The sequence below is a fragment of the Phaeobacter italicus genome, assembly GCF_019801785.1.
GTDB lineage: Bacteria > Pseudomonadota > Alphaproteobacteria > Rhodobacterales > Rhodobacteraceae > Phaeobacter > Phaeobacter italicus.
The window spans coordinates 334,197-447,996 of the sequence record NZ_JAHVIJ010000004.1; the positions used below are offsets into that span (position 1 = coordinate 334,197).

Genomic DNA, 113,800 nt, shown 5'->3' on the forward strand with positions numbered 1-113,800 from the left:
AGCGGTTCCACGCGTCGCGCTGGCGAGGGAGGCCGACAGCTGATCCTGGGCCGCCACTGGCAGCAGCGTTTCGAACACATCCCAACCTGCCGCCTCAGGGTGTGACATGAACCCAAGGATCTGGCCCTTCATCCCGCTCACCACTGGCACCAGCCCACCGGTAAAGACGGCAGGAACGTGGATCGCGACTTTCATGATGGGATGCAGGACCACGGCTCCCGCGTCCTCCAGCGCCGCTTTCACAGCAGCCTTTCCCGCTGTACGGAATGCATGATCAGAACTGTCAACCGAGTGATGTTTGCCATCCTGAAGAACCACCTGCACATCCACGACAGGGTGGCCATTCACCCCAGCTTGCAAAGCCTCTCGGACACCGGCTTCCACCGCCGGGATATAGCCTTTCGGAATTGCGCCGCCCTTGATCTCCTCACGGAAGGAAAATCCGCTGCCGCGCAAACTTGGGGAGATACTCAGAACCACATCAGCGAATTGTCCCGCCCCTCCTGATTGCTTTCGGTGCCGGTGATGGATTGTCGCCGGGCGCGTGATGGTCTCACGCAGTGCCAGGGGCACCGGCGCGTCGCTCACGTCAACTCCGAAGGAGGTTGCAAGCTGTGCAAGTATGCGCCGCAGATGTAATGGCCCCTGCACCCCCACAAGCGCATGCCCCGTCACGTCATCCTGTGCGAGACTAAGGCCCGGATCGACCTCTGCAAGGCGTTCCAAAGCAGTCGAAAGACGCGCATCGTCCCGCTCATGCAGTGGGGTGATAATCCGCTGGAAGGTCGAAGGCCGCGGCTGCGCCCAGTCCGGCAGGCCAATCTGGCCAGTGCTGTCATAGGCAAATCCCAGGTCGAGATGGTCAGATTTGACAACAGCACCGATCTGGCCCGCCGCCAAGCTCCGGCCATCCGCGCGTAGCGGCGTCAGCGTGCCAAGGGTCGTGCCGCAGACCTGCGTGCCGGTGCCGACATCATCCGTCATCGCACGCAGGACGATGGTTTTGCCAAGGTGTTTCACCACATCGGCGGCACAGCCAACAGCGATGACGCCATTCTCCGCCGTCGCGCCATCATCCAATCGGCGGACAGCCGCATCAAACGTCGGGGCTTCGTGGCGCAGCGACTTCATGAGACGCAAAATCCCGTTGCGGTGCAATGCAGAACCAAGAAGAGCTGGTATCATGTCGTTGTGGCGCAGCACGCGCGTCGCCACCTCATACACATCTTCAGCGATCGGTTTGCGGTCCTCGATGAGCTGCTCCAGCAGATCATCATCGTAGTCGGCCAGCGCCTCCAGCATTTCTCCCCTGGCTTGCCGCTCCCTCACATGGGCGCTGTCAGGAAACGCGACCAGCGCGGAAGGCTGCCCTTCGCGGTATTGCCAGGCCCGTTCGGAAATCAGATCCACCGCGCCGACCACGCGCCCGCCCTCACGGATCGGGATCTGGCGCAGAATGATATTGTGGCGGCAATAGGTCTGCAAAGCCGCAACAATGTCGGCCACCCGCCCGTCAGCCTGATCCATCTTGTTGATAAAAAGAAAGGCGGGAATGCCCGCCTCTTCAACCATCCGCAAATAGGGGGCCGCTAGAACGCCCGATGCATCATCCGCTGGCACGCAGACGACCGCTGCATCGCTCGCTGCAAGGGCAGGACCAGCTGACGCGAGATTTTCAACGCCACCTGCTATGTCAATCACCCCCCATTCCTCTCCCTTAAAGGCAAAGGTATGAATTTGAGCGACATCGGTGGTCTTGCCCGGCGGCTGATTGTTGCCCTCCAGCGTGGCGAGCGCTGTTGCCAGCTCGCTCTTGCCCGAATGGGAGGGGCCCAGAATAGTGATGACACGCATTTTCCCTGTCCTTCTCTTGGCTCATGATGCCCGATGAAGGAATGCAGAAGGTGCACGCACCCATTACCCGAATGTCACCGCCTCTTGGCTCTGCGCTGTTCTGACCGTTATCCCCCGACAGTGGCCAATGGCGCAGGAGTATGTTCGCGCCCCGCTGCGGGCCAGTCAAGCGTTGTCGAACAGAGACAGCCAGCTCTGGATCCCCCCCGGAACGGGCCGTGGGTTGACTCATCCGGGCAGAGGGCGTAACGCAGGGCCATATCCGGAAGCCGAGTTGAGTCTTCCGGTCCCTGCCCGTGCCAGGGATCGCCCCCCACCAGCGTGTTACGCCCGTGGGGGCAATTGCGCATGGGTCATTTGCTCCCTAGATGTGGGGCGCACGCGTTGAAACCGGCATAGGAGGCCGCAGGCATGTTTGAAAATCTATCCGAACGCCTTTCCGGCGTCTTTGATCGGCTCACTAAACAGGGCTCCCTGTCTGAGGAAGACGTCAAAACTGCTCTGCGCGAAGTCCGCGTGGCCCTGCTTGAAGCCGACGTTTCGCTGCCGGTTGCGCGCGACTTTATCAAGAAGGTGCAGGATCAGGCGACCGGCCAGGCCGTTACCAAATCGGTGACCCCTGGCCAGCAGGTCGTGAAGATCGTTCATGACGCACTGGTCGACACCCTGCGCGGCGAAGGCGACCCCGGCCAGTTGAAGATCGACAGCCCGCCTGCCCCGATCCTGATGGTGGGTCTGCAAGGTTCTGGTAAGACGACCACAACCGGTAAGCTGGCAAAACGCCTGAAGGAAAAAGAGGGCAAGAAGGTTCTGATGGCCTCGCTCGACGTCTATCGCCCTGCTGCGATGGATCAGCTGGCCGTGCTCGGGACCCAGATTGGCGTGGACACCCTGCCGATCGTGCCTGGCCAGAAACCTGTCGACATCGCCAAACGCGCGAAACAGCAGGCTGTCCTGGGTGGGTATGACGTCTACATGCTCGACACGGCCGGGCGTCTGCAAATCGACGAAGTGCTCATGCAAGAGGTCGAAGACGTCCGCGATGTCGTCTCCCCGCGGGAGACACTGTTGGTCGTCGATGGTCTGACCGGTCAGGTCGCCGTCGAAGTCGCCGAGGAATTCGACGCCAAGATCGGCATCTCCGGTGTGGTTCTGACCCGGATGGACGGCGACGGCCGCGGTGGTGCCGCACTGTCGATGCGCGCAGTCACCGGCAAGCCCATCCGATTTGTCGGCCTGGGCGAGAAGATGGACGCCATCGAGACCTTTGAACCGGACCGTATCGCGGGCCGCATTCTGGGCATGGGCGATATCGTTGCGCTGGTCGAAAAGGCGCAAGAGACCATCGAGGCCGAACAGGCCGAAAAGATGATGAAGCGCATGATGAAGGGTCAGTTCAACATGAACGACCTGAAGATGCAGCTTGAACAGATGCTCCAGATGGGCGGCATGGAAGGCATGATGGCGATGATGCCCGGCATGGGCAAAATGGCCAAGCAGGTGCAGGACGCCGGCATGGACGACAAGGTGCTGAAGCGCCAGATCGCCATGATCCAGTCGATGACCAAGAAAGAGCGCGCCAACCCCGCCCTGCTGCAAGCCAGCCGCAAAAAACGCATCGCGGCCGGTTCCGGCATGGAGGTCTCGGACCTCAACAAGCTTCTGAAAATGCACCGGCAGATGGCCGATGTGATGAAGAAGATGGGCAAGATGGGCAAAGGCAAGATGCTGAAACAGGCCATGAAGGGCATGTTCGGCAAAGGCGGCGGCATGCCTGATATGGCCGGTATGGACCCGTCCAAGATGGACCCCAAAGCGCTGGAAGCGGCGGCCAAGGCGATGGGCGGCGGCAAGGGCCTGCCTGGCGGCCTGCCGGGTCTGGGCGGCATGGGCGGCCTCCCCGGTGGCCTGAGCGGCTTTGGAAAGAAGAAGTAAGTGACCACTGCGCCCACCATATCCACCGCACGCCTTACGCTGCGCCACCACGTGATGTCGGACTTCGCGCCGCTTCACGCTGTGCTGTGCGGCGGGCGCGCGCGCTATATGGGTGGACCGTTTTCACTGAAAGACAGCTGGCAAACGATTGCGGCAGAGACGGGCAGCTGGTCCCTTTTGGGTCACGGCAGCTGGGCCGTTGAGCGCACGGAAGACGGTGTATTGGTCGGCCAGGTGGGCATCAACAGGCCGGCCCATTACCCCGAAGCGGAAATCGGCTGGATGCTGTGCAGCGGCTTCGAAGGCAACGGATACATTACCGAGGCGGCATCAGCAGTTCTGGACTGGGCATGGTCTCAGATGGGCGTGACAACTCTGGTCAGCTACATCACTCCCGGAAACGAAAAATCAGTCTTGGTCGCAAAGAGGCTTGGGGCCAAGCAGGACGCTAAGGCCGCTCTGCCAGAAGGCGAGACGCCTGCAGATACGCTCGTGTATCGCCATTTTGCACCAGACAGAGACGGCGGAATGGAGGGGCACGCATGATTGCCTCTCCGACTCTCCCGCCGTTTGCAGGCTATGCGCTGGCGCGCGGCTTAACCCCTTGTTTCCGCACATGTGGCATGATCTCGCAATCATCGACACAGGAACAGACTGCAACTGCGCGGGCAGCTGCAGTCAAAAAGGGTGTAGATATGCCATACACGGGCAACCGTTTCCCCAGCCTCCAGACCCGGAGGCTCCAGCTGGTCTCTCCTGCGGAGGCGGGGTTTGATGCGCATGAGGCATTCCTGCGCATTGGTGCACCGCGCTTTATTGATGCCGCCGATGACCCCGATGCGCTGTGGTGGTCCGTTGCCACCATCATCGGCCATTGGCACCTGCGTGGTTACGGCCTGTTTGCCGTCATCGAACGCAGCACCGGCCGTCCCGTTGGCCTGATTGGCCCCTGGTTCCCCAAAGGCTGGCCAGAGCCGGAGCTGTCCTGGCACCTGACGGAAGACGCCCGTGGCAAAGGATACGCCAGCGAGGCCGCTGAAGTCGTTCTGGACTGGCTGTTTCACGAAATGAAATGGAGCACCGTCGCCTCCTTCATTCCTGAAGACAACGATGCCTCCATTGCGCTGGCACAACGCATCGGAGCCCGGCCGGAGCAACTGGTTTCCTTCCGGCTGGCCCCGGCTGACAATATGCGCACGTGGCGTCACTATCCGGCGGCGCGCAGACTGGAGCAGCCGAGCATCACGGAGCGGCTGCAATGACCGTTTTCATGCTACACATCCAGATGGGGGTGCTGTGATGCCGTCCTCCATCCCTGTCATCGAAACCAAACGTCTGGTGCTTCGTGGACCGGAAGCCGAGGATTACCCCGACTTCAAGGCCACGTTCAGCTCTTATCGTGCGCGCTTCATGGGTGGGCCTCTCAATACCTATGAGGCATGGATGCTCTATGCAGCTGAGATCGGTCATTGGCAGGTTCGCGGCTTTGGCATGTGGATGATCCACGACAAAATCACCGAAGAGACGTATGGGATGGCTGGCGCCTGGCAACCAGCAGGCTGGCCCGAGCGCGAGATTGCCTGGATCATCTGGCCCGATGCCGCCGGCAAGGGCTATGCACTCGAGGCCACTCATGCAGCGCGCAACTACCTGTACGAGGTTCAGGGCTGGGATGGCGCAGTGAGCTACATCGATCCCAAGAACCTGGACTCGATTCGCCTCGCTGAACGTTTAGGGGCCAAGAAAGACCACGACGCACCGACCATCGATGGCAGTGACGCGGTCTATCGCCACCCCTCTCCGGCTGCGCTGCGGGACAGTCAGCTGTCCCATGGTATTGAGATGGAAATCAGCCACTACGCCGACCCACTCTTCAAACCGAAGGGATGGGCGCTTGACTGATATGCAAAAACACACAGAGCAGACCCCCGCACGGTGGTGTGCAGATATGCAGGTCGTGACAGGCTTTGCCTTCCCTGCTACCTGTGCCCAGCCCGCAGGGCAGTACATCTGATGGAGACCGGCATGACCACCGACAGCCAAGATCCCGTTGCCCGCGCAGCTCAGCTGCTCAAGGGGCACCGCGAAAGCATCGACCGTCTGGATGCGATCCTCGTCTATACTCTGGGCGAGCGCTTCAAGCACACCCAGGCTGTTGGTCGGCTCAAGGCCGAACACGACCTTCCCCCGTCCGATCCGACCCGCGAGGAAGCGCAGATCGCACGGCTCGAAGACCTGGCGAAACAGGCCGACCTGGACCCCGATTTCGCCAAGGCTTTCCTGAACTTCATCATTCAGGAAGTCATCCGACACCACAAGAAACACCAGGAATAACAGGGATATCCCTGAAAACGCCATCAAAGGAGACTGAACCCATGGCAATGAAAATCCGTCTGGCCCGTGGCGGCTCGAAAAAGCGCCCCTTCTACCGCATCGTTGCAGCTGACAGCCGCATGCCGCGCGACGGCCGCTTCATCGAGAAGCTGGGCACCTACAACCCGCTGCTGCCGAAAGACAGCGAAGAGCGCGTGAAAATGGACATGGAGCGCGTTCAGCACTGGCTGAGCCAGGGCGCACAGCCCACCGACCGTGTCGCACGTATGCTGGAAGCAGCTGGCGTCCGCGAAAAAGCAGAGCGCAACAACCCCAACAAGGGTACCCCGGGCAAGAAAGCTCAGGAACGCGCAGAAGAGAAAGCTGCAAAGGCAGCTGAAGCTGCCGAAGCGGCTGCTGACGCGGAATAAGCAAATGGATCTGCGGGAGAATTCGTTTCCTGAAGATTTCCGCAGCCAGCTTGATCTGTTGATGCGGGTCCGGCGCGATGTGCGCCGGTTCCGCTCTGATCCGGTGGACGAGGCAGTGCTGCAGCGCTGCCTCGGCGCCATTCAACTGGCCCCCTCTGTTGGGCTCAGTGAACCGTGGCGGATCATTCGCATCGAAAGCGAAGCCGCCCGCTCTGCCGCTCTGGCCAATTTCGAAACTGCCAACGCAGCTGCGCTGGCGGGATATTCGGAAGAAAAAGCCGAGCGCTATGCCAAGCTAAAATTGTCCGGGATGCGCGAAGCCCCCGTGCAGCTGGCAATCTATTGCGACGATGCGACCAGCAAGGGACATCGCCTGGGCGCGCGCACCATGCCCGAAATGCGCAGTTATTCCGTTGTGACAGCCGTCACGCTGTTCTGGCTGAGTTTGCGGGCAGAAGGGTTGGGTCTTGGCTGGGTGTCGGTGCTTGATCCCGAACAGCTGAACCGAGATCTCGATGTGCCGGATGATTGGAAACTAATCGGGTATTTCTGCGTCGGGCACCCTGAAAACGTCTCAAAAACTCCGGAGTTGGAGCAGCTGGGCTGGGAACAACGGCGCCACTCTTTGCCCATTGAAACCCGGTAGCCCCAATGTGGCGGCTGATCCGGCTTGCGGTTTTCGTGATGATCGCCTTTACCGCGGGTATCCTCTATGAACGCAATTACCAGAAAGAACGCTGTGGAAACGCTGGTGGCACGTGGTCATCTGCGCGTTTCTGCGAAGGATGGACAGAATGACTGAGCAGATTTGTGTTGGCGCCATTGCCGGATCGTATGGGGTGCGTGGTGAAGTGCGGCTGAAAAGTTTCTGCGCAATCCCCGAAGACATCGAGGCCTATTCTCCGCTCAGCAACGAAGACGGCACCCAAAGCTACACGCTGGTACTGGTCCGCGCCATCAAGAATGGCTTTACAGCGCGGGTCGGCGGGGTTGAGACCAAAGAACAGGCCGACGCCCTGAAGGGCCTGCGCCTCTTTGCGCCACGCGACCGCCTCCCCAGCTTGCCGGATGATGAATATTATCACACCGATCTGATGGGCCTTGAGGTCTACGACACGGGTGGCACTCTGCTGGGGACGGTCAAAACGGTGCAGAACCACGGCGCCAGCGATCTTCTGGAGATCACTGTCCCAGGCCATAGCAGCACCATCTTGCTCCCTTTCACGCTGGCTGCGGTACCAACTGTAGATCTTGCGTCAGGTCGCATCATCGCAGATCCGCCCGAAGGATTGTTCTGACGGTTTCAGAGGTCACGCTCCGTCTTCCAACAACGCGTCCAAAACACGTAGGGCACCGGCCAAGGCATCGGCGGTGCGCCGGTGTTGATACGATGGCCTCGCCGCCAGACCGGACCACAGTTTGAACAAACGCCAGGTGAAGAAAAACCGGAAAAGCGGATCAACCGTCAGCCGCATGCCATATCCGTCTTCGAATGCCGCCCAATCCGCACTGGCAATACCACCGAAACCGGGCTGGCATCCGTCGGGTGCCAGGTGGTCCGGGCAGTTCGATATCCAAATATCTGCGATGTCCCGGTAGTGGTAAATTCCCTTGTGGTTTGAATAATCGATGAAGGACACATCGGTATCGGACATCATGATATTCCGCAGATGCAAATCGCCGTGTTCTATCGCACCGCGAAAAACCTGGCCGCGGGCCGCACGTCCTGCGCGATGCAGCAACGCACATAGGCCTAGGAATTTTTTGGGCTTCGGAACTTGGAATTGCCCCGCCCGCACAGCCTCTGCCCGAGTTGAAACCTGTTTCAGGAATGGCTTGGGCCAAAACCTTTGATCTCCAACATCCGACACACGGTGAAGCGCCGCAACAGCATGCCCTATCCGCCGAAGCACCTCTGCCCGCTCAGCCAACCCATAGTCACTCAGCGATAGTGCGCGGTATGCTGTGTCGCCCTCGGCGAACTCCATCAAGACAACACCGCTATCCCGATCACGCCACAATATCGAAGGTGATGACACACCTGGGACCGCTCTTAACCTCTCCGACGCCTGTTGATGCCTGTCCAGAGACTTCAACTGCTTCGCGGCGTTGATTTCATCAAATACCGCCCTCAATACATAGCGTTGCCCGGTTGCCGTCTGAACCATCTGAACGCTACGGACATGCTGGTACCGGCTATTGACCATTAGCTGGCGGAACCGGGCACCTTCGGCAGCCAGACCAAGGTCCGATGCAATACGGGGCCAGACCGCTTTGGCACGCGCCTGCACCGCATCAACTGCGACCTGATCCTCATGGCCAGCTACGATTGGGGGCATTCCCGATTTCATCCAAACACCAAAGCTTTTTATTGCGTGGAATTCTGACTGCACTAAACAGCACCGTATGACAGCACCAAACAAATCTCACGGCCGCAAGGCCATTCGCCCCTCGTTCAAACCGCGCGAGCTGATGACGCCGACGCCGGATTTGGTGGGCGTCTGGAAGGCCAAGATCATGACTTTGTTTCCGACGGCCTTTCCCGGTGTCCTTGGCGAAAGCCTGACCGGCAAGGCGCTGCAGGAAGGGCTGTGGCAGATGGAAACCGTCGATCTTCGCCAGTTCGGTGTCGGCAAACATCGCAATGTCGACGACACACCAGCAGGCGGCGGCGCGGGCATGGTGCTGCGCCCCGATGTTCTGGGCAACGCGATCGAACACACGATGGCGGACACCGCTGGCAAATGGCCACTGATCTACCTGTCCCCGCGTGGTCGGCGCATGGATCAGGCGTTGATGCAGGATCTGGCCCAATGCGATGGCGTGACCCTGCTGTGTGGCCGGTTTGAAGGCGTAGATGAACGGGTGCTGGAACACTACGGCATCATGGAGGTCTCGCTTGGCGACTTTGTCATGACGGGCGGCGAAATCGCGGCACAGGCGCTGATTGACGCGACAGTCCGCCTGATTCCGGGTGTCCTGGGTAACCAGGCCTCCACCGAGGAAGAGAGCTTTTCATCGGGCCTCTTGGAACATCCGCAATACACGCGCCCTGCCGAATGGAAAGGTCGCAAGATCCCCGATGTTCTGATGTCGGGCCATCACGGCAAGATCGAACAATGGCGGCAAGACATGAGCGCAGAGATCACAAAGGCGCGCCGCCCCGATCTTTGGGCTGCGCATGAAGCCAAGCAACAGGACGGGTCTGATAAGGACTGAGGCCAAAACAGTTCTGTCGCCATGAAAATAAGGGTCAGATGCGTGTCACAGCCCTTGATTCACACATAAGGCGGGCGTAAAAGGCCCCGGTCTGGATTCGCATCTGCGTCTTTGGACTTTTGTGCTGTTGTATCACACACCTGAACACGTCTTCTTCGACGCATTGGGGATCGCGGCACAGATCAAGGAAAGAACGGGGTGATCTCTGGCGGGCTGCACATGCGGGACCCGGTGAAGACCAAGAGCTCTCGCGACCGCGCAAAACTTCGTGGAGCAACCACGAGCAACATAGGAGACGATCATGGACCTGATCGCACAGCTGGAGGCGGAACAAGTTGCCGCCCTGGGGAAAGACATCCCCGATTTCAAAGCCGGTGACACCATCCGCGTCGGCTACAAAGTGACCGAAGGCAGCCGTTCGCGCGTGCAGAACTACGAAGGCGTCTGCATCAGCCGCAAAAACGGTTCCGGCATCGCCGGTTCCTTCACCGTTCGCAAGATTTCGTTTGGCGAAGGCGTGGAGCGTGTGTTCCCGCTGCACTCGACCAACATCGACAGCATCACCGTCGTTCGCCGTGGTCGCGTTCGTCGCGCCAAGCTGTACTACCTGCGTTCGCGTCGCGGTAAGTCCGCACGTATTGCAGAAGATACAACCTACAAAGCCAAAAAAGCCTGAGGAGTGGTATCATGAAAGCAGACACCCATCCCGAATACCACTTCATCGACGTCAAAATGACCGATGGCACCATCCTCAAAATGCGCTCCACCTGGGGCAAAGAGGGTGACACTCTGTCCCTGGACATCGACCCGACCGTGCACCCCGCATGGACCGGTGGCACCACCCGTCTGATGGACGCCGGTGGCCGCGTATCCAAGTTCAAAAAGAAATACGAAGGTCTGGGCTTCTAATCGCCGTCCTCCGCATTTCGGGAAACGCCGTCCATTTGGGCGGCGTTTTCTTTTTCACGCTTCGCCCCCGTCTATGTTGCAAAATAGAGCCTAACTCAGAGCCTAACCAAGGGATTTGACGGCTTCCCATAGAATCGACCGGGCAGTATACTTGACCCAAATATGCGCGAAAATTCGCGCAAGGTTCTGGGGGAAGTAGACGTGGCGCATATCATTGTCGTCGGGAACGAAAAGGGCGGTGCAGGCAAATCAACCGTCTCCATGCATGTCGCAACCACCTTGGCCCGTTTGGGGTTCAAGATTGCTGCGCTGGATCTGGATCTGCGGCAACGGTCCATGGGCCGTTATCTGGAAAATCGCAAAACCTTCATGCAGCAGGCTTCGCTGGACCTGCCGCTGGTTGAACTGCATGAACTGCCAGAAATTGATGCCGACAGCCTACAGCCCGGCGAAAACATCTACGATCATCGCCTGTCGGCCGCAGTCTCCGAGCTGGAACCCAACAACGACTTTATCCTGATCGACTGCCCCGGCTCGCACACACGGCTGAGCCAGGTTGCGCATTCGCTCGCCGATACGCTCATCACACCGCTGAACGACAGCTTTGTAGATTTCGACCTGCTCGCACATACCGATCAGAAGGGCGAGAAAATCACTGGGCCCTCTGTCTACTCCGAGATGGTATGGAACGCCCGCCAGCTGCGCGCCCAAGCCGGCTTGAAGCCCATCGACTGGGTGGTGATCCGCAACCGTGTCGGCACACAGCGGATGGTCAACAAGGAAAAGATGGAGCGCGCCATCAACATGCTGTCCAAGCGGATCGGCTTTCGGGTGGCGCCCGGCTTTTCCGAGCGTGTCGTCTTTCGCGAATTGTTTCCGCGCGGGCTCACCCTGCTCGACCTGAAGGACATCGGCGTCAAGCAGCTCAATATCTCCAACATCGCCGCCCGCCAGGAACTGCGCGACATGATGAAGGCATTGAACCTGCCGGGCGTGGATGTCGACATCTGAGCATATGACACCTGCTGGGGGCATCTCTGCCCCCAACAGGATTGGCGCGCGCCGTCTGTTCTTTGTACTCGCCATTGCAGTGGCAGAGTTGATGGCCGTGATGGTCGCCTACCAGCTCATTGCAAATGTGCACTGCAAGTTTACGGGGGCAGATCTTGCCTGTACTAGCGTACGCTCGATTGCCGGGCGTCTGATTGCAGCACTGACTGTTCTTGGTCTCTATCTTGTCCTGGTGCAGAGCGCCTATCACCGGCTCGTCCTCGCGATCGGCGAGGCGCCGAAACGCGCCTCGGCGCTGGCGTTGAATGCAGTTGGCGTGCTGATCGCCTTTGCCCCACTCGCCCTGTTTGGGCCCAGTGGGATCAATGCCTGGATCTCTCCCACTCTGATCCTGATCTGTCTTGGCGGCGCCATTGCTGGCGTTGGCGGCCTTTTGGCTTTGATGCCGTTGGCCCGCTGGCTTTCCTGGCTTCGCGCAAGCGGCCGCACGCTCATCCTTGCGCTTCTCGTCGCGCTCATCATGCCGGATATCACCCGCATGATGGAGCCGATCTGGAATATCGAGGCCCTGACCAGCGTGACCTTTTTGCTGGTTTCCATTGTGCTCGAAGCAACAGGCGCATCCGTGTGGACCGACGCGAGCGAACATCTGATCCGGGTTGATGGGTTCCTCGTAGAAATCGGCGAGCCTTGCTCAGGTGTCGAAGGCTTCGCGTTGGTGACGACCTTCATGGCGCTTTATGCGCTGCTCATGGGCCGTGATGTCCGCCAGAGCCGCTATTGGCTGATCCTCTTTCCCGCAGCGCTCCTGCTGAGCTGGACCTTCAACATTGCGCGTATCGCCATCCTGATTCTGATCGGGGCCTGGGTTGCGCCCGAACACGCCGTCAACGGTTTCCACAGCTATGCCGGATGGCTGATGTTCACCATCCTGGCGCTCTTGGTTCTCGCCATTGCCCACCGTTCCCGTCTGCTGCAAAGCAATCCCGAAGCTGTCGCAGCCGCCTCTGCCGTTTTGCCGCCCGTGCGGGCAGATCTGCTCTTGGCCTCAATCGTGCCGTTCATCGTGATGATGTTAAGTGGCGTCCTTGTGGCGGCCCTATGGGCAGATCCCGCCGACGGCTACCCGTTGCGGGCCGGCATGATGGCAGCCGCATTGCTGGTTTTCTGGCCAGCGCTGTCGCGCCTTCGCTATCGCCCGCAACCCTTGGATATTGCCGCCGGGGCGGGGATTGCCGCTGTCTGGATCCTGCTGTCCGCCCAGGATGTGACCCGCGGCGTGAGCGACGATCCTCGTGGTCTGTTCTGGATCGGATGCCGCCTGCTTGGGACCATTGTTTTGGTGCCCGTCATCGAGGAGCTGTTTTTTCGCGGATACCTGTTGCGCCGCATTGCAGGCGAAAGCCAACCGTTGGCCCGGGCTTTGATCGGGTTGATCGTGACATCCGCGCTCTTTGGTTTGATGCATGATCGGTTCGCCCTTGGCATGGCGTCCGGAGCGATCTTTGGTGCGCTTTATCTGCGCGGTGGGGGGCTGCCTGCGGCGATCGTCGCCCATATGGTTGCAAACGCTGCTATCGCCTATATGGCCCTCGCCACCGAAAACTGGGCCCTGATCTAGATCCAGCTTCCTCGCTTGCTCGTTTATGATCGGGTGTTTCAGGCCATCCGGCGTCGACGCAGTTCCCATGCAAGCAAAAGCGCAGCAGCAACCGCCGCAAGCGCCAACATGCCAGCGCTCACATCAATCTCGGGCACAGTCTGGCTTCCGCCGTTGCCGTTTCCATTGCCGTTCCCGCCACCATTGCCCCAGCCGTTTCCCCAACCATTGCCATTCCCGTTTCCAGGGCGGCCATTGCCCTGCGGCCATTCACCGGCTGCAAAAACCACTGGCGCGGTTACGGCCCAGGCCACAATACCGGCAGTAAACGTCCCAAAGCGGGAAAAAAGGGTCATCGATCTGCTCCAAATCTGCTCATGACCCGATATTGGCTCGCCCATAGCCCGGAAATGCGGGCAAGGTGGAATCGGGTCTTGAGCCAGATCTAGTGGGCAATATTGGGCAAATTAAGGCAAAATTAACCCTATTTTTCAGCCCGAGTTATCCGTCGACCTCACTGTCGTAAATCGTGAACAGTTCAATCGGCTCTGCGACACCGCGCAACATGTAGCGCCCCAGAGACACAAGATCTTGCGGACAGGGATGTGCAACCTTCTGGACGTATTCCGACACGATGATGCTCCGCCCAACAGAGGCATGCAGTCCTGAAATTCGTGCGGTCTGGTTCACCGTCGGGCCGATCACGGTGAAATCGAGCCGATTTTCCGACCCGATATTGCCATAGAGGATCTCGCCCGCATGAAGGGCGAGCGTAAAATCAGCTATGGGCAAACCGTCGGCAGATCGCTCTCGGTTGCGCTGCCGGATCTGACGTTGCAATTCACAGGCTGCGGAAAGGGCCGCGTGCGCATCTTCGGTGACGCTGCCCAGGTCGAACATCGTAAGGATGCCGTCGCCCATGAACTTCAGTATGTTTCCGCCAAATTTCTGGATCGTCGCAACTGCGACGCCGAAATAGTCGTTCAACATCTCGATCAGCTCGGTTCCGGGAATCTGCTCCGCCAACTGCGTAAAGCCCTTGAGATCGAAATAGCAGATCACAGCGTCGATTTGCCGTGACGAACCGCGTGTGATCTCTCCCGACATCACGCGACGCCCTGCGTCCCGACCCAGATAGACCTGCAACAGGTCCTTTGCCATCTGCTGGGTCGATGCGGCGCGCATCGCAAGCCCGAGGTGCGGATAGGTCTGGCGGATCAGGTTCAGATCAGACTCGCTGAAACCGTCCCGCGCGTCGGTTGTCCACGAAGACAAGATCCCCTCTCCCGGGCGGCGGGGGTCAAATGGGGCATCAATGAAATCCCCAAAGCGCAGGATCATCGACAGATAATCGGTACCACCGCTCTTGCGAAATTCGGCCAGGACGGGAAAGCGGTCTAGCGCCGGGCCTTCCAGCCTGCTGCGAAATTCCGGCACGTTTTGATCCAGCATGTAATAAAATGGGCTGCGCAGCCATTCATCGCGAGGTGTGTCGCTATGCTCGAAATACTCGTGGTAGACGCCGCCATCGCGGGTCCAGGTAAAACCCGTTCCCCCGTATTTGGGGTGAAACGCACGCTGCGCCAGGTGGAACCGTCGCAAGGGAACACCCGCGTCAGCAAGACGCTCCGCGTAGCCTTGCAACATTTCCTGGCGGTCAGTGTCCTGTAGTCCGGCCGAGGTAAGCCACTGAACGATCGCTTTGCTGCGCGGGTCATCATCCGTCATCTGACTGGCCCTGTTCCCTTTTTATCCGTTCCTCGCCAACTCTCGGCGTCGGGCGGCTATTGGTCAATCCCTGCCAGCTTGCGCAGCATGTGACGCAGCGCCTCGCTTTCGCCTTCGCTTAGCCGGGAGGCCAGCTGGCGGTCGTAGATGGCGGCCTGCTCTCGCAGGTCCCGATAGGCAGCCTCTCCCTGTGGCGTCAGCTCCAGATGTTCGGCACGCCTGTCCTGTTCATCCCGGTTGCGCACGACAAATCGCCGCTCGGCGAGTTTGGCGACAGCCCGGCTGATCTTGGTTTTGTGGATCTTGGCGCGCTGACCAATCTCCGTTGCGGTCATCCGACCGTAGTTGCCCAGGTGAAACAGAACCCGCCATTCATTGCGCAGCATCCCGTAGCGGTTTTTATAATGCTGCTGAAATTCGAGCGAGCTCTCTTCCGCAGCGCGATTGAGCAGATAAGGCAGAAAATCCTGCAGAGTGAAGTCATCTTTTTCGGTCATGCTGCCGACCTATGCCTTGTTAGTTACAAAATCAACTATTACCGAAACTGAGAACATGAAAAGGAGCGCGCCATGAATCGCAAAGTCGATGCCCACGAAATGATCCAGGCCCCGTCCCTCGCCGGGCCCCACGAGGGGTATATGCCCGGATTCGGCAATGACTTTGAGACCGAAGCTCTGCCAGGCGCACTGCCACAAGGCATGAACAGCCCGCAGAAATGCAACTATGGCCTTTACGGTGAGCAGCTGAGCGGCACCGCCTTTACCGCACCAAGCCATCAGAATGAACGCACCTGGTGCTATCGAATCCGCCCTTCGGTCAAACACTCCCACCGCTATACCAAAATCGACCTGCCCTATTGGAAGTCCGCTCCAAACGTGGATCCCGATGTAATCAGCCTGGGTCAATATCGGTGGGATCCCGTGCCACATGGTGCAGAGGGGCTGACCTGGCTCACCGGCATGCGCACGATGACAACCGCAGGTGACGTGAACACGCAGGTCGGAATGGCAAGCCATATCTACCTCGTCACGGAATCAATGGTGGACAGCTATTTCTACTCTGCGGATTCCGAACTGTTGGTCGTCCCCCAGGAGGGCCGTCTGCGATTTGCAACGGAACTTGGGATTATCGACCTGGAGCCACAGGAAATCGCGATCATCCCTCGCGGTCTGGTTTACCGGGTGGAAGTCCTGGAAGGGCCTTGTCGTGGCTTTGTCTGCGAAAACTACGGCCAGAAATTCGAACTGCCGGGCCGCGGCCCCATTGGCGCCAACTGCATGGCAAACCCGCGCGACTTCAAGGCGCCTGTGGCGGCCTTCGAGGACCGCGAGACGCCCTCGACCGTGACCATCAAATGGTGCGGCCAGTTCCACGAGACCCAGATCGGCCACTCGCCGCTTGATGTGGTTGCCTGGCACGGGAATTATGCCCCTGTGAAATATGATCTGCGCACCTATTGCCCGGTTGGTGCGATCCTGTTCGACCACCCGGATCCATCAATCTTTACCGTGCTGACAGCGCCCTCGGGCCAGCCCGGCACCGCAAACATCGATTTCGTTCTGTTCCGTGAGCGTTGGATGGTGGCAGAGGACACGTTCCGCCCGCCCTGGTATCACAAGAACATCATGTCCGAGCTGATGGGCAATATTTATGGCCAATACGACGCCAAGCCGAAGGGCTTTGTTCCCGGCGGTGTCAGCCTCCACAACATGATGCTGCCCCACGGTCCCGACAAGAACGCCTTTGAAGGCGCCTCCAACGCCGACCTTGGGCCAGAGAAGCTGGACAACACCATGTCCTTCATGTTCGAGACCCGCTTCCCGCAGCACCTGACTGCATTCGCCGCAAATGAGGCACCGCTGCAGGATGACTACATCGATTGCTGGGCAGATATCGAAAAGAAATTCGACGGCACCCCGGGCAAGAAATAGTCCAGCGGGGGGCGCTGCCCCCTCTGCGGCCTGCGGGCCGCATTCACCCCCGGAGTATTTCGGGAAAGATGACGAGAGCAGCGGCTCTCAAACGTAAAGGATCACCTATGCCTTTGATGAAATCCTGGGTCACTTCCGCCAATAGCGCGACCCACCCGTTCCCGCTGAACAACCTTCCCTACGGCGTTTTTTCCGTAGATGGCGACGAGCCCCGCTGTGGCGTGGCAATTGGCGACATGATCGTGGACATGCAGGCCGCAGAGGAAGCAGGCCTTGTCCAGCTGACGGACATGCCGCTGTTTGATGTGCCTTATTGGAACGATCTGATGGAACAGGGCCCGGCTGTCTGGACCGCTCTGCGCGAGCGGCTGACATCCCTTCTGGCCGAGGGGGCCCCTGAACAGGACAAGGTCGAGCCACTGTTGGTGCCCGCCTCCACCGCAGAACTGCACATGCCGTTTGCAGTGAGCGAATACACCGATTTCTATGCTGGCAAAAACCATGCCTTTAACGTCGGTACGATGTTCCGTGGGCCGGAAAATGCATTGCCCCCCAACTGGCTGCATATTCCGATCGGCTACAACGGGCGCGCCTCTTCCGTTGTGGTGTCCGGCACCGATGTCCGTCGCCCCTGGGGACAATTGAAAGGCCCCAACGATGACGCGCCCCGCTGGGCGCCCTGTGCCCGGTTCGATATCGAACTCGAACTGGGGGCGATTGTTGGTACATCTTCGGAAGGGCCGATTACGGTGCAGCAGGCGGATGACCATATCTTTGGCTATGTGCTGTTGAACGACTGGTCCGCGCGCGACATCCAGGCCTGGGAATACCAGCCGCTCGGCCCGTTTCAGGCCAAGGCGACAGCCACCTCAATCTCGCCCTGGATCGTGACCAAACCCGCACTGCATCCGTTCCGCTGCGACACGCCGGAACGCGAGGTAGAGCTTCTGGACCACCTGAAGGACTGCGGGCCGATGCTTTATGATATCGACCTTGAGGTCACCATGGCCCCGGAGGGCAAAGAGCCCACGACCATTGCACGGACGAACTACAAGGAAATGTACTACTCCGCTGCGCAGCAGCTGGCGCATCACTCCACATCCGGCTGCCCGATGAATGCAGGCGATCTCTTGGGATCAGGCACCATTTCAGGCCCTACCAAGGAAAGCCGTGGCTCGCTTTTGGAGCTGAGCTGGGGCGGCAAGGAGCCACTGACCCTGGACACCGGCGAAGAACGCTCCTTCATCGCGGATGGTGACACGCTGACCCTGAAGGGCGCAGCCAAGGGCAAGGGTTATACGATCGGTTTTGGTGACTGTACCGGCACCGTTCTGCCCGCGCTCAACGATCCGTTCCAGAGGTAAGCCACGCTTTTCCTCTCGCCTCAAATATCCCCGCCGGAGGCTCCCGCACTTGCCTCCTGCGCACCGCTCAAAAGGACCGAACACATGGCTAAGGCATTCGCATCCCAAGGGGACATGACCGAAAAGAAAATCACCTTCGACGAGATCGGTGAGGGGCTTTATGCCTTCACCGCCGAAGGTGACCCGAACTCTGGCGTGATCATCGGCGACGACAGCGTGATGATCGTCGAAGCGCAGGCCACCCCGCGTCTGGCCAACAAGGTGATCGAATGCGTCCGCTCGGTGACAGACAAGCCGATCACCCATGTGGTGCTGACCCATTATCACGCTGTCCGCGTCCTGGGGGCCTCTGCCTTTGGTGCGGGCCAGGTGATCATGTCGGACAAGGCGCGTTCAATGGTTGTGGAGCGCGGTCAAGAGGACTGGGACAGTGAATTCCAACGCTTCCCACGCCTGTTCGAAGGCCACGAGAGCATTCCGGGCCTGACTTGGCCCACAACCACGTTTGGCGACTCGATGACCGTCTACCTCGGCAATCGACGTGTCGACATCAAACATCTGGGACGGGCGCATACCGCAGGTGACGCCGTAATCCATGTCCCCGATCAGAACGTCATGTTCACCGGCGACATCGTGGAATACCACTCTGCTTGCTATTGCGGTGACGGTCATTTCAGCGACTGGGGCCAGACATTGGACAACATCAAGGCCTATGATGTGGACGCCATTGCGCCGGGTCGGGGTGACGCCCTGGTTGGCAAGGAGATGGTCAACGCGGCCATCGAAAACACCCGCGATTTCGTCGAAAGCACCTATCGTCCTGCGGCCAAGGTTGCGGCCCGCAATGGCTCCTTGAAGGAGGCATGGGATGCGGTGCGCGCGGAATGTGATCCAAAGTTCGCAGACTATGCGATTTACGAGCATTGCCTGCCTTTCAACGTCGCCCGCGCCTATGACGAAGCCCGTGGCATCGACACCCCGCGGATCTGGACTGCGCAACGCGATCTGGAAATGTGGGAGGCCCTACAGGGCTGAGCCCGGGGCAATTTTGCGACCGGGGCGGTTTGATTCAGATCGTGTCGCCCCGGAACAACCTATGAAATGCTTGATCAGATCCCCGACACATCCATGTCCGGGGCCCGGTTGGGCTGTGCCTGACGGCAGGCAGATTTGGGAGGAGACCAGATGAACAAGATCTTTGAAATTCCCTTGTATTCGTATCAGCGCAGCGACGATCAGGACGCATCTTCACCGGTGCGTCACCCGGTTGTCGTGATCGGTGCTGGTCCTGTTGGCCTCGCTGCCGCCATTGACCTTGCCCAACAGGGTGTTGGCGTCGTGGTTCTGGATGACAATGACAAGGTCAGTTTTGGCTCTCGCGCCATCTGCTTTTCCAAACGGACGCTCGAAATCGCCGACCGGCTTGGTTTGGGTGATCCGCTTGTCGACAAGGGCGTTCAGTGGAACCTGGGCAAGGTGTTCTTTGATGACCGCAAGGTTTACGAGTTCAACCTGCTGCCTGAAGAGGGCCACAAGCGGCCTGCCTTTATCAATCTTCAGCAATATTATTTTGAAGAATACATGGTGCAGCGCGTCCGTGACCTGCAGGAACAGGGCGCGCCAATTGAAATCCGCGGTCGCAACAAGGTTTCGGCTATCGGCACCCATGACGATCACGTCACGCTGGAAATCGACACGCCCGAAGGATCCTACAACCTCGAAGCAGAGTGGCTGATTGCCTGTGATGGTGCAGGCTCACCCACCCGGCAGATGCTCGGGCTCGATTTCGTGGGTCGGGTGTTTGAAGACAACTTCCTGATCGCAGACGTGATCATGGAGGCCGACTTCCCGACTGAGCGGTGGTTCTGGTTTGATCCGCCTTTCAACAAGGGTCAGTCCGCGCTTCTGCACAAGCAGCCCGACGGGGTTTGGCGGATCGACCTGCAACTGGGCTGGGATATCGACAAGGAACGCGAAAAACGGCCCGAAAACGTGATCCCGCGCATCCGGGAAATGCTGGGCGAAGACGTCAAGTTCGAACTGGAATGGGTGTCCATCTACACCTTCCAATGCCGCCGCATGGAGAAATTCCGGCACGGTCGGGTGATCTTTGCGGGCGACGCGGCGCATCAGGTGTCCCCGTTTGGGGCGCGCGGGGCGAATTCTGGCCTGCAGGATACCGATAACCTGTGCTGGAAGCTGAAACTGGTTCTGGATGGGCAGGCCGACGAGAGCCTGCTGGACACATACGACGTCGAACGGATCCACGGAGCAGACGAAAACATTCTGAACTCATCCCGCTCAACCGATTTCATCACACCGAAATCCGAGATGAGCCGGGTCCTGCGGGATGCGGTTCTGGATCTTTCGGAGCAGTATGAATTTGCCCGCCCTCTGGTGAACTCTGGTCGATTGTCACTGCCCTGTACTTACGAGGGGTCCCCATTGAACTCCGCGGATGCCCTGAATGGCCCAGAGCGCAGCGCACCGGGCAGCCCCTGCCCTGATGCACCGCTGGGTGATGGATATCTGCTGCCGCAATTGGCGGATCGGTTCACGTTGCTGACGATCAATGCCGACGCCCCCGACAGTTTTGAGGAAGCAGGCATTACGGTGCATCGCCTCGCGCTATCGACCCAGGACGACAAGACCCGCGCGCTGCGTGAGCGTTATCTGGGCGACAACGACAGCGCCGTCTACCTGATCCGGCCCGACCAGCATGTCGCTGCGCGCCGGCCCTCTTTTGATGACAGTCAATTCCGCGCAGCCCTGCGTCGCGCGATCGGAAAGGAGCATTCGGCATGAACCATCAAGACCAGCTGATACTGACACCGAATATCGACCGTGCAGATGACTTTTATGCAGATCTGCTCTCTGCCCATGAGGGGTTGAGCAAACCGGAAAGCGATGCGTTGAACGCCCGATTGGTGCTGGTGCTTGCTAATCACATTGGCGATCGGGACGTGCTGAAACAGGCCTTGGCTGCGGCCGCGTTCCACAAAGGGGAGTGAAAGCCATGAAAATCGAACAGATCCACCACGTAGCCTATCGCTGCAAGGACGCGAAAGAGACCGTCCAGTGGTACAACAAGATGCTGAACATGGATTTTGTCCTGGCCATTGCCGAAGATCATGTTCCATCTACCCATGAACCTGATCCCTACATGCACATCTTCATGGATGCGGGGAATGGGAACGTCCTGGCCTTTTTCGAACTGCCGACCAAGCCGGAGATGGACCGTGATCGCAACACCCCAATCTGGGTGCAGCACATCGCCTTCAAGGTGAAGGATCGCGCCACCCTGATTGAGTTCAAGGACCACCTGGAAGCCAATGGTGTTGAAGTTCTGGGTGTCACCGATCACTCGATCTTCCACTCCATTTACTTCTTCGATCCAAACGGTCACCGGGTCGAACTGGCCTGCCCCGATCCGGAGGAAGAAGCCCTGCTGCAGAAACTGGATGCCGTGAAATGGGAGATGCTGGAAGAATGGTCAAAGACCAAGAAAGCCCCCAAACACGCAGACTGGCTGCACGCCAAAGAACTGCAGAAAACCTGATCCCAGGTCTGTCAGGGGTCGCCGGATCGGACCGGCGACCTCGTTTCTATTAGATGGGGCTGTGGCCATGACTGACGTGACATTGTTCGACTACTGGCGCTCTTCGGCCAGCTACCGGATCCGGATCGCACTGAACCTGGCCGGGATCGACCATGATTGCGTGACCATTGATCTGGTAAAGGGCGAACACCGCAGTCCAGAGCATTTGGCGCGCAATCCGCAAGGATTTGTCCCGGTTTTGGAAATCGATGGTCTGCGGCTGACGCAGTCGCTTGCCATCCTCGACTATCTTGACCAGACCCGCGACTTGGGTCTGTTGCCAAGGGAGCCGGCAGCAAGGGCGCAGGCACAGGCTCTTGCGCATTCCATTGCTGTTGATCTCCACCCGGTATGCAATCTGCAGGTCGCCCGACATGCAACGCTGCTGGCAGACGGTGCAGGAGATATGCCAGGAGACTGGATGCGGCATTTCATCCGACCAGGGCTGCTGGCTTTTGACGCGTTGCTTGGCGCCTATCCGCCTGCGCCCTATTGCATCGGCCACAGCCCCAGTCTCGCAGATATCTGCCTGATGCCGCAGCTTTACAATGCCCGCCGTTGGGGTGTCGATTTCTCTGACATGCCTCGACTGCAGGCGGTTGAAGCAACCTGTGCAGAAAACATGGCCTTTGCACGCGCCCACCCGGATGCAGTACACCCGGCCAGCTGAACACCAAACGGAGCGCAAGATGGTCGGGCAATGGACAGAGTTCGCCGCAGCAATGGCGGTTTTTCTCGCGAGCCACTTCATCCCCCGTCTTGGCCATCTGCGCGAGGGGCTGATCGGGCTTTTGGGGCGACGGCTCTATTTCAGCGCCTACGGTATCCTCTCTATCATCCTGCTTGGCTGGGTGATCCACGCCGCGGCCCAAGCGCCCTATATTGAGGTCTGGGCGCCCGCGAACTGGCAGCGTTGGGTTCCCATGCTGACACTGCCCGCGGTATTTGTTCTGGCTGCAATCGGTATCGGCGTGGAAACACCCTTCACTTTAGGAGGAAGGCGCACCGCATCAGTTAGCCCTGCACCCGAAGGGCGCATTGAACTGAGCCGCCATCCCCTGCTTATAGCTCTGCTTATCTGGACGGCGGCGCATCTTGTGGCCAACGGGGCTTTGGCACATGTGATCATGTTCGGCGTGTTTGCGGGCCTGCCGTTGGTTGCAATTCCGGTTTTTGACGCCAGCGCTCGCAGAGAGCTCGGCCAAGGAGCTGCCGGGCTCTATTTTTCTGGCGCCCCTTTGTTTTCGCTGAAACCACTGATGCAAGGTCCATGGCGCGCCAAACACCTGCGCCCTACGTTGCGCCGCGCCGCGGTTGGCCTTGTGCTCTGGGTTGGCGTCCTGCACTTGCATGAGGCGGTTATTGGCGTCTCGCCTTTCCCGTTTTGACCGGGCTACCCTGGCAGGATTTGATGCGCCAAAAAGTCAGGATTTGATTTGGCGCAAAGTCGCCGCGGCCGGAATCATTCATATCTGCCCGCATGCAACAGATCGAACGCCTTCGCGCGCTGGGACTTTTTGACAGCCGCGTGCCCCGCTACACCTCCTATCCGACTGCACCGGTCTTCAGCGCTGCGACGGACAATGCGTTTCAAGCCCGCGCGCTTGCCTCGCTGGATCCGGCTGTGCCTGTCTCCGTCTATATCCACATTCCGTTCTGTGAGCGGCTTTGCTGGTTCTGTGCCTGCCGGACACAAGGCACGCAGACCCTCAATCCGGTCGAGAATTACATCGCGACAGTTGAACAGGAACTGGCCCTTCTGGCTGAAACCGTGCCTGCAGGTTTGCGCATGGGGCGGCTGCACTGGGGCGGCGGAACACCAACGATCCTGCCCCCTGCCCTGATCCACCGCCTCGCAAAGGCGGTCAAGGCGGCTATTCCTCCCGCTGATGAGTGGGAATTTTCGGTGGAAATCGATCCAACCCTTGTTGATCGCGACAAGATCGCGGCGCTGTCAGCGGAGGGGATGAACCGGGCCAGCATTGGCATTCAGGATTTCGACCCAGAAGTTCAAGCCGCCATCGGACGCACCCAACCCTACGAGGTGACGGCCGCCTGTGTTGCAGATCTGCGCGCCGCCGGCATCCGGTCTCTCAATACCGATCTGGTCTATGGCCTGCCCCATCAGGACGCCGCCCGCATTGCCGATACAGTGGACAAGGTGCTGAGCCTGCGGCCCGACCGTGTGGCGCTGTTTGGCTATGCGCATGTGCCCTGGGTGGCCAAGCGTCAGAAACTGATCGACGAAGCCGCTCTGCCAGGGGACGAAGAGCGTTTCACCCTGGCCGAAATCGCTGCCGATGGGTTTCGCTCGGCCGGGTTTGCTCCAATCGGGATTGACCATTTTGCACTGCCCGGAGACGGCTTGGAACAGGCGCTGCAGACCGGTCACCTGCGCCGCAATTTTCAGGGCTACACCGACGATCATTGCCCGACTTTGATTGGGGTCGGCGCCTCGTCGATCTCGCGGTTCGCCGATGGCTACGTGCAAAACGCCCCGGCAACCGCAGCCTATGTACAGCGGATCGAAGCAGGTGAATTCTCAGGAACCCGCGGTCATGAACTGACCCAGATGGACCGCTTGCGCGGCCGGGCTATCGAAATGCTGATGTGTGATTTCGTGCTGGACCGAAAGGAACTCGCCAGCCGGTTCGGTGCTCTTGCCGCACAACTCAACAGTGACATCGCCGAGGTCGCCGAGACTTATGGTGATCTGGTCACGCTGGACGAAGACAGCCTGTGCATTCTCCCTGCCGGGCGGCCGTTGACGCGGATCATTGCCAGCGTGTTTGATGCCCACAAACCTGACGGTGTTCGTTATAGCCAGGCCTCCTGACGCGCTCAGGGCCCAGCCAGACTGACAGGATGTGACGGCATCTGGCCGCTGCTGGAAGAGGAGCCAGCGGCGGCCATTTTGCATTTCAGACCCTAAACCAGTGATTTTCGCGCAGGTGACACGCCCCTGTTGCCTCCCAATCTTGCTGTCCTACCTCCCACCAGCAGGAGAGACAGAAACAAGAGCGATCCGCATAGATATGAGCGACCAGACACCTTCACAGGCCTCACCAGGCAATATCATCCTCATTCTGGGCGATCAGCTTTCGCCAGACCTGCCCTCTCTGAAACAGGGGAATCCTGAACGGGATCGTGTCTTGATGGCCGAAGTTGCGGATGAGGCCTGCTACGTCCCGCACCACAAGAAAAAGCTCGCCTTTGTCTTTGCCGCAATGCGCCATTTCGCAGACGAGCTACGCGAGAATGGCTGGTCCGTCACTTATGTGCGGTTGGATGACAGCGACAACAGCGGGAGCCTGCCAACGGAACTTGACCGGATGCTGAGCGAGACACCGGACTGTTCGGTTCTGATGACAGAACCCGCCGAGTACAGACTACGGACTGCGCTCACATCGTGGGCAGAGCAGCGCGAGATTGATCTGACCCTCCTGGAAGATAGCCGCTTCATCGCGACCCACGCCGAATTCCAGGAATGGGCAAAGGGCCGCAAGCAATTGCGGATGGAATATTTCTATCGCGAGATGCGGCGCAAGACCGGGTTGCTGATGCAGGGAGACGAACCCGAAGGCGGGCAGTGGAACTTTGACGCCGAGAACCGAAAGCCCGCGCAGGATGACATATTCATGCCAGGCCCTTTCGAGGTTGAACCCGACGCCATTACCAAAGAGGTCCTTGCCCTCGTTGCCGATCGCTTTTCTGAAAACTTCGGCACGCTGGAACCGTTTTGGTTTGCAACAACCCGGGCTGATGCGCTCCGGGCGCTGGATCACTTCGTTGACCGCGCTTTGGCCAGCTTTGGTGACTATCAGGACGCCATGTTGGAAGGACGCCCCTTTCTCTACCATTCCGTCCTTGCCCAATACATCAACGCGGGCCTTCTGAAGCCGTTGGAAGTCTGCAGGCGGGTGGAGCGTGCCTATTATGACGGCGACGCACCACTGAACGCGGTGGAGGGCTACATCCGGCAGATCATCGGCTGGCGCGAATACGTCCGCGGGATCTATTGGCTCAGAATGCCGGGCTATACGAAGCAGAACTTTCTTGATGCCTCGCGGGAGCTGCCGGATTTCTATTGGACCGGCGAGACGGACATGGCCTGCATGGCTGCAGCCATCGGCCAAACCCGAGACGAAGCCTATGCCCATCATATCCAGAGATTGATGGTGACCGGCAATTTCGCGATGCTGGCGGGTGTTGATCCGCATCAGGTCCACGAATGGTATCTGGCAGTATATGCAGACGCCTATGAATGGGTCGAAGCGCCGAATGTCATCGGCATGAGCCAGTTCGCCGACGGTGGCTTGCTGGGATCAAAGCCTTACGCAGCGAGCGGGAACTACATCAACAAGATGTCAAACCACTGCGCAACCTGTACCTATGACGTCAAGAAAAAGACGGGCCCAAAGGCCTGCCCCTTCAATTCGCTGTACTGGGATTTTCTCCACCGCAACAAGGAAAAGCTGCGGGGCAATCCACGTCTGGGGCAACCTTATAGCACTTGGGGCCGGATGTCGGACGACCGGCAACAAGAGTACCTGGACAGCGCCGCAACCTTCCTGAAGCGGCTCTAATCAAGGGATTTTCAACTGCTCCAACAGCTGGGGTATCTGTTTCTTCAAGGCAAAGAACCCCTTTGACGCATGCGGCCAGATCGCCGCGTCATAGGTCCGTTGAACGAAATGCAACGTAATCCCCTCGCGTGAAAGGGCCTGCCGCAGGTTGGCCAGACGATCTGCATTGGGCCCGACGGGTGCAAACGACGTCACGACATCTCGCACCCCCAGCGATTGCGCGCGCGAGACGATGTCATGTTCTGAACTGAGCGAGGGGCTCTGATCGTCAGCCCAGCGCAACGCAGCGTCGCTCAATGCAGCGTTCCGGAACGACTGTGCAACCCGTCCAGTCGCCAGAGGAGAGCCTCTTTCCGCCGCTCCCAGGACCAATATGTCAGCAGGCGGAGACGACAGAGAGGCCGCAAATTCCAGATCATCCTCTGTCAACAAAAGGAGAAAGGGCGAAGCAGGCAGCGGATCGCCCACTGACAACCCGGTCAAGCGAGGGTGTTCGCATCCCTCTTCCAATGCCGGGGCCTCCTCGCTCAATTGTCCTGCTGGATTGAAACGACCATCCGTAAACTTCGCAATGTTGTCCGCCCGCGCGAGATAGGTTTTGCCCTTGGTGTGCAGCCCGCCCACCCAGCGCCAGCTAAGCGTGTTTGACGCAGGATCACCGTCCATCAAGTGGCGCAGAAAGAAATCCGCCCCGAGCTGCCAAGGCAGACGCAGGGTGAAAATCCAAATGGAGGCAAACCACATTCGCGCATGATTGTGCAGGTATCCCGTCTCAACCAGCTCGCGCGCCCAGTGGTCAAAACAGTCGATACCGGTTCGCCCCTCAACTGCATCCCGGTAGTCGGCAGAGCTGCCATGATGGTCAATCAGGTCCGGCAATGCCTCATGATAGGTGCTCCACACTGTGGGGTGGTGCTGTAGCCATCCCTTGAAGTAGCCACGCCAGAAAACCTCCTGGACGAATTTTTCGCTGTTCTGCAGCGGCCATGAAGACAGCACCTGCTGCAGGATCTCCTGCTCGGTGATCAACCTGTGCCGAACCCAGGGCGACAGGCAAGAAACGGCCGAGGCGTGACGGCCATCATAGTTGCGCAGACGCGCGTAGGTCTGCGCTGCGTGGGGCAGAAAATCCTGAAGGCGCTGCAGACCAGCCCCGCGTGTCGGCTGCCACGTAAAGGCGTTTTGGTGCTCTCCATCCATCACGAGGCCCTCCGGCAGCGTTGCGAGCAGTAGCGTACGTCATTCCAGACCTTTTCCCATTTCTTGCGCCAGCTGAACGGCCGACCACAGGTCGCGCAGATCTTCTGCGGCAGATCAGACTTTCGTTTCATCTTCATCTTAGACCTCCTGCCCAAGCGGTTTCAGTTCAGGAACGCATCAATGCGATCGGTGATCTTGGAGGACATGGGCGCGACGCGGGATCCAAAGGTGGCTGCCACCTCTCCGTTTGGATCGATCAGGACCTTGTTGAAATTCCAGCGCGGCACAAACCCTGTTTCGGCCTTCAGCGACGCATAAAACGGGTGCGCGCCTGCGCCTCGCACCTTGGTGATCGAGGTCATTGGATGATCCAGACCAAACTGGACCTCACAAAACGCCTTCACCTCTGCCTCTGTCGCGAGCTCTTGGTTGAAGTCATCCGCGGGGACAGACACCACCACCAACCCCTGGTCTCGGTAGCGATCATAAAGCGCCTGCAGATCCGCGTATTGCCGCGTGAAGGCACATTGCGATGCAGTGTTCACAACAAGGATGGGCCGCCCTGCCCAATCATCCAGCCGCAATTCACCGCCGTCGATTGAAAGAAATGGCGCCGACAGATCGACGGCCTGTACCGGGGTGCCAAAGACGGCAAACAACACTGCATAGATGAACTGACGCATATGACCTCGCACGTTTTATTTTGGTACGCACGCAGGCCGGGAACAGATCAATGACGCCGATGGGTAAAGAAAAGGCCGGGGAAAACCCCGGCCAGTAAGAGTGTACGAAAATCGGTAAATTGGCTGGTCACACCTCGACTTCGACCTTGCCGATCGGATGAGAGCAGCAGGCGAGGATATAGCCGTCCGCGACGTCGTCATCCGAAATCCCGCCATTGTGGACCATGTGCACCTCGCCCGAGGTTTTGCGCACTTTACACGTGCCGCAGACACCAAAGGTACAGCCCGACGGGATATTAAGCCCTGCCGCCTTGGCCGCCGCCAGAACGGTGTCCGTCTCAGCGCATTTGTGGCTGATGCCGGATTGGGCAAAATGGATTTCAGAGGTGCTGTCTTCTTCAAGAACGACATCATCCAACTCGGGCAGATCGCTCTCGCTTTCGACTGGAGCGTGAAAGCTCTCCTGGTGATAGCGATCCATATCAAAGCCAAGCCCGGCCAATGCCTCGCGGACCGCCTGCATGAACGGCTCCGGTCCACAACAATAGACCTCACGCTCCAAATAATCCGGCGCCATCAGACCCAGCATCAGCTGGTTAAACATGCCCTGGTAACCTGTCCACGGGCGGTAGGGGTCCGGTTCTTCGACAACAAACTTCAGGTCAAGCCCCGGCGTGCGGCTGGCCATATTTTCCAGTCTCTGCCGAAACAGGATTTCGGACGGGCGTTTTGCGCAGTTGATAAAGACGACATCGAGGGCCTGCCCCTCATCCCACATGCAGGTGGTCATCGACATCATCGGCGTTATGCCGGACCCCGCAGAGATGAAGAGGTATTTGTTCGCCGTGCTGTCAGCATTGGTGAACAATCCCGCCGGCCCAAAGGCCCGCAGCCGCGAGCCCGGCTTTAGGTTATCAAGCATCCAGCGGGTGCCGATGCTGTCAGCCTGCGCTTTGGCCGTGATGGTGATCGAACGCGGCCGCGACGGCGATGAGGAGATCGTATAGGTCCGATGCACCGTCCCGCTTTCCGCCGGGATTTCTAGCGTCAGGAACTGCCCCGGTTTGTAATCGAACAACGCGCCAGACGGGGCACAGAATGTGAACGACGCCGTATTTGGCATTTCCGGAACGATAGAGACACATTCCAGCATCTCACTGTCCTGCCAGACCGCAGCCCGAGCCGGTTGGGAAATTGCGTTCATGGGTTCACTCCGCCGCCATAGGTGTCTGGCCAACAGAGGCCCCGAGGGTGTCGCAGTACCAGTCCACGAATTGGATCACTCCGCTCTCCTGCGTGGGAGAGTACGGCCCCGGCTGATAAGCGGGCGAATTGATACCATGCTGATTGTCTTCCACGACTCGGCGGTCCTCGTCATTGGTGGCGACCCAAACCTCGGTGAGGCGCTTGAGATCGTAGTCCACGCCTTCAACGGCATCCTTGTTCACAAGCCATTTGGTGGTGACTTCGGTTTCCGTTGGGCTGATCGGTGTCACCCGGAACACAATGGAGTGGTCAGCAAGGAAATGGTTCCAGGTGGTCGGATAGTGGAACTTCAGCAGCGTACCGGCATCCGCAAACGGGGCCCGGCCCAGCCAACGCGACACTGCGGACTTGCCATCAAGGGTATAGCTTTCGGCCCCTTCGTTCAGCGGCATCCGCGCCAGACGATATTGACCATCTCCATGCAGATAGAAGGCCGAAGGAAGACCAGCGGCTTCACAACGATCGAAGTGCGCTTGCAGTTTTGCCGGTGTTTCGCCCCCCTCGATGCCTGTGACAGACGGGTCATCCGGGAAGGTACGGCAGAGGGAGGGGTGGTTGCCGCCACAGTGATAGCACTCGCGGTTGTTTTCCCACACGAGCTTCCAGTTGCCGTTTTCAATGATGGAGCTTTCAAACGCGACCTTGGCATTTGCCAGATCATGCGGCTCCAGGTAGGGGCGCGCGATATTGGCAAAGGTGTCAAAGTCCGGAGCCTCATCTGCAAGGCAGATGTAAACCAAGCCCGCGAGCTCGCGACAATGCACCGTTTTCAGCCCATGATCCGCCGGGACAAAATCCGGCCCCATGTCACGCGCCCACAAAAGCGAGCCATCAAGTTCATAGGTCCACTGGTGGTAGGGGCAAACGAGTTTGGGAGAGTTACCCTTGGCCGCCGTGCACAAGACCGATCCGCGATGGCGGCAGGTGTTGTGGAAGGCTCGGATCACATTGTCTGCCCCACGCACAATCACCACGCCGTATGCGCCAACCTTGTGAGTGACATAGCTGCCGGGCTTTTCCAGTTCGCAGGCGGGAATGGCAAACAGCCACTGGCGATAATGGATCGCCTCAAGATCAGCAGCAAAAACTGCCGGATCGCTATAGAACGCCTGCTCCAAGGCATGACCGGGGCGACGGCGGGCCAACAATTCCCGGATAAATTCACTCATTCTGGCTCTCCTGCCGCACAGGCGGCGATGCTGGAGCGGGCACAGGGCATGGGGCAACCATCGGGTGCCGCCAGAGAGAGGAGCCACACCCGTTCGATCGCCCACACCGCCACCCGCGGTTTGACGTAGTGCAGGGCTGGTTTCCGGACTTCGAAGGGGCATGGCCAAGCTGCGACGCCTTCCCGGGAACCTCTTTTCCCAGTGGCCTGAATTTGTCGCAGTGCGTCCTTCGCTACCGTTGCGGGGGCAGTGCCGGGCTTTGACCGGCTTCCCAATTATCCGAACCTGCAACCACAGATCCGGCACCTTGCGCCGCCAGCATTAGAAGATTCCCCAAGCGGTGAATTTCAGTTTGCGACACCTGCAGCGCTGGAAAAGACCTCTTAAAAATAGGGATTGGCAGGCCATTTCGCGAATTCACCAATAGGTGTCGCTATTCGTCAACGCTCTGTTTTTTGTATGCTTTGGTGTGCTGGAAACGCTCTGGCAAACTGTCAAGTGAGCAAATCCAGCCGCTTTTCCCACCAAGGTTTGTTTGCCCGTGCCACACCCGGCGCGGTAGCCTCTGACAGCATTTCATATGACGTATTGAGTTGAGGAAGTTTCCGATGTTTCACACCTCGCGCGCCCACCAGTTGGCTCTCGCATTCCCATTGATCATTATGGCAACCAGCAGCAACGCTGGCGACTTTTGCGAAAGGGACCGCAGCACATTGTTCACCTGCACCTTCAAGGGCGCTCAAAAGAGTGTTGAGGTCTGCGATGCTACCTGGCTCGCCGGAGATATGGCGACCTACGGTTTCCTTGGCGCCACCGGGACTGTCGAAAAGGAAATCGTCACCGACAAGGCGTCGCTGAGCTATATGCCGTGGAACGGCATTGGCAACTACATCAGTGAATCCGTCACCTTTTTCACAGATGACGGATACGGGTACGAAGTGTTCTGGACAGCCGAACGTGGCGAGGGTTCGACGGAAGATGGCGGCATCAACGTCCTGAAGGACGGCGCGGTCATCGCATCCCTGCAATGTGATACAGGCAGTGTCCGCCAGGATCTTGCCGCCCTGATCGACATGATCGACACCGCGCAACTTTCCCCTTGAGGGATCAACCGTCTCAGTCGCGCGCGCACTCCCGGATTTATGATAACTTTATCCTATCAAAACTTTTAGAAGACAGAATTGGGATTTATGCAATCCCGGTGCTACTTCAGTGTCATTACCAGGCGTCACCGTCCCCGCACGGGCCGCGCGCAAAGAACACACTAAAGTGGGAGATGATTTCATGGACGGAAACAAGATCGGAGCCTCTGGCGGTTGCCCCGTGATGCACGGCAGCGCAACAGATGCCTCTAACACACCCACCAAATGGTGGCCCAACGCGCTGAATATCGACATTCTCCATCAACACGGCGCCCGCACCAATCCGATGGACGCGGACTATAACCACCGCGAGGCCGTGAAGGCATTGGATTTTGACGCAGTGAAGGCTGATGTCAAAGCCCTGATGACAGAGAGCCAGGACTGGTGGCCCGCAGATTGGGGGCACTACGGTGGCCTGATGATCCGCCTTGCCTGGCATTCGGCCGGGTCCTACCGCATGCAAGACGGCCGTGGCGGCGCCGGATCCGGCAATATCCGCTTTGCGCCTCTGAACTCCTGGCCAGACAACGCCAGCCTCGACAAGGCCCGTCGCCTGCTTTGGCCGGTCAAAAAGAAATACGGCAACGCGCTGTCCTGGGCCGATCTGATCATCCTTGCGGGCAACATGGCCTATGAATCGATGGGCCTGAAGACATTTGGCTTTGGCTTTGGTCGTGAAGACATCTGGGGCCCGGAAAAAGATGTCTATTGGGGATCTGAAGGCGAATGGCTTGCCCCCTCCGAGAACCGTTATGGTGATCTCGAAGACGCATCCACTCTCGAAAATCCGCTTTCGGCGGTTCACATGGGCCTGATCTATGTGAACCCAGAAGGCGTGAACGGTCAGCCCGATCCCGCACGAACCGCGCAGCATGTACGCGAAACCTTTGCCCGTATGGCCATGAACGACGAGGAAACCGCGGCCTTGACCTGCGGTGGCCATACGGTCGGAAAGGCCCATGGCGGGGGCGGTGCTCATGATGAAATCGGCGTAGAGCCGGAAAGCGCCGGGATCGAGGCACAAGGGTTTGGCTGGGCCAATCCCGGTCACGCTGGCAAGGCCAGCAACGCCTTCACCTCTGGCATCGAAGGCGCCTGGACAGCGAACCCAACCCAATGGGACATGGGTTACTTTGACTATCTGTTCAATTACGAGTGGGAGCTGACCAAATCCCCGGCAGGCGCCAACCAGTGGAAGCCCGTGAACATGCCGGAAGAGGCGAAACCCGTCGATGCCTCTGATCCGTCGGTTCGTCGCGAACCCATGATGACGGACGCCGACATGGCGATGAAGGTTGATCCAATCTACAATGAAATCTGCCAGAAGTTCATGGCGGACCCCGAGTATTTCGCCGACACCTTTGCCCGCGCATGGTTCAAGCTGACCCACCGCGACATGGGGCCGAAAGCGAATTACCTGGGGCCCGATGTTCCGGCTGAGGACTTGATCTGGCAGGATCCGATCCCGGCAGGCAGCACCAGCTACGACGTCGAGGCAGTGAAAGCCAAGATCGCGGCAACGGGTCTGAGCAATGCAGAGATGATCGCCACCGCCTGGGACAGTGCCCGTACCTTCCGTGGGTCGGACAAACGCGGCGGCGCGAATGGCGCCCGCATTCGTCTGGCACCGCAACGCGACTGGGACGCAAACGAACCAGAGCGGCTGAACAACGTGCTGGCAGCGCTGGAGCCCATCGCAGCAGAGACCGGCGCATCCATTGCGGACGTGATCGTTATTGCCGGAAACCTGGGTGTAGAATCCACCGCAAAGGCGGCAGGGTTTGACATCTCCGTTCCATTCAGCGCAGGGCGCGGCGACGCAACCGCGGAACAGACCGACGCAGAGAGCTTTGACGTGCTGGAGCCGCTGGCCGATGGGTTCCGGAACTATCAGAAGACCGAATATGCCGTGAAACCCGAAGATATGATGCTGGATCGCGCCCAGCTTCTTGGTTTGACCGCCCAGGAAATGGCGGTCCTTCTGGGAGGTTTGCGTGTCGTCGGTGCCAATCATGGCGGCAACTCGCACGGTGTGTTCACCGATCGCGTGGGACAGCTGACCAATGACTTCTTCGTCAACCTGACGGATATGGCAAATTCTTGGCACCCGGTCGAAGGCGGCACTTATGAGATCCGCGATCGCGCGAGCGGAGCCGTGAAGTGGACAGCAACAAGCGCCGATCTGGTGTTTGGCTCCAACTCCATCCTGCGCGCCTACGCAGAGGTCTACGCACAGGATGACAACCAAGAGAAGTTCGCGCGCGACTTCGCCGCCGCATGGGCAAAGGTCATGAACAACGACCGCTTTGACCTGCAGGCGTGACAGGCGCGAAATAAGAAACCAGATCAAGGGCGCCGAACTGGCGCCCTTTTTCATGTTGGCCCCGTTCGACTGTCGCGCTTTCCGATCGCCTTGCTGCCAAGATCCTGCGTCAATCTGCACAGTGACATCAGGGCCAATGCCGCCGCGCGAATTGCCGCAAGACCCTTAACCCGGCGGCGGCCCGGCATAGATCCTCACCAAACAGATCCTGTTTTCGCCAGGCTGCAAGTCGGCAGAGCGAAGACGCTGACGCAAGGTGTTACACATGGAAGCACTCGACACATTGATCCTGAGCCGTATCCAGTTTGCGGCCAATATCTCGTTCCACATCCTGTTCCCGACGATCACCATCGCACTGGGCTGGGTGCTGTTGTTCTTTCGCATCCGCTTCACTCAGACGGGAGATGACAAATGGATGGCGGCCTATCGGTTCTGGGTAAAGATCTTTGCCCTCAGCTTTGCGATGGGGGTGGTTTCCGGGATCACCATGTCGTTCCAGTTCGGCACAAACTGGCCTGGTTTCATGGAAACCGTCGGCAATATTGCAGGGCCTCTTCTGGCCTATGAGGTGCTGACAGCGTTCTTTCTGGAGGCCGTTTTTGTCGGCATCATGCTGTTTGGCTTTTCGCGGGTCCCACGCTGGCTGCACACGCTGGCAACGGGGTTGGTTGCCTTTGGCACGACCGTTTCGGCCTTTTGGATCATCGTTCTGAATTCCTGGATGCATACCCCTCAGGGATTTGAAATGATTGACGGCGTTGCCCATGCCACAAGCTGGTGGGAGATCATCTTTAATCCCTCCATGCCCTATCGCTTTGCCCATATGCTGATGGCCAGCTTCCTGACCGTTGGCTTCCTGATCGCAGGGGTATCTGCATTCCGATGGGTTCTGGGGGATCGCTCTCGCGAGGTGCGCAGCATGCTCAAGACGGGGGTGCTGATTGGAGCAGTCCTGATCCCGCTGCAGATCCTCGCTGGCGACAAACACGGGCTGAACACGCTGGAATACCAACCCGCCAAGGTCGCGGCGATGGAAGGCAACTGGGACACCCAGCCCAATGTCCCGCTGCTGCTGTTTGCTCTGCCGAACGAAGAAACACGCGAGAACCGTTTCGAGATCGGCATTCCAAATGTCGCCTCGCTTATCCTCACCCATTCCTTTGACGGAGAGGTGCCCGGCCTCAACGACTTTGTTGCAGAGGATGGAACCGCCCTGCACCCACCTGTGCTGCCAGTGTTCTGGTCGTTCAGGGTTATGGTTGGCACCGGTGTTGCCATGCTTCTTTTGTCGTGGAGCGCGGTCTGGTTCATGTGGCGTCGTCGCAACCGGCACCAAGGTCGCAGCAATGCTCACAGGCTCGCTGTTGAAGGCCTGCCAAAGGTGCTGGTGTGGGCGATGGTCCCGATGGCGTTTTCTGGTTGGGTCGCCACCCTTGCGGGGTGGTACACCACCGAAATCGGGCGACAGCCCTGGCTGGTGCAGGGAGTCATGACCACTGAAATGGCCGTGGCCGATGTGCCCTCTCCGATGGTTTTGGGCACGTTGCTGACATACCTGGCGGTCTACGCTGCACTGTTGTCGGCCTATATCGGCGTCATCATCTACATGGCCCGCAAAGCCGCCGCCGGCGAGCCGCAAACACCAAACACACCATTTGCCAATGACAACGTCATGACGGCTGCGGAGTAACCACAAATGCCTGACTTCTCAAACCCGGCAGACTGGCTGCCATGGGCGTTTGCCTCTCTCATGGGGCTGTCCATCCTGATCTACGTCGTTCTTGACGGATTCGACCTTGGGGTTGGTCTGCTCTTTCCGATGGCAGACCGAATTGAACAGGACCGCATGATTGGTTCGATCGGCCCGTTCTGGGACGCCAACGAAACTTGGCTGGTGCTGGCGGTGGGGCTCTTGCTCGTTGCCTTTCCCACTGCGCACGGCGTCATTTTGTCGACACTTTACCTGCCAGTGTTTGTCATGCTGATCGGCCTCATACTGCGCGGGGTTGCTTTTGAGTTCCGCGCAAAGGCGCGAGATCATCACAAGGCGTTGTGGAACCGGCTGTTTTTTGTTGGCTCATTGATGACCGCCCTCTCGCAGGGCTTCATGCTGGGGCTCTACATCATGGGTCTGGAAAAAACCTTGGCGACCTATGCCTTTGCCTGTCTGACAGCAGTTTCTCTTGCTGTTGGCTACAGCTTCATCGGCTCCACCTGGCTGATCCACAAAACAGAAGGCGCGCTGCAATTGAAGGCGGTGACATGGGCACGACGCAGCCTCTGGGGCGCTGTGATCGGGGTTTTTGCCGTCTCCGCGGCGACGCCGCTGGTCAGTGACCGGATCTTTGGCAAGTGGTTTGCCTTTCCCGAAATCCTCTGGCTCGCCCCTCTGCCGCTCTTGTCCGTGTCGGTTCTGGTCCTTCTGTGGCGCCTGCTGCAGCGGATGCCGATGCAGGATGACCGCCAGAACTGGCTGCCGTTTCTGATGTCCACCGCATTGTTCGTCATGGCCTACCTGGGGCTGGCCTACAGCTTTTATCCCTATGTCGTACCAGAGAAGCTGACGATCTATGCCGCAGCGGCGGCACCGGAAAGCCTATGGATCATTCTGGTTGGCGCATTGTGCGTGGTGCCAGTGATCATCGCCTATTCCGTGATGGCCTATTTCATCTTCCGCGGCAAAGCGACGGACCTAAGGTACGAATGAAACACCGACGGCTGCGGAAAATATGCACGTGAAATGCTTCTTTTTTGGTCATTTTCCCATGCCCCTAAGTAATCCTTAGCCATTTTGCGCGATCGTCCCGAAAACCAGTAACCAGGGACAAATGCAAAATGCCAAACTTTCTGTTCAGATTGCCAGCCAGGATCTATGCGATGTCAGGGCTGGCAGTTGTTCTAGCCGTTGCACTGACGTTCATGCTGCTGTCTCAGTCGGTGCAGAACGCCTATGATACGCGCGAGAAAAAGCTGCAGGAATTTGTCGAACTCGCCACGGGCCAGCTGTCTGTACTGCAGGCGCAGGTCGAACAGGGTTCGCTCACTCTTGATGAGGCCAAAACCCTTGGCCGTGAGCGGCTCAACACCATGCGCTACGGCACGGCAGGCTATTACTTTGCCATGGACCTCGATTATATCATGCAGGTTCTGCCGACAAAGCCTGAACTGATCGGCGCCTACCGTCGTGATATCGAGGATGTGAACGGCTTCCGTCTTTATGAGGAAATGGGAAACATCGCGCGCACAACAGGCGACGGTTCCTTGATGTATCATTTCCACAAGCCCGGCACCGATGAGATCGAAGCAAAGATGAGCTATGTCGATCTGTTTGAACCTTGGGGCTGGATCGTCGGAACCGGCGCCTATGTCTCTGACATTGAGGCAGATCTTGCGTCCATGCGGATGCAGGCCCTCGTCATTCTGGCAGTCAGCCTTGGCGTTCTTTTGCTTGCTGCCACAGCAATCACCCGCGGTATCACAGGGCCGGTGAACCGGCTCAAGGCCCGGATGGCGGAACTTGCTGATGGCGATACCGATGGCGATATTCCAGCTACTGACAGCAAGAGCGAGATCGGGGATATGGCCCGCAAGGTTGAGATCTTCCGCGAGTCGTTGATCCGCCAGCAGATGCTGGAGCGCGAACAGCAAACCCGCGAGGCAGAGCAGCTGGAAGTGGTCGAAACACTCAGCAAGCACCTTTCGATGCTTTCACAGGGCGACCTCAGCACGCAGATCACCCGTACCTTCCCCGACGGCTACGAAGGATTGCGAAAGGACTTCAACACATCCGTTGAGAACCTCAATGCGACGGTTTCTCAGGTCGTCTCGTCCGCCGCAAGCATCCGAAACGGCGCGTCGGAGATCAACCAATCCTCCAGCGATCTGTCCAGCCGGACCGAAAGCCAGGCAGCCACCCTTGAAGAAACCGCCGCCGCGCTGGAAGAACTCACTGCAAGCGTGAAATCCGCCGCTGATGGTGCGCGCAGCGCCGAACAGGTGACCCGCGAAGCCCGCGACGAGGCAGAACAAAGCGGCGAGGTCGTTCAAAGTGCCGTAACCGCCATGACCGAAATCGAGAGTTCTTCTGAGAAGATCTCTCAGATCATCGGTGTGATCGACGATATCGCGTTCCAAACCAACCTTTTGGCCCTGAACGCAGGCGTCGAGGCCGCCCGCGCAGGCGAAGCTGGTCGTGGTTTTGCGGTTGTGGCGAGCGAAGTTCGCGGTCTGGCACAACGCTCCTCTGACGCGGCGCTTGAGATCAAGACATTGATCGAAGACAGCTCAAGGCAGGTTGAAAGCGGCGTGCATCTGGTCGGACGTGCCGGAGATGCGCTGACCTCCATCGTTGGGCGGGTCAACCATATCTCCAAGCTGGTCACCGACATCGCAGAAAGCGCCGCGGAGCAATCGACTGGTCTTGGTGAAATCAACACTGGCGTGGTGCAGCTTGATCAGGTGACGCAACAGAACGCGGCAATGGTCGAACAGTCAAATGCCGCGGCTCAACTGCTTGACAACGATGCAGCCAAACTCGCCCAACTGGTGGAACATTTCTCCATCAAGGGCGGGAACGTCACGCCTATGCGCCAACGCGCAGCTGCACCGCCGCCAGCCGCAAACCCCACACCGACAAGCCATGGCGATGACTGGGATGTTCCGACCCCAACCAAGGCTGCAGTCAACACTAGTGCAGCAGGACTTTGGGAAGATTTCTGACCAGAACAGGGCCCGGTCTCATAAGATCGGGCCTGATCCGTTCCTCGCCTGCTCAACGCGGCATCTTACACGGGCAACGGGGCTGTCGGGCCAGAATGCTCCAGGTCCCAGATTGCGCCCCACTCACCGTCGACCCGGCGTAGCGTCAGGGTGTTGCGCTCTGCCACGTAACGCCTTCTCTGACCCGGCAGGCGCTGCATCCGGATCGGTGCACCGCTCAGCGGGCTGTCCCCCAAGACGGCAAGCCAGCCCAGAACCCGCGCCCAGGCATTCGGGGGCGCGCGATGTGCAACACCCGAAGCGATCAGCTGATGCAGGACACGCCCCTGCCCCAAGGGCATGGTGCCGCGTGTCGCCAGATGGATCTCTCCCGACACGATGGTGATATCGGTTTGACCCAGCTCTGAGATACTGCGCAGCAATTCCAGCATCCGACGCCATTCGCTCCGGTGCGCTCTGCTTTGCCATTGATCCCGGAGATCATCCTCGTATTTCTGCATCTGCGGAATTGCCACCATCACGGCCTCCAGAATGGACAGCCGAGGTCCCAACAAGGGCACCGACGACACCACGATCAGCCGTCGCGTTGGCGTGGCATTCAGCAGGTCGTCCATCATCTCCCAGCCAATGCGTCCCATAACCTGCCTGCGTGTTCGCTCAGAGCGCAGATCAGGCGCCACGATCCTCAGATCCGGCAGGTCAATCCTCCAGCTCAGGCTCAACCCTTCCGGATCATGAAACCGCCCCGGCAGATCCCCGTCCACACAGGCATGTTGAAACAAAAGAGCGGTCTCACGCGCCACGTCAAAAAGGGTCTGGCCGATCGGAGAATAGGTCCTTGATCTGCGCAGCGATCCCCACCCGTCACAAATGTCGTGATCGTCCCATTGGCACAGGGATGGCACCGTCGCGGCAAGCGCCAGCATGTCAGGACAGCCCAGAAAGAACGAGACATAGCGCTCAAAGAACCCCCGTCTCAAATGCGCTCTCAGATCCTCAAGGCCCTCGCGGGAGGGATCCTTGGGCAGGTGGTCTGGCCAGTCCTCGCTCAGCGGGTGGCCCTGTGTGACCTCATCCGCATAGATCTGGTCTCCCCCATGCAGCAAGAGATGAAACGGGCGTACCTTATGCTCTCGCAACAGGCGGGCCCACATGACATTTCGCTCTTCCGGATCACGGTCCAGATCTCCGTGTTCCTCTCCATTGCAGGACGCGAATGCGATATTCAGATTGCCACCAAACGCTCCGGCCAGCTCATATGTCGTTCCCAGTGCACTGTAGCGGATCGTGCTTCTGGCCTCCCCCCGAAACCGCGCCCGCATCACCCGCCAGCCCGCTTCGCAAGCGAGTTCCCGAAAGGGATGCACCGCCCCATCATCGCAAATCAAAGGTGCAAGATCACCATCGTCGCGCGTCAAAACAAGAGCGCTGAGCCAGACCTGACCGTCGCGAATGTCGTCAAGAAATAGCACTGGACCCAAAACACCAACGCCCACTGACCCGCCGTTCAAATCACCCAAGCTGCCACTATCTCCCCCTGCCCGCTGCACATGCCCCCCGATCTGCCAGAACCCGGCGATTGCCCACCGCTGTGATCAGACATAGGGGCAAAAACAAAAAATGCAGCAAACCAATCGGCGCTGCATCACATTTTTTCACTCTAGGAAAAGTGGTGCCCGGGGGCGGAATCGAACCACCGACACGAGGATTTTCAATCCACTGCTCTACCCCTGAGCTACCCGGGCACGGGAAGGCTGTTTGCCTTGGGTGAGGGCCTTCTATGACGTGGGGGTGGCGGTGTCCAGAGGCTTTTTCAAAGAAATTCGCTAATGTTTGGTTTCTTGCGCTTTTTCTGCTTCTTCCAGAGCGATTTCAATGTCTTCGGGGTCGGTTCTGGGGGTGGCATAAGCGCCATTCAGCCATTTTGCGAGATCAACATCAGCGCAGCGGCGGGAACAGAAGGGGCGGTACTCCCTTCTGGTTTCTTCTCCACAGATCGGGCAGCTCATGACAGCACCTCAGACAAGGGAACCCGGCCCCGCTTGCGCTGCAATTCAAAGTGGCCAAGGTTGGTCCAGCCAACCAGCGTGGTCTCTTCGCTGTCGGTGCGGAAACTGGCGCGCAGTGCGGATTCGAAGGCGCGGCGATCCTTTTTCGGCATCGGAGCAAGATCGATCACGATCTGGCCCCCCAGCCCCCGCAGCCGCAGCGCACGGGCCAGCCCCTTGGCGCAGGCCATGTTTGCCTTTGTGCCCGCAGCGAGGGAAGTATCCGAACCGGTGTTAACGTCGACAGCCACCAGGGCACGGGTCGGTTCGATAAACAGGAACGCCCCGCCGCTCAGCGGCTCGCGAATCGTCTTCACCTGATCAAGCGTCTCCAGAACACCGTGGTGTTCAAAGCCGCCGGGTTCCCGTTCCACATCTGCAGGATCGGTCCAATCGCGCCACGCCAGCAGATGCGGAGTATCGCCTTCTGCCAGGACTTCGGGGCCTGAACCTTCGTCGTGCAGCACCTGATCCGCAAGCGCGAGCATCGCGAGAATGTCTTCCTCGATATCTTCTGCGTCGGCACCGTCACAGGCTGAACGCAGGATGAGCCCGTAGCTGCTGTCGCCCATTGTGCCGTGGGCGATTTCCAGGAGCCGATCACGTTCGTCTTCGTCGCGGATCGAGCGGGAAATATTGAGCCCCGGCGCCTCTGGTGTGACAATCGCATAGCGACTTTTGAAGAGGAGCTTTTGCGTCACAGGCAGCGCCTTGCCCGTATCGGCGTAGCCTGTCAGCTGGACCAGCAGCTCCTGACCGGGCGCCAGGCCCTTGACCTGACGCAGAAAGGCAGGGCCATCCGGTGTGGTGAGAAACATGCCCCCCTGCCCCTTTACCGGACGATCCGCCTTGGCGCGATAGATCGTGCCCGGAGTTGGCGCATCGCTGTCGATCAGAAAATCCTCAAGAACCCCATCAACAACGAGTGCGGCGGCTTCCCGGCCTTCAATATGGTCGAGAATGATCGTACGGCCTTTCATGCGGCAGTCTCCTTGTTCTGTGTCCAGCCTGCTGCGCGCAGCAATGTGGCGGTTTCGGCCAGCGGCAGGCCAACAATTCCGGTGAAAGATCCGTTGATCCACGGAATCAGTGCCCCGGCAGGCCCCTGAATGGCATAGGCCCCTGCCTTGCCCTGCCAATCGCCAGTCGCGAGATAGGCATTGAGTTCTTCATCTGACAGCCGCTTCATTTTGACAGCGCTGACAACGTCACGGGTCCAGAGGCGATCACCGCGCCGCACCGCAACAGACGTAATCACCTGATGACGGCGCCCAGACAGGGCGAGCAGAAACTCTGCCGCCTCACCAGCGTCCGCGGGTTTACCCATGATGCGGCGCCCCAGGGCGACGGTGGTATCCGCGCAAAGCACCAGGTCATCCGGCTCTGCGGCGATTGCTTCGGCCTTTTCCCGCGCAATCCGGGCACAGTACAGGCGCGGCTGCTCACCCTTCTTTGGGGTTTCGTCGATGTCCGGTGGACACACCGCATCCGGGGCAATTCCCAGCTGAGCCAGCAATTCCAGCCGACGGGGGCTGCCAGATCCCAGAATGAATGCCATTTCCGTCCCTCTCGGTCATATGGTGTTTTCTGCAAGCGTCTCAGGCACAGCGCAGGTCTGGCCTGTCTTACTGGCTCTTCCGGATCTGGGGAAGCCCAACACCACCAGAGGCAACAGATGCGCAAAACAAAAGCCCGGCGGGATGGCCGGGCTTTGATCGTATGATGGATCTCTTTGCTTACTTGAAGCGGTAGTTGATCCGTCCCTTGGTCAGATCGTAGGGTGTCATCTCGACCTGAACCTTGTCGCCAGCCAGAACGCGGATGCGGTTTTTGCGCATCTTGCCTGCCGTGTGTGCGATGATCTCATGGCCGTTTTCCAGCTCGACCCGAAACGTCGCATTGGGCAGGAGTTCCTTCACGACACCGGGAAATTCGAGCGTATCTTCCTTGGCCATGTTATCTCCATAATGATGGTTTCCCGCGAGTCTGCGGGACGTGGGCTTAAATGAGCGCTTTTTCCCTGATTTTCAAGGGCGCAATCACCGCATGGGACATATTGTGACGGTTTTCCCCGGTTCGGGGCGTTCTTGCCAATGGGTCCGGTTGCGAACGATGCCATCCCGACGCACATGGGCAATGGCCTCAAGGTCCACATCAGCATAGGTCCAGCCCGGTTCGTTCAGCTGTCCTTCAGCCAGCACACCAGTCGCCGGAAAGCCCGTATCCGGAGGCCCAAAGATGCCCCCCATGCCAGTATTCTGGTCAACTGCCTCTGACCATTCCGCTGGGCCAACGATAGAGGACATGACGGAAACGCACTGGTTTTCAAGCGCGCGCGCCATGGCTCCGATGCGCACCCGCCAATATCCAGCAAGCGCCTCCGTGCAGGAGGGGACAAGCAGGACATCGACATCAGCCAATGCTCGGCCCAGCAGCGGGAATTCACTGTCATAACAGATCAGAATGCCGATTTTTCCCAATTCAGTATCAAACACCTTGAGCGGACATCCCCCTGTCACATCCCAGGGGTCGCGCTCGAACATCGTCATGATCTGTTTGTCCTGAAAGCCCTTCTGCCCATTCGGGGCATAAAGTGTCGCGCGGTTAACAGGACGGGTGCCACCGTCAAAAACCGGTGCAGATGCACCGAGGATGTGAACGCCAAACTCAGCCGCCAGCTTCAGATGAAGTGCATCCACATCCGGCATGCGGCGGGAAACCGCGTGCAGGGACTGTTCCAGATCCCCGGCGACGTCAGCCCCGTCCAATGTCGACAGCTCCATCGCGGCATATTCCGGAAACACCAACAGTTTCGCGCCGTTGTCTGCCGCATCCTTCACCCAACGTGTGATTTTCGCCTCATAGGCGGACCAGTCATCGAACCAATCAAGAGGGTAGGCTGCAGCAGCGACTTTCATCAAAGAATCCTATGCGTTGAATGCGGGCAAATATGACAATCGGGTCGCAAACCTTGGCTTAGGTCAAGTTCCGTGACCAAAACTGCAGAGGCTTGCGGGTTTCTTCCGTATCCCCGACGTCGCGCCAGGAAAAACTGGCCACAACTCCCGGCATGGGCTGATACCCGCGCTTGCGCCAGAAATCATGCAGATCACGGTAATTCTGCGGTTTGGCCGGATGATCGTCAGGGCGCTGGACGCTACAGAATGCAGACACGGCAAAATCCAGTTCCTTCGCGTGGGCCTCGCGCAGATCGAAGAACCAATGTCCAAGCCCCTGCCCACGGTACTGGGGCAGCAGAACCGATTCAGCGCAATAAAACACGTCCTCCAACGCGAGACCTGCACCTTTGAACGCAGAAGCAAAATCCTCGGCATGATCGGCAAGGGGGGCCCCTGTCGAGGCACCAACCAGCTCATCGCCATCAAAAGCCCCAACCACCACAGAGCGTTCGCTCTCCAGATAGCTTTGCAGATAGCTCCGTTCATAGCTCAGGTCGCCATCGTAAAGATAAGGCCAGTCCCGGAATACGGCGATGCGCAAACGCGCAACATCATCAATCGCCCTAGCCAGGTCTTCGCCCCGCAGAACATCCAGCCGCAGCCCCATCAGGCAGAAACCTGCGCCGTCCAATCCGCGAGGTTGTAATAGGTGGTCACCCGCGTGATCTTGCCATCCTCCAGGTCAAAGAATGACCCAGCCGGCAAACGGTACGTCTGCTTGCGCGCCTCTGGCAGGCCTGCATCGGTTTCAAGATAGACGCCATTCACGATGTATTCGGCAGCGGCACGGGTGCCCTCTTCGTTGGCGAAGATCATCATATCGGTGAGGTTCTCATCGTAGCAGCGGCTCATGTGCGCGCAAAACTCTGCGAACAGCGCCTTGCCGACACGGATTTTGCCCTCGTTCACGTGGTGAGCCACATCATCGGACAGGCAGGCCAGCATGGCATCAGTATCTTTTGCGTTGAACGCCTCGAAGTAGCGAGAAATCGTGCTGTTCATTTTGTCTCCAACGGGTTTCCCCAGCGCTCTGTCAGGCGCTGGATGATCTGGGATCGGGTTTGCCTGTAGCTGTCTAGCTTGGCTTCTCGGGTTTCCCCCAGTCCAGTTGGGTCCATAATTGGCCAATATTCGACATCGAGATGAAAAAAACGGGTCAGTTCCAGCGCTCGACGCTGACTGGCAGGGGACAGCGCCACCACCAGATCAAAGGACGACAGATCGTCCCCCCATTGTTCCATCTCGTCAAACGACCGCGACCGATGACGGGACAGCTCCACACCGATCTCTTGGCAGACCGCGATGCAAAAGCCGTCGATCTCCATGTCGTTCTTGACGCCGACGGACTGCACATAGGTGCCTGAGCCGTAGAATTGTTTCATGATCCCCTCTGCCATAGGGGACCGGACCGCGTTGTGGTCACAGCAGAACAGGATCGACTGCGGCAACTCGCTCACGCCTTAACCTCCGAAGTGCAGAACGCAGATCAGTGTGAAGAGGCGGCGAGCGGTATCAGTATCAATCTCCGCCTTGCCCTCCAGCCGCTCCTGAAGAACCCGGCTGCCTTCGTTGTGGATCCCGCGACGGGCCATATCAATGGTCTCGATCTGGCTAGGGGGCAGCGTCTTGACCGCAGTAAAGTAGCTCTCGCAGATCTGGTAATAGTCCTTCACCACCTGCCGAAATGGGGACAGGGAAAGGTGGAATTCTGCCGCCTTGTCGCCGCTTTCGGAGGAGACGTCGAAAACCAATCGCTTATCACGGATCGCCAGCGCCAGGTGATATGGCCCATCCGGCACCGCGCGCTCGTCTCGGGCTGGCAAGGAGAAGCTGTTATCTTCGATCAAATCGAAAATGGCGACGCGGCGCTCCTGCTCAATCTCTGGCGTCGGCGGAGGCAGATTACGGTCGTCCAATTCGATTTGGCTTATGCGGCTCATGGGTCAGGTCTCTATGCGCAGGTCACATTGATACCTGAGTAGCCGAACCCTGTGACAACGGCAATGAGCAGCAGCGCGAAGTTCCCTCACGATGCGGTGCAGCCACCATCAGGACGAAAAGAAAAAGGGGCGGTGCGCAGAACGCCCCACCCCGAAGTATGCGCCGTGTCCGCCAATCACCGGTTGAGACGATCAAGCCGCGCCCGAATGGACAGCCCATGAGCTTGCAGGCTTTCGCTCTTGGCGAGGGTCTCTGCTGCCGGACCGATGGCCCGCAAAGCATCCGGCGTGATTTGGCTCAATGTGGTGCGTTTGAGGAAATCCATTACCGACAAGCCAGAGGAAAACCGCGCAGACCGGGCCGTCGGCAAAACGTGGTTCGGACCACCAATGTAGTCGCCGATTGCTTCGGGAGTGTACTGGCCAAGAAAAATCGCGCCTGCATGAATGGTCTTTTCACTCAGGGCGCGAGGATCCGCGACGCATAGCTCCAAGTGTTCGGGGGCGATGCGGTTAGACAGCTCTGCCGCCTCGTCCAGATCCTGCACTGTGATGATGGCGCCGAAATCGCGCCAGCTCGGCCCGGCGATCGCGCTGCGCTCCAGCATCTGCAGACGTGCGTCAACCGCATCGGCAACAGATCGACCGAACCCCTCATCATCGGTGATCAGGATAGATTGTGCGCTTTCGTCGTGCTCGGCCTGGCTCAGCAGGTCCAGAGCGATCCAATCCGGGTCGTTGTCCTTGTCAGCGATCACCAGAATTTCGGAGGGGCCTGCAATCATGTCGATGCCGACCTTGCCGAACACCCGGCGTTTCGCCGCCGCAACAAATGCGTTGCCGGGACCGGTGATCTTGTCGACGGGCGCAATGGTTTCGGTGCCGTAGGCCAACGCGGCGACTGCCTGCGCTCCACCAACCCGATAAACCTCGTCCACACCTGAAAGACGCGCGGCCAGCAACACCAGCGGATTGACCTGGCCATCAGGGGTTGGGACCACCATTGCCAGCCGTTCAACTCCGGCAACCTTGGCCGGGATCGCGTTCATCAGAACGGAAGACGGATAGCTCGCCAGCCCGCCCGGCACATAAAGCCCTGCCGCCGAAACAGCAGACCAACGCCAGCCCAGGGTCGCGCCGGTGTCATCCTGCCATTCATCATCCGCCGGCATCTGCCGCGCGTGGTAGGCCCGGATCCGTTCCGCCGCCAGTTCCAGCGCCGCGCGTTCATCTGCGGAGACGTTTTCGATTGCGGCATCAATCTCAGCTTCGGAGATCTGCAACCGGTCCACCGTCAGGCTCATCCGGTCGAATTTTTCGGTCAGTTCAACAAGCGCGGCATCACCGCGGGCGCGAACATCCGCGATGATGTCCGCAACGATGGCATCGACATCGGGACTGTCTTCGCGCTTTGCCCCGAGAAGGGCGGTAAAAGCCTGTTCGAAATCGGCATCAGCGGTATTGAGAAACTGTGGCATTCGGCTCTCCTTTGCGCCTGCAATATAGGGCAAGCCCCGCAGTCTCAAGCCGTATGACGTGCGATGCCCCCATGCCGCAGATGGGAGCATGAGGTGTTATGCGCCGTGGTCAGGCGCAGCCCCAGAAGGGGCCTTGTAAGGGCGTGTCACATCCCGCAACGTCACCTCAAGCGCCTCAACATGAAGGCGGATTGCCCCGTCACCTGCAAGGGTGAGCAGAACATGGCCTTCACCATCGTCGCCAGGTTCAAACGTGACCGACAGAAGGGACAGCACGAGGTCGCGATCCTTGCGATTAATCCCCTGCGAGGCAACACCCAGCACCTGATCCACCACAAGCACGCATTGCACCCGTTCATAGGGCCGACCACGCCGTTCCGCTGCGGTTTTATCCTCCCAGCGGAACCTATTGAGAAGGATGGCAAATCGCCGCTCAGACGGGCGCCAGGTGATTTCTGTCACCGGAAAAACGGCATCCTGTGCAAGCGAGGCGATGACCTGCAGGTCATCCACCTCAAAAGCACCAAGGTTCAAAGGCGCCTCGCGCCCGTCATCAAAGCGTGCGTCTGCCATCATTCCTCCTTGATGCGCTCAATCTTTGCGCCAACTGCAGACAGCTTGCGCACCACATGCTCGTAGCCGCGATCAAGGTGGTAGACACGGCTCACCTTGGTCTGCCCCTCAGCAGCAAGACCAGCAAGGATCAAGGACACCGACGCCCGCAGATCCGTCGCCATGACTGGCGCGCCTTTCAGCTTTTCAACGCCCGTTACGGTCGCATGGCCGCCATGCACTTCGATCTGAGCCCCCATGCGCACCAGTTCCGGCGCGTGCATAAAGCGATTCTCGAAGATCTTTTCTTCCAGAACCGAGGTGCCTTCCGCCGTGCACATCAGCGCCATCATCTGCGCCTGCAGGTCTGTCGGAAAACCTGGGAACGGCTCTGTAACCACATCGACTGCCTTCACCCGATTGTCACCTCGGCGCACTGTCAGGCTATTGTCGTTCTCGATGATCTCGACCCCGGCGGCTTCCAGCTTCGCACAGAAGCTCTCAAGCAGGCTGCGACGACCGCCAAGCAGCTCCACTTCACCACCACAAATCGCAGGCGCCAACATATAGGTTCCCAGTTCGATCCGGTCAGTTACCACCTGATGCGTTGCACCATGCAGTCGGTCAACGCCCTGAATGGTGATATCGGGCGAACCGTCACCTTCGATCTGCGCCCCCATCTTGCGCAGGCAATCCGCAAGATCGACGATCTCAGGCTCGCGCGCCGCGTTTTTGATGACGGTGGTCCCCTTGGCAAGCGTTGCCGCCATCATGATGTTCTCGGTTGCGCCGACCGAAGCAAAGCTCAGTTCGACAACTGCCCCTTTCAACCCGTTCGGCGCCTTGGCGTGCAGATAGCCATCTTTCAGTTCGATTTCCGCGCCCAGGGCTTCCAGCCCGTGGATATGCAGATCCATCGGTCGCGCACCAATGGCACAACCGCCCGGCAACGAGACCACGGCCTGCCCAAGCCGCGCCAGCATCGGCCCCAACACCAGGTTGGACGCACGCATTTTGCGGACGATGTCATAATCGGCAACGTGGCTGGTGAGGTTGTGGCTCGACAAGGCCAGCACCTGACCGTCCTGCAAGCTGGAGACCTCGGCGCCCAGCGATTGCAGCAGCAGCGTCATTGTTTTGATATCGCTCAGACGCGGCGCATTGGTCAGCGTCAGCGGTTCCTCACTCAGCAAGGTCGCCGGCATGAGGGTAAGGCAGGCGTTCTTGGCCCCTGCAATCGGAATTTGTCCCTTGAGGGGGCCATTCCCCGTCACCAAAATCGAATCCATCTGCTCTTTACTCCTTGGAACTGCTTGTTGCGGGGGAATCGCTGTCGTCACTGACCGCACGCGCCTTGGCCTGCGCCTTGCGGCGGGCCATATTCGCCTTCAATGCGGCCTTCAACCGGTCTTCCCGCGTCTGCGCAGACCCTTTGTTTTTTGCTGTTTTCTTCTCTGCCATAGATCTTCTGTACCGGAGAGTGAAAAAACCGTCCAGAATGCTCTTGCACCCCCGAGAGTTTCCCCCTAAAAGCCCCCTCACCGGCGCTGCTGTAGCTCAGAGGTAGAGCACTCCCTTGGTAAGGGAGAGGTCGAGAGTTCAATTCTCTCCAGCAGCACCAGTAAAAAAATCCCCAAAAATCAAAACCTAAGATCACATCTAACCCTATTTGATGTCCGGGTTGGCGGTTTTCTGCTCCTTTCGGCGTATCTACGGCCGTTTGGCGTGATACTCGGATGTAGCGGCGTGGTTCAAACACTCTGAGCGTGTAGGGATTCGGCACCGAACGGGCAATTTTCGATTCGTTTGACCAGGAAACCGCAGCAGTTCGCCACCAAGGGCGCAACTGATGTTTCCGCCTCGCAAACAAACACCCCAAAAGACGTAAAACTGTCGGCGGTAACCTGCCGTTGAATCAAATTGCTCTCATTATGAGTGATCCGAATCGCTCCATTTTAACGTGGTTTAAGATTTGTCAGCCTAACCTCTCCGCATCGCGCAGTGAGATCGCCCCCAAAAACGGGTGTTTCACTGGCAATACACCCGCAACCAGGAGGTGGGAATGACGCCGTCGAACAGTTCTTGTTCTCGCCATTGCAGGCGCGGGATTTTGCGCAATCCAGCCATAGCTTGGCCACAGGACGCTGCATCAGCGCATTGTGAAGGATACAAAAAATTAACCCACCCTCTGAACGGGGCTACGCCCGTTGGTGGCGCTGATTTCGTACAGGCATGTGCGTTGCTACATACACCCGTTCGCAAAGGCAGATGGATTCAGGCTGCGCTTTTCTTATGGGCCACGATGGCTGCCAACCGTGCCGCCTGGGCAGACATCTTTGTCTCCCTTCGCCGACGACGGCGACGATGTTCGAATATCGCACAATAAGTTTGACCAAAAAATCAAGCTCTCACGCAAAACTAAACTGACGGATTTCCGCCGATAGCTGGGTGAATTTCTGCCCAGACACGTTGCTGTGCTTTGTGTCAGGCCCCGCACATGGTGTACCCGCTTTTCCCCAATCGGAGGGGTCAGCGGCCGGAGATCCTTTTGATGGCAGGACACATGCTCCCGGGGGGCGTCCTGAACAACCGTAGATGAGAGCGATAAGACGCCTGACAGGGCCTTTTGAACCAACTGATCCGAATGCCGGTCTGCTCCGGTCCGGATCTGTCCTGTCCACGGCGCGCTGACCCGCTGTCAGCCCCCCAACCCGAGGCTGCCCTCGACAAGGAATTGAGCATGTCGAAGATCCAAAACTCACTGATCCGCAAATCCGCCATTGCTGCTGCGGCCCTGGCTATCACAGGCATCTGCGCAGGTATGTTGCCCGCTCAAAGCATCAACAACAACATGAAAGCCCAGCTGAAACGCTATGTGAAGCAAGGCACGGAAGTCCGTTTCGAAGGCTACCTGACCGGCTACAGTTACTGGGACAACACACCACCGGGAAGCGCAGCAATCGCCCGCCCCGTTCTGCGCCAACAGGCCGGCGGCACCGGAACATACAACGATCCGATCACAATCGCCGTGGGCCATGCGATCCGCGGCGGTCGCCAAACGCTGGATTTCCCCCCCGGCACCCGTTTTTACATTGAACGGCTGCGCAAATACGCCATCGTCGAAGATGTCTGCGGGGATGGATATCAGCCCCAAAACGGCCCCTGCTACACAGGCAAGAACGGGCGGCCCTGGCTCGACATCTATATCGGCGGCAAAAACAGCAGCGTTCGCGAAACCGAGCAGTGCATGTATCGGCTTACCGGAATGCAGCCCATCCGAATGAACCCACGTCGAGGTTATCCTGTTACCCGTGGCGAGATTTCTGAAAGCGGCTGTCAGGTATTTGGTCCCGTCGGCTAATCACACCGGCCACCGGACCCCATGATATCATGTAGCACAGCCCAGCCCGCCCTTGCGGGTTGGGCACATATTCTGACAGTGTTCGGGGCGTCACGACCGGCGTTTGATATGGGCGAGAGCCTGCAAAACGATGCCATTTGTGTTCAGGTCAGCATGGTTTTGCATCTGACCATAGCCATCCAGAAACAGCCCGCTGCTCATTCCGAACCCCTCTATGCGGGCACGGTTTTGCGCCAGCTGAAGCATCTGTCTGGTGTAGGCACAGGGGCGCACAGCATACCAGAGATATGCCGCCTTAGTTGAATAGATGCCAAACTCACTGCTCTCGACCGGGTCGAAAAACACCTCACGACCCCGGCGATAGCTGACATTCCAGCGGGTCGCATGCCCCAGATCGAAGCCCTGGTAGACAAACCAGGGGGCCGTATCGATCGGAGTTTCTGACGGGGCGAGGATTTGGCCTGTTTCGTCAAAATGGTACTTCATCGCGCCCAAGAAAACGTCACTCAAAACAGAGCATTCTGCAGAGGGCCCCAACTCGACATATTCAAGCAGCAACGGTTCTGTTGGTAAAATACCGATCTGATCCACCGCATACAGCAGACTGACGGTTCGATCCGCAAGCGTTTCGCCCACAAAGGCCTCTCGATAAGGCGAACGCATCTCGGCATAGCCAAGCATTGGCAGCACCCGCGCCAAGTAGTGGGCGCAATGCGACAGGTAGGAAGACTGTGTTCGGGTCTGCAAGATGTTGATCAGGGCGCCATCCTGAATGAGGCCGCCAACCTTCCATTTCCCGATCAACTGGCTTGCCGCCTCGGCCAGGTCAGGGCGTTGCGCGGCACGCGTGACCGCACTGCTGAGGCGCCCAAAGTCGCATGCATCAAACCCGTCCCGTTCAATCGAGACATCCCGCACATTGATCAGCGTCGGGGGATAGGCATGGTCTCCGTCCTGGATAACCGGCAAGCTGCGCATGATTTTGCGGATACGGGCATAGGCTTCACGTTCTGGTACAAGTCCCAGGTCAGCCGCAGCCAAAAGCCCCAGTATCAGGCTGCCCACATCCCACATTGTGATTTCGGCATTGTTGAACGACTTGCCGTTGATCTGCTTGCGCACAGTGAGCGCGAGCCCAGTGGCCGACATCTCTGCCTGCTCAAGATACGAATAGGCCAGTTCCGCATCTGCCATCAGCCCGTCATCAAAACGCACCTTTTCTGCAGCAAGCGTCGGCTGGCTGAGCGTCTGACGCGCCTGCAGAAACAACTCATGGGCCGGATCCACGATTGTCACGGGATAGTTCAGGCAAATCCCGTTTGATGGCGGCACCTTTGAAGCGACTTTGCCCGCCGCTTCGGCCCGGTGCAGAAACACGGCGTCCGGGTGGCGGATGTCCCCCCGTTGCGGGGCAACCTCGTCCGCCAGAAAAAGCGGCCCCTCAACCGGCACGCCATCGGGCGCAATGCCCGGCGCCCCCAACCGATGGGTTTCGCCATCCCGCGTCCGGACCCAGAGCGCGCCATCCGTTCCGGTGCCGCCCCCGCTGACGAGGGTGACGCAGTCCACATCAAGAAGAGCCCGCGCCTGCCCAAGCATTCGGTCATAAGACGCTCGATCATCCGGCACCTCAGGCAAAAGGACGAAATGGCGGGAATGATTGGGCAGGAAGGCACAACAACGTTTGTAAATCTCCCGCGGCAACACTGACAGCAGATAGCTGGACAACCGCGCCCGGTTGACCGATGCGGCAACCCGCTGGCCGATTTCGTAGGCCCGGGCCGGATTGATCGGCAGCTCCTGGACATTGATCGCCAAGGCCGTGCCGTCCCCTAGCCTGTCAAACAGTGCCGGCGTCATCTGCTGAACCGCATCCGCCAGATCCAGCCGCGCCTTGAGCGGAACCATCAAGACCGCTGCAGGCCCCAGCAGCGCCTCCTGTTCGGGGCTATCGACAGCGTCGTAAATTACAGTCGTGCAGCCACCAGTGCGCAGCCCGTCCTGTCGCAGGTCGGCATCCAATAGACCGGTTGAGACGGTCGAAAAATGTGCTGTCTGTGTTGCTTCGCTCAGGGCTCCGGGCAGCAATTGGTTGATCTGATTGCGAACCCGCCACAAGTGCCGCGCCTTGAAATACCCTGTCTGACCCAGCAAGCCGGGCATGGCCGGGACAATCTCGACAAAGGTCCTGTTTCGCGCCGACGTTTCATTCAACATCGCCAAAGTCGGGTGCAATGCGTCCGGCGTGTGTTTCGCAAAGGCCTCGAAATCCACCTCGACTGAGACGGCAACCCCTTGGGACAAAAAGGCAAAAATCAACGAGCCAAGCGCATTTTCTGGCAGCGAGGGATGCACACCGGTCAGCAGCACGGAAAAGGCCCGGATCCCCTCCACGCGCGACGTCTGAGCCAACGACGGATATGCCGCGCTCATCAGGCCAGAGGTAGCCAAACCCAGAAATTCACGACGTTTCAACGGCATCGACCCTGTCCAATGTTCCGGTTCCGGCTGGTGTTAACCTAAACTCTCAACAAACCGGTGCCCACCTTGAAATACCCTTAAGGTTTTGTTAAAAACTTAACGAGTGACGGCGGAATCGAAAAGTTCTGACCTCACTTGATGGCGAAAATCGCCTGCCCCCCAACTGTGAACGACTGATTACCACGTTTTTTTCAACGGGTTGGCAAGTGATGACTACGACGATCAAAAACCGGCCGGCGCCAGGGCCCACCAAACGCAGTGCAAAGCGCGCAGCGCCCAAACCGCGTCGTTTCAAGACATTCCCGACTGAGATTCTCCCGGCGGAGATGTCAAACTCCACGGATCCGCAGCGGCAGATCTTTAAAGCAGATGGTCCTGCCCGTCCTCTGCTGGCTGTGTTGATCTTTGTTCTGCTGGTTGCTCTCGCGCTCGCGATGATCTTCGCCGTCACCAAGAATGTGATTACCGAGTTCAACTTTGCGCGCACGCTGTTTCAGGAAAGTCCTGCAAAAACAGTCGCCTCGCAGGACTTGCGCCGTTTCCTGCCGCAAAACGACAGCCTGCATGGCGACAGTGGTCACGACCATCTGGGTCACAATCAGCTTCACCAACACGCCACCACACCGACCGAAATGGCGGCGGCATGCACTGGTGATGGAATGGCTGCACGCACCGCCAGCGGCAACCCCTCGCAGGTCTACGCCTTTGTCGCGGCCAACCTTGAGGATGTGTCAAACGCGATCAGCCGTACCTGCGACACCATCAACACCTATGTTCCCGAATGGCTGATGCTGAGCGATAACGGCATCGATTGGCTGCAGTCGGGCCACACAGGTGAGAGCGTTCCGTACATTGTGCGCAACAACCCCTTTGGTGGCCATCCGATCCAGCCGTTGATCCACGTGCAAGCGGACGTCCTGGAAGGGCAGAACCCGGACCTATGGGCCAAGACGGCAGATCTGGCTGTGACCGAAGGTTGGTCCGGCCTTTGCTTTGATGTGCGTCGGCTCGAAGTCGAAAACCTACGCAAGGCGCTGGGAGAGATCGAAGGCGTGCAGGCCAGCTTTACCCAAAAGGGATTGGAAAACTGCGTCGTCGTCGCCCCGGACCAGATCGAAGCCTTGGCATATAGCGCGGAACTGCCAGACCGCGTGATCCTTCCCATTGTTCAAAACAGCTTCCGTCTCAGCATTTATGAGGAATCCCCCGCGCCACTGGACTGGTTCGAAGAAACGCTGGTGCGTGCACAGGATATCATCCCCTCCGAAAAGCTGGTTGTTGGCCTTGCATCCGGTGGCGTTCACTGGAGCACGGCAGAACCGGTGCCGGAGTTCATCAGCTATGCAGACGCCATGTCTCAGGCTGATCAATACCGCGCCTTCGCCGGCTACTCGCCAGAAAAAGGACACGGGCTGATCTCCTATATGGACAGCGCGGGTGAGCGGAACATGATCTGGTATCTTGATGCGGTCAGCCACTACAGCCAACTGTTGTCTGTGTCCGAAGCCAACATCGATGGTGTCGCCATCTGGGGCCTTGGGCAGGAAGACCCGTCCATCTGGCCGCTGCTCTCGAATGCAGACATCCTGTCTGAGGACGCCTTTGCATCGCTGAAGGAAATCGACCTCGGCAGCTTTGTCTCCTACCGCGGTGAAGGCGCGTTTATCCGGTTCGACCAGACAGAGGTTCCGGGGCGTCGCACCGTCAGCCGCGACCCTGAAACCCTGCGCGTGACAGAGGCGATTACCGATCCGTTGCCGACCCCGGTGATTGGCCAGCGCTACGGCGCCCTTCCGGACAAAAGCATTCTGCTGACCTTTGACGATGGCCCCACCAAAGAGCACACCCAGGACGTTCTGGATATCCTGGCGGATGCAGAGGTTCCTGCCACCTTCTTCATGATCGGCAACCAGATGTTCGAGCATAAGTCGGTCGTGAATGCGATGGCACAGAACGACTATGACTTTGGCCTGCACACCTTTTCCCACCCTCAGCTGGATCGGTCATCACCGAACCGGGTTCAGGTGGAGCTGGCCTTGCAGTCGCGGATGTTTTCCTGGCTCACCGGTAAGACCCCTGTTGTTTTTCGCGCGCCATACATGCGTGGTCCCGGCCCGCTTGAGGGAGAGATGGCCCGCCGCCTGAAGGCCGTTATCGATCAGCGTTACCATCTTCTGGGCGCCGACATCGTGCCGCCGGATTGGCGTGACCTCAGCCCTCGGGAGCTGGTCGACTACACAATCGAACAGCTGGACGGTTCCGGTCAGGTCTTGCTTTTGCATGATGGCGGCGGTGAACGCAGCAACACTGTCGCTGCTCTGGCACTGCTCATTCCGGAGTTGAAGGCGCGCGGCTACGAGTTCATTTCTCTGAAAGAGGCAATGGCAAGCTTTGGCACACCCTACGAAACCCGCCAGGTCAGCCAACTGGAATCTTTTGAATCCCTTGCCTTCAGCGGCGTTGGCAGTGGCGCAACCTGGGTTTCCTACATCGTCCCGCTTGCCGTGTTTCTGGGGGTATTGCGGGCGCTGACGCTGTTCGTGCTGGCGATCCGCTCAAAACGCCTGTCCCGTTCGGATCTCCGCCATCGCACCGGTGATTTCACCGCACCGGTGACCGTGGTCATTCCCGCCTATAACGAAGAGAAAAGCATCCTCAAGACCATCTACAGCGTCCTTGATTCCGATTATCCGAACCTGTCGGTTCTGGTTGTCGATGACGGTTCGACCGATGCAACCTATGACTTGGTTTCAAAGACTTATCTGAACAATCCAAAGGTTCAGATCCTGCGCCAGCCAAACGGCGGCAAGTGGAAGGCCGCAAACCTCGCCTTTGCCCATGTCACCACCGACTATGTTGTGGCCATTGATGCGGATACAATCGTCGCGCCTGACGCAATCCGCCGCCTGATGCAGCCGCTTCGCAACCCAAAGGTCGGGGCCGTGGCCGGAAAAATCATGGTTGGCAACTCCAACAACCTGCTGACCAAACTGGAAAAGCTGGAATACACCGTCGCCCAGAACATCGATCGTCGCGCCTATGAGACGATCAACGCTATCATGGTGGTCCCCGGTGCTTTTGGAGCCTGGCGGACCGCTGCCGTTCGTGAATGCGGCTATTACTCCAGCCAGACCTTGGCGGAGGACACGGATCTTACCATCTCGCTGCTGGAGGCTGGCTATGTCGTGCGGGCCGCTGAAAAAGCCTATGCCTACACAGAGGCACCCGCATCTGTTGGCACGCTGATGAAACAGCGCATGCGCTGGTCCATCGGCATCCTGCAATCAGCCTGGAAACACCGTGCGACGATCCGCAAGGGCCATGCCATCGGGCTTGTCGGGCTGACGGATCTGGTGCTGTTTGGTGTGATCATGCCGCTGCTTGGCCCGATCATCGATCTGTTGCTTGTTCTGATGCTGGCGCGCTTCATCACCAGCTTTGACGGCACCAGTTTTGATGCCTTTACCGCACGGGACTATATCATTCTGTCAATTTTCCTCGCTTTGCCGCTGCTGGAAATGATCATGGCTGATTATGCGGTTCGCTCCGAACCCTCCACGCCTCGCCGAATGGTGTTCCTGCTGCTGCTCAACCGGCTGATCTATCGCCAGTTGCTGATCATCAATGTCTACCGTTCGCTGTGGCGGATTTTGACAGGTCGGTTGACCGGCTGGCATAAACTGCGGCGGTTTGGGACTGTGCAGGCCCCCGTTCGCCAGACCGTGGCAGCAAGGGTCAGCATGGGCTGACTGCCAGCCTCCCGATCAGGAAACGAAAAACCCCCTGCCCGGATTTCTCTGGGCAGGGGGTTCGTGATTTGAAAGGCAGGACAGTTTTGACTGCCCTACCTTTGTCGCTTTAGTTGCCGTCCGAGCCGCCCCCGGACAGGGCATTGGGGTCAAATGCACCACCAAAAGCAGAGCTGCCGCCACCGGAACTGGGTGCGCTGCTCTGGTCATCGGTCTCTTCTGAATCTGATGACCCACCACCAAGGGCATTGGGATCAAACACATTGCCGAAGCCAGAGTTGTTGCCACCAGTGGCAGGCGCGGTTGATGTCCCGCCCGTGGCAGCATCGCCTTTTTCCGCCTCTTCAGCAGCCCGACGCGCTGCTTCTTCTGCGCGGCGTTGGCGCAGTTCCTGAATGCGCGCCTCAGTCTCAAGCCGCTTTTGCTCGCGGATATCCGCAATACACTGTTGCGGGCTGTAGACTGTTGCGGTTCCGACCGTTGCAATGGTCAGACAGGCGACAACAACCAGGGCAACCGCAGCCCAGTTCGAGCTGAAGAAATTCGGCAACCGCAGCCGGCCACTTTCCAGTTCTTCGACAGTGGCATCCTTGCGCGCAGCTGCGACCAGCTCCTTGCGACGAATGTTCGCCTCGTTTGCAAGCGCGGCAAACACCGTCAACACCACGATGATAAAGGCCAGAGCCGAAATCGCAGGCGTGATGCCATAGCGAACCTTCTGGGCCAGTTCGATTGTCAGTGTCGGGTATTCCCCGAAGGTGAAGGTGGTGGTGTTGTAGTTCTCAAAGCTCGCCAGGAAGGCCAGCACCGCCGCAGAGGCAATTGCCGGTTTCATGAACGGCAGCAGAACCTTGCGGAATGCCTGCGCGTGGGTTGCGCCCAGATCCAGTGCCGCCTCTGTCAGCGCGATGTCATAGCGCTGCAAACGCGCGACCAGAACAAGCATGCAGTAGCTGGCAATAAAGGTGGACTGGCCAATGATGGTCAGGAACAAGCCATTGGACAGGAAACTATCCGCCCCCAGCCCCAACATCCGGTTGATCCGGTCCCAGAACACAAGGGTCGAGATACCAAGCACGACGCCAGGAATGAGAATCGGCGCAATGATGATCGTGTAGTAGGTTGCGCGCAGTTTCGGCCAGATCTGAGTGAGCATCAGCGCTCCGGCCAGCCCCATCGCAACAGACAGAACCACCGTGCCTGCACCGACCAGAATGGAATTCCAGATCCCGTTCAGAATGCGTTCATCCTGAAACAGGGCAGAGAACCATTCAAAGGTCAGGCATTCCCAAGGCGACGCCCGCGGAAACTCTGGCGAGTTGAAAGCGGTGACCGACATGATCACCAACGGCCCCAACAGATAGGCGAAGAAAATCGCCAGATAGAACCATACGCTCAAGCGAAGGAAGGAGAAGCTCTTCATTTGCCGATGTCTCCCATATTCACCTTAAACAGGCGCATGATTGCCAGAACAAGCAGGATACAGGTGACCAGCAGAACCACTGCATAGGCGGCCCCCTGCGGCCAATCGGAGTTGTCATTGAACTGCTGATAAATCAGCTGTGTGAACCACAGGGACGACGGCCCGCCCAGGATCTGTGGTGCGGCCAATGCGCCGGCCGACAGCATGAACACCATGGTGCACCCCGACGAAATACCCGGCTTGGCATAGGGGATCACCACGCGGCGGTGGATCATCGGCCAGCTGGCCCCCATATCGCGCGCCGCTTCGATCTGGTTGCGGTCGAGGCTCTCGATCACATTGTAGATCGGGAAGATCATGAGAAGGATGTAGGCGTACCCCAGACCCGCATAAAGCGCGATGTCATTGCGGATAAAGTCAAACGGCGTGTCAAACAGCCCCATCCCGACCAGCAGATTGTTCAAAACCCCCGTTTCGCCAAAGATGATGCGCAAAGCAAAGGCGCGCAGGATCTCGTTGATCCAATAGGGAATGATCAGCATCAGCGCAAAGATACGGATGTGATTGCCCTTGGTCTGGGCCAGGTAATAGGCGATCGGGTAGCACAGGATCAGGTTGAAAACAGTCACACAGACCGCAGCCACCAGCGTTCGAAAGAAAACCCGAAGATCGACAGCGTTATAATCCTGACTGCCGCCTTCCGGACCGTAGATCAGGTATTTGTAGTTCTCCAGCGTGTAGACATCCTTGGGCCCGCCAATTTCCGGCGGCGGCAGGTTGGGCCGGAACGAAAAGTCCAGCATCGACAGCTGTGGCAGAATGATCAGGCCAATCGTCCAGAACAGGACAAGACCCAGCATCACACTGCCCATGCCGACGCCGTTCCGTTTGAAGAATTCCTTCAGGAAACTAGGCATGGTTCGGCCCCTCTCATTCCGCAGCCAGTTCACCAGCAGGCACGACAACCGCATTTTGCGTCTCGTATTCCAGCGTGATGTTCTGGCCTGTGTGATCCTCGAACGACTGACCGAGGTTGGGGATGGAGACCTTGAGCTCCTTACCGCCTTCGCCTTCCATGAAGATGTTGAAGACATTGCCCTCGAATTCTTCGTGGTTGACCTTGGCAGTGACGAAATGATCACCCGTGGCGCCTTGCGGCGCGAGAGAGAAGGCCTCGGGGCGGATGAACATCATCGCATCATCGCCCACTTTCAGCTTTCCGCGGTTGGCCGAGGAGATCCGCGCCACCAGATCACCGGATCGATTGGTCCGGATCATGGCCTCGTCGCCCATGACCTGCTGCACCTTGCCCCGGAAAACATTGTTTTCCCCAACAAAAGACGCTGCAAAGGCGGTTGCAGGGTCGTTGTAGATGGTTTTGCCATCCGCAATCTGGTCAATCACACCTGCCTTCATCACCGCGATGTTGTCGGACATGGTCAGCGCCTCGCCCTGATCGTGGGTGATGTAGATGAAGGTAATGCCAACCCGCTGCTGGATCTCGCGCAGTTCGGTGCGCATGTGCTGACGCAACTTGAGATCCAGCGCCGACAGCGGCTCATCCAGCAACAAGACGTCCGGCTCCGCACAGAGCGCGCGGGCGATGGCAACCCGCTGGCGTTGACCACCCGACAGTTCGGAGGGCAGCTTGTCGCCCTGCCCCGGCAGCGCGATCATGTCCAGAAGTTCGTCCGCACGCTTGCGACGTTCCTTGGCAGAGGCCCCCTTGATCTCCATGGAAAAGGTGATGTTCTCCCAGATTTTCATCAGCGGGAAGAGGGCGAGGTTCTGAAAGATCAGCGCCGTCGGGCGCTTGTTCGGCCCAATCCCGCGCATGTTGTTTCCGCCGATCAGGACATTGCCCTCGCTCGGCTCCAGAAACCCCGAAACGGCCCGCAGAATTGTCGTCTTGCCGCAGCCGGACGGGCCCAGAAACGAAAAGAAATCGCCCCCGTTGATTTTGACATTCGCGTCGCGCACCGCGACGAAATCTCCAAAGCGGATCCAGAGGTTCTCAAGATCTACGCCAACCCCAGCACTCATTTGGCTTCTCCTTCGGTGCACAGACACATCCGGTGGAAACCCACCGGTCGACGCCACCTGCATCCGATTGATAATATGTTGAAATTACGCCTGCGGCGTGTGGCTGGCCCCCACCACAGCGGGGGCCAGTTCTGCACGCTGATCAGATCAGGCGCTCTTGAACTTGTTGACGAACTCGGTCCGCACGTCCGCATACCACGGGGCTTCCGCCGGCCAGGGGTTCAGGTTGGCAAGGCTGTCACCAGGATAGGCTTCGGCAAAGTTCTTTTTGTAGACATCACCAGAGAAGCTGTCTGCCTCCAGAACCGGAGAGTTGTAGCCGTGGCTGTCGATGGCTTTGCCTGCCGGCTCTTTTTCGTAGGCATAGTCGATGAAGGCGTAGACCTGCTCTTCGTTCTGGGCACCAACCGGCATCGACATACCGTCAACCCACGCCATCGCGCCTTCAACCGGGGCCTGATAGTGCACGGGCTCGCCTGCGGATTTCAGCGCCAGCGGCGGACCATCCCAGGTCTGACCCACAACAACACCCTCGTTCAGCAGTCCGTTCTTCTGGGTGTCTGCATCGTTCCAGATCAGCTTGATGCGGTTCTTACGCTCAATGCACCAGTCGGCGATCTGACCCCAGACCTTGCGCATGGTGTCTTCGTCGTTGTAGGCCGCCCAAACCGAACCCGGCTCCATTTCGCCAGAGGCTTCCATGTAAAGACCTGCACCCAACATCATCGAATGGGCTCGGCCCATTGTCTTGCCTGCGTTTTCCTCGGACCAGACATCGCCATAAGACGGCGCATCACCCGCGGGCAGCCATTTGTCGGTCCGATAGGCAATGCCTTCGGTGCCCCAGATGTGCGGCAGCCAGTGCACACCCGCACCGTCAAAGTTCCACGCATCGGTGCCGATCTTTGCCATTGCGGGGTTCACCGCATCGACATTGACCTTATTCATGTCAAACGGCTTCAAAAGCTCCAGCGGCCCCCACTGCAGCGAGCGGTTGTTGGTCGGGGACACGATGTCAAAGCCCTGACCTTTCGTGGCCTTCATTTTGTTGATGATTTCTTCGTTCGAACCGATACCGGTGTAATTCACCTTGATGCCGGTCTTGGCCTCGAACCCGGAAATGAATTCCGGCGGCAGATAGTCCGACCACATCAGGATGTTGATCTCGCCAGAGGAGGCCAGTGCGCTCTTGGAGTAGAGCGGCGCCGCCAGAGCTGCCGCGCCTGCCCCTTTCAGGATGGAGCGGCGGGTTACTGTGGACTTTGCAGTCATCTTGTCTTTCTCCCTATGGATCTGTTGGTCTTGGTTTTGTTTTTGTTTTTTGGTGGGGAAACTGTGCGAAACACACACCCATCCCTACAGAGACAGATTCAGATTTTGATAAGGCCAGAACGCACTACGGATGCGACTCGATGTGGCCAGTTTGGGACGTTTTGCGCGCAAAACGCGCAAATTCCCTTATTTTGAGGGCGGTGGTTCGCCTGTGAGATCGTCTCTCACTCCCAGTCTGCGCCCGTAAAGGCCTCGGCGTCAACGCCACACAAACAAGTGAGTGCCCAGGTTTTGATCAGGCTGCTTAAACAGCAGTCCCGATTAGGGCGACACCTCCTGCCATCAGGACAGCCGCACCAAGCCTGCGCTTCCAGTTGCCTTCCTTCAGGAAAACGAATCCGATCAAGGCTGCAAAGATGACAGAGGTTTCGCGCAACGCAGAAACCGCCCCAAGCGGGGCAAAGTTCTTGGCAAACAACACCAGCCCGTATGCACACATGGAAACCAGACCACCTGCGATGCCCAAAGCCCAAACCCGCATCGGAACCGTGGGCAGCGCGTCGCGCTTGCGCCAGAATACAAAAATGGTCACGAACAGATGCAGAAACGCACCCCACGCCCAATAACTCAGCGTGTTGCCCGACAGCCGAACGCCAACCCCGTCAACCAGCGAATAGATCGAGATGCAGACACCGGTGCCAAGCGCGTACCACAGCGCTGTCCGCCCAACACCTGAACGCAGCGCCTTCCAGCTGCTGAGCTGGATGCCAAGGCCGATAAGGCCTATGCCCAGCCAGGCCTGCAGCGGCAGCACCTCTCCGACAAAGATCATCGCCCAAAGGCCGACCAATGCTGGAACAATGCCGCGGGCAATCGGATAAACAACGCTCAGATCACCATGCTGATAGGCCCGTCCAAGCATGTAGAAATAGCCAAAATGCACCACGGTAGAGAGTGCGACATACCAAAGGCTTTGCAGCTCTGGCAGCGGCAAGACTGCCACCATCACGGCCCCTGGAATCACATGGCCCAGCGCCACCAGGCCCAGAGTCGTCGTTCGGTCGACAGCTGTTTTGACAATCGCATTCCAGATCGCATGCAGCATGGCTGCGGACAGGATGATGGCGATCACGAATGGCGTCATAGTGGACCTATCTCGCAGCAGGCCGAAACCTGATTAGTTGATCTCTTTTTCATGCATACCCTGAATCAACCGCGTCTCAAGCAGTTGGCCGTTGCGATACAGGATCGGATAAGCGATCGCCGCAATGTGGCTGTTGAATTCCCGCAATGCCCGAAGCGTCTCAAGGTGGATATCCGAGGTCTCGAAACTCTCACTCGCCCCATGCTGAAGCCGCCGCAGGTGCCGCTTGCGGCTGTCGCGCTCCATGCGCTTTACCTCGGTTTTTTCCAGTGACAGCAAGCGGGCGCTTTCCAAATCATCGGAAATCAGGACATTGGATGCCAGCTGCATGTTTGCGACGATCACCTCATGCATGCGGGTGATCTCTGTCCAACCCTCTTTAGAAAACTGAACGCCTTTTTTGTGCATCGACGCGGCCAGCGCTGCGAGCCGCTCATCAACCACATCCCCCGCGGTTTCCAGGCGGATGGCATATTCAACAAGATCGCGGGCTGTCTTTGCATTTTCCTCACTCATCCCCTCAGTCGGCATTCCGGCGACATAAGAACGGATCCCGGACAGGCAGGCGTTCACCTCCGTATCAAGGGCCTTGACCGCCTTGATCTTGGCGCTGTCGCCACTTTGGTACAGCTCAGGCACAGGGCGGAACATGGAGCCTACCAGATCGGACATGCGCAGCAGCTCTCGCTTGAGGCTGGTGATCGCCTGCTGTGGCTGTCTGTAGTCATCGGTGTTCAGAACACTGACCGGAAGACCGGGCTGTTTTCCGCCAGAAACAACAGGATCCGGCAGCATGCGCATCATCACCCCGCGCAAAGCCCCGCAAAACGGCAGAGCCAGGATCAACAAGGATGCGTTGAACAATAGATGCGCACTGACCAATGCCTGACCGGTCTCCGGCATCTCAATGATGCCGGTACGTTGCGCCATGTTGATACCAATCAGGCAGATCACAGACCATGTGCCCCGCAACGCCAGATTGGCCAGCGGTATTCGGCGGCCCGAGGGCGCCATCGTCCGACTAAGCCAGACCGGGATAAATGCAGAGCCGCAGTTCGCCCCCAGCATCAGCGACAGACCTGCCGCAAATGGGATCGCTTCAATCTGAACCAGGGTCACGCACATCAAGATGGCCGCAACAGACGAATGCATGACAAAGGCCAGTGCCGTACCAACCAAAAAGGCGGTGATGTAATCCCGGGCAAGGTATTCGGCAATCGCGGGGAGAAAGGCACTTTCCCGGATCGGATCCATCGCCTCGCGCAGAAAACGCAGGGAAATCAGAATGAACGCGATCCCCATAAGGATCCGCCCCATTTGTCGGGCCTTCTTGGCCTCGGTCTTGACGAACAGATAGCCACCGACGGCGAGCAGAACAGGCACCAACCAATCCAGACGGAACGACAGGAGCTGAATAATCAGCGCTGACCCCAAATCCCCGCCCAGGACGATGGCCAGTCCTGAGGTAAACGACAACAGACCACTGGCGGCAAATCCAGAGGTGAGCAAGGCAACCGCAGCTGAACTCTGCAGGATGATCGCCATCCCGATCCCGACCGTACTGGCCTGCACCAGGCTCCGCTGTCCCGTCAGAAGACGTTGAAATGTCGCGCCATAGCTCCGCTCGATTCCCGTGCGCACCATACGCACAGCAAACAAAAGCAGCATGACTGCGCCCGCGAGACTGGTCAGAAAGCTAAGAATTGCCATGTTCTGTTATCGTTTCCTCATCTATTGTAGTTGCTCCGGGTAAGCCACCCCAGGGGTGGTCAGCATCGCGATCACCCCGGCGCAACCACCAGTTTGATCGACCAATCTTCCAGCGCTTTTCGGTGTTTGCGCGGTGGCACATCATCGGTGACGACAAGATCCAGCTGTTCAGGGAGTGGCCCGCGATGGGCGGCGGTTTCGTCAAACTTCTGATGCGCCAAAGCAATCATCACCTGATCCGCAACACCCGATACCACAGCGGCCAGCTGCGCCTCTGTGGCACTATTATAAAGTGCACCGTGCTTTGCCGAGAAACCATCAACAGAAAGAACCGCCATATCCAACGCAAAGGCGCGCACCTGCTGTTCTGCAACATGACCAAAGGTGCCGCGTTCGTTGCTTTGGATTTCACCACCAAGGAAATGGACGTGGTTGCCGTTATGGTTGGCCAACGTCTGGGCCACGCCGATCGAATTGGTGACAACCGTGAGCCCGGCACGATCCCGCAACTCCTTTGCGACATAGGCTGTGGTGGACCCCACATCCAGGAACACGGTCATTCCGTCCCCTATATGCGCCAGCGCCGCGGTGGCGATCTGCTTTTTCTCTTCCGGGTGCTCAGAGATACGGCGGAAAAAACTGTCAGCGGTGTCCGGTCCTGCAAGATAGGCCCCGCCATGGACCCGCTGCACGAGGGTCTGCTTGGACAGCGATTTGATGGTCCGGCGAACTGTTTCCTCGGAAACCTCCAGAACTTTCGCAAGCTCCGCGCTACGCGCAGACCCTCCCAGGCGGCGCAAGGCCTCCAGCAGTTCCAGCTCTCGATGCGATAGTTTTTCGGCTTTGCTCACACGGGTTCCTCGGGTTTCAGGCTGCCATAAATGCACGAATCTCTCGGAAAATTCAAACAGCAAATCCCCAAAAATCCACAAACACACTCAAAATTCGGTCAAACGCTTGTGCTTTTCCTTTGCCAAGTTTCGTTCTTCCCGCTTATCTGAGCCAAAGATCAGAAAGGCGAATAGATGAGCACGACAACTGAAAAACAACGAAATGTTCTCTTCATTCTGATTGACCAGATGCGGGCCGACTGCCTGTTTGGTGCCCTGGCCGACCATGTCCAACTGCCAAACTTGCAGGCGCTCATGGCGGATGCCGTGACGTTTACGCGCAACTACACCGTTGTGAACCCCTGCGGCCCATCCCGCGCCTCTATTCTGACCGGGCAATATGCGATGAATCATCGATCCGTTCGCAATGGAACCCCCCTGCGCCACGATACGCCGACCCTTCCGGCCGAGATGCGCAAGGCGGGGTATCTCCCGATGTTGTTTGGCTATACGGACACTTCCCATGATCCGCGCGTTCATCACCCAAACGACCCGACCGTGCGCACCTACGAATACCCTATGGCCGGTTTTCAAGAGATGCTGGAAATGCGGCTGGAGATGTCGCACCCTTGGCGCGCCCATCTGCTGGGCAAGGGGTATACCTTTGACAGCTACTGGGATCTCTACAAACCCACAGCTCCGGATGGTGGCGCAGCCAAGCTGAACGATCCGGCAGTCTATTCAGCCGAAGACAGCGATACCGCATTTCTGACTGATCGGTTCCTCGCAACCATGCCGGGCTACAGCGATCAAAGCTGGTTTGCCCACCTCACATACATACGTCCGCACCCCCCGCTTGTCGCCCCTGCACCCTACAATGCAATGTATGATCCATCGGACCTGCCCGCCGCCGATCGGCTTGGCACGGTCGGGGAGGAAAATGCCATCCACCCGTTCTTTGTGCCCGCAACACAGGCCCAGACGCCTGCGTCTTTCGTGGAGGGTTTCCCGGACCTTCAAGATTCCGCAGAGGTCGTGCAGACGCTGAGGTCCGTATACCTCGGCCTGGCGAGCGAGGTGGACGCCCATATCGGCCGGGTCATGAAGTACCTGCGCGATAGCGGTCAACTGGACAACACCCTCGTGGTTCTGAGCGCAGATCACGGTGAAATGTTGGGAGATCGCCACAGCTGGGGCAAATTCTCTGTCTACAATGCTGCCTACCATACGCCGCTGATCATTCGCCAGCCCGGCAACAAGAGCCGCGCCGGGGCGGTTGTAGACGCCTTTACCGAATCCGTGGATCTGACTCCCACGATCCTCGACTGGGTTGGACAAGAAATCCCGAACTCGATGGACGGACGCTCGCTGTTACCGCTGTTGGCTGGCGAGGTTCCGGACAACTGGCGGGATTTCAGTATCTCCGAGCTGGATTTTGCCGATCCAGAGGTGCCCAACATTTGGCAACAGCACCTTGGCACAACCGCCAGCGACTCCTGCCTGACAATCCTGCGGGACGCCCGCTTTACGCTGGTGGAGTTCGCAGCTAACCTCCCGCCACTTCTGTTCGACAAAGACAATGGCGGTGAGCACGTGAATGTAGCAGATGATCCGGCCTACCAAGCGGATCTGATGCGGCTGACCCGGCAAATGCTGCGGCACAGGATGCGCAATATGGACCACACCCTGTCCCTGGACAGCATCACCTCAGATGGACCACGCCGACAGCAACGCCAGCCTCTGTCGCCAAGATAGCGCTGCAACACGATTTTGCCCGCGCAAGGGAATGCAATGAAGGACCTTCACGAAACCGCGAAAGCTCTCTTCAAGGCGGCCGTTGACCGGGCCGACCCGGCTACCGCTTTGGCAACTGCGTTTCAAAAGACCCCACCCGAGCCACCTTTGGGGTCTGGCCGCCTGATTATCTTGGCTTTGGGAAAGGCTGCGGTACCGATGGTCCGCAAGGCCATGGAACTGTTGCCCACTGCCGATCGGGTCGTTGCAGTGACAAACCCGGAAAACCTGATCCCGATTGCGGGTGCAACGGTGATGGCCGGGGCACATCCCGTGCCGGACGCGGACAGCGTCGCAGCGGGCGAATGTCTGCGCGACGCGGTTGCAGATTTGACAGCCAAAGACCGGGTCGTTGCGCTCATTTCCGGAGGTGGATCTGCCCTTGCAGTCCTGCCCGCAGGGGCGCTGACCTTGGCTGACAAATCTGCGGTGGCCAAACAGCTGCTCGCCTCTGGAATGGACATCAACAAGATGAACCTTATACGCCAGCAGCTCTCTGATCTGAAAGGCGGTGGTCTGTTGCAGTTGGCGGCCCCCGCAAAGGTCACAAGCTACATCCTGTCCGACGTGATCGGGGATGACCTGCGCGCCATCGCGTCCGGTCCGACCGTCGCGCCGCTTGGAACGCAGGAAGACGCCATCGCGCTTTTGCAGGAGGCAGGCCTCTGGGACGATCTGCCCGCTTCCGTTGTGGCCCACCTGCAAGCCAGCCCCAAGAAATCCGACGTGCCGCCCAGCGCCGCGCACCTGATCGGCTCCAACCGGCACAGTCTTGGGGCCATGCTGGACGCAGCGCAGGCTCAGGGATGGAACGCACGCATTCTCAATGGTGCATTGGAAGGCGATGTCGCAGACGCCGCGGCAGAGATCATCGCAGCGGCCAAATCGATTGAAAACACAACCACCCCCACAGCGCTGATTTTCGGTGGCGAGACAACCGTTCAGCTGCGTGGCGATGGCCTTGGCGGGCGCAATCAGGAACTCGCGCTGCGCGTAGCCCGCGATGGCGCAACCGAGCTGACAGGAAAATGGCTATTCCTCTCAGGTGGTACCGATGGTCGCGATGGCCCGACCGAGGCGGCTGGCGGTATCGTGGATGGCACCAGTTGGGACAAGATTCGCACAGCCGGGGCAGACCCGCAGGCGCTGCTTGCCAACAATGACAGCAACAAGGCGCTGGCGTTGTGTGATGCTCTACTGATGACCGGCGGCACCGGCACCAATGTTGCCGACGTCCAGGTTCTGCTGCGCCTCCCCGCCTAGGCGGCCAAACCCATCCCCCCTTAGGAAAAGGCCAGGCTCAGTCGCCCTTTCGGTTGAGCTCATTCAGCAAATCCAAAAGGGCCTCATACCGCTCAGGCCCCATCTTGGTCCGTGTGTTTTCTATCACGGCCAGGCTGGCTTCGAGGTTGTCATCAATGATCTGTTCCCCGGCAGGGGTGATCCTGACGATCTGGCGCCGGCGATCCATCTGGTCCTTTTCCCGTTGGATCAGGCCCTTGTCCTCCAGCTTTTGCAGAATACGGGTCAGGCTGGGCAACAAAAGACAGGCCTGCTCGGAAATCTGCGTGGGATCGATGTCGCCACTTTCCTGCACCACGCGCAGTACCCGCCACTGTTGCTCTGTCAGGTCGGCATCGCTCAACAACGCGCGGATTGGCCCCATCACACGCTCACGCGCGCGCAGCAGGGCAATAGGCAGGGAACGGTCCGTACTGGGAAGCTGTTTTGTCATACCCAATTATCGCCTTGCCACGACACAAAGGCAAACCAAGACCGTGCTTTTTGCGATTTGCCGCCGCGATTGAGCAACCCATCAGCGGATCTATGCCCGCCTGATCTGGTCCTCGTTGACTCGCCCTCTTATTTTTGTAAACATGTTAAGCATAGTGCAAGAGGGGAGGCTTGCCATGCCACATCTCACAATTGACTATTCGGCCAATCTCGAAGCCGACATCGACATGGCTGCCTTCTGCAACCATCTTCGCATCGCGGCCATCGATACAGGTGTATTCCCCGTGGCGGGCATCCGTGTTCGCGCCTTTGCTGCGTCCCATGTTTCGATCGCAGACGGTGATCCGCAGCACGGATATATCGATATTTCCATTCGGTTGCGCGCAGGTCGCCCACAAGAGCGGAAAGACAGCGCAACACGGGCGATATTCGCCGCTGCCAAAACCTTTCTCGAACCCATCATGCAACGTCGCTCTCTCGCCCTGTCGATGGAAATGCGAGACATCGACCCGGAGCTTTCCCCAAAATGCGGCACAATCCGCGACCACATGCAAAAGGCGGACCAGTGATGAGCGATCTGACCACCAACATCGAAACGCTGAACGGCCATTTGGAGCGCTTTCGCACGGGCGGCATCCTGAACCTGATCAACGGAGAAAGCCGCCCTGCCGCCTCAGGTGCGACGTTTGAAACATCCTCACCCGTGGATGAAAGCGTGATCTGCTCCGTCGCAAAGGGCAGTGCCGACGACATCGGCGCTGCCGCTCAGGCCGCCAAAACCGCCTTTCCTGCCTGGCGCGACACCCCTGCGCTGGAGCGCAAGAAGATCCTGCATCGTATCGCCGACCTGATCGTTGAACGCGCCGAAGAAATCGCGCTCTGCGAATGCTGGGACACCGGGCAGGCCCTGCGCTTCATGTCCAAGGCAGCGTTGCGCGGCGCCGAAAACTTCCGCTTCTTCGCGGACAAGGCCACCTCCGCCCGCGACGGCCAGCAGCTGCAATCGCCAACGCTGATGAACGTGACCACCCGGGTGCCGATCGGCCCCGTTGGCGTCATCACCCCGTGGAACACACCCTTCATGCTGTCCACATGGAAAATCGCACCCGCGCTGGCGGCCGGCTGCACCGTGGTCCACAAACCGGCCGAGTTCTCCCCCCTCACCGCCCGCATCCTGGCCGAGATCGCCCATGAGGCCGGCCTTCCGCCGGGCGTCTGGAACCTGGTCAACGGCTTTGGCGAAGAGGCTGGCAAGGCGCTGACCGAACACCCCGACATCAAGGCCATCGCCTTTGTCGGCGAGAGCAAAACCGGTTCGATGATCATGAAACAGGGCGCCGATACCCTGAAGCGGGTGCATTTCGAACTGGGCGGCAAAAACCCGGTGGTGGTCTTCGACGACGCTGATCTAGACCGTGCGCTCGATGCCGCAATCTTCATGATCTATTCGCTGAACGGCGAGCGCTGCACCTCCTCCTCTCGCCTTTTGGTGCAAGAGAGCATCGCCAAGGAATTCGAGGCCGAGCTGATCGAGCGCGTCAACAACATCAAGGTCGGCCATCCGCTGGACCCGACAACAGAGGTCGGCCCGCTGATCCACAAGGTGCATTTTGACAAGGTCACATCCTATTTCGAGACCGCCAAACAGGACGGTGCCACCATCGCCGCCGGCGGCACCCGCGTTGGAGACCAGGGCTGGTTCGTGCGCCCGACGCTGTTCACCAATGCCACCAACAATATGACCATCGCGCAGGAGGAAATCTTCGGCCCGGTCCTCACATCCATCCGCTTCAAGGACGAAGATGAGGCTCTGTCATTGGCCAATGACACCCAATACGGCCTCACTGGATACGTCTGGACGAACGACATCACCCGCGCCCTGCGCTTCACCAACCAGCTTGAAGCCGGAATGATCTGGGTGAATTCCGAAAACGTCCGCCACCTGCCCACCCCCTTTGGCGGGGTAAAATCCAGCGGCATCGGCCGCGACGGCGGCGACTGGAGCTTCGAGTTCTACATGGAACAGAAACACATCGGCTTTGCCCTAGGCCACCACAAGATTCCGCGCCTCGGCGCCTGATCCGTTTTTCTTCTGGCTCAAAATATCCTGGGGTGCGCGAGGGGCCAGCCCCTCGCTCCCGTCCCCGGCCCCAAGTGAAAGGTTCAAACCATGCCCGTCCCCGCCCCGAACCTCTATCCGCCTTTCAACATCGTGCGGCTGTCCCATGTGGAATACGCCGTGACCGACCTCGCCGCTTCCCGTGCGTTTTACGTCGACATCCTCGGCCTGCAGGTGACGCATGAGGACAACAGCCGCATTTACCTCCGCGCCATGGAGGAACGCGGCCATCACTGTATCGTGCTGGTTCAGGCTGATGCGGCCTCGGTTGGGGTCTTGGGTTTCAAGCTTTATGATGAGCCCGACCTGGACAAAGCAGCAGAATTCTTCGCCTCCAAGGACCTGCCCGTCGAATGGGTCGACCGCCCCCATATGGGCCGCACCTTGCGCACCCGCGACCCCTGGGGCATCCCGCTGGAGTTTTACGTCAAGATGGAGCGTCTGGAGCCGATCCATCAGAAATACAGGCTCTATAACGGAGTAAAACCCCTGCGCATCGACCATTTCAACATGTTCAGCGCGGATGTGGATGCCTCCGTCTCCTTCTACGGCGAGATGGGCTTTCGCGTGACCGAGTACACTGAGGATGACGAAAGCGGCAAGGTCTGGGCCGCCTGGATGCACCGCAAGGGCGGCGTGCATGACGTGGCCTTCACCAATGGTCTCGGCCCGCGTCTGCACCACACCGCCTTCTGGGTGCCGAACCCCTTGAACATCATCGACCTGTTGGATCTGATGTCGACCACTGGCTATGTCGATAACATCGAGCGCGGCCCCGGTCGGCACGGCATCTCCAACGCCTTCTTCCTCTATGTGCGCGACCCAGACGGCCACCGGATCGAGATCTATTGTTCCGACTACCAGACCGTCGATCCGGATCTGGAGCCGATCAAATGGTCGCTCACCGATCCGCAGCGCCAGACCCTCTGGGGCGCGCCTGCACCGCGCAGCTGGTTCGAGGAGGGCTCCGTTTTCGAAGGCACCACTCCGAAACCCAGCGCCTTGAACGCGCAGCCGATTATTGCACCCTGACACTGTTCGTGCCGATGGCACGGACAAAAGGAATACGAGATGAAATGGAATGAATTCTCCGAATGGGGCCGCAAGGTCGCGGATTGGACGCAGGACTACCACCTGACCGTCGGCGACCGCCCGGTGCGTGCCATGACCGAACCGGGCCAAGTGCTGAACGCCCTGCCCCAAACCCCTCCCGAGGATGGCGAGGGGATGGAGGCGATCTTTCGCGATTTCGAGGACATCGTGATGCCCGGCATCACCCACTGGCAGCACCCGCGCTTCTTTGCCTATTTCACCTCCAACGCCGCCGTGCCTTCGGTGCTGGCGGAGTTCCTGGCCTCGGCCATCGCGCCGCAATGCATGCTGTGGCAGACCTCGCCCGCCGCAACCGAGATGGAAACAAGGATGATGGACTGGCTGCGCCAGGCGCTGGACCTGCCGGAGCAGTTCCAGGGCGTGATCCAGGATTCTGCATCCTCCGCCACCCTCGCCGCGGTGCTGACCATGCGGGAAAAGGCGCTGAACTGGCAGGGCAACAGCCAGGGCCTGTTCGGGCAAAAGGCGCTGCGCATCTACTGTTCTTCAGAGGTCCACACCTCCATCGACCGCGCTATTTGGGTTGCAGGCATCGGCCAGCAGAACCTGATCCGTGTGCCGATCAAAGGCGATTGGCGCGGCATGGACCCAGACGCGCTAGAGGCCGCCATCCAGGCCGACCTTGCCGCAGGTCACCAGCCCGCGGGTGTGATCCTATGTGTCGGCGGCACCGGCGTCGGCGCCACCGACCCGGTGGACCGCGTGCTGGACGTCGCGGAAAAATACGGCCTCTACACCCATGTCGACGCCGCCTGGGCCGGCTCTGCGATGATCTGCCCGGAATACCGCCACTACTGGCCCGGCGTCGAACGCGCCGACAGCATCGTCTTCAACCCGCACAAATGGCTGGGCGTGCAGTTCGACTGCTCCGCACATTTCCTGAAGAACCCCGACGATCTGGTCCAGACCCTCGCCATCAGCCCGGAATACCTCAAGACCCACGGCCATGACGGCATCATCAACTATTCCGAATGGTCGGTGCCACTGGGCCGCCGCTTTCGCGCGCTGAAAATCTGGTTCCTGATCCGCACCTACGGGCTGGAGGGCCTGCGCCAGCGGCTGCGCAACCACATCAACTGGTCCAACCAGCTGCACGAAAAGCTCAAGTTAGAGCCTGATTTCCAGATTACGAGCGCGCCCATGTGGTCGCTCTGGTCCTTCCGCTACACTCCTGATGGCGCTGCGGACCTCGACGACCTCAACCTGCGGCTGGTCAACGCCATCAACGACGACGGCCGCATCTACCTGACCCAGACGCGCCTCGACGGCGATCTAGTAATCCGCTTCCAGGCCGGCCAGTTTGAGACGACTGAGGCAGACGTGATGATGGCCTTCGATGTCATCACCGAAATCGCAAGGAGCCTGAGCTGATGCGCTTTGCCACCTACACTGCCGACTGCGAAACCTTCTATGGTGCCGTCACTGATGCGGGCATGATTGCCCTGTCGCCGCAGTTCCCGGACTGGCCCACCCTGCGCGACGTGATCGCGGCGGACGGCCTGCCCGCATTGGCCGTGGCCGCCGAGGGCAAACCAGTCACCCACACCAATTTCACCTATGAAATCCCGGTCCCCAACCCGGAGAAGATCATCTGCGTCGGCGTCAACTTCCCGGACCGCAACGCGGAATACAAGGACGGCTCCGCCCAGCCCAAGCACATGTCCCTGTTCCCCCGCTTCCCGCGCTCCTTCACCGGTGCCGAACGCCCGCTGATCCGCCCGCCGGAAAACCACACGCTGGATTACGAAGGTGAGGTTGCCGTGGTGATCGGCAAAACAGGCCGCCGCATCAAGCCGGAAGACGCCTACGATCACATCGCGGCGCTGACGCTGGCAAACGAGGGCACCATCCGCGACTGGGTCCGCCACGCCAAATTCAACGTCACGCAGGGCAAGAACTGGGACAACTCCGGCGCCATCGGCCCCTGGCTGGTCCCTTTCACCGATGCCACGCAGCTGGATGAGGCCCGCATCGTCACCCGTGTGAACGGAGAGATCCGTCAGGATGACACCCTCGCGCGGATGATGTTCCCGATCCGCGAGGAGATCGCCTATATCTCCACCTTCACAACCCTGCAGCCGGGTGACGTGATCATCACCGGCACCCCCACCGGTGCCGGCGCACGGTTTGACCCGCCAAAATACCTGAAACCCGGTGACGTGGTCGAGGTTGAGGTCGAGGGCATCGGCACCTTGCGCAACACGGTAGAGGATGAGACATGACCCCGGAGCAGCACCAGGAAGCCGCCGACAGATTGTTCAAGGCCGAGCAGACCGGCCAGCAGTGCGGCCTGCTCTCGCTGGCCTATCCCGGCATGACGCTGGACGATGCCTATGCGGTGCAACAGGCTCTAATAAGGCAAAAATTGGCCTCTGGCCGCAGAAAGATCGGCTGGAAAATCGGCCTCACCAGCCGCGCCATGCAGCAGGCGCTGAACATCACCACCCCGGACAGCGGCGTGCTGCTGGACGACATGCTGTTTGAAAACGGCGCCACCGTCCCCGCAGGCCGCTTCATCCAGCCGCGGGTGGAGGCAGAGATTGCGTTCATCATGAAATCCCCCCTCGCTGGCGCTGACTGCACCCGCGAGGATGTGCTGGCCGCGACAGACTATGTGGCGCCCTCGCTGGAGATTCTCGACACTCGTATCCTGCGCGCCGACCCGGGAACCGGCCAGGCCCGCATTATCACCGACACCATCAGCGACAACGCCGCCAACGCGGGTGTTGTGCTGGGCGCGGAGCGCCACGCGGTGGACGCGCACGACCTGCGCTGGGTGGGTGCAATCGTGGCCCGGGACGGGACAGTCGAGGAAACCGGCCTCGGCGCGGGCGTCTTGAACGATCCCGTCACCTCGGTCCTGTGGCTGGCGCGGCGGATGGCGGAATATGGACAACAGATCGAGGCCGGGGATATCGTGCTCTCGGGCTCTTTCATCCGCCCTATCGAATGCCCGCCGGGCACGGAGATCGCCGCTGATTTCGGCCCCTTCGGTTCCGTATCCATAAATTTCGCCTGACAGGAGGCCCCGCCCATGCCCGCGCCCAAGAACACCTTCAAAGAGGCCCTTGCCAAGGGTGAGCGCCAGATCGGCTGCTGGATGAGCTTTGCCGACGGCCAGATTGCCGAGATCATGGGTACCTGCGGTTTTGATTGGCTGGTGATCGACGGCGAGCATGCGCCCAATGACATCCGCTCCATCCGCGACCAGCTGATCGCGCTGACGGCTTCGCCCAGCCACCCGGTGGTGCGGGTGCCAGTGGGGGAAACCTGGATGATCAAGCAGGTGCTGGATGCAGGCGCGCAGACGGTGCTGGTGCCGATTGTCGAAAGCGCCGATCAGGCCCGCGAGCTGGTTCGCGCCTGCCACTATCCGCCCAAGGGGGTGCGCGGCGTCGGCGCTACGGCGGCCCGTGCCACCATGTTCGGTTCGGTCTCTGAATACATCCAGACCGCCGATCAGGAGGTTTGCCTGCTGGTGCAGGTGGAAAACCGCGCCGGGATAGACGCACTTGATGAAATCCTGCAGGTCGAGGGCATCGACGGCGTTTTCATCGGCCCGGCCGATCTGTCCACCGACATGGGCCACCAGGGCAACTCCGCCCATCCGGAGGTCCGCGCCGCCATCGCCGATGCCATCATCCGTATCAAGGCAGCGGGCATTGCCCCCGGCATTCTAGGCGTGAGCGAAGAAGCAACACAGGCCTATCTGGATATGGGAGCACAGTTTCTGGCGGTTGGCATTGATGTGCTGGTCCTTGCCCAGAATGCACGCGCACTGTCGCAAACCTGGAAATCAAGGTAAGCCGTTCACCTGCTGAACGCTTCCTCGACGCCCGCCATGCGGGAAATTTAGTATTTCCACGCAATTGACCGGTTTGACACCCTACCGATAGCCTGCCACCACAGGAGAGAGCGCGCACCGGATCCTCTGGTGCGCCAGGAGGGAGAGAAACAGGATGAAGCGCACATTGATTGCGGGGGTGGTCTCTGCACTGGCTCTCAGCGCAGGGCTGGCAACGTCGGCCCTCGCCGATATCAAGATTGCCCACATCTATGGCAAGACGGGGCCGTTTGAAGCCTACGCCAAACAGTCCCATGATGGGCTGATGCTTGGGCTGGAATACGCGACCGGTGGGACCATGGAAATCAACGGCGAGAAGATCGTCGTGATTGAAAAGGATACCCAGCTCAAACCGGAAAACGGCAAGGCCCTGCTGGAAGAGGCCTATGGCGACGACGAAGTTGATCTGGCCATCGGCCCGGTCAGCTCGGGTGTGGCACTGGCCATGCTGCCGGTTGCTGAGGAATACGAAAAACTGCTGATTGTCGAACCTGCGGTTGCAGACTCGATCACCGGCGCGAATTGGAACCGCTACATCTTCCGCACCTCGCGCAACTCGTCGCAGGATGCGGTCGCCAGTGCAATCGCACTCGCCGGTGAGAATGTGCATATCGCAACATTAGCCCAGGACTATGCGTTTGGACGGGACGGTATCGCGGCCTTCCGTGAGGCGCTCGCAGCACAGGGCCATGAGATCGTGCACGAAGAATTCGCCCCCACCGACACAACCGATTTCACGGCCGCCGGAGAGCGCATCTTCAACGCGATGAAGGATCTGGAAGGCGAGAAGAAACTGTTCATCATCTGGGCAGGCGGAGGCAACCCTTGGGCAAAGATCAACGCCATGGATCCGGGTCGCTTCGGGATTGAGTTTGCCGGTGTCGGCAACATTCTCGCCGCGCTCAAAGGCTTCAAGGACTTTGAAGGGATGGAAGGCGGCACCTATTATTACTACGAGTTGCCCGACAATCCGGTGAATGACTGGCTGGTCAAAACCCATTTTGAACGGTTCGACAGCCCGCCGGACTTTTTCACGGCAGGTGGGATGGCAGCTGGCATCGCGGCTGTTGAGGCGATCAAGAAGGCTGGCTCTACCGATACAGAAGCCCTGATCGAAGCGATGGAAGGCATGGAATGGGAAACCCCCAAGGGCACCATGCGTTTCCGCGCAGAGGACCATCAGGCCCTGCAATCCATGTACCATTTCAAGCTGCGGGTTGAGGACGGTGTGGAATGGGCCATCCCCGAACTGGTCCGCGAGCTCGGCATCGATGATCTGCCAGTTCCGATCCGCAATCAGTAAGCCAAAACGCTAAACTGTTTCAGCCAGCCGGGGCACAGGTGCGACCCACCATGTGCCCCGGCAACCGACCCAAGGATCTGACAGGTCAGCGATGCCCGACCCCATTTTGAGCACAACCAATCTGACCGTCCGCTTTGGTGGCCATGTCGCGGTCGATCATGTCACCTGCGCTTTCAATGCCGGAGAGCTGACAGCAATTGTCGGCCCGAACGGAGCAGGCAAGACGACATATTTCAATTTGATCTCCGGCCAGATCCCCGCATCTGGGGGCACTGTTCAGCTGCACGGCAAGGATATTTCGGGCCTTTCCGTCTCTGCGCGGACCAAAGCCGGGATCGGGCGGGCCTTTCAGCTAACAAACCTGTTTCCCGACCTGAGCGTGCTGGAGAATGTGCGATTGGTCGTACAGGCCAAGGCTGAGCGCGGATTTAATCTGTGGTCAATGGTGACCCACCACACAGATCTGACCGAGCAGGCTGAGAACATCCTGCAACAGGTTCGCCTGCTGGACGAACGCAATCAGACCGTCTCTGAACTTTCGCATGGCAACCAGCGCAAGCTGGAGGTGGCGCTGCTGATTGCCCTGGACCCGGCTGTCTACATGTTTGACGAACCCACCGCTGGCATGAGCGTGGACGAAGCGCCGATTGTTCTTGATCTCATTGCGCAGCTCAAGGCGCAGGGGGACCGGGCGATCCTATTGGTCGAACACAAGATGGATGTCATCCGCACGCTCGCAGATCGGATCATCGTCTTGCACAACGGCGCCCTTGCTGCAGATGGGGTGCCTGCCGAGGTCATGGCCTCTGACGTCGTGCAGGAGGCCTATATGGGACGCGGACTGGAAGGAATTTTGGCTGATGTCTGATCCCATCCTCAAAATCGAAGGCATCTGCACCAATATTGCCCAATATCACATCCTGCAGGGGGTCGATCTGGTGGTGCCGCGGGGCGGTGTGACCATGCTGCTTGGCCGCAACGGGGTGGGCAAGACAACGACCCTGCGCAGCGTCATCGGCCACTGGCGCGCGCATGAGGGTCGCATCCTGTTTGATGGACAGGATATCACCCAACTGCCGACCGCTGCCATCGCCCGTGCGGGGCTTGGTTTCGTGCCCGAAGATATGGGCATCTTTGCGGACCTCACCGTTGAAGAAAACATGACCCTTGCAGCTATATCCGGCCCGATCGACCCCGCGCGTCTGGATTGGATCTTTGCCGCCTTTCCCCCTCTCAAAACCTTTTGGAAGTCTGAGGCAGGAACGCTGTCGGGTGGGCAGAAACAGATGTTGTCGATTGCCCGCGCGATGGCCGAAGAACGCAAGCTGTATCTGATTGACGAACCCACCAAGGGCCTGGCGCCTGCGATCATCTCCACGATGGCGCGTGCGCTCAAGGATTTGAAGGATCAGGGCGCATCGATCCTGATGGTGGAGCAGAATTTTGCCGTGGCCAAAGCGTTGGGTGACACAGCCAACGTGATGGATGACGGACGGGTAATCTGGTCGGGTGCGATGGAGGCGCTCGCCAACGACGCTCCTCTTCAGGAGCAACTGATGGGATTGAGCATGGAGGCGCATTCGACGTGACCCAATCAGCCTATTCCAACCCGGCAGGATACCACCCATGACCGCGGCCCCCGAACATGCGCCGACGATGGCGCGCACAACGCTACGCGACCGGCTCGCGCCCTATGCGCCGTTCCTGCTGGTTCCTGCGCTGGCCGTTGCCGGTTTCCTAGCCGTACAGAACCCGGCAAGCTGGCTGACGCTGACCGTCTCCGGGCTGGCGATGGGAATGATGATCTTCATCATGGCCTCTGGCCTGACGTTGGTTTTCGGATTGATGGACGTCATCAATTTCGGACACGGCGCCTTTGTCTCGGTGGGGGCCTTTGTCGGAATCTCTGTTCTGTTGGCGCTGGGGCAGATGACCGGGGCTCCGTCTCTTGGGCTAAACCTACTGGCGGTTCTCGCTGCCGTTCTCGCCGCGATGGCCGCCACGGCAACAATGGGGTGGGCCTTTGAGAGGGTGATCGTGAAACCCGTCTACGGAAATCACCTCAGCCAGATCCTCGTTACGATGGGCGGGCTCATTATCGCAGAGCAGCTGATTATCGTCCTCTGGGGGCCAGAGGAGATCTATTTCACCCGACCTGAGACGCTGAAAGGCGCGCTGACCTTTGGGGATGCGGCAATTGAAAAATACCGTCTGGTGGCGGTCGGCGTGGGGCTTGTGGTCTTTGCCGCGATGCGGTTCGTGCTGCGCCGTACCAAAATTGGCCTGATCGTGCGGGCAGGTGTCCAAAACGGTGAAATGGTGGCGGCCCTTGGGTACCGGTTGAGACTGGTTTTTGTCGGCGTTTTCATTGCCGGTTCTGCACTGGCCGGTTTGGGCGGAGTGATGTGGGGTCTGTACCAGGAGGTCATCACCGCCCATATGGGCAATCAGGCAATGATCTTGATCTTCATCGTCGTGATTATCGGCGGGCTTGGTTCTGTCGAGGGATGTTTTGTTGGCGCTCTTCTTGTCGGCCTTCTGCAAAACTACATCGCCTTTGTTGAGCCGAAACTCGCGCTGATTTCCAACATCGCGCTAATGGTCGCGATCCTCATGTGGCGCCCGATGGGCATGATCCCGGTGGTAAAGGCAAAATGATCCGCTCTCTCCTGTCTGGCGATATGCCACGATCCAAGTTTCTGGGCGCCATCCTGCTTGTGATCCTGATCTGTCTGGCCTTTGCACCGTTTCTTTTTCCGGGGGTCCGCACAGTCGACACGGCCGCCCGGATCTGTATCTTTGTTGTCCTGGTCGCCAGTTATGACCTGCTGCTGGGCTACGGCGGTATCGTCAGCTTTGCCCATACGATGTTTTTTGGCATCGGCGCATATGGTGTTGCGCTCAGCTCTACCCATCTGGGCCGCGGATTTGACTCCCTGATCATTGGAGCAGGCATCGGTGCAATCCTGGCAGCGGCCCTTGCGTTGGTGATTGGTCTGTTTTCCCTGCGGGTTCGGGCGATCTTTTTTGCAATGATCACCCTTGCCGTCGCATCCGCTGTGGCCGTTCTGGTCAGCCAGATTTCGTCTGTAACCGGAGGCGAGGACGGTCTGACATTCAAGATCCCGCGCGAGCTGGGACCAGCATTCAAATTCGGGAAAGACCTCTTTGGCGGAGAGCTTCTTGGCGTCAAGCTGAACGGCAAACTTCTCACCTATTACCTGATCTTCGGCGGCAGCCTCATCCTGTTCCTGACACTGTTGCGGATTGTGAACTCTCCGTTTGGCCGCGTCCTCCAGGCCATCCGCGAAAACGATTTTCGCGCAGAAGCCATTGGCTACCGGGTGGTGATATACCGCGTCACGGCAACCTGTCTCTCTGCTGCGGTAGCCGCCTTGGCCGGATCTCTCTATGCGATCTGGCTGCGATACGTCGGGCCGGACACCACCCTGTCGATGGAAATAATGATCGACATTCTACTGATGGTCGTGATCGGCGGCATGGGAACGATCTACGGCGCCGTGATCGGGGCCACGTTGTTTGTCCTTGCCCAGAACTATCTGCAGAACCTGATGAGTGGCCTGTCGAGCATGACAGAAGGACTGCCCATTCTGCCGGAGCTGTTCAGCCCGGATCGCTGGCTCTTGTGGCTGGGGGTTTTGTTTATCCTCAGCGTCTATTTCTTTCCAACCGGTGTGGTTGGTCGCTTGCGCGGGCAACGATAGGCGATATGCCTTCCATCATGCCGGGCGGACAGGCATTTTTGCCCCGAACCGGTTTTCCAGCTCGCTTGTCGGATAGCCGAGGAACCGGCAGGTGCAGATTTCCACATGGCTGTGGCAATCCTTGAGCCGGGTGCGACCGCTACGATGCTGAAGGTAAAACCCTTTGTCACGGAGGGCCTGAAACAGGTCCACCCAGGATTTGGCGGTTCTGAAGCTCTCATTCAGAACCATGCGAAGCTGGACAGCCATTTCAGTATCCAATCGCGCGGACATGCGCGCCGAAGCCCATGCACTTTCGCCCGATTGGCCTGGCAGGTGTGTGGTGTATGTCGTCATCGTCTGATCCCCTTTGGTCCGGAATTGACCTCCCCATCAGACTAGTGACACCAAGGCTGCTAGAAATAGCTGTACAAACAGTAAAAGGGGCGCCTCTTTCGAGACGCCCCTCTATCTGGAAGGATAGCAGATTAGCCTTTTTTCAGGACTTCGCGACCCAGAAGTTCTGCGATCTGCACGGCATTCAGGGCCGCGCCTTTGCGCAGGTTGTCAGAGACGCACCACAGGTTCAGACCGTTGTCGATGGTCGAATCCTGACGGATGCGGCTGATGAAGGTTGCAAAGTCGCCAACGCATTCGATCGGGGTGACGTAGCCACCGTCTTCGCGCTTGTCGATGACCATGATGCCCGGCGCCTCACGCAGGATGTCGCGGGCTTCGTCTTCGTCAAGGAAGTCTTCGAATTCGATGTTGATCGATTCGGAGTGACCAACAAACACCGGCACTCGCACGCAGGTCGCCGTGACCTTGATCGACGGATCGACGATCTTCTTTGTCTCCGCCACCATCTTCCATTCTTCCTTGGTCGAACCGTCGTCCAGGAAAACGTCGATGTGCGGAATCACGTTGAACGCGATCTGCTTTGTGTAGACGCTCGGCGGCACGTCCTGCGTCGGATTGTAAACCGCCTTGGTCTGATCCCACAGCTCGTCAATCGCTTCCTTGCCGGAGCCGGAAACGGATTGGTAGGTCGATACCACCACGCGCTTGATCTTGGCACGATCATGCAGCGGCTTCAGCGCCACAACCATCTGCGCGGTCGAGCAGTTCGGGTTGGCGATGATGTTTTTCTTGGCATAGCCGTGCACGGCCTGCGGGTTCACTTCCGGTACGATCAGCGGGATGTCCGGATCGTAGCGATAGAGCGAAGAGTTATCGATGACGGTACAGCCCGCCGCCGCAGCCTTGGGCGCATATTTCTTCGTCGCATCGGAACCGATGGCAAAAAGCGCCATGTCCCAGCCTGCAAAGTCGAACGTGTCCAGGTCCTGGGTTGTCAGTGTCTTGTCGCCGAATGTGACTTCGGTGCCGAGGGATTTGCGGCTCGCCAGAACTGCAATCTCATCCACAGGAAACTGGCGCTCAGCCAGAATGTTCAGCATTTCGCGACCCACGTTGCCCGTGGCGCCAGCGATAACGACGCGATAACCCATTTTGTTTCTCCAATTGTATCCGGCCTTGTGGCCGGCTGCGGTGTCATATCGATATTGGCCTCAGTATGAAAGGCCGGATCAGTCCAACCGGTCCTGACTGAGCAGATATATTGCGCATCCGACCGCCAAAAAGATCGTGAAGAAGGCAAAAATCGCAAAATAGGGAACAGAAAGGTCCGCACCGGCCATTTTCGCATGGAGCCGTCCGCTGGCGAACTGCATGATTCCCACGCCGCCAATTCCAAAGAAGTTGAGCATCGTGACACCCCGCCCGACCAGATGCGGCGGAACAAAAGCCCGCCCATGTGCAAGGATCACAGGAAAGGACGCGCCAAAAAAGCCAACCGCAGCCAAGAGCGCGATGACCAGAACCACCGGCCCGTCGATCCACATCATCAACCCACAAAGAGCCAGACCACCCAGCAGGTTGCCTCCCAGGATGACCCCCTTGCGAGTACCCAGCAGCCGGTCCATTGGCCCATAGGCAAAGGTTCCCAGGATCATCGCGATCCCCATCGCGAGGCTGGCAAGCCCCACATCCGCGCGGCTCATGTTGAAAACGTCGCTCAGGTAGGGGCCGATCCACAGCCCTCGCAGTGCCGCAGAGGGGGCATAGGCGACCAACATCAGCAGAAAGATGGGCCACAGGACCGGCATTCTGAGAATATCAAGAACCGACCCTTTGGGCGCATCATCAGGCGCGCTGACCTTTTCCGGATCCCGGACCGTAACGCCAATGCCAACAGCCACCAGCGCAGAAACCACCGCCAGTCCGATCATGGTGCCACGCCATCCGACCCATTCCACAGCCAATGCCGTCGGATAAGAGGCCACCAAATTCCCAAGCGACCCCACCCCCAGCATCACGGCCGCAAGTGTTGCAAACTGGCGCGGCGGATACTGGCGCGCAAAGATGTAGTAGGACGCCATCAGAACCGGAGAGCAGCCAACACCGATCAGCACCATCGCAAGGCTGACATGGATCGGCGCAGTTGCAACCGCAAACAAGAGCGCACCACCCCCACCGCCCACAAGCAACAGGGCCGCCGCCGTGCGGCTCGGCCCGATGCGGTCCAGGGCCCAGCCCACCGGTAGCTGCATAGCGGCAAATGTCAGAAACCAAAGACCAGAGGCGAACGCCAGATCTTCGGGTGTGGTGCCGATGTCGGTTTCCAGCGCAGACGTCAGCACAGCGAGAAACGCCCGATAAAACTGACTGAGCACATAGCCCAGACACAAGATGATCAAGCCGATGTGCATTGCTCTGCCTCCTCCTGATATGGTTGAACTCACAGTGGCGATTTCGCACCGTTGCACAAGGGTGCGAAACCACCAGTCCGTGAATGGTCGTGATCTGAAACCGCGCTACCCTATCCTTCGACAGGAGGCATTTACCCCGATGGCCCAGGACGATTTTTACAAAAACCTTTCGCCAAGCAAGGATTTCGCTGCTTTGACGCGGAGCGGCGCGTTTACCCCACTGCCGCGCGACTGGATGGTCGGCTGCTGCGATATCGTAAATTCCTCAGAGCTGATCGCCAAGGGACGGTACAAGACGGTCAACACCATCGGCGCTTCTGCGATTGCCGCTATGATCAATGCGATGAGGGGCACGTCGTTCCCGTATATCTTTGGCGGTGATGGCGCATCTTTTGCCGTGCCACCCGAATTCGCAGATACCGCGCGCGATGTTCTTAGCCGGTTGCGCAGTTGGGCCAGTGCAGAATTCGATATCGACTTGCGCGCCGCGCTTTTGCCGGTGTCATGGATCCGGGCCGAAGGGCTTGATGTGACGGTTGCGCGCTATGCGGTGTCAGATGCAGCAGACTACGCGATGTTTTCCGGTGGCGGCCTTACTTGGGCGGAACAACAGATGAAGGCAGGCGGTTTTCAGGTCGCCCCAGCCGAGCTGCCGGACCCGCCTGACCTGACCGGCCTTTCCTGCCGCTGGAATACAATCCCTGCGCGCAACGGGATGATCCTGTCCGTGGTGGTACAACCTGTTCCCGGCGCGCCTTCTGGCAGCTTTGAGAGAATCACGAGCGAGGTCCTCGCTGTTGCGGAACAGCTACAGCGCAGCGGCCATCCTGTTCCCGCTGAGGGACCAGATTTCAGTTTTCCACCGCCCGGCATTGACCTGGAGGCCCGGATTTTCCGCGGTCAGGGGTCGGTGATTTGGAAAAAACTGCAAGTATTTCTATTCAGTGCCTTTGCCGCCTTTGCCCTGTCGCGCAAAAAGCCTCTGGCTGGATTTGACGCATCTCACTACCGTCAGATGCTCGCCGCCAATGCCGACTACCGCAAGTTCGATGACGGTTTGAAACTTACGCTCGATTGCCCCGAAGAGGTGCGCGCAGCCCTTGCCGATATCCTGGAACGCGCGGCGGCTGCGCGGCTGGTCCGCTATGGCCTTCATCAACAAGACGAAGCACTGGTCACCTGCATCGTGCCCTCGGTGATGCGGGACGATCACGTCCATTTTGTCGATGGGGCTGCTGGTGGCTACACTCAGGCCGCGCTTCAGATGAGCGCAGGTATGACCTCTGCCGTGGCCTGATCGCTCCCACCTGCAAGCAAATCAAAGCCCTCCCGCATCGCTGCGAGAGGGCTTTGTCTTATCGGGACAGAATGTGCTGATCACACAGGCTGGAACCGCCCGGCACGCGGATCGTAACATTCCAAACCGCCCTCACCGATATCCGTCCAAAGACCGTGCAGGCTCAGGGTTCCGTCGCGTACAGCACTGTCAATAAAGGGAAATGTCATCAGGTTTTCCAGAGACGCAACAACCGCCTGACGTTCAAACTGGCGGGCCTGCGCATCGGCATCTTCGATATCTTCCACCAAAGAGAATTTCGGTTTCAGAATGTCCATCCACCGCCCGACAAAGCTCTCTTTTGCGTCAAGAGCCGGCGCATGGCCTTTGCACATGTCGATGCAGCCCTGAACACCACCACATTGCGAGTGACCCAGCACGATCAGATGCGCAACCTTGAGAACGGTCACGGCATATTCGACCGTTGCGCTGGTCCCGTGATGATCCCCATCCGGTTGATAGGGCGGAACGAGGTTGGCGATATTTCGGTGGATAAAGAACTCACCCTGATCAGCCCCAAAGATGGAGGTCACATGCACGCGGCTGTCACAGCAGGAAATCACCATGGCACGGGGACGCTGACCTTCGCTGGCAAGCCGCCGATACCAGCCTTGGTTCTCGCTGTAGGTGGTCGCTTTCCAGCCGTGATAGCGCGTCACCAGATAGCTGGGGAGAGGTTTGGCGAATTCCATAAGTTATTCCTCAAATGACCTTATGCGAGGTCTGTTACCAAGGATTGTTACCAAATTCGAGAGATTTGGCTACCTGCGTGGAAACCTTTTGAAAACTTCTGAGGCGCAATTTTGGATCGTGCCGTGGGGGCATGAATAATGGGGTTTAATGTGGTGGCTCAGATACTCACAGTAATACACAAGGAAAACGTGCGTCTGGATTCCGAGAAACTCTCGGAGCTCTATGCGCAACTTGGCGAAGCCGGGGCAGAAGATGTCATCTGTCGCGCAATTGAAGAGCTGGCAGTGCGCTTGTCTCATTGCGAACGGCTCTGGCGTCAGAATGATATGGCCAACCTGCGCAAAAGCGCGCGATCGCTGATTGCGATTTCGGATCAGATCGGGATGACGGCGATGGCGCGCATTGCGCGGGACGTCACCGCTGCGATCGACAGCGAGGATCCGTCAGCCATTTCTGCAACATTGTTCCGCCTGATGCGGATCGGAGAGCGCTCGCTCACTGCCGTTTGGGAGCAACAAGACCTTTCCGTTTGATCGGTGATCCTGGGGGGACACCGCCAAAACAAGGCAACTATAGCTGAGTTCGGACTGCCACCGACGGGGTTTCCCCGCATCAGCAGGTGCCTGCCAAACCAACGTCGCACTGTCTCAGTGACCGGGCTCTGCAAAGGGGCCCTTATCGGCGTTGGGCATACGACAGTCAGGCCCGGAGGCATTCGTACTCGGGCGGACGAGCCAAGACAGTGCAGGGCTTGCAGATGGCGCTGTGACAGATACTGTGACGATGAAATCGCCCCCCGGACCGGAGTATCCCGTCATGACCTCTGCCAAGCCCCCTGTCTTTGCCAATGCGGATGCCGCTGCAATCGATCTGCATGTTCTGGATCAAGACACCTGCGAGGACTGGCTGGCAGCGGCCCCCGCCATGACCGCGAATTGGGCTCGCACCAATGGCTTTCGGGGCGCGATTGGGCAGGTCGTTGTCGTGCCCGCGCCTGATGGGCAACCCGCACAGGTGCTGGTGGGATTTGGCCGGGCTGCAGACCGCGCCCGCAAACGGTTCAATCTGGCGGCAGCCGTGCCATCCCTTCCCAAAGGCATATATCGCCTGGCCGAGGGTGTCGCAGAGGCGGATCGCGCAGCCGAATCGCTTGGCTGGCTATTGGCGCAATATCGCTATGACCGCTACAAATCCGGCGGTGATGCCGACACGCATCTGGTCGCCCCCGAAGGCGTAGACGCCACACGCATCGAAGCACTCGCAGCAGGAGAGTTCCTGACCCGCGACCTGATCAACACACCCGCAGGTGACATGGGACCGGATGAACTGGAGGCCGCCGCACGCGATCTGGCTGACCAGCACAAGGCCAGTTGCACCGTCGTCCAGGATGAGGATCTCCTGCAGCAGAACCTGCCGATGATACATGCGGTTGGCCGCGCCTCTGACAGGCGGCCGCGTCTGATCGATATCAAATGGGGCAACAGCGGCCCGACGCTGACACTGGTCGGCAAGGGCGTCTGTTTTGACACTGGCGGGCTGAATCTCAAACCCGGAAGCAGCATGGCGCTGATGAAAAAGGATATGGGCGGCGCGGCAAATGTTCTGGGCCTTGCCCATATGATCATGGCGTTGAACCTGCCTGTCCGCTTGCGGGTTCTCATTCCCGCGGTTGAAAACAGCGTCTCAGCAAATGCCTTTCGCCCCGGCGACGTCCTGACAGCGCGCAACGGGTTGACCGTCGAGATCAACAACACCGACGCCGAGGGGCGGCTCGTGCTGGCCGATGCTCTGGCTCTTGCAGCGGAAGACACCCCCGACTTGCTGATTTCCATGGCGACCCTCACAGGCGCGGCACGGGTGGCGGTTGGGCCTGACCTTGCCCCGTTTTATACCGATAACGAAGGCGACGCGGTTGCACTGGCACAGGCGGCACAGAGATTGGCAGATCCAGTCTGGCGCATGCCGTTCCACACTCCGTATGAGACGATGATCGAACCGCAGATCGCTGACCTCGACAATGCCCCGGGTGGTGGTTTTGCAGGCTCGATTACTGCGGCGTTGTTCCTGCGCCGCTTTGCAGCCGATACCCGCTACATGCATTTTGACATCTACGGCTGGACCCCAGCTGCCGCACCCGCCCGCCCCAAAGGGGGCGCGCTGCAGGGCGCGCGCGCCCTGCTTGAGGCTCTTCCAAACATGCTGGACCTGCCGAAAGGCTCCAAATGACGGACGCACGACGCACCCCTGCCAATGACCGGGTTGTCGCCGCACGGCTGAAACAGAGCTACCCGGATCTGGCCTCCGTTGACGGAACCAACATGACGGTCATCGCCCCCGTGGTGGACCTGTTGCGCCGACCTGATGGGCCGCGGGACAGGCAACTGCTGCTTGGCGCGGATGTCACGGTTTATGAGGACAGGAACGGCTGGGCCTATGTGCAGTCCGCGGCTGATGACTATGTTGGCTATGTATCGAGCGCCGCACTGGCTGAGCGGGATGCGCCTGCAACCCATATGGTGTGCACGGCCGCAACTCATGCCTACCGCGATGCAAACATGAAGTCCCAGGATCTCTGCGGCTTGAGCTTTGGCGCTCGTGTTCGGGTCTTGGGGCAAACAGACCGGTTCGCCGAAACCGACCAGGGCTTTATCCCGGCCCACCACCTGCGCCCCTTGGATGCCTACTCAGCTGATCCCGTAACCGTCGCCGAGCTGTTCCTCGGGACCCCATATCTATGGGGCGGCAACAGCCGCTCCGGCATCGACTGCTCGGGCCTTGTGCAGGCTGCCATGTTGGCCTCTGGCATCGACTGTCCCGGCGACAGCGATCAGCAGGAACAAGAACTGGGCGAACCTTTACCCCTGGGCAATACATCCGTCCCGACAGATCTGCGACGCGGCGATATTCTGTTCTGGAAAGGCCATGTGGCAATGATGCGGGACAACGAAACCATGATCCATGCAAATGCCTACCATATGGCCGTGGCATTAGAACCTGTCACAGGGGCCGTCAGCCGGATCATGGAACAGGGGGATGGGCCGATCACCGGGCATCGCAGGCTACCGCTCACGACAGGCTGACATAGTCCTTCACGTTACGGAGCGGATCAGTTTGCGTTCCAACACGCGCAACACCGTCTTCAAGTCATGCCCTCGCTTCAGGATCTGGCCGTCCATACCGACAACGGCATACTGCCCTTGACGACCGCGCAGCTTGGGCCGTTTTTCAATCCGGTATAGTGGGTTTTCTGCGGTTCGACGAAACACGGAGAACACTGCCAAATCCCGCAGCGAGGATATTCCGTAATCCCGCCACTCCCCCGCTGCAACCATCCGCCCATAGAGCGACAAGATGACCGCCAGCTCTGTGCGATGAAAGGCGACCTGCTCGGGGCCGGAGTGAGACGGGAAAGGCTGTACCTGGTCAAAGCTCATGGGGTTAAGGATGCCATGATTTGCCCCCAAATCAAGCCCCTGAGCGAATTGAACCGCGCAAGTGGCCTCAGCTAGCGGCGCTCTCTGCGCCAACAGCATGGGTGTCCAGGCCCAGGATTTGTTGAAAAGCCACCCGTCCCGGCATCGTCAGAACCAGCCCACGTCGCACCGTCTGACGTTTGACCCAACCAACGTCCAACGCGTGGGACAGCAACTGGCGCCCCAGCGGGCCTGAGATGTGCAGACGCCGTTCCGTCCAATCCATGCACGGGCGGGCAAAGGGCTGTTTGCCTACGGTTTGCGGCAGTTCAACACCCAGCTTTTGCCAGACGTCATCCGGTTGAATATCAAATCCGCCGTTGCGTTCGATCAGCATGCCCCGCGACAAAAACCGATCCGTCATTGCCACAGCCAAAGGTCCGGCAAAATGATCATAGCAGCTCCGCAGCGGGGCAAGCTCTCCCGCCTTGCGCCTTTGTGCCTGATGCAATGCGTCTGATGGTGCAATCGAGGCCAATTGCTCCAACGCGTGCGCAACCTCGGCGCTGGTAAGGCGGTGAAACACACAGCGCCCCCGCCGCTCAGCCACAACCAGCCCAGCCGACTGCAAGAGCTGCAGATGCGCCGTTGCCGTTGGAGGTGTGACGCCCGCAGCAGATGCCAACTCCTTGTTGGTGTAGGATCGCCCATCCAGCAGTTCACATAACATGCGGGTCCGGCTCGCATCTGCGAGGGCCTGGCCAAGGATATCAAATCGAGGAGTGCTCATGGCATCACAGCCTAGCGCAGCTGACCCCCGCGCCCCAGAACAATCGCTTCGACGATGAGCGAACGATCACCGTTACGGCTGGCCGCAGATCTGATCAAACCCCGTAGCGGGTCAGGAAAATATCAATCGCACCATTGATTACCTTTTCCCGCTCCGCCTGCGAGATTTCGGCATCTATGTTGAACAGAAGTCGCAGAAACATATCTGCGCGGCACAGTTCGGCAAACTGATCCGCAGCCAGGCTGAGATCGTCGATCTGCAGCTGATTTTGCGCGACCGCCATTGCAAGGTAATCCCGCAGCTGCGCCCGAATGGTGAGCGGGCCACTTTCATAAAACCAGCGTCCAAGATCGGGAAAGCGGTCGGCCTCTGCGACGCAGATCCGAAACATCTTCACGCCAAATTCAGACAACACCACGGACAGGATATGATGCCCAGCCGCGCGCAACACCGTTTGCGGATCACAGGACGCAGAACAGAAATCCTGTGCCGTATCCGCCTGATGGGCACAGCCGTGGCGCGCGACTTCCATGAACAACAGCCGCTTGTCGGGAAAGTAGCTGTAAAGCGTCGCCTTGGACACACCCGCAGCCCTGGCAATGTCATCCACGCTGGCCCCTTCAAAGCCATGCGCCATGAAGACGTCCCGTGCGCCCTGCAGAACCTGATCGTATTTGCGCCCTTTTCGCGGGCTGCTGGCTGTTTGGCTCATGGCTATTCCGGTTGCTGCGGTCACGCCGCCAATCTGTGCGGCGTTGCGATGCGATGGCACTCCCCTGCGCAAATGGCAAGACAAGCGGCGCGAAGTCCGGTTAACTTAGCAAGCATCCTGCGACCGTTGGACCTGCATCACAGCCTGTTGTCATAACGTGATCCAGAGTAGGTGTGCAGCTATTGCGGTAAAAGGAAAATACGATGTTCTATTTCACGCAACGCCGACGGTTCAACGAATTGAGCGAGCAGGAGATTCTCGCGCTGGCAATTTTCTCCGAGGAAGATGATGCACGCATTTACAGGGGCTACGCTGAACGCCTGCGTGAGGATTACCCGGCGACTGCTGCCGTTTTCGACGGGATGGCCGCCGAAGAAGACACCCATCGCGCTGCGTTGATTGATCTGCACGAGGCCAGATTTGGCCCGACAATCCCGCTGATCCGGCGCGAACATGTTGCCGGGTTCTACGCGCGCCGCCCCATCTGGCTGGTGGAAAACCTTGGCCTCGACCGTATCCGGGAAGAAGCCGCCGTGATGGAGCGTGATGCCGAGCGATTTTACACCGCCGCAGCGGCGCGCACATCCGACGCGGCAACGCGAAAACTGCTGGGCGATCTGGCCGCGGCAGAGGCAGGCCATCAAGTCACCGCAACCGAATTGGGGGATCGCCATCTGGGCGCGGAGGAAACCGATGCCGAAGACGCCACCGCGCATCGACAGTTCCTGTTGACCTGGGTTCAGCCGGGGCTTGCGGGGCTTATGGATGGCTCTGTTTCCACCCTGGCACCGATCTTTGCCACCGCTTTTGCAACGCAGGACACCTGGACCACCTTTTTGGTTGGCGTCGCCGCCTCGGTTGGGGCAGGCATATCCATGGGGTTCACCGAAGCGGCTTCGGACGACGGCGCCTTGTCAGGCCGGGGCTCTCCGCTCAAACGTGGATTTGCGTCAGGGATCATGACAACTGTTGGCGGCCTTGGTCACGCCCTGCCCTATCTGATCCCCGACTTCTGGACCGCCACCATCATTGCGGTGCTGATCGTCTTTGTCGAACTCTGGGCGATTGCCTGGATCCAGAACCGTTTCATGGAAACACCCTTCTGGCGCGCCGCGCTACAGGTGGTTGTCGGGGGCGCGTTGGTGCTGGCCGCAGGCGTCCTTATCGGTAGCGGCTAGGACGGTCGCAATTGCGGCTTTCCGCCGTGGTCAAATCAGGTTACCAATTCCGTTAATGTTAGACATCTTTCTGAGAACCCTTCCCTTCTTTGCGATCATCGGTCTGGGATACTGGGCCGGACGAAGCCGTTTTTTCAGTGAAGAAGCGACTGCCAATCTCACCAAATTTGTCTTCTACTTCCCACTGTCCGCGATGATCTTTCGCTTTGCGGCAAATCTGTCGGTTGCAGAGATCTTTGATCCCAGGCTGATCCTCGGCTATCTGCTTGGGACTTTGGCGGTGTACCTCATCGCCACCGTCATCGCCGCCTTGCGCGGATTGGACATGCAGACCGCTGCCGTAGAAGCCCAATGCGCGGCAATTGGCAATGTTGGCTTTCTTGGTCTGCCGATGATGGTGCTGCTTTTCGGAGCCGCCTCAATCGGGCCGATGATGCTGGTCCTGAGCGTTGATCTCGTGGTGTTTTCGTCACTGATCGTTATCCTCATCAATGCGGGGCGCGGCTCTGGTCTGGGGTTCAGCACCCTGAAACTGGTGGGCCGTGGTCTGCTGCAGAACCCGATGATCCTGTCGATTTGTGCTGGTCTCATTTGGTCCGCACTGGCCCTGCCTATCCCTGCACCTGCGAATGCATTCCTCGAACTGCTGGGAGACGCAGCAACACCCGGAGCGCTATTTGCAATTGGTGCATCCCTCGCATCGAAATCGGCAGAGCGTGTTCAGATTGCCAGCTGGCTCAGTTTTGCCAAACTGGTCTTGCACCCCGCTTTGGTTGCGCTGTGTGTTTTGGTCCTGATCCCCGTTGATCCCTATGCTGCAGGTGTGGCGATCGCGGCCGCTGCGCTACCGGTTGCCGGCAACGTCTACATGCTGGCCCAACACTATGGCGTCGCACCGCACCGCGCCTCTGCGGCGATCTTGTTGTCCACGACACTATCGATCGTCACTTTGCCGCTCGTTATCGCCTGGGTCACGACTTTTACGCTACGCTGAATGACGCTCAGGCTGCCGACGTTCAGCTTTTTGCAAGCTTATGTCGCAAAAACAGGGGCCACAGACGCGCAGTCACTGGACCCTGTGCCTGACCACAGGTAGCGATAGGGCAGCACACGAACAAAGGAGTCGCCCAATGGAAACCGTCTCGGAAAACGCAGCTTTTGGCGGCGTGCAGGGCGTTTATCGCCATTCCAGCACAACCACCAACTGCGACATGACCTTTGGCCTGTTCCTCCCCGAAGAGGTGGCTGACGGCCCCGTTCCTCTCTTGTGGTATCTCTCCGGCCTGACCTGCACCCATGAAAATGCCATGACCAAGGCAGGGGCTCAGGCATGGTGCGCGGAACAGGGGATCGCGATCATTTTCCCCGACACCTCACCGCGCGGCGAAGGTGTCGCTGACGACGACGCGTATGATCTTGGTCAGGGGGCAGGATTTTATGTGAATGCCACCCAAGACCCATGGGCGCCCCACTTCCAGATGTGGGACTACATCACCGAAGAGCTGCCCGCTCTCTTGGGCGAGAACTTTGCAATTGATCTCGACCGCCAGTCGATCACCGGTCACTCGATGGGTGGGCATGGTGCTCTGACCATGGCAATGAACCTGCCTGGCCGGTTCCGCTCGGTCTCGGCCTTTGCGCCGATTTGCAACCCAAGCGCCAGCGATTGGGGCCGCAAGCAGTTGACGGCATATCTGGGCGAAGACGAGGCAAACTGGGCTGCCCATGATGCCACGCTGCTGATGCAGGAAAAGGGATTTGACGGCCCCGTTCTTGTGGACACTGGCACTGCGGATCAGTTCCTTGATCTACTGAAACCCGAAAGTCTGGCCCAAGCCGCCGCTGCGCGCCGCCAGCAGGCGACACTGCGCATGCAGCCAGGTTACGACCACAGCTATTTCTTTGTCTCCACCTTCATGGAAGATCACGTCGCCTTCCATGCCGAAGCGTTGTACCGGGGCTGATCCATGACCGAATTCGACTACGATCTCATCATCATCGGTTCCGGTCCGTCGGGTCGGACAGCGGCCATTCAGGCGGCAAAACTGAAACGCCGTGTTCTGGTCATCGACCGCAAGGATCGGCTTGGCGGGGTGTCGGTTCACACTGGCACGATCCCATCGAAAACCCTGCGGGAAACCGTTCTCAATCTGACCGGCTGGCGTGAGCGCAGTTTTTACGGGCGCAGCTACCGGGTCAAGGACACCATCGAGGCCGAGGACCTGAAGGCCCGCCTGCACATGACGCTCGATCACGAGGTCGACGTGCTGGAACACCAATTCAACCGCAACCACGTCGACACTTTGGCGGGGCTTGCACATTTCGTCGGCCCGAACGAGGTCGAGGTGGAAACCGAAGCAGGCGACACCACCCGCGTTACCAGCGAAAAGTTCCTGATCGCGACCGGCACCCGGACGTATCGCCCGGACTATGTACCGTTCAACGGGACAACCGTTGTGGATGGTGACGAATTCCTCGAAATGGCAGAAATCCCCCGCTCGCTGATCGTTGTGGGGGCCGGCGTTATCGGCGTTGAATATGCCACCATGTTCTCTGCCCTTGATGTGCGCGTGACCCTGATCGAACCGCGCGACAGTTTCCTGGACTTCATTGACCGGACCCTGATCCAGGAGTTCACCCATCAGATTCGTGAAAACGGTGTCGATCTGCGTCTCGGCTCGGCCATCGAAAAGATCGAGGACGAAGGCGAACATATCGAAGTGACCCTGGCCAACGGGCGCCACGTACGCGGCGAAATGTTGCTGTTTGCAGCCGGTCGCATGGGCAATACCGAAAAGCTGAACCTGAAGGCGGTTGGCCTCGAAACCGATCATCGCGGCCGCCTCGCCGTTGAACGCAAGACCTATCAGACAGCGGTGCCGCACATCTATGCAACCGGTGACGTGATCGGCCACCCCTCACTGGCGTCCACGTCGCTGCAACAGGGCCGTGTTGCGGCCTGTCATGCAATGGACGTCCCAACCGTCCCGGAAAGCCCCTGGTACCCCTATGGCATCTATTCGGTGCCGGAAATGTCCACCTGCGGCATGTCCGAGGAAGAGCTGAAAGAACGTGGCGTTCCTTATGAAGTTGGCATCGCCCGCTTCCGCGAGACATCGCGCGGCCACATCATGGGGCTGGAGCACGGTATGCTGAAGATGCTGTTCTCGCTCAAGACGCGCCGGGTTCTTGGGGTCCAAATCGTGGGCGAGGGTGCAACGGAGCTGATCCACATTGCCCAGGCTGTCTTGAACCTGCAGGGCACGGTTGATTACTTTGTTCAGAACACCTTCAACTACCCCACCCTTGCCGAGGCCTACAAAATCGCTGGTCTGGATGCGTTCAACCGGATGCCAATTCCAGATGAATACAAGGTGATGGCCCCCTCGAAGGCCAAAAAACCTGCGCCGAAAAAGAACGCAGAGAAGACAGAAAAAGCTGCAAGCAAAGCCGCCGAATGAGCGCGCTTTACATCGACGCAGATGCCTGTCCGGTGAAAGCCGAAGCAGAACGTGTCGCCACCCGCCATGGGTGGCGCATGTTCATCGTCTCCAATGGCGGACTGAGACCATCGCCAAATCCCTTGGTGGAAACTGTTATCGTGTCCGAAGGGGCGGATGTCGCCGATATGTGGATCGCGGAGCGCTGCGGCCCAGGTGACGTCGTTGTAACCGGCGACATACCCCTTGCATCGAAATGCATCGAAGCGGGGGCACGTGTGCTGCGCCACAACGGGGAACGCTTTACCGAGGCCAACATCGGCCAGCAGCTGGCGATGCGCGACCTGATGGCTGATTTGCGGGCTGCAAATCCGCTATCTGCGGGTGGTGGGGGCAAACCCTTCGGCAAGGCGGACCGGTCCCGCTTTCTTGACGCGCTAGAGCGCGAAATCCGCGCTGCAAAATCCGCGGGTTAGGATCAGAAAGCCACCGTCGTTCACCCGATTGGCACCGATTATCGGTTTCAGCTCTTTTTGCAATCTCCACCCATTGCCCCAGCACAGCTTTTGCGCGAAGGATCGTCCCTAGAACGGTGGAGGCGCAACAATGAGTGACACTGCAAAGGTCAGCCTGTTCGGCATTTTCGCCGCCATCGGTGCCGCTGTTGCATTTTCCGTCATCGACGTGATCTTCAAATTTCTGTCGGGGGACTACCCGCTGTATCAGGTCGTCATGCTGCGATCGATTGTGGCGATGATCGTGCTGATGGCTGTCATCATCCCGCTGGAAGGTGGGTTTGGCATCCTGCGCACCCGCCAACCGCGCTTGCATCTGCTGCGCAGTCTTGCTGTTTTGTTTGCGAACCTCTGCTTTTTCACAGGCCTTGCAATCATGCCCATTGCCGAGGCCGTGGCGATCGCTTTTGCAACACCCCTGGTCGTCACCACACTTTCGGTCATCTTTCTCAAAGAGCGTGTTGGCCCCTGGCGATGGCTTGCAGTTGCGGTCGGTTTTCTCGGCATTCTCATTATCATGCGCCCCGGACCCGGCACCTTTCAGGCCGCAGCGTTTCTGCCGTTTCTGGGCGCTTGTGGCTATGCCACGCTGCATGTGCTGACCCGGCGGGCCGGTGGAAGCGACAAGGCGGCAACGCTGTCATTTTATCCAACGCTGGGTTTTCTCGTGGTCAGTGCTCTTGTCGGGCTTGCAACGGGCGACGGTCGCTTTGCGACCAGTGACAGCGCCGCCTTGCAGTTTGTCCTGCGCGCGTGGGTTTGGCCCGCTCCAGAGGACTGGCTTCTGTTTCTGACTGTTGGCTTGGCGGGATCGGTCGGAGGCTATCTCGTCAGCCAGGCCTATCGCCTGTGCGAAGCTGGTCTGGTGGCGCCATTTGAATATATCGCCATGCCTATGGCTGTGTTCTGGGGCGTTCTGGTGTTCGATGAATGGCCCGAGCCTGCCGTCTGGATCGGTTCTGCGCTTATTATTGGCGCGGGCCTTGTTTCTGTCTGGCGCGAAACCCGCAGGAACCGCCCTGCCCCACGCCCCAGACCTCGCTCAACCGGCTAGGAGACACGAATGCCTATTGATGCCGTCGTTTTTGATATTGGTCGCGTCCTGATCGAATGGGATCCCGAGCGTTTTTATGACAGCAGACTGGGAGAGGCAGAGCGCATGCGCCTGTTTCGGGAGGTCGATCTGCTGGGCATGAACGAAGGACTGGATCGGGGAGATGACTTTAAAAGCGCAGTCTATGGCCTGGCCGAACGTCACCCTGCCTGGGCCGACGAGATCCGCCACTGGCATGACAGCTGGCTGAAGATGGCCTATGCAGAAATCCCCCACTCCGTAAGACTGCTGCGCAATCTGAGGCGTGCAGGCGTTCCTGTCTTTGCCCTGTCCAACTTCGGCATCGGCCCGTTCGAACTGGCAAGCACAGTCTATCCCTTCTTCAAGGAATTTGATCAGGCCTATGTCTCTGGCTATCTCGGCACGCTAAAGCCTGAACCCGAAATTTATGAACACCTGGAACGCGGCAGCAAGGTTGCCCCGAACCGGCTTTTGTTTACCGACGACCGCCCTGAAAATATCGCAGCTGCGGCAGAGCGGGGATGGAACACACATTTGTTCACCACCCCGGATACTCTCGCCCGCCGCCTCGTGGATGAAGGGCTCCTGAGCGAAGAGGACGCGACATGACCAAAATCCTGCACATCCCGTTTGCCGAAGGCGAAGCCAATCTTGATTGGTTGGCGTTCTGTGATGCGCTGGCCGCCGGGCACAAGCTGCCCAAGGCAGAGGTCGCCGACAGTTTCCTGTATCGCGGCAAGGACACCCTGCTGAACCGCGCCGCATGGATCGACGGCATGGGGCTTGCGGTAAAGAACGCGACGGTGTTCCCCGGCAATCCGGAACATGACAAGCCGATGATCAACGGCGGTGTCTATCTCTACGGCGATGGAGACGGGGTGCTCGAAGCTCTGGTTGACTTTCACCTCGTGACAAAGTGGAAAACCGCTGGCGATACGCTCCTTGGCGCGCTGCGCCTTGCCAACCCTGACAGTCGCGAGATCCTGATCGTAGGGGCCGGCACGGTTGGCGCATCTCTGATCGAAGCCTTTGGCACGGCTTATCCAGAGGCGCAGATCCGTATCTGGAACCGGACAATCACCAAAGCAGACGCGCTTACAGCTGCCTATCCGGGCACCCAGACCGCCCCCGATCTCGAAGCCGCAGTTCGGGCCGCTGATATCATCATCACCTGCACCATGTCCTCAACCCCGGTGATCCGGGGGGAATGGTTGCGCCCCGGTCAGCACCTGAACATGATCGGCGCCTATCGCCCGGACATGCGCGAGGCGGACGATACCGCTCTTCAGCGCTCACAGATCTATTGCGACAGCTTTGACACAACCATTGACCACATCGGTGAGTTCAAGATTCCGCTCGCCAATGGGGCCATCCAACGGGAGGACATCCTCGCGGACTTCTATGCATTGGACAGCTTTCCTGCCTTCGATCCAGGTCAGATCACCCTGTTCAAGAACGGCGGTGGGGCCCATCTCGATCTGATGACCAGCCGTCACATTCTGGAACGCTGGCGCGCAACAACCTGATTGCACGCAGACCCAGACAGGCTGCCGCCTCAGGCGGCGGCCGCCGCGAGGGGCCGCTCGCGGATCGGCAGGTGCACGATGGCACTGAAGGCACCGACGCCAACGCCGATCCACCACACCAGCGTGTAATCGCCGTAGATGTCATACATCCGGCCACCCAACCAGACCCCCAGGAACCCGCCAATCTGGTGGCTGAGGAACACGATGCCATAAAGCGTGCCCATGTAGCGCAGGCCATAGATATGCGCGACCAAACCAGAGGTCAGTGGCACCGTGGCAAGCCAGAGTGACCCCATCGCGACCGAAAAAATGATGACCGATAGGGGGGTAATCGGCAGCAGGATAAATACCGCGGCGACAACCGTACGCGCAGTGTAGATCCCCGCCAAAAGATATTTCTTGGTGTACCGCTTACCCAGATAGCCAGCGAACAGCGTACCAGCGACATTCGCCGCGCCGATCAATGAAATTGCAACCGCGCCAAGCGCGGATGTCGTCGTGACACCAACCGAATGCAGCACACCGCCGGGCATGATAGGGCCGCACATTTCGGTGACGAAGGCAGGGAAATGAGCCGTGATGAACGCCAACTGGTAACCGCAGCTGAAAAAGCCCAGGAAGATCATCGTGTAGCTGGGATCCTTGAACGCCTTGACCAGGATCTGCCCCAGGCTCTCTTCCAGTTCGGCTTTGCTCGCGACCTCTGGCGCCCGCATCAATGGCAGCGTCAGGATGAGGGCCAGAACACTGACTGCAAACACCAGAAACACCATCTGCCAGCTCATCATGGTCAGCAGGAACTCTGCTGTCGGCGCGCCGACGATCTGGCCTGCCGATCCGGCTGCGGTAACAATCGCAAGCGACATGGATCGGTTCTCATCAGAGCTGGCCCGCCCCACGACCGCCAAAACCACACCAAAACCGGTGCCTGCGATGCCAAAGCCCACAAGCCACTCGTAGGCCTGCATCTGAAATGGCGTCGTGGCACCTGCGCTCAGGACCAGACCGGCGGCGTAGACGACAGCGCCAAGGACAATGGCCTTGCGATCCCCGATCTTCTCAGCCACGGCGCCAAAAATGGGCTGACCGATCCCCCAGGCGAGGTTTTGAATGGCGATGGCGAGCGAGAATTCAGAGCGCAGCCAGCCAAACTCTTCCGCGATCGGGATCTGGAACACCCCGAATGAAGCGCGCACGGCAAAGCTCATCATGATAATAACGCAGCCCACGATCAAAACCGGGGTAAATAAGGGCGTGGCGCGGGGCATGGGGTCTCTCCTGCTCATCAAATGGCAGGACCATGATCTGCCAGACTTTCGGATGGCCACGGTAGCCAAATCCCCTCACCGGTCAAATCAGCATTTCTTCGGGGTATGTTAAGCAAAACTGATGTGAACATCCGCAAGGGGCGGATGGCTGATAACAAACCTTTGCCCGCATGTGGTTTTCCATCGCTTCCCATCCGCCGTCCGGCGCGCTATCCCTTTGCCATGACGCATCTGAGCACGCTGTATCAGCAGAAAATCGACGCGGGTGAATTGAAGCCCGATGCCGCCCAAGAGGCGGTGTTGCCGCATTTCGATCGTATCGCCGAAGGGCTGATGGCGCCCCCGGTGAAACGCGGGTTCTTTCGCAAGGCCAGCTATCAGTCCGTGCGCGGCCTTTATCTCTGGGGCGGTGTCGGGCGTGGTAAATCCATGCTGATGGATCTCTTTGTCGACAGCCTGCAAGGCGTGCCCGCCCGTCGCGTCCATTTTCACGCCTTTATGCAAGAGATACACAGCAAGATGCATGAGGCCCGGCAAAGCGGCACCGAGGACGCACTGGCCCCTGTCGCAAAGGAAGTCGCCGATAGCGTGCGCCTGCTGGCCTTTGACGAGATGCAGATCACCGATATCACCGATGCAATGATCGTCGGTCGCCTGTTTGAAGCGCTGTTTGAAGCCGGAGTGACGGTGATCACCACCTCCAATCGTGTGCCGGATGATCTTTATAAGAACGGATTGAACCGGCAGCTGTTCTTGCCCTTCATCGCCCTCATCAAAGAGCAGATGGAGGTCCACGAAATGGTGAGCCCTGTGGATTATCGGCAGGATCGGCTGACCGGTGAACAGGTCTATTTCGCGCCCGTTGACGCAAACTCTCGGGCCAAGATCCGGGCTGTCTGGGAAGATCTGTCAGGCGGACCGGCGCAACCGCTCACCCTGGAAGTCAAAGGCCGCGAAGTCACCTTGCCAGCCTTTCGCAATGGTGTCGCCCGCGCCACCTTTTACGATCTATGCGGCAAGATGCTGGGGCCCGGTGACTATCTTGCCATCGCTGAAGAGGTGAAGGTTCTCATCCTTGAAGATATCCCGCGCCTGTCGCGCAACAACTTCAACGAGGCAAAACGCTTCGTGACGCTGATTGATGCGCTATATGAGGCAAAGGTCAGATTGATCTGCTCCGCCGCAGCCCAGCCCGAAATGCTCTATGTTGAGGGCGAAGGCACCTTTGAGTTTGAACGTACCGCTTCGCGGTTGCGGGAAATGCAGGATCAGGACTGGGGCAAGGCGGACTGAAGCCCCGCAAGATGGGGGCGCTGCCCCCTCGACAGCTGCGCTGTCTCACCCCCGGAGTATTTGGGGAAAGGTGACAAACGCCGCGCTGGCCTGAACCGCCCAACATGCCACCGCTTTGCGCCGTCGCGGCAAAAACAAAATGGGGGCGCTCCCGCCCCCTATTCTGGTCCTGTTGCCGTCAGATCAACGTCCGTCAGCCGTTTTCGCGCAGAATGTGACCTGCGAGATAAAGCGAGCCGCAGATCAGCACACGGGCGGTTGGATCCTTTGCCAGGATCGCCTGGAGTGCCGCCATGGTATTGGCTGCGGTTGCTGCCTCAAGTCCCACGGATTTCGCCGCAGCTTCGGTTTCCTCTGCGCTGAGGGTGTTGATCTCATCGGGGATCGAAATCGCGGTGAGGCTTGCAGCCTGTGCGGCCAGAGGGGCCATGTAGCCCTTGACGTCCTTGGTGTTCAGCATCCCGCAGATCAGATGCGTCGGACGTTTCGGCAGGTCGGCCAGCACGTCAGCCAAGGCAATCCCGGCAGCCGCATTATGCCCACCATCCAGCCACAGTTCCGCATCACCTGCAGCCTCGACCAGGGGGCCGGTCTTCAGCCGCTGCATCCGCGCGGGCCATTCGGCGTTGGTCATCGCGGCCTCGCAGGCGGCTTCATCCGCACCGAGGTGGCGCAAAGCAGCCAATGCAGCCCCCGCGTTCTGGATCTGATGGGCGCCCAGAAGCGCAGGTAGAGGCAGATCCAGAAGGCCGTTTTCATCCTGAAATACCAGGCGACCACACTCTTCCTGCACATGCCAGTGCTGGCCATAGGCCAGAACCGGCGCACCCAGACGGGCGGCGGTCGCTTCGATCACCTCCAGCGCGTCCTCGTGCTGAGGGCCGACCACAACGGGAACGCCACGCTTGATGATGCCCGCCTTCTCCGCTGCGATCTTGGCAATCGTATTGCCAAGGAACTGTTCATGATCGATCGATACAGGTGTGATGATCGACAGTTCTGGCGTGATGACGTTGGTTGCATCCAGACGGCCACCCAAACCGACCTCGAGCAGGGTGTAGTCTGCCGGGGTGCGCGAAAAGGCCAGCAGGCCCGCAACCGTGGTAATTTCGAAATAGGTGATATCTTCACCGCCATTGGCGCGGTAGCATTCGTCAAGAATGTCGGTCAGGTGATCCTCTGAAATCAGCGAGCCAGCCAGGCGGATACGCTCGTGAAAGCGTGCCAGATGTGGCGAGGTATAGGCGTGAACAGCCTTCCCCATGCCTTCGAGCCCTGCACGGATCATGGATTGGGTCGACCCTTTACCATTTGTGCCGGCAACATGGATCACCGGAGGCAGTTTCTCCTGCGGGTTGTCCAGCGCCCCGAGCAGCCGCCAGACGCGATCCAGGGTCAGATCGATGATCTTGGGGTGCAGCGCCATCATGCGGGCAAGGATCGCGTCAGATGTCTGTGTCATGGATAGGGGGTCTCTGGCAGCAACAGGGAAGAGGACGGATCGTCCGGATCAAATGAAAACGGCCCGCCCGGAACGGACGGGCCACTCAGGTTCTGTGTAGCAGGATCAGCCTTTTGCCGAGGGCGCCGGGGCGGCATCATTGCCGCCGTTCGCGGCGTCCGCCTCACCATCGGGAGCGGGCAGATCGCCAACGATCTGCGGTGGCAGGCCCATCAGCATACGGGTGATGGTGATCAACTCGTTGCGCATCTCGGTGCGCGGCGTCACCCGATCCAGCATGCCGTGATCCAGCAGGTACTCGGCCCGCTGGAAACCCTCGGGCAGTTTTTCACGGATGGTCTGTTCAATAACGCGAGGACCGGCAAAGCAGATCAGCGCGTTGGGTTCAGAGATATGAACATCGCCCAGCATTGCATAGGATGCGGTCACACCACCCGTGGTCGGGTGTGTCAGAACGACGATATAGGGCAGACCTGCCTCTTTCAGCATCTGAACTGCCACCGTGGTCCGCGGCATCTGCATCAGTGACAGGATGCCTTCCTGCATGCGCGCACCACCGGCGGCGGAAAACAGGATCAGGGGGCGGCCAAGCTTCACGGCCTCCTCGGCTGCGGCGATGATGGCGTTGCCGACATACATGCCCATCGACCCGCCCATGAAGGAAAAGTCCTGTGCAGCAGCCACGATCGGGGTACGACCGATTTCACCTGCGGCCACCAGCATGGCCTCTTTCTCACCGGCTTTTTTCTGCGCCGCTTTCATCCGGTCCGGATATTTCTTCTGGTCCTTGAATTTCAGCGGGTCGGCCAGTGGCTCGGGCACGGCAACCTCTGTGAACACGCCACCGTCAAACAGCGCGGTGAAACGGTCACGCGGCGAGATATGCATGTGGTGCCCGCAGTTGTTGCAGACGTTCAGATTGTCACTCAGCTCGCGGTGAAACAGCATCGTGCCGCATTCATCGCACTTGCGCCAAAGGTTCTCAGGAACTTCGCGGCGCGAGAAGATCGAGTTGATCCGCGGCCGGACGTAGTTGGTAATCCAGTTCATTAGCCATGCCTTTGTAGGGGCGGTTTGACATCCCAAATAAGACCCTACGTCAGTAATTGCAATCAGCGGCGAATAGCCAGCCGTGCCGCAAGCCAACCAAGCAAGATGATAGCCCCGTCCAGCCACAGCATCTGGCGGACAGCAACCGTGTCTGACAGCTCATACGGCAAGAGATAAAGCGCGAGCCCGGAAAGGTTCGTGGGTGAGCCAAAAATCAGCATTGCCAGAATGTTGTTGAAAAAATGCACGGCGCAGGCAGGGCCAAGACTGCCCGCCCTTGCCGTCAGATCCGCCATCAGCACACCGAAAAGCCCCGCCCACAGCGCGATCAGCGCAGCGTTGTCACCAGCGTCAGCAGGCACGTAATGTCCAATCGCAAACAGCGCGCTTGGCAGGATTAGCCAGACCAGAGGGCTGCGAAATCGCGCGGCCAGGGTTTGCTGGACATACCCCCGGAACAGAATTTCTTCAGCGCTGATCTGAATCAGAACCGCCGCCAGAGCCGGCAGCAAGAGAACCAGCCACAGGCGGATTGGCATGTTCTGAACCAGCGGCTCCGCTCGCCCGCCACTGAGATCGACAGGAAACAACACAAACACTGCAAGCAGAGCCAGCCCCAGCAGAATGAGCGCGCCGGACACCCGCAGAAACTGCCAGAATGCCAGGGAAAGTGGCCCAAGGATCTCCACCAGCTGCCTTTGGTGCAACAACCGCAAGGCCAGCGCCACACCCAGGGTGATGAATAGAAAACTGCCCAACAGGACGAACATCGCAGTCGGCGTTGCGCCTGTTGGCAGATCCCACAGCCATTGCCCTGGAAAAAGCCCACCCAAGATCGGCAATGCTGTGGCCGTAAGCAAATAGCTGGTCATTGCAACAACCAACAGCCCAAGGCACAGACGCCAGAGCTGGGCTTTCTCGCGGGCCCGCTCGATCAGCGGGCGTTGGGCTGCATAGTCACGCTCAGTGAACATTTTCCGTCTGCTCCTCGACCGGTCGGCTGGCGGCGGCCATGCTTGGCGCGGCGGTGTTCTGGTCTGCGGCCCGAACCACGCCAGCCACGCGCACCAGATGGCCGGCCACGGTTTCCAAGAGCTGCGTCGCGACACCTGCATCGGTTTCGATGACAGCGCGGTATTCCTCTGCGCCAATGCGCAGGAAACGGCAGTCTTCAGCGGCAATGAGGTCCAATTGCCGCTCTTCCCGCAGGATCACGGCAAGATCACCGATCAGACGCCCAGGTTCAATAACAGAGACCGGCTCTGCGTCGGGTTCGGCATCATGCCAATGCAGCTCTGCCCGCCCCTTGAGGCACAGGAACACTGCGTCACCGCTGTCCCCCTTGCGAAAGACATAATCCCCCTTGCCTACTGGATGCCAACGGGCCGAAAACGCAAGAAGCCGCTGGTTGCGTGCATCCAGCTTGCGGAACAGGTCCGTGCTCTTGATGACATCAAGCCGCTTGTTGAGATCGCTGCTGCCGATCTTTTCCTCTGGCTCGGGTTGGCCGCCCGCAACCCCGTCGATCCTGCCATTCTGGATCTTCACGTAGAGATCATAGCGTTCCGGATAGTTGAAGTGCTGCTCAAGGAAGAGCATTGTCGCGTTCGGCAATAGACCCGCCAGACGTTCACGTGCCTGAAGACGGCTTTCGCTGTCGTGGCTTGCCAGCGCGTGATCCAGAATCAGGACATCCGGCCGTTTGATTGCCGCGCGCGTAAAGGCCGCGCGTTCCTGAAAAACCGGCTCCAGCGAGGCGCCACCAATACCCGCAGGTAGATCATAAAGGATCAGTGCGAGCCGTTTGCGCAGCCCGTGTTCCTCCAGAACGTCAGCCACAAGATCCTCAACCTGTTTTGCCTTGGCTCCTGCCATCAGGGACAAACGCCCGAACAGGACGTTTTCCATAACCGTCAACCGTGGAAAGTAGGCGTCTTCGGTGATCGGAATGAACAAATCACCCAATTGCGCCTGAAGCGCGGGGCCGGTTTCGCGCCGCATGGCCAGAATGCGACGTTTGAAACGCTCTGGGAATGGGGTGCCAATCTGATCCTCTGACATCAGGAATGGTACTGAAGCGAGCAAGACACGCTCCTCTTCACGCAGGCCGGAAACGCCAAGGGTCATCTGCCGGTCCGCCACTTCTGCGATGCGCTGATACAGTGCTTCATCAAGGCCGAGACGTTTGAACAGGGGGTGATCTGTGTTGGCCCGCCCAAAAGTCTGTTGCAGGGTTTCCATCACCCCGATGCCGAAGGCGATGACCTCGTCACGGAGCCCATTGTCACGAAGCGCCGTGACGATGGGGCCATCCGGGGCGATCAGCTCTTCGGGTGCAATCGCTCGCGTTGGCGCTGCAAACAACATGTTGCCCCCCAATGGCACCGAGGGGTTGAACGTGTTGGGGTCGAACCGGTGCACAACATCTGACAGGCCGGCCTGATGCAGCCGCTCTGCAACCAGTGGACGCAGGGCGATCACCTGCTGAACCAACCCAAGGTGCGGCCCGATCTGAAACCGCGTGTGCAGCGTGCGTCGAAACAGCTGTTCATCAATGCCCATGGCTTCGACCAGCTGGAACCACCAGTCCCGCAGCTCCCCTTCAGAGCCGAGCCCCGCCAAGGCAGGGTTGATCCAGTCCGCCGCCAACGTGTCAGGGCTGTTGCCCGCTCTGCAGGCCTCGACCATTGCTTTTCCGGGTCCGCGGGTCTCGGCCCCCGGCGGCAGGTGAGGGTGATCGCGCAGCGGCATCAAAACGTTGTCGCCAAGTGAGCCGTTGAACAGGTAAGGGCGCGAATAGGCATATCCGATACGGGCAGAAATCACCCCTTGATGGAGTTGATCCAATCGGCGCCCTGCAATTTTGACCGATCCGCGAAATGGCATGACCTCTCGGGTCAACAGGGCGGCAAAGGCCGCTCGCTCTGCTTCGTTTGCGCTTTCGATTGCGACCCGGCTGCCTGCCGGAATGGTCAGAGAGACATCTTCCAGCACCATATTGCCATCTGCATCCTTGACCGACACGTCGCGCAGTTCGATGTCGCCGCGTAGGTGCGGGATTTCAGCTGGCGTGCCGTCGATCAGTTCTTCGGCGATCATCCCCTTTGGCGCAAAGCGTTCGGTCATGATTGACCAGCGCAGGCTCATGTCCTGCACCTGATTGTAATAGGTCAACAGTTCCTTCCAGGGGGCCGACAGATCCTTGTAGGCCGCAAGGGCGGCAACAAGGGCGCCCACTGTGATGTCGCCCCGGATCGCCAGAACTCCACCCGCAGAATAAAACACAAACGGCGTCAGATGGCCGATCATGTTGTTGAGGAACTTCATGAAGTATTTCTTGTTGTAGATCCGGCGGCGAATGTCGAACAGCTGTCCCAGCCGTGCAGAAATCTGTGCCAGACGATACCGACGCCCGCCATTCATGCGCAGATCGCTGATGCCGGCCGCCGTTTCACCGATCTCGGCTGACAGGGCCCGTACCTCGTGGATGCGCCTTTTGTTCAACTGGTTGATCTGGCGTTGCAACATCGGGATCAGCCAGGCCTGCAAAGGGATCAGCGCAATAGAGGCCAGCCCGAACCAAACGCTCTGCATGAACAGAAAAAAGACGATGGTGAGCATCTGTCCTGCCTGAAACACAGGCTGCGCCACCGCGTCGCCCATCAGTCCGCCCATCGGCTCTGACTCTGACGTGATCATCGAAACCAGCTCTCCCTGGCTGGTCGTCCGGAAATAGGGCGTGGGAAACCGCATCATCCGATTGATGAGAGTATACCGCAAACGTCGGAGCAGCCGCTCGGCTACCACCCCTTTCATCGTGTTGAGTCGCATCTTCAGCAGGCCGCTGACCAAAACCGCTCCCAGAAACCCGAAACACAGAATCAGGAGATATTCGATCTGTCCGACCTCGTGGCCGAATACCGTCACGATTTCCGTTGGCGAGCCGATCGCATCGTTGATGATGCGCTTGGGCAATTCCAGCGCGGCGTAAAGAAACGGAAATGTCACGAGGGTCAGCGCCAATAGGCCTATCTGCTGGCGCCGTGAATAGGTCCAGATGAATGAAAACAGGGTGGATTGCATCCCCTGCTCCTTCTTGTCTGTCGGAAAATGATCAAAGATCTGCACGCGAACGGTGCAGGAACCAGAGGCTAAGCATTGGCTCCTGACATTACAAGGCAACACACGCTTTACTTTTCCGCGAGGTGCTTGCCCCCCGCTGCGCATCGAACTATCCCCTTCGCAAGAGCGCAAGGAAACGACGGGGCAAACCGTGACGACCGTAACAGGCAGAAATAAATACACAATTTCTGATCCCCTTCCCACAGAAGTGCACCCGAATAACGGGCATCGGGCAGGGTTCCGTGCGCAGATCGCGCATGGTCTCTCACGGCTTTTTGCACAGCGGCCATGCAAGACCGCACAGCAAGGCGCGCTGCTGGGTTGCCTCGCCTTGGTAAGCGCCTGCAACACACAGGCCTATCAGCCGCAGCCAGGTGACGTGACCCGCATGAGCTTTGCGTCCGAAACGATCCATTTGGTTGCCCCTGACGGTTTCTGCATTGATCCGAAAATGACAGGCCACCGGGCCGAGGGGGGCTTTGCACTGCTGGTCCCCTGTGCCAGCTTGCGCCCCAGCCTGAACTTCACCAGTCGCAATCGCGCGATGATCACCGTCGCGGTCGGACCAGCAGGGCCAGCAGACAGCACGCTTAGCGGCGCGGAAATCCTGGAAAACGCACCCGGCGCCAAACTGGTGGCAGGGCGCAATGACCTGATGCTGCCCCTGGTCAAACTGGACATGCCGGACCATCGCGCCCGCGGGGCAAGCCCGGTCCACTGGCGCGGCGCTTTTGTGCTGAACGAACAGTTGGTTGCCGTTGCCCTATACGCCCCCGAAGGCAGCGCAAACCTTGGCAACAGGGGCGCGCGCCTGCTGGATGAACTGACGGCCAAAACGCTCGAAGCTTCTGTAACTGCGGATCTCGATACCGACGAGAGCCAGTAAAACCCCGCCAAATCCGCCCATCGTGGGTTTGTCACAAGGCGCTGCTTTGGCTAGGCTTTCTGCAAAGGCACGCAAGACAAGAACAACCGCACGCCCGCGTCAGAAGACCGGGTCAACAAGATAGGCCATTGATGGGCAGGATCGTTCAGAATTTGCTGTTCAACCGTGTACTGCGCCGGTGGCGACGGGCAGCGCATCAGGCCCCTCGAGCCAAGCTCAGCACATTGCGCGAGCAACGCAGCAAGGCGCGGCAACTGCGGGTTCATATCGACCGCCTGTTGCATGTTGCTGACACCCGGCTCTCTTTGCCTCAGATTGGATCAAACACCTTCCCGCGGCCGCATGGCACCGACTGGGGCTGGCGACCGGATCTGTGGCGTGGCCCGCTCCCGGTTCATGGAATTGCAGGCGTGGAGAGCAAGACAAAACTTGGCGATGAAATTCAGCTTTTTCATGATTGCCCGCTAAGCGAACTCACCCTGCGCCAAATTCGCAATACGCGCGACAGCGATCTCTCACCTTTTGGGATCCGGATGGATGTCTTTCGATTCGAGGGGTCATTTCTGTCATTGGTGGTTGAACTGCCCCAACACGCGACCGAGGGGTTGAGCCGGGACCACCTGATGCGGGTGGACTGTAGCTTTGAAACGGAAACTCCGATTGAGATATACGCCCGGCTCAATATCAAACACGGTCCGAACACAGAACAGATGGTGCGGGAAATACCGCCTCAGCCAGCCGGGCAGGTTGTTTCCACCCATGTGGAATACGATCTGGCCTATGCGGAGTTGAACGAAAAAAGGGTGGAACGCATGTGGTTTGAACTGATTTTTGAATCGCCAGACATGAACCAGGTCACCGTACGTGATCTGACCCTTTCCCGCAGTCGCCGCGCAGGCATCTGAGCCCCGAGCCCACAGGAAAACCACCCCGATGAGCAAACTGACCCTGAGCAAGATCCGCTTTCACAACGCCCTGTGGGAGGGCCGTATCAGTGGTGAAACCGGCTCGGGTCAGCCCCCGGCGATCGATGTTCGCTATCTGGATCGCCCGGTTGAAGGTGTCACCCTCACCGAAAGCGAAACGCCAGGCGAATGGGCTCTTTCGATCCCGGTGCCCAACGAAGCCGTCGCTGACGGGGTGCAGAACTTTGTGATCTTTGACAGCGCGACAGGTGAGAAGCTAGGCGATTTCACCCTCATCTGCGGTGAGATCTCGGGCGATGACCTAAGGGTTGAAGTCGAGCTTCTGCGGGCAGAACTCGACATGCTGAAACGTGCATTCCGCCGCCACTGCGTGGAAACACAGTAGCGGGAAAACAGGCTCTAACCTGACCAGATGGGGCTGCTTCAAGACCGCGACTTGGTCAGGGAAAGGAACACGTCCTCAAGGTCCGCTTCCTCTGTCTTGACGTCACGGATCGAAATTCCGGCCTCATGAACCGCCGAAAGAACCTGTTCTGCGCTGGTCGCATTGCCGTGATAGCGCAGCACCACGGCCCCGTCACCGCGCAGTTCCGAACTGATCCCCGCGCCTTGGGGCAGGACGGTTACAGGTGCCGCCGGATGCACCACCATAGCCTTGGCATCCAGACGTCCAAGAAGATTGGAGGTGGTATCACGGGCAACCAACTCGCCCTGATTGATGATTGCGATCTCATCACACATCTCCTCGGCCTCTTCGAGGTAATGCGTGGTCAGAATGATGGTCATCCCCTGAGCATTCAGTTTGCGGATGTTTTCCCACAGCATCTGGCGCAGTTCGATATCGACCCCGGCAGTCGGCTCATCCAACACCAGAATATTTGGATGATGCACCAGTGCCTTTCCCAGCAACAGGCGGCGCTGCATCCCACCAGACAGGGTGCGGGCATAGGCATAGGCCTTGTCCTCCAACCCGATCATCTTCAGGATCTCGTCACTGCGCCGTTCCGATTTGGGCACACCATACAGGCCCGCCTGAACCTCCAATGCGCCCCGCGGGCTGAAGAACGGATCAAGGTTCAGCTCCTGCGGCATCACACCGATCGATGCGCGTGACTGGCGAGGGTTTTCATCCTGATCGAATCCCCAGATCGTCACCTTTCCGGCGGTTTTCAGCACCAGACCGGCCAGAATGTTGATCATGGTGGATTTGCCGGCACCATTCGGGCCCAGTAGGCCAAACACCGATCCACGCGGAATCGTCAGATCCACGCCCTTAAGTGCCTCTTTTGGTGGTTGGCCCTTCCGGGCCTTGTAGGTTTTCTGCAAACCCTCGATACGGATTGCGTCCTCAGTCATCGCGGCTCTTGCCCCCGGTTTTACCTTGGCTCATAAAAGCCCCTAACTGATAACCAAGAGGACCGCCAGAGATGACCATCGAAGCGCCGGAAACCAAGATCGTGGACAGCTACCGCGTCGCCTGCGACGGCAGCGAAGGTGCGTTGGGGCATCCACGGGTCTACCTGCAAATCCCCGAAGCTGAGGGTTTTGTCGAATGCCCCTACTGCGATTGCAAGTACATCCACAAAGATGCGGCTGAAGCGCAGAGCTGATTCCACGCAGACACCAAGTTCATAAAAACGCTGTCCCACGGGCAGCGTTTTGTGTTTTCGGGCAAAGCGCTGAAAAGGTGTATCTGGAAGACCCCTTATTTCTCTGGGGTGATCTGATCAATTTGATCAAACAAAACCCATGCCATCTGCTCTGACCTAGCGGCTTGTTAACGCTGACACCGTTACAATGGAGGTGATTTTACCTCCGGAGCTTTCATGTACACCGTTATCCAATGCCTGACCCAGGACCATAGTCTTGGGCTGGTTGCCCTTGCTGCCCTCGTCTGCGTCGTCGGCTCATCTTTGTCCGCCCTCATGGCGGGCCGACTGCGACAAACCAGCAGGTCGCGGATGGCGGTACAGATTGCCCTGACCAGCCTGATTGTTGGGGGCACGGTCTGGACCACGCATTTCATTGCGATGCTTGCCTATGACCCCGGTTATGAGCATGGCTATGATCCGGTTATCACTGGCCTGTCACTCTGCCTTGCGGTTCTTGGGATGGGCGGTGCCAACACCATCTTCGCACTGTCCAAAAACAACATGATCGGCATAGCCGCGGCGGGTGGCCTGTTCGGGCTCAGTGTCTCTTCGATGCATTACCTTGGCATGGTCGGCTTTCTGCTGCCCGGCGTAGTCGACTGGAAGCTCGGCCATCTGGCCGCATCGATTGTTCTTGGCGCAACGATAGGGGCCGGAGCCTATCTGCATATCGCGTCACGGACAAATCGGCACGCATGGATCGCATCGGCCGGATTGATGACACTTGCCATCTGCACCATGCATTTCACCGGAATGGCCGCCATTTCGGTCAAGCTCAGCCCGCTTTATTCGGTCCCTGCCGAGGTGATTTCGGACACCACGCTGGGTCTTTTGATCCTGGGGGTCATGGCGATCATCCTGATGATCGGCTTTGCCGCACTCAGCATCGAAACCAAGCTGGAGAGCGAGGCCCAGGACCGCCTGGAACACGCCGCACTGCACGATCCGCTGACTGGCATGCCCAACAGGATGTCACTGACACGCAAGGCCGAGGCCCTGACGCGCCTGCTGAAACACAACCGCACCGAAAAGGTTGCAGTGCTGACCCTCGACCTCAACCTGTTCAAGGAAATCAACGATCTGTACGGCCACGCTGCGGGTGACGCGGTCTTGCGCACGGTGGCGCATCGGTTGTCAGATGCAATGGAAGAAGGTGAGTATATCGCGCGCACGGGCGGCGATGAGTTTATCGCCTTCAAGCAGGGCTTTCGCCGGGTCGAACAGGCCATTGCCTTTGCTGAACGTCTGCAGGCTCTGGTGGTGGAGCCGGTCGATTTTGAAAACACCTCAGCCATCGTTGGCGTGGCGATCGGGGTTGCCACCAGCATCAATGAGGGGCGCGACATTGAGAGCCTCATCCATAAATCCGACGTCGCCATGTATCGCGCCAAGGCGGACGCAGAACGCCACGTCTGTCTGTTCAACGCCACGATGGAGGAACACAGTCGCGAGCGGCTGCAACTGGTCAATGATCTGCGCCAGGCCTGTATCGCCGGGGACCAGTTCGAGTTGGTTTATCAGTTACAGAACGATCTCAGCTCACTTGCCCCTGTAGGCTTTGAAGTGCTGCTGCGTTGGGACCACCCGACCAAAGGTCGCATCCGCCCCGATATCTTTATCCCGATTGCTGAGGAAACAGGGCTGATCCGTGAAATCGGCCTATGGGTGCTGCGCACCGCCTGCGCAGAAGCCGCTGACTGGCCGACCAATCACAGTGTCGCTGTCAACGTCGCGCCGCAGCAGCTCATGCAGCCGTCCTTTGTCGAACATGTATCGGATATCCTGTTTGAAACCGGCCTGGCGGCAGAACGGCTGGAATTGGAAATCACCGAGGCCAGTATCATCGACGATCAGGTACACACGCTGAAGGTCATGCAGCAGCTCAAGAACATGGGATTGAGGATCGCCATGGACGACTTTGGCACCGGCTATTCCTCGCTCGCGATGCTGCAGACCTTCCCCTTCGACAAGATCAAAATCGACCGCAGTTTCGTGCAGGACGTGCACAAAAACGATCAACGGGCGGCCATCGTGCGCTCTACCCTGCTTCTTGGGGCTGCACTCAATATCCCGGTCCTGGCCGAGGGCGTCGAGGTCGAGGACGAGCTG

At 58.9% G+C, this 113,800-nt stretch carries 108 protein-coding genes, 2 tRNA genes and 1 riboswitch (2 of these 111 only partly in view); of the genes, 63 read left to right on the forward strand and 47 right to left on the reverse strand.

Annotated elements, in window-relative coordinates:
- A protein-coding gene (locus tag KUV39_RS11935; protein WP_222459853.1) for an elongation factor G crosses the window boundary here: on the reverse strand, nt 1–1,854 show its 5' portion. It extends 45 nt beyond the left edge of the window; 1,854 of the gene's 1,899 nt are visible here — the first part of the coding sequence; the start codon lies at nt 1,852–1,854; its stop codon lies beyond the left edge, outside the window.
- A gap of 411 nt (nt 1,855–2,265) precedes the next feature.
- Here KUV39_RS11935 and ffh point away from each other — a divergent pair, with 411 nt between their 5' ends.
- The 8 genes from ffh (at nt 2,266) to rimM (ending at nt 7,831) form a co-directional block, all read left to right on the forward strand.
- The gene (gene ffh, locus KUV39_RS11940) at nt 2,266–3,789 is read left to right on the forward strand and encodes a signal recognition particle protein (protein WP_050674065.1); all 1,524 of its coding nucleotides are present in this window, start codon (nt 2,266–2,268) and stop codon (nt 3,787–3,789) included.
- Nucleotides 3,790–4,335 (forward strand): GNAT family N-acetyltransferase, encoded by a 546-nt coding sequence (locus tag KUV39_RS11945; protein ID WP_222459854.1) that lies wholly within the window; start codon nt 3,790–3,792, stop codon nt 4,333–4,335.
- A gap of 149 nt (nt 4,336–4,484) precedes the next feature.
- Complete coding sequence (locus KUV39_RS11950) at nt 4,485–5,051, forward strand: GNAT family N-acetyltransferase (RefSeq protein ID WP_037303045.1); 567 nt, start codon at nt 4,485–4,487, stop codon at nt 5,049–5,051.
- 37 nt (nt 5,052–5,088) lie between these two features.
- A complete protein-coding gene (locus KUV39_RS11955) occupies nt 5,089–5,691 on the forward strand; it encodes a GNAT family N-acetyltransferase (RefSeq protein ID WP_008563122.1) in 603 nt (200 codons plus the stop codon).
- A 123-nt stretch (nt 5,692–5,814) separates the two neighbouring features.
- Nucleotides 5,815–6,123: a chorismate mutase gene (locus KUV39_RS11960; RefSeq protein ID WP_037303044.1), complete on the forward strand. Its 309-nt coding sequence runs from the start codon at nt 5,815–5,817 to the stop codon at nt 6,121–6,123.
- A 41-nt stretch (nt 6,124–6,164) separates the two neighbouring features.
- Nucleotides 6,165–6,533 (forward strand): 30S ribosomal protein S16, encoded by a 369-nt coding sequence (rpsP, locus tag KUV39_RS11965; RefSeq protein ID WP_008558971.1) that lies wholly within the window; start codon nt 6,165–6,167, stop codon nt 6,531–6,533.
- A 4-nt stretch (nt 6,534–6,537) separates the two neighbouring features.
- Nucleotides 6,538–7,179: a 5,6-dimethylbenzimidazole synthase gene (gene bluB, locus KUV39_RS11970; protein WP_008559503.1), complete on the forward strand. Its 642-nt coding sequence runs from the start codon at nt 6,538–6,540 to the stop codon at nt 7,177–7,179.
- Nucleotides 7,180–7,327: 148 nt separating this feature from the next.
- Nucleotides 7,328–7,831, forward strand: coding sequence for a ribosome maturation factor RimM (gene rimM / locus KUV39_RS11975; protein ID WP_046211587.1), 504 nt, complete (start codon nt 7,328–7,330; stop codon nt 7,829–7,831).
- Nucleotides 7,832–7,843: 12 nt separating this feature from the next.
- On the opposite strand, the gene KUV39_RS11980 is transcribed toward rimM, so the two are convergent.
- The gene (locus KUV39_RS11980) at nt 7,844–8,926 is read right to left on the reverse strand and encodes a phosphotransferase family protein (RefSeq protein WP_336512821.1); all 1,083 of its coding nucleotides are present in this window, start codon (nt 8,924–8,926) and stop codon (nt 7,844–7,846) included.
- A gap of 13 nt (nt 8,927–8,939) precedes the next feature.
- Between KUV39_RS11980 and trmD the strand changes: the two genes are divergently transcribed.
- The 5 genes from trmD (at nt 8,940) to xrtE (ending at nt 13,293) form a co-directional block, all read left to right on the forward strand.
- Nucleotides 8,940–9,752, forward strand: a complete 813-nt coding sequence (trmD, locus tag KUV39_RS11985) for a tRNA (guanosine(37)-N1)-methyltransferase TrmD (RefSeq protein ID WP_222459855.1) — start codon at nt 8,940–8,942, stop codon at nt 9,750–9,752.
- 301 nt (nt 9,753–10,053) lie between these two features.
- Nucleotides 10,054–10,428 (forward strand): 50S ribosomal protein L19, encoded by a 375-nt coding sequence (rplS, locus tag KUV39_RS11990; protein ID WP_008561639.1) that lies wholly within the window; start codon nt 10,054–10,056, stop codon nt 10,426–10,428.
- Between the two features lie 11 nt (nt 10,429–10,439).
- Entirely contained in the window at nt 10,440–10,661 is a 222-nt protein-coding gene (gene rpmE / locus KUV39_RS11995; protein ID WP_008560160.1) for a 50S ribosomal protein L31, read from the forward strand.
- A gap of 201 nt (nt 10,662–10,862) precedes the next feature.
- Nucleotides 10,863–11,672 carry a division plane positioning ATPase MipZ gene (locus KUV39_RS12000; RefSeq protein WP_037303043.1) on the forward strand — a complete coding sequence of 270 codons (810 nt, stop codon included), beginning with the start codon at nt 10,863–10,865 and terminating at the stop codon, nt 11,670–11,672.
- Nucleotides 11,659–13,293 (forward strand): exosortase E/protease, VPEID-CTERM system, encoded by a 1,635-nt coding sequence (xrtE, locus tag KUV39_RS12005; protein ID WP_244998340.1) that lies wholly within the window; start codon nt 11,659–11,661, stop codon nt 13,291–13,293. Before KUV39_RS12000 ends, xrtE begins: the two co-directional genes overlap by 14 nt.
- Nucleotides 13,294–13,331: 38 nt before the next feature.
- Here the strand turns inward: xrtE and KUV39_RS12010 are convergent, their stop codons facing one another.
- From KUV39_RS12010 to KUV39_RS12020, 3 genes are all read right to left on the reverse strand, one after another.
- The gene (locus KUV39_RS12010) at nt 13,332–13,628 is read right to left on the reverse strand and encodes a VPEID-CTERM sorting domain-containing protein (RefSeq protein ID WP_222459856.1); all 297 of its coding nucleotides are present in this window, start codon (nt 13,626–13,628) and stop codon (nt 13,332–13,334) included.
- A 145-nt stretch (nt 13,629–13,773) separates the two neighbouring features.
- Nucleotides 13,774–15,000: an adenylate/guanylate cyclase domain-containing protein gene (locus tag KUV39_RS12015; RefSeq protein ID WP_046211592.1), complete on the reverse strand. Its 1,227-nt coding sequence runs from the start codon at nt 14,998–15,000 to the stop codon at nt 13,774–13,776.
- A gap of 56 nt (nt 15,001–15,056) precedes the next feature.
- Complete coding sequence (locus KUV39_RS12020) at nt 15,057–15,497, reverse strand: MarR family winged helix-turn-helix transcriptional regulator (RefSeq protein ID WP_008561894.1); 441 nt, start codon at nt 15,495–15,497, stop codon at nt 15,057–15,059.
- 72 nt (nt 15,498–15,569) lie between these two features.
- Here KUV39_RS12020 and hmgA point away from each other — a divergent pair, with 72 nt between their 5' ends.
- The 10 genes from hmgA to KUV39_RS12070 all read left to right on the forward strand — a co-directional run bounded on the left by hmgA (nt 15,570) and on the right by KUV39_RS12070 (nt 26,479).
- The gene (hmgA, locus tag KUV39_RS12025; RefSeq protein ID WP_046211593.1) at nt 15,570–16,931 is read left to right on the forward strand and encodes a homogentisate 1,2-dioxygenase; all 1,362 of its coding nucleotides are present in this window, start codon (nt 15,570–15,572) and stop codon (nt 16,929–16,931) included.
- 107 nt (nt 16,932–17,038) lie between these two features.
- Nucleotides 17,039–18,295 carry a fumarylacetoacetase gene (gene fahA / locus KUV39_RS12030; RefSeq protein WP_222459857.1) on the forward strand — a complete coding sequence of 419 codons (1,257 nt, stop codon included), beginning with the start codon at nt 17,039–17,041 and terminating at the stop codon, nt 18,293–18,295.
- Nucleotides 18,296–18,379: 84 nt separating this feature from the next.
- Complete coding sequence (locus KUV39_RS12035) at nt 18,380–19,330, forward strand: MBL fold metallo-hydrolase (protein WP_046211594.1); 951 nt, start codon at nt 18,380–18,382, stop codon at nt 19,328–19,330.
- A gap of 150 nt (nt 19,331–19,480) precedes the next feature.
- Nucleotides 19,481–21,100: an FAD-dependent oxidoreductase gene (locus KUV39_RS12040; RefSeq protein WP_222459858.1), complete on the forward strand. Its 1,620-nt coding sequence runs from the start codon at nt 19,481–19,483 to the stop codon at nt 21,098–21,100.
- On the forward strand, nt 21,097–21,306 hold the full coding sequence (locus tag KUV39_RS12045; protein WP_222459859.1) for a DUF2783 domain-containing protein: 210 nt from the start codon (nt 21,097–21,099) through the stop codon (nt 21,304–21,306). Before KUV39_RS12040 ends, KUV39_RS12045 begins: the two co-directional genes overlap by 4 nt.
- A gap of 5 nt (nt 21,307–21,311) precedes the next feature.
- Nucleotides 21,312–21,854, forward strand: a complete 543-nt coding sequence (locus KUV39_RS12050) for a VOC family protein (RefSeq protein WP_046211597.1) — start codon at nt 21,312–21,314, stop codon at nt 21,852–21,854.
- Nucleotides 21,855–21,921: 67 nt separating this feature from the next.
- On the forward strand, nt 21,922–22,563 hold the full coding sequence (maiA, locus tag KUV39_RS12055; protein WP_222459860.1) for a maleylacetoacetate isomerase: 642 nt from the start codon (nt 21,922–21,924) through the stop codon (nt 22,561–22,563).
- A gap of 19 nt (nt 22,564–22,582) precedes the next feature.
- Nucleotides 22,583–23,281: an NnrU family protein gene (locus tag KUV39_RS12060; RefSeq protein ID WP_222459861.1), complete on the forward strand. Its 699-nt coding sequence runs from the start codon at nt 22,583–22,585 to the stop codon at nt 23,279–23,281.
- 92 nt (nt 23,282–23,373) lie between these two features.
- On the forward strand, nt 23,374–24,729 hold the full coding sequence (gene hemN / locus KUV39_RS12065; RefSeq protein ID WP_222459862.1) for an oxygen-independent coproporphyrinogen III oxidase: 1,356 nt from the start codon (nt 23,374–23,376) through the stop codon (nt 24,727–24,729).
- A 199-nt stretch (nt 24,730–24,928) separates the two neighbouring features.
- Complete coding sequence (locus KUV39_RS12070) at nt 24,929–26,479, forward strand: cryptochrome/photolyase family protein (protein WP_222459863.1); 1,551 nt, start codon at nt 24,929–24,931, stop codon at nt 26,477–26,479.
- Here KUV39_RS12070 and KUV39_RS12075 read toward each other — a convergent pair whose 3' ends face one another.
- The 5 genes from KUV39_RS12075 to KUV39_RS12095 form a co-directional block, all read right to left on the reverse strand.
- Entirely contained in the window at nt 26,480–27,679 is a 1,200-nt protein-coding gene (locus KUV39_RS12075; protein WP_222459864.1) for an FAD-binding domain-containing protein, read from the reverse strand. It lies immediately after the preceding gene.
- Nucleotides 27,679–27,816, reverse strand: a complete 138-nt coding sequence (locus KUV39_RS12080; protein WP_008560759.1) for a DUF2256 domain-containing protein — start codon at nt 27,814–27,816, stop codon at nt 27,679–27,681. The genes KUV39_RS12075 and KUV39_RS12080 overlap by 1 nt, the downstream gene beginning before the upstream one ends.
- 24 nt (nt 27,817–27,840) lie before the next feature.
- Complete coding sequence (locus tag KUV39_RS12085; RefSeq protein ID WP_222459865.1) at nt 27,841–28,362, reverse strand: glutathione peroxidase; 522 nt, start codon at nt 28,360–28,362, stop codon at nt 27,841–27,843.
- A gap of 127 nt (nt 28,363–28,489) precedes the next feature.
- Complete coding sequence (locus tag KUV39_RS12090; RefSeq protein ID WP_008560746.1) at nt 28,490–29,566, reverse strand: FAD-binding oxidoreductase; 1,077 nt, start codon at nt 29,564–29,566, stop codon at nt 28,490–28,492.
- Between the two features lie 4 nt (nt 29,567–29,570).
- Entirely contained in the window at nt 29,571–30,797 is a 1,227-nt protein-coding gene (locus KUV39_RS12095; protein WP_222459866.1) for an aromatic ring-hydroxylating oxygenase subunit alpha, read from the reverse strand.
- Nucleotides 30,798–30,914: 117 nt separating this feature from the next.
- Nucleotides 30,915–31,122: riboswitch (cobalamin riboswitch) on the reverse strand.
- A gap of 283 nt (nt 31,123–31,405) precedes the next feature.
- Between KUV39_RS12095 and KUV39_RS12100 the strand changes: the two genes are divergently transcribed.
- The 5 genes from KUV39_RS12100 (at nt 31,406) to KUV39_RS12120 (ending at nt 38,981) form a co-directional block, all read left to right on the forward strand.
- Nucleotides 31,406–31,900 carry a hypothetical protein gene (locus KUV39_RS12100; protein WP_222459867.1) on the forward strand — a complete coding sequence of 165 codons (495 nt, stop codon included), beginning with the start codon at nt 31,406–31,408 and terminating at the stop codon, nt 31,898–31,900.
- Nucleotides 31,901–32,081: 181 nt separating this feature from the next.
- Nucleotides 32,082–34,262, forward strand: coding sequence for a catalase/peroxidase HPI (katG, locus tag KUV39_RS12105; RefSeq protein ID WP_222459868.1), 2,181 nt, complete (start codon nt 32,082–32,084; stop codon nt 34,260–34,262).
- 265 nt (nt 34,263–34,527) lie between these two features.
- Entirely contained in the window at nt 34,528–35,952 is a 1,425-nt protein-coding gene (locus KUV39_RS12110; protein ID WP_222459869.1) for a cytochrome ubiquinol oxidase subunit I, read from the forward strand.
- Between the two features lie 6 nt (nt 35,953–35,958).
- Entirely contained in the window at nt 35,959–36,969 is a 1,011-nt protein-coding gene (locus tag KUV39_RS12115) for a cytochrome d ubiquinol oxidase subunit II (protein WP_008559668.1), read from the forward strand.
- A 128-nt stretch (nt 36,970–37,097) separates the two neighbouring features.
- A complete protein-coding gene (locus KUV39_RS12120) occupies nt 37,098–38,981 on the forward strand; it encodes a methyl-accepting chemotaxis protein (protein ID WP_222459870.1) in 1,884 nt (627 codons plus the stop codon).
- 65 nt (nt 38,982–39,046) lie between these two features.
- On the opposite strand, the gene KUV39_RS12125 is transcribed toward KUV39_RS12120, so the two are convergent.
- The 15 genes from KUV39_RS12125 to KUV39_RS12195 all read right to left on the reverse strand — a co-directional run bounded on the left by KUV39_RS12125 (nt 39,047) and on the right by KUV39_RS12195 (nt 49,420).
- Nucleotides 39,047–40,453, reverse strand: coding sequence for an alkaline phosphatase D family protein (locus KUV39_RS12125; RefSeq protein WP_336512822.1), 1,407 nt, complete (start codon nt 40,451–40,453; stop codon nt 39,047–39,049).
- Nucleotides 40,454–40,651: 198 nt separating this feature from the next.
- Nucleotides 40,652–40,726: transfer RNA gene (locus tag KUV39_RS12130), tRNA-Phe, on the reverse strand.
- Nucleotides 40,727–40,807: 81 nt separating this feature from the next.
- Entirely contained in the window at nt 40,808–40,990 is a 183-nt protein-coding gene (locus KUV39_RS12135) for a DNA gyrase inhibitor YacG (RefSeq protein WP_222459872.1), read from the reverse strand.
- Nucleotides 40,987–42,009: a ribonuclease E/G gene (locus KUV39_RS12140; RefSeq protein WP_046211610.1), complete on the reverse strand. Its 1,023-nt coding sequence runs from the start codon at nt 42,007–42,009 to the stop codon at nt 40,987–40,989. Before KUV39_RS12140 ends, KUV39_RS12135 begins: the two co-directional genes overlap by 4 nt.
- Nucleotides 42,006–42,587, reverse strand: a complete 582-nt coding sequence (locus tag KUV39_RS12145) for a Maf family protein (RefSeq protein WP_046211611.1) — start codon at nt 42,585–42,587, stop codon at nt 42,006–42,008. The genes KUV39_RS12140 and KUV39_RS12145 overlap by 4 nt, the downstream gene beginning before the upstream one ends.
- Before the next feature lie 178 nt (nt 42,588–42,765).
- A complete protein-coding gene (gene infA / locus KUV39_RS12150; protein ID WP_005978431.1) occupies nt 42,766–42,984 on the reverse strand; it encodes a translation initiation factor IF-1 in 219 nt (72 codons plus the stop codon).
- A gap of 84 nt (nt 42,985–43,068) precedes the next feature.
- Nucleotides 43,069–43,947, reverse strand: coding sequence for a carbon-nitrogen hydrolase family protein (locus KUV39_RS12155; RefSeq protein ID WP_222459873.1), 879 nt, complete (start codon nt 43,945–43,947; stop codon nt 43,069–43,071).
- A 58-nt stretch (nt 43,948–44,005) separates the two neighbouring features.
- On the reverse strand, nt 44,006–44,596 hold the full coding sequence (locus KUV39_RS12160) for a GNAT family N-acetyltransferase (RefSeq protein WP_050686784.1): 591 nt from the start codon (nt 44,594–44,596) through the stop codon (nt 44,006–44,008).
- Nucleotides 44,596–44,991 carry a ketosteroid isomerase-related protein gene (locus KUV39_RS12165; RefSeq protein ID WP_222459874.1) on the reverse strand — a complete coding sequence of 132 codons (396 nt, stop codon included), beginning with the start codon at nt 44,989–44,991 and terminating at the stop codon, nt 44,596–44,598. The genes KUV39_RS12160 and KUV39_RS12165 overlap by 1 nt, the downstream gene beginning before the upstream one ends.
- Nucleotides 44,988–45,446: an arsenate-mycothiol transferase ArsC gene (locus KUV39_RS12170; RefSeq protein WP_008560536.1), complete on the reverse strand. Its 459-nt coding sequence runs from the start codon at nt 45,444–45,446 to the stop codon at nt 44,988–44,990. The genes KUV39_RS12165 and KUV39_RS12170 overlap by 4 nt, the downstream gene beginning before the upstream one ends.
- A 3-nt stretch (nt 45,447–45,449) precedes the next feature.
- Nucleotides 45,450–45,929 carry a UPF0262 family protein gene (locus KUV39_RS12175; RefSeq protein ID WP_008559312.1) on the reverse strand — a complete coding sequence of 160 codons (480 nt, stop codon included), beginning with the start codon at nt 45,927–45,929 and terminating at the stop codon, nt 45,450–45,452.
- A gap of 176 nt (nt 45,930–46,105) precedes the next feature.
- Nucleotides 46,106–47,407, reverse strand: a complete 1,302-nt coding sequence (gene hisD / locus KUV39_RS12180) for a histidinol dehydrogenase (protein WP_222459875.1) — start codon at nt 47,405–47,407, stop codon at nt 46,106–46,108.
- Nucleotides 47,408–47,503: 96 nt separating this feature from the next.
- Complete coding sequence (locus KUV39_RS12185) at nt 47,504–47,980, reverse strand: DUF2948 family protein (RefSeq protein WP_008559235.1); 477 nt, start codon at nt 47,978–47,980, stop codon at nt 47,504–47,506.
- A complete protein-coding gene (gene murA, locus KUV39_RS12190) occupies nt 47,980–49,248 on the reverse strand; it encodes a UDP-N-acetylglucosamine 1-carboxyvinyltransferase (protein WP_008560870.1) in 1,269 nt (422 codons plus the stop codon). Before murA ends, KUV39_RS12185 begins: the two co-directional genes overlap by 1 nt.
- Before the next feature lie 7 nt (nt 49,249–49,255).
- Nucleotides 49,256–49,420: a hypothetical protein gene (locus tag KUV39_RS12195; protein WP_165589500.1), complete on the reverse strand. Its 165-nt coding sequence runs from the start codon at nt 49,418–49,420 to the stop codon at nt 49,256–49,258.
- Between the two features lie 85 nt (nt 49,421–49,505).
- Here KUV39_RS12195 and KUV39_RS12200 point away from each other — a divergent pair.
- Nucleotides 49,506–49,580: transfer RNA gene (locus KUV39_RS12200), tRNA-Thr, on the forward strand.
- 1,119 nt (nt 49,581–50,699) lie between these two features.
- Nucleotides 50,700–51,320, forward strand: a complete 621-nt coding sequence (locus tag KUV39_RS12205) for a hypothetical protein (RefSeq protein ID WP_008562532.1) — start codon at nt 50,700–50,702, stop codon at nt 51,318–51,320.
- 90 nt (nt 51,321–51,410) lie between these two features.
- Here the strand turns inward: KUV39_RS12205 and KUV39_RS12210 are convergent, their stop codons facing one another.
- Nucleotides 51,411–53,801, reverse strand: a complete 2,391-nt coding sequence (locus tag KUV39_RS12210; RefSeq protein WP_222459876.1) for a DUF3131 domain-containing protein — start codon at nt 53,799–53,801, stop codon at nt 51,411–51,413.
- A gap of 326 nt (nt 53,802–54,127) precedes the next feature.
- Here KUV39_RS12210 and KUV39_RS12215 point away from each other — a divergent pair, with 326 nt between their 5' ends.
- The gene (locus KUV39_RS12215) at nt 54,128–57,550 is read left to right on the forward strand and encodes a trifunctional glycoside hydrolase family 18/polysaccharide deacetylase/glycosyltransferase family 2 protein (RefSeq protein WP_244998341.1); all 3,423 of its coding nucleotides are present in this window, start codon (nt 54,128–54,130) and stop codon (nt 57,548–57,550) included.
- A gap of 109 nt (nt 57,551–57,659) precedes the next feature.
- On the opposite strand, the gene KUV39_RS12220 is transcribed toward KUV39_RS12215, so the two are convergent.
- From KUV39_RS12220 to KUV39_RS12250, 7 genes are all read right to left on the reverse strand, one after another.
- The gene (locus KUV39_RS12220; RefSeq protein WP_222459878.1) at nt 57,660–58,973 is read right to left on the reverse strand and encodes an ABC transporter permease; all 1,314 of its coding nucleotides are present in this window, start codon (nt 58,971–58,973) and stop codon (nt 57,660–57,662) included.
- Nucleotides 58,970–59,890 (reverse strand): ABC transporter permease, encoded by a 921-nt coding sequence (locus tag KUV39_RS12225; RefSeq protein WP_008561069.1) that lies wholly within the window; start codon nt 59,888–59,890, stop codon nt 58,970–58,972. The genes KUV39_RS12220 and KUV39_RS12225 overlap by 4 nt, the downstream gene beginning before the upstream one ends.
- Before the next feature lie 13 nt (nt 59,891–59,903).
- A complete protein-coding gene (locus KUV39_RS12230; RefSeq protein ID WP_008561939.1) occupies nt 59,904–61,016 on the reverse strand; it encodes an ABC transporter ATP-binding protein in 1,113 nt (370 codons plus the stop codon).
- Between the two features lie 147 nt (nt 61,017–61,163).
- Nucleotides 61,164–62,288: an extracellular solute-binding protein gene (locus KUV39_RS12235; RefSeq protein WP_008561105.1), complete on the reverse strand. Its 1,125-nt coding sequence runs from the start codon at nt 62,286–62,288 to the stop codon at nt 61,164–61,166.
- Between the two features lie 304 nt (nt 62,289–62,592).
- Entirely contained in the window at nt 62,593–63,432 is an 840-nt protein-coding gene (locus tag KUV39_RS12240) for a DMT family transporter (protein ID WP_008562413.1), read from the reverse strand.
- A gap of 33 nt (nt 63,433–63,465) precedes the next feature.
- Nucleotides 63,466–65,142, reverse strand: coding sequence for a Na/Pi cotransporter family protein (locus KUV39_RS12245; RefSeq protein WP_008562837.1), 1,677 nt, complete (start codon nt 65,140–65,142; stop codon nt 63,466–63,468).
- Between the two features lie 71 nt (nt 65,143–65,213).
- The gene (locus KUV39_RS12250; RefSeq protein WP_008562051.1) at nt 65,214–65,993 is read right to left on the reverse strand and encodes a DeoR/GlpR family DNA-binding transcription regulator; all 780 of its coding nucleotides are present in this window, start codon (nt 65,991–65,993) and stop codon (nt 65,214–65,216) included.
- Between the two features lie 174 nt (nt 65,994–66,167).
- On the opposite strand from KUV39_RS12250, the gene KUV39_RS12255 reads away from it, so the two are divergent.
- On the forward strand, nt 66,168–67,727 hold the full coding sequence (locus tag KUV39_RS12255; protein WP_222459879.1) for an alkaline phosphatase family protein: 1,560 nt from the start codon (nt 66,168–66,170) through the stop codon (nt 67,725–67,727).
- Nucleotides 67,728–67,763: 36 nt separating this feature from the next.
- A complete protein-coding gene (locus KUV39_RS12260) occupies nt 67,764–69,029 on the forward strand; it encodes a glycerate kinase type-2 family protein (protein WP_222459880.1) in 1,266 nt (421 codons plus the stop codon).
- 37 nt (nt 69,030–69,066) lie between these two features.
- Here the strand turns inward: KUV39_RS12260 and hpaR are convergent, their stop codons facing one another.
- Nucleotides 69,067–69,501, reverse strand: a complete 435-nt coding sequence (gene hpaR, locus KUV39_RS12265; RefSeq protein WP_037302637.1) for a homoprotocatechuate degradation operon regulator HpaR — start codon at nt 69,499–69,501, stop codon at nt 69,067–69,069.
- Between the two features lie 175 nt (nt 69,502–69,676).
- On the opposite strand from hpaR, the gene KUV39_RS12270 reads away from it, so the two are divergent.
- The 12 genes from KUV39_RS12270 to KUV39_RS12325 all read left to right on the forward strand — a co-directional run bounded on the left by KUV39_RS12270 (nt 69,677) and on the right by KUV39_RS12325 (nt 81,604).
- On the forward strand, nt 69,677–70,069 hold the full coding sequence (locus tag KUV39_RS12270; RefSeq protein WP_209035488.1) for a 5-carboxymethyl-2-hydroxymuconate Delta-isomerase: 393 nt from the start codon (nt 69,677–69,679) through the stop codon (nt 70,067–70,069).
- Nucleotides 70,069–71,580, forward strand: coding sequence for a 5-carboxymethyl-2-hydroxymuconate semialdehyde dehydrogenase (gene hpaE, locus KUV39_RS12275; protein ID WP_222459881.1), 1,512 nt, complete (start codon nt 70,069–70,071; stop codon nt 71,578–71,580). Before KUV39_RS12270 ends, hpaE begins: the two co-directional genes overlap by 1 nt.
- A 90-nt stretch (nt 71,581–71,670) precedes the next feature.
- Nucleotides 71,671–72,651 carry a 3,4-dihydroxyphenylacetate 2,3-dioxygenase gene (hpaD, locus tag KUV39_RS12280; protein ID WP_222459882.1) on the forward strand — a complete coding sequence of 327 codons (981 nt, stop codon included), beginning with the start codon at nt 71,671–71,673 and terminating at the stop codon, nt 72,649–72,651.
- Between the two features lie 39 nt (nt 72,652–72,690).
- Nucleotides 72,691–74,103, forward strand: a complete 1,413-nt coding sequence (locus KUV39_RS12285; RefSeq protein WP_222459883.1) for a pyridoxal phosphate-dependent decarboxylase family protein — start codon at nt 72,691–72,693, stop codon at nt 74,101–74,103.
- Nucleotides 74,103–74,954 (forward strand): fumarylacetoacetate hydrolase family protein, encoded by an 852-nt coding sequence (locus tag KUV39_RS12290; RefSeq protein ID WP_222459884.1) that lies wholly within the window; start codon nt 74,103–74,105, stop codon nt 74,952–74,954. Before KUV39_RS12285 ends, KUV39_RS12290 begins: the two co-directional genes overlap by 1 nt.
- Nucleotides 74,951–75,751: a 2-oxo-hept-4-ene-1,7-dioate hydratase gene (hpaH, locus tag KUV39_RS12295; protein WP_222459885.1), complete on the forward strand. Its 801-nt coding sequence runs from the start codon at nt 74,951–74,953 to the stop codon at nt 75,749–75,751. The genes KUV39_RS12290 and hpaH overlap by 4 nt, the downstream gene beginning before the upstream one ends.
- A gap of 15 nt (nt 75,752–75,766) precedes the next feature.
- Entirely contained in the window at nt 75,767–76,537 is a 771-nt protein-coding gene (locus KUV39_RS12300) for an HpcH/HpaI aldolase family protein (RefSeq protein ID WP_222459886.1), read from the forward strand.
- Between the two features lie 154 nt (nt 76,538–76,691).
- Nucleotides 76,692–77,879, forward strand: coding sequence for a substrate-binding domain-containing protein (locus tag KUV39_RS12305; protein WP_008561533.1), 1,188 nt, complete (start codon nt 76,692–76,694; stop codon nt 77,877–77,879).
- 91 nt (nt 77,880–77,970) lie between these two features.
- Nucleotides 77,971–78,747, forward strand: a complete 777-nt coding sequence (locus KUV39_RS12310) for an ABC transporter ATP-binding protein (RefSeq protein WP_222459887.1) — start codon at nt 77,971–77,973, stop codon at nt 78,745–78,747.
- The gene (locus tag KUV39_RS12315) at nt 78,740–79,468 is read left to right on the forward strand and encodes an ABC transporter ATP-binding protein (RefSeq protein WP_222459888.1); all 729 of its coding nucleotides are present in this window, start codon (nt 78,740–78,742) and stop codon (nt 79,466–79,468) included. Before KUV39_RS12310 ends, KUV39_RS12315 begins: the two co-directional genes overlap by 8 nt.
- A 37-nt stretch (nt 79,469–79,505) precedes the next feature.
- The gene (locus KUV39_RS12320) at nt 79,506–80,537 is read left to right on the forward strand and encodes a branched-chain amino acid ABC transporter permease (RefSeq protein WP_008560486.1); all 1,032 of its coding nucleotides are present in this window, start codon (nt 79,506–79,508) and stop codon (nt 80,535–80,537) included.
- Complete coding sequence (locus tag KUV39_RS12325) at nt 80,534–81,604, forward strand: branched-chain amino acid ABC transporter permease (protein ID WP_008560312.1); 1,071 nt, start codon at nt 80,534–80,536, stop codon at nt 81,602–81,604. Before KUV39_RS12320 ends, KUV39_RS12325 begins: the two co-directional genes overlap by 4 nt.
- Nucleotides 81,605–81,619: 15 nt before the next feature.
- Here KUV39_RS12325 and KUV39_RS12330 read toward each other — a convergent pair whose 3' ends face one another.
- From KUV39_RS12330 to KUV39_RS12340, 3 genes are all read right to left on the reverse strand, one after another.
- Nucleotides 81,620–81,940, reverse strand: a complete 321-nt coding sequence (locus KUV39_RS12330) for a hypothetical protein (protein ID WP_037302636.1) — start codon at nt 81,938–81,940, stop codon at nt 81,620–81,622.
- 131 nt (nt 81,941–82,071) lie between these two features.
- A complete protein-coding gene (locus KUV39_RS12335) occupies nt 82,072–83,094 on the reverse strand; it encodes an aspartate-semialdehyde dehydrogenase (protein WP_008559088.1) in 1,023 nt (340 codons plus the stop codon).
- Between the two features lie 78 nt (nt 83,095–83,172).
- Nucleotides 83,173–84,354 carry an MFS transporter gene (locus tag KUV39_RS12340; RefSeq protein WP_168578137.1) on the reverse strand — a complete coding sequence of 394 codons (1,182 nt, stop codon included), beginning with the start codon at nt 84,352–84,354 and terminating at the stop codon, nt 83,173–83,175.
- A gap of 139 nt (nt 84,355–84,493) precedes the next feature.
- On the opposite strand from KUV39_RS12340, the gene KUV39_RS12345 reads away from it, so the two are divergent.
- Entirely contained in the window at nt 84,494–85,651 is a 1,158-nt protein-coding gene (locus KUV39_RS12345) for a DUF3095 domain-containing protein (protein WP_046211632.1), read from the forward strand.
- Between the two features lie 80 nt (nt 85,652–85,731).
- Here the strand turns inward: KUV39_RS12345 and KUV39_RS12350 are convergent, their stop codons facing one another.
- A complete protein-coding gene (locus KUV39_RS12350; protein ID WP_046211633.1) occupies nt 85,732–86,382 on the reverse strand; it encodes a carbonic anhydrase in 651 nt (216 codons plus the stop codon).
- Nucleotides 86,383–86,520: 138 nt separating this feature from the next.
- On the opposite strand from KUV39_RS12350, the gene KUV39_RS12355 reads away from it, so the two are divergent.
- From KUV39_RS12355 to KUV39_RS12365, 3 genes are all read left to right on the forward strand, one after another.
- Complete coding sequence (locus KUV39_RS12355) at nt 86,521–86,916, forward strand: hypothetical protein (RefSeq protein WP_173644451.1); 396 nt, start codon at nt 86,521–86,523, stop codon at nt 86,914–86,916.
- Between the two features lie 283 nt (nt 86,917–87,199).
- Nucleotides 87,200–88,609 carry a leucyl aminopeptidase family protein gene (locus KUV39_RS12360; RefSeq protein ID WP_222459934.1) on the forward strand — a complete coding sequence of 470 codons (1,410 nt, stop codon included), beginning with the start codon at nt 87,200–87,202 and terminating at the stop codon, nt 88,607–88,609.
- Entirely contained in the window at nt 88,606–89,463 is an 858-nt protein-coding gene (locus KUV39_RS12365) for a C40 family peptidase (RefSeq protein ID WP_222459889.1), read from the forward strand. Before KUV39_RS12360 ends, KUV39_RS12365 begins: the two co-directional genes overlap by 4 nt.
- A 9-nt stretch (nt 89,464–89,472) precedes the next feature.
- Here KUV39_RS12365 and KUV39_RS12370 read toward each other — a convergent pair whose 3' ends face one another.
- From KUV39_RS12370 to KUV39_RS12380, 3 genes are all read right to left on the reverse strand, one after another.
- Nucleotides 89,473–89,817, reverse strand: a complete 345-nt coding sequence (locus KUV39_RS12370; protein ID WP_046211682.1) for a DUF2794 domain-containing protein — start codon at nt 89,815–89,817, stop codon at nt 89,473–89,475.
- 67 nt (nt 89,818–89,884) lie between these two features.
- A complete protein-coding gene (locus tag KUV39_RS12375; protein ID WP_222459890.1) occupies nt 89,885–90,586 on the reverse strand; it encodes an ArsR/SmtB family transcription factor in 702 nt (233 codons plus the stop codon).
- Nucleotides 90,587–90,680: 94 nt separating this feature from the next.
- A complete protein-coding gene (locus tag KUV39_RS12380) occupies nt 90,681–91,298 on the reverse strand; it encodes a TetR/AcrR family transcriptional regulator (RefSeq protein WP_222459891.1) in 618 nt (205 codons plus the stop codon).
- Nucleotides 91,299–91,501: 203 nt separating this feature from the next.
- On the opposite strand from KUV39_RS12380, the gene mbfA reads away from it, so the two are divergent.
- The 8 genes from mbfA to KUV39_RS12420 all read left to right on the forward strand — a co-directional run bounded on the left by mbfA (nt 91,502) and on the right by KUV39_RS12420 (nt 99,032).
- A complete protein-coding gene (gene mbfA, locus KUV39_RS12385; protein ID WP_222459892.1) occupies nt 91,502–92,476 on the forward strand; it encodes an iron exporter MbfA in 975 nt (324 codons plus the stop codon).
- Nucleotides 92,477–92,531: 55 nt separating this feature from the next.
- Nucleotides 92,532–93,470: an AEC family transporter gene (locus KUV39_RS12390; protein WP_050686738.1), complete on the forward strand. Its 939-nt coding sequence runs from the start codon at nt 92,532–92,534 to the stop codon at nt 93,468–93,470.
- Between the two features lie 136 nt (nt 93,471–93,606).
- Complete coding sequence (gene fghA / locus KUV39_RS12395; RefSeq protein WP_008563114.1) at nt 93,607–94,440, forward strand: S-formylglutathione hydrolase; 834 nt, start codon at nt 93,607–93,609, stop codon at nt 94,438–94,440.
- Between the two features lie 3 nt (nt 94,441–94,443).
- On the forward strand, nt 94,444–95,937 hold the full coding sequence (gene sthA / locus KUV39_RS12400; RefSeq protein ID WP_008559292.1) for a Si-specific NAD(P)(+) transhydrogenase: 1,494 nt from the start codon (nt 94,444–94,446) through the stop codon (nt 95,935–95,937).
- Complete coding sequence (locus tag KUV39_RS12405) at nt 95,934–96,392, forward strand: YaiI/YqxD family protein (RefSeq protein WP_008561650.1); 459 nt, start codon at nt 95,934–95,936, stop codon at nt 96,390–96,392. Before sthA ends, KUV39_RS12405 begins: the two co-directional genes overlap by 4 nt.
- A 130-nt stretch (nt 96,393–96,522) precedes the next feature.
- Complete coding sequence (locus tag KUV39_RS12410) at nt 96,523–97,485, forward strand: DMT family transporter (protein WP_008562815.1); 963 nt, start codon at nt 96,523–96,525, stop codon at nt 97,483–97,485.
- Between the two features lie 9 nt (nt 97,486–97,494).
- Complete coding sequence (locus KUV39_RS12415; protein WP_222459893.1) at nt 97,495–98,115, forward strand: HAD family hydrolase; 621 nt, start codon at nt 97,495–97,497, stop codon at nt 98,113–98,115.
- Complete coding sequence (locus KUV39_RS12420; protein WP_222459894.1) at nt 98,112–99,032, forward strand: ornithine cyclodeaminase family protein; 921 nt, start codon at nt 98,112–98,114, stop codon at nt 99,030–99,032. The genes KUV39_RS12415 and KUV39_RS12420 overlap by 4 nt, the downstream gene beginning before the upstream one ends.
- Before the next feature lie 29 nt (nt 99,033–99,061).
- On the opposite strand, the gene KUV39_RS12425 is transcribed toward KUV39_RS12420, so the two are convergent.
- Entirely contained in the window at nt 99,062–100,300 is a 1,239-nt protein-coding gene (locus KUV39_RS12425; RefSeq protein ID WP_222459895.1) for an MFS transporter, read from the reverse strand.
- Nucleotides 100,301–100,522: 222 nt separating this feature from the next.
- Between KUV39_RS12425 and zapE the strand changes: the two genes are divergently transcribed.
- Nucleotides 100,523–101,593: a cell division protein ZapE gene (gene zapE / locus KUV39_RS12430; RefSeq protein ID WP_222459935.1), complete on the forward strand. Its 1,071-nt coding sequence runs from the start codon at nt 100,523–100,525 to the stop codon at nt 101,591–101,593.
- A 193-nt stretch (nt 101,594–101,786) separates the two neighbouring features.
- Here zapE and KUV39_RS12435 read toward each other — a convergent pair whose 3' ends face one another.
- From KUV39_RS12435 to KUV39_RS12450, 4 genes are all read right to left on the reverse strand, one after another.
- A complete protein-coding gene (locus KUV39_RS12435; protein WP_222459896.1) occupies nt 101,787–103,055 on the reverse strand; it encodes a bifunctional folylpolyglutamate synthase/dihydrofolate synthase in 1,269 nt (422 codons plus the stop codon).
- A 105-nt stretch (nt 103,056–103,160) separates the two neighbouring features.
- Entirely contained in the window at nt 103,161–104,105 is a 945-nt protein-coding gene (gene accD / locus KUV39_RS12440; RefSeq protein WP_008560718.1) for an acetyl-CoA carboxylase, carboxyltransferase subunit beta, read from the reverse strand.
- Between the two features lie 62 nt (nt 104,106–104,167).
- Nucleotides 104,168–105,079: a CPBP family intramembrane glutamic endopeptidase gene (locus KUV39_RS12445; RefSeq protein WP_222459897.1), complete on the reverse strand. Its 912-nt coding sequence runs from the start codon at nt 105,077–105,079 to the stop codon at nt 104,168–104,170.
- Nucleotides 105,069–108,188, reverse strand: coding sequence for an ABC transporter transmembrane domain-containing protein (locus KUV39_RS12450; protein ID WP_244998342.1), 3,120 nt, complete (start codon nt 108,186–108,188; stop codon nt 105,069–105,071). The genes KUV39_RS12445 and KUV39_RS12450 overlap by 11 nt, the downstream gene beginning before the upstream one ends.
- 427 nt (nt 108,189–108,615) lie before the next feature.
- Between KUV39_RS12450 and KUV39_RS12455 the strand changes: the two genes are divergently transcribed.
- The 3 genes from KUV39_RS12455 to KUV39_RS12465 all read left to right on the forward strand — a co-directional run bounded on the left by KUV39_RS12455 (nt 108,616) and on the right by KUV39_RS12465 (nt 110,424).
- Nucleotides 108,616–109,113 (forward strand): hypothetical protein, encoded by a 498-nt coding sequence (locus KUV39_RS12455; protein ID WP_224834462.1) that lies wholly within the window; start codon nt 108,616–108,618, stop codon nt 109,111–109,113.
- A gap of 131 nt (nt 109,114–109,244) precedes the next feature.
- Complete coding sequence (locus KUV39_RS12460; protein ID WP_046211646.1) at nt 109,245–110,018, forward strand: DUF6478 family protein; 774 nt, start codon at nt 109,245–109,247, stop codon at nt 110,016–110,018.
- 28 nt (nt 110,019–110,046) lie between these two features.
- Nucleotides 110,047–110,424 (forward strand): hypothetical protein, encoded by a 378-nt coding sequence (locus KUV39_RS12465; protein ID WP_008561908.1) that lies wholly within the window; start codon nt 110,047–110,049, stop codon nt 110,422–110,424.
- A 38-nt stretch (nt 110,425–110,462) separates the two neighbouring features.
- On the opposite strand, the gene KUV39_RS12470 is transcribed toward KUV39_RS12465, so the two are convergent.
- Nucleotides 110,463–111,395 carry an ABC transporter ATP-binding protein gene (locus KUV39_RS12470; RefSeq protein ID WP_222459898.1) on the reverse strand — a complete coding sequence of 311 codons (933 nt, stop codon included), beginning with the start codon at nt 111,393–111,395 and terminating at the stop codon, nt 110,463–110,465.
- Nucleotides 111,396–111,466: 71 nt separating this feature from the next.
- Here KUV39_RS12470 and KUV39_RS12475 point away from each other — a divergent pair, with 71 nt between their 5' ends.
- Nucleotides 111,467–111,649: a zinc-finger domain-containing protein gene (locus tag KUV39_RS12475; RefSeq protein WP_008560719.1), complete on the forward strand. Its 183-nt coding sequence runs from the start codon at nt 111,467–111,469 to the stop codon at nt 111,647–111,649.
- 216 nt (nt 111,650–111,865) lie between these two features.
- Nucleotides 111,866–113,800, forward strand: partial view of a putative bifunctional diguanylate cyclase/phosphodiesterase gene (locus KUV39_RS12480; RefSeq protein WP_222459899.1) — the 5' portion only. The gene runs 117 nt beyond the window's last position; the window shows 1,935 of its 2,052 coding nt (coding positions 1–1,935); it begins with the start codon at nt 111,866–111,868; the stop codon falls past the right edge of the window.

Excerpts from the sequence above, each read along its gene's own strand:
- KUV39_RS12475 (WP_008560719.1), top strand. The coding sequence starts at position 111,467 with ATGACCATCGAAGCGCCGGAAACCAAGATCGTGGACAGCTACCGCGTC.
- KUV39_RS12040 (WP_222459858.1), top strand. The coding sequence starts at position 19,481 with ATGAACAAGATCTTTGAAATTCCCTTGTATTCGTATCAGCGCAGCGAC.
- KUV39_RS12080 (WP_008560759.1), bottom strand. The coding sequence starts at position 27,816 with ATGAAGATGAAACGAAAGTCTGATCTGCCGCAGAAGATCTGCGCGACC.
- KUV39_RS12290 (WP_222459884.1), top strand. The coding sequence starts at position 74,103 with ATGCGCTTTGCCACCTACACTGCCGACTGCGAAACCTTCTATGGTGCC.
- KUV39_RS12175 (WP_008559312.1), bottom strand. The coding sequence starts at position 45,929 with ATGAGCCGCATAAGCCAAATCGAATTGGACGACCGTAATCTGCCTCCG.
- KUV39_RS12325 (WP_008560312.1), top strand. The coding sequence starts at position 80,534 with ATGATCCGCTCTCTCCTGTCTGGCGATATGCCACGATCCAAGTTTCTG.
- rimM (WP_046211587.1), top strand. The coding sequence starts at position 7,328 with ATGACTGAGCAGATTTGTGTTGGCGCCATTGCCGGATCGTATGGGGTG.
- KUV39_RS12415 (WP_222459893.1), top strand. The coding sequence starts at position 97,495 with ATGCCTATTGATGCCGTCGTTTTTGATATTGGTCGCGTCCTGATCGAA.
- KUV39_RS11960 (WP_037303044.1), top strand. The coding sequence starts at position 5,815 with ATGACCACCGACAGCCAAGATCCCGTTGCCCGCGCAGCTCAGCTGCTC.
- murA (WP_008560870.1), bottom strand. The coding sequence starts at position 49,248 with ATGGATTCGATTTTGGTGACGGGGAATGGCCCCCTCAAGGGACAAATT.
- KUV39_RS12085 (WP_222459865.1), bottom strand. The coding sequence starts at position 28,362 with ATGCGTCAGTTCATCTATGCAGTGTTGTTTGCCGTCTTTGGCACCCCG.
- KUV39_RS12120 (WP_222459870.1), top strand. The coding sequence starts at position 37,098 with ATGCCAAACTTTCTGTTCAGATTGCCAGCCAGGATCTATGCGATGTCA.
- hpaD (WP_222459882.1), top strand. The coding sequence starts at position 71,671 with ATGCCCGTCCCCGCCCCGAACCTCTATCCGCCTTTCAACATCGTGCGG.
- KUV39_RS12465 (WP_008561908.1), top strand. The coding sequence starts at position 110,047 with ATGAGCAAACTGACCCTGAGCAAGATCCGCTTTCACAACGCCCTGTGG.
- sthA (WP_008559292.1), top strand. The coding sequence starts at position 94,444 with ATGACCGAATTCGACTACGATCTCATCATCATCGGTTCCGGTCCGTCG.
- KUV39_RS12455 (WP_224834462.1), top strand. The coding sequence starts at position 108,616 with ATGAGCTTTGCGTCCGAAACGATCCATTTGGTTGCCCCTGACGGTTTC.
- rpmE (WP_008560160.1), top strand. The coding sequence starts at position 10,440 with ATGAAAGCAGACACCCATCCCGAATACCACTTCATCGACGTCAAAATG.
- KUV39_RS12260 (WP_222459880.1), top strand. The coding sequence starts at position 67,764 with ATGAAGGACCTTCACGAAACCGCGAAAGCTCTCTTCAAGGCGGCCGTT.
- KUV39_RS12045 (WP_222459859.1), top strand. The coding sequence starts at position 21,097 with ATGAACCATCAAGACCAGCTGATACTGACACCGAATATCGACCGTGCA.
- rpsP (WP_008558971.1), top strand. The coding sequence starts at position 6,165 with ATGGCAATGAAAATCCGTCTGGCCCGTGGCGGCTCGAAAAAGCGCCCC.
- KUV39_RS12420 (WP_222459894.1), top strand. The coding sequence starts at position 98,112 with ATGACCAAAATCCTGCACATCCCGTTTGCCGAAGGCGAAGCCAATCTT.
- KUV39_RS12335 (WP_008559088.1), bottom strand. The coding sequence starts at position 83,094 with ATGGGTTATCGCGTCGTTATCGCTGGCGCCACGGGCAACGTGGGTCGC.
- accD (WP_008560718.1), bottom strand. The coding sequence starts at position 104,105 with ATGAACTGGATTACCAACTACGTCCGGCCGCGGATCAACTCGATCTTC.
- KUV39_RS11955 (WP_008563122.1), top strand. The coding sequence starts at position 5,089 with ATGCCGTCCTCCATCCCTGTCATCGAAACCAAACGTCTGGTGCTTCGT.
- KUV39_RS12245 (WP_008562837.1), bottom strand. The coding sequence starts at position 65,142 with ATGGCAATTCTTAGCTTTCTGACCAGTCTCGCGGGCGCAGTCATGCTG.
- KUV39_RS12305 (WP_008561533.1), top strand. The coding sequence starts at position 76,692 with ATGAAGCGCACATTGATTGCGGGGGTGGTCTCTGCACTGGCTCTCAGC.
- KUV39_RS12035 (WP_046211594.1), top strand. The coding sequence starts at position 18,380 with ATGGCTAAGGCATTCGCATCCCAAGGGGACATGACCGAAAAGAAAATC.
- KUV39_RS12330 (WP_037302636.1), bottom strand. The coding sequence starts at position 81,940 with ATGACGACATACACCACACACCTGCCAGGCCAATCGGGCGAAAGTGCA.
- mbfA (WP_222459892.1), top strand. The coding sequence starts at position 91,502 with ATGTTCTATTTCACGCAACGCCGACGGTTCAACGAATTGAGCGAGCAG.
- KUV39_RS12355 (WP_173644451.1), top strand. The coding sequence starts at position 86,521 with ATGGGGTTTAATGTGGTGGCTCAGATACTCACAGTAATACACAAGGAA.
- KUV39_RS12210 (WP_222459876.1), bottom strand. The coding sequence starts at position 53,801 with ATGCCGTTGAAACGTCGTGAATTTCTGGGTTTGGCTACCTCTGGCCTG.
- bluB (WP_008559503.1), top strand. The coding sequence starts at position 6,538 with ATGGATCTGCGGGAGAATTCGTTTCCTGAAGATTTCCGCAGCCAGCTT.
- KUV39_RS12285 (WP_222459883.1), top strand. The coding sequence starts at position 72,691 with ATGAAATGGAATGAATTCTCCGAATGGGGCCGCAAGGTCGCGGATTGG.
- KUV39_RS12405 (WP_008561650.1), top strand. The coding sequence starts at position 95,934 with ATGAGCGCGCTTTACATCGACGCAGATGCCTGTCCGGTGAAAGCCGAA.
- infA (WP_005978431.1), bottom strand. The coding sequence starts at position 42,984 with ATGGCCAAGGAAGATACGCTCGAATTTCCCGGTGTCGTGAAGGAACTC.
- KUV39_RS12240 (WP_008562413.1), bottom strand. The coding sequence starts at position 63,432 with ATGACGCCATTCGTGATCGCCATCATCCTGTCCGCAGCCATGCTGCAT.
- hmgA (WP_046211593.1), top strand. The coding sequence starts at position 15,570 with ATGAATCGCAAAGTCGATGCCCACGAAATGATCCAGGCCCCGTCCCTC.
- KUV39_RS12110 (WP_222459869.1), top strand. The coding sequence starts at position 34,528 with ATGGAAGCACTCGACACATTGATCCTGAGCCGTATCCAGTTTGCGGCC.
- KUV39_RS12435 (WP_222459896.1), bottom strand. The coding sequence starts at position 103,055 with ATGACACAGACATCTGACGCGATCCTTGCCCGCATGATGGCGCTGCAC.
- KUV39_RS12115 (WP_008559668.1), top strand. The coding sequence starts at position 35,959 with ATGCCTGACTTCTCAAACCCGGCAGACTGGCTGCCATGGGCGTTTGCC.
- KUV39_RS12445 (WP_222459897.1), bottom strand. The coding sequence starts at position 105,079 with ATGTTCACTGAGCGTGACTATGCAGCCCAACGCCCGCTGATCGAGCGG.
- KUV39_RS12070 (WP_222459863.1), top strand. The coding sequence starts at position 24,929 with ATGAGCGACCAGACACCTTCACAGGCCTCACCAGGCAATATCATCCTC.
- xrtE (WP_244998340.1), top strand. The coding sequence starts at position 11,659 with ATGTCGACATCTGAGCATATGACACCTGCTGGGGGCATCTCTGCCCCC.
- KUV39_RS12470 (WP_222459898.1), bottom strand. The coding sequence starts at position 111,395 with ATGACTGAGGACGCAATCCGTATCGAGGGTTTGCAGAAAACCTACAAG.
- KUV39_RS12060 (WP_222459861.1), top strand. The coding sequence starts at position 22,583 with ATGGTCGGGCAATGGACAGAGTTCGCCGCAGCAATGGCGGTTTTTCTC.
- maiA (WP_222459860.1), top strand. The coding sequence starts at position 21,922 with ATGACTGACGTGACATTGTTCGACTACTGGCGCTCTTCGGCCAGCTAC.
- KUV39_RS12140 (WP_046211610.1), bottom strand. The coding sequence starts at position 42,009 with ATGAAAGGCCGTACGATCATTCTCGACCATATTGAAGGCCGGGAAGCC.
- KUV39_RS12370 (WP_046211682.1), bottom strand. The coding sequence starts at position 89,817 with ATGAGCTTTGACCAGGTACAGCCTTTCCCGTCTCACTCCGGCCCCGAG.
- fahA (WP_222459857.1), top strand. The coding sequence starts at position 17,039 with ATGCCTTTGATGAAATCCTGGGTCACTTCCGCCAATAGCGCGACCCAC.
- KUV39_RS12165 (WP_222459874.1), bottom strand. The coding sequence starts at position 44,991 with ATGAACAGCACGATTTCTCGCTACTTCGAGGCGTTCAACGCAAAAGAT.
- hpaE (WP_222459881.1), top strand. The coding sequence starts at position 70,069 with ATGAGCGATCTGACCACCAACATCGAAACGCTGAACGGCCATTTGGAG.
- KUV39_RS12320 (WP_008560486.1), top strand. The coding sequence starts at position 79,506 with ATGACCGCGGCCCCCGAACATGCGCCGACGATGGCGCGCACAACGCTA.
- KUV39_RS12145 (WP_046211611.1), bottom strand. The coding sequence starts at position 42,587 with ATGGCATTCATTCTGGGATCTGGCAGCCCCCGTCGGCTGGAATTGCTG.
- KUV39_RS12345 (WP_046211632.1), top strand. The coding sequence starts at position 84,494 with ATGGCCCAGGACGATTTTTACAAAAACCTTTCGCCAAGCAAGGATTTC.
- ffh (WP_050674065.1), top strand. The coding sequence starts at position 2,266 with ATGTTTGAAAATCTATCCGAACGCCTTTCCGGCGTCTTTGATCGGCTC.
- KUV39_RS12340 (WP_168578137.1), bottom strand. The coding sequence starts at position 84,354 with ATGCACATCGGCTTGATCATCTTGTGTCTGGGCTATGTGCTCAGTCAG.
- KUV39_RS12235 (WP_008561105.1), bottom strand. The coding sequence starts at position 62,288 with ATGACTGCAAAGTCCACAGTAACCCGCCGCTCCATCCTGAAAGGGGCA.
- fghA (WP_008563114.1), top strand. The coding sequence starts at position 93,607 with ATGGAAACCGTCTCGGAAAACGCAGCTTTTGGCGGCGTGCAGGGCGTT.
- KUV39_RS12015 (WP_046211592.1), bottom strand. The coding sequence starts at position 15,000 with ATGACGGATGATGACCCGCGCAGCAAAGCGATCGTTCAGTGGCTTACC.
- KUV39_RS12460 (WP_046211646.1), top strand. The coding sequence starts at position 109,245 with ATGGGCAGGATCGTTCAGAATTTGCTGTTCAACCGTGTACTGCGCCGG.
- KUV39_RS12300 (WP_222459886.1), top strand. The coding sequence starts at position 75,767 with ATGCCCGCGCCCAAGAACACCTTCAAAGAGGCCCTTGCCAAGGGTGAG.
- hpaR (WP_037302637.1), bottom strand. The coding sequence starts at position 69,501 with ATGACAAAACAGCTTCCCAGTACGGACCGTTCCCTGCCTATTGCCCTG.
- KUV39_RS12375 (WP_222459890.1), bottom strand. The coding sequence starts at position 90,586 with ATGAGCACTCCTCGATTTGATATCCTTGGCCAGGCCCTCGCAGATGCG.
- KUV39_RS12205 (WP_008562532.1), top strand. The coding sequence starts at position 50,700 with ATGTCGAAGATCCAAAACTCACTGATCCGCAAATCCGCCATTGCTGCT.
- hpaH (WP_222459885.1), top strand. The coding sequence starts at position 74,951 with ATGACCCCGGAGCAGCACCAGGAAGCCGCCGACAGATTGTTCAAGGCC.
- KUV39_RS12185 (WP_008559235.1), bottom strand. The coding sequence starts at position 47,980 with ATGGCAGACGCACGCTTTGATGACGGGCGCGAGGCGCCTTTGAACCTT.
- KUV39_RS12365 (WP_222459889.1), top strand. The coding sequence starts at position 88,606 with ATGACGGACGCACGACGCACCCCTGCCAATGACCGGGTTGTCGCCGCA.
- KUV39_RS12155 (WP_222459873.1), bottom strand. The coding sequence starts at position 43,947 with ATGAAAGTCGCTGCTGCAGCCTACCCTCTTGATTGGTTCGATGACTGG.
- KUV39_RS12450 (WP_244998342.1), bottom strand. The coding sequence starts at position 108,188 with ATGCAATCCACCCTGTTTTCATTCATCTGGACCTATTCACGGCGCCAG.
- KUV39_RS12380 (WP_222459891.1), bottom strand. The coding sequence starts at position 91,298 with ATGAGCCAAACAGCCAGCAGCCCGCGAAAAGGGCGCAAATACGATCAG.
- KUV39_RS12095 (WP_222459866.1), bottom strand. The coding sequence starts at position 30,797 with ATGAGTGAATTTATCCGGGAATTGTTGGCCCGCCGTCGCCCCGGTCAT.
- hemN (WP_222459862.1), top strand. The coding sequence starts at position 23,374 with ATGCAACAGATCGAACGCCTTCGCGCGCTGGGACTTTTTGACAGCCGC.
- KUV39_RS12020 (WP_008561894.1), bottom strand. The coding sequence starts at position 15,497 with ATGACCGAAAAAGATGACTTCACTCTGCAGGATTTTCTGCCTTATCTG.
- trmD (WP_222459855.1), top strand. The coding sequence starts at position 8,940 with ATGACAGCACCAAACAAATCTCACGGCCGCAAGGCCATTCGCCCCTCG.
- KUV39_RS12315 (WP_222459888.1), top strand. The coding sequence starts at position 78,740 with ATGTCTGATCCCATCCTCAAAATCGAAGGCATCTGCACCAATATTGCC.
- KUV39_RS12160 (WP_050686784.1), bottom strand. The coding sequence starts at position 44,596 with ATGGGGCTGCGGCTGGATGTTCTGCGGGGCGAAGACCTGGCTAGGGCG.
- KUV39_RS12195 (WP_165589500.1), bottom strand. The coding sequence starts at position 49,420 with ATGGCAGAGAAGAAAACAGCAAAAAACAAAGGGTCTGCGCAGACGCGG.
- KUV39_RS11950 (WP_037303045.1), top strand. The coding sequence starts at position 4,485 with ATGCCATACACGGGCAACCGTTTCCCCAGCCTCCAGACCCGGAGGCTC.
- KUV39_RS12255 (WP_222459879.1), top strand. The coding sequence starts at position 66,168 with ATGAGCACGACAACTGAAAAACAACGAAATGTTCTCTTCATTCTGATT.
- KUV39_RS12215 (WP_244998341.1), top strand. The coding sequence starts at position 54,128 with ATGTCAAACTCCACGGATCCGCAGCGGCAGATCTTTAAAGCAGATGGT.
- KUV39_RS12270 (WP_209035488.1), top strand. The coding sequence starts at position 69,677 with ATGCCACATCTCACAATTGACTATTCGGCCAATCTCGAAGCCGACATC.
- KUV39_RS12220 (WP_222459878.1), bottom strand. The coding sequence starts at position 58,973 with ATGAAGAGCTTCTCCTTCCTTCGCTTGAGCGTATGGTTCTATCTGGCG.
- KUV39_RS12010 (WP_222459856.1), bottom strand. The coding sequence starts at position 13,628 with ATGACCCTTTTTTCCCGCTTTGGGACGTTTACTGCCGGTATTGTGGCC.
- zapE (WP_222459935.1), top strand. The coding sequence starts at position 100,523 with ATGACGCATCTGAGCACGCTGTATCAGCAGAAAATCGACGCGGGTGAA.
- katG (WP_222459868.1), top strand. The coding sequence starts at position 32,082 with ATGGACGGAAACAAGATCGGAGCCTCTGGCGGTTGCCCCGTGATGCAC.
- KUV39_RS12350 (WP_046211633.1), bottom strand. The coding sequence starts at position 86,382 with ATGGAATTCGCCAAACCTCTCCCCAGCTATCTGGTGACGCGCTATCAC.
- KUV39_RS12310 (WP_222459887.1), top strand. The coding sequence starts at position 77,971 with ATGCCCGACCCCATTTTGAGCACAACCAATCTGACCGTCCGCTTTGGT.
- KUV39_RS12230 (WP_008561939.1), bottom strand. The coding sequence starts at position 61,016 with ATGAGTGCTGGGGTTGGCGTAGATCTTGAGAACCTCTGGATCCGCTTT.
- rplS (WP_008561639.1), top strand. The coding sequence starts at position 10,054 with ATGGACCTGATCGCACAGCTGGAGGCGGAACAAGTTGCCGCCCTGGGG.
- KUV39_RS12390 (WP_050686738.1), top strand. The coding sequence starts at position 92,532 with ATGTTAGACATCTTTCTGAGAACCCTTCCCTTCTTTGCGATCATCGGT.
- KUV39_RS12225 (WP_008561069.1), bottom strand. The coding sequence starts at position 59,890 with ATGCCTAGTTTCCTGAAGGAATTCTTCAAACGGAACGGCGTCGGCATG.
- KUV39_RS12100 (WP_222459867.1), top strand. The coding sequence starts at position 31,406 with ATGTTTCACACCTCGCGCGCCCACCAGTTGGCTCTCGCATTCCCATTG.
- KUV39_RS12050 (WP_046211597.1), top strand. The coding sequence starts at position 21,312 with ATGAAAATCGAACAGATCCACCACGTAGCCTATCGCTGCAAGGACGCG.
- KUV39_RS12090 (WP_008560746.1), bottom strand. The coding sequence starts at position 29,566 with ATGAACGCAATTTCCCAACCGGCTCGGGCTGCGGTCTGGCAGGACAGT.
- hisD (WP_222459875.1), bottom strand. The coding sequence starts at position 47,407 with ATGCCACAGTTTCTCAATACCGCTGATGCCGATTTCGAACAGGCTTTT.
- KUV39_RS12075 (WP_222459864.1), bottom strand. The coding sequence starts at position 27,679 with ATGGATGGAGAGCACCAAAACGCCTTTACGTGGCAGCCGACACGCGGG.
- KUV39_RS12425 (WP_222459895.1), bottom strand. The coding sequence starts at position 100,300 with ATGCCCCGCGCCACGCCCTTATTTACCCCGGTTTTGATCGTGGGCTGC.
- KUV39_RS12410 (WP_008562815.1), top strand. The coding sequence starts at position 96,523 with ATGAGTGACACTGCAAAGGTCAGCCTGTTCGGCATTTTCGCCGCCATC.
- KUV39_RS12135 (WP_222459872.1), bottom strand. The coding sequence starts at position 40,990 with ATGAGCTGCCCGATCTGTGGAGAAGAAACCAGAAGGGAGTACCGCCCC.
- KUV39_RS12360 (WP_222459934.1), top strand. The coding sequence starts at position 87,200 with ATGACCTCTGCCAAGCCCCCTGTCTTTGCCAATGCGGATGCCGCTGCA.